88 protein-coding genes and 1 riboswitch (1 of these 89 running past the window's edge) are annotated in these 85,219 nt (G+C 69.3%); of the genes, 52 read left to right on the top strand and 36 right to left on the bottom strand.

The window, feature by feature from the left end; translation table 11 throughout:
* Both C8263_RS12670 and C8263_RS12675 read left to right on the top strand, forming a co-directional pair.
* Positions 1–1,927, top strand: the final stretch of a protein-coding gene (locus C8263_RS12670) for a DUF11 domain-containing protein (protein ID WP_107138497.1). Its footprint begins 2,837 nt before the window's first position; only the last 1,927 of its 4,764 coding nucleotides appear in the window; its start codon lies off the left edge, out of view; the stop codon is at positions 1,925–1,927.
* A gap of 1,101 nt (positions 1,928–3,028) precedes the next feature.
* The gene (locus C8263_RS12675; protein ID WP_158263799.1) at positions 3,029–6,328 is read left to right on the top strand and encodes a beta strand repeat-containing protein; all 3,300 of its coding nucleotides are present in this window, start codon (positions 3,029–3,031) and stop codon (positions 6,326–6,328) included.
* A 145-nt stretch (positions 6,329–6,473) separates the two neighbouring features.
* On the opposite strand, the gene pnp is transcribed toward C8263_RS12675, so the two are convergent.
* Positions 6,474–8,639, bottom strand: a complete 2,166-nt coding sequence (pnp, locus tag C8263_RS12680) for a polyribonucleotide nucleotidyltransferase (RefSeq protein WP_107138499.1) — start codon at positions 8,637–8,639, stop codon at positions 6,474–6,476.
* A 79-nt stretch (positions 8,640–8,718) separates the two neighbouring features.
* Between pnp and C8263_RS12685 the strand changes: the two genes are divergently transcribed.
* From C8263_RS12685 to C8263_RS12700, 4 genes are all read left to right on the top strand, one after another.
* A complete protein-coding gene (locus C8263_RS12685; protein ID WP_107138500.1) occupies positions 8,719–8,922 on the top strand; it encodes a hypothetical protein in 204 nt (67 codons plus the stop codon).
* A gap of 9 nt (positions 8,923–8,931) precedes the next feature.
* Positions 8,932–9,402 (top strand): hypothetical protein, encoded by a 471-nt coding sequence (locus tag C8263_RS12690; protein WP_107138501.1) that lies wholly within the window; start codon positions 8,932–8,934, stop codon positions 9,400–9,402.
* 49 nt (positions 9,403–9,451) lie between these two features.
* The gene (dkgB, locus tag C8263_RS12695; RefSeq protein WP_107138502.1) at positions 9,452–10,261 is read left to right on the top strand and encodes a 2,5-didehydrogluconate reductase DkgB; all 810 of its coding nucleotides are present in this window, start codon (positions 9,452–9,454) and stop codon (positions 10,259–10,261) included.
* 98 nt (positions 10,262–10,359) lie between these two features.
* A complete protein-coding gene (locus tag C8263_RS12700; protein WP_107138574.1) occupies positions 10,360–11,430 on the top strand; it encodes a M4 family metallopeptidase in 1,071 nt (356 codons plus the stop codon).
* A 177-nt stretch (positions 11,431–11,607) separates the two neighbouring features.
* Here C8263_RS12700 and C8263_RS12705 read toward each other — a convergent pair whose 3' ends face one another.
* Positions 11,608–12,264, bottom strand: a complete 657-nt coding sequence (locus C8263_RS12705; RefSeq protein WP_107138503.1) for a winged helix-turn-helix transcriptional regulator — start codon at positions 12,262–12,264, stop codon at positions 11,608–11,610.
* A gap of 171 nt (positions 12,265–12,435) precedes the next feature.
* Between C8263_RS12705 and C8263_RS12710 the strand changes: the two genes are divergently transcribed.
* From C8263_RS12710 to C8263_RS12740, 6 genes are all read left to right on the top strand, one after another.
* Complete coding sequence (locus C8263_RS12710) at positions 12,436–12,852, top strand: VOC family protein (RefSeq protein WP_107138504.1); 417 nt, start codon at positions 12,436–12,438, stop codon at positions 12,850–12,852.
* A 4-nt stretch (positions 12,853–12,856) separates the two neighbouring features.
* On the top strand, positions 12,857–13,414 hold the full coding sequence (locus tag C8263_RS12715; RefSeq protein WP_107138505.1) for a DUF4287 domain-containing protein: 558 nt from the start codon (positions 12,857–12,859) through the stop codon (positions 13,412–13,414).
* A gap of 22 nt (positions 13,415–13,436) precedes the next feature.
* Positions 13,437–14,912 (top strand): DHA2 family efflux MFS transporter permease subunit, encoded by a 1,476-nt coding sequence (locus tag C8263_RS12720; RefSeq protein ID WP_107138506.1) that lies wholly within the window; start codon positions 13,437–13,439, stop codon positions 14,910–14,912.
* A gap of 2 nt (positions 14,913–14,914) precedes the next feature.
* Positions 14,915–15,328 (top strand): VOC family protein, encoded by a 414-nt coding sequence (locus C8263_RS12725; protein WP_107138507.1) that lies wholly within the window; start codon positions 14,915–14,917, stop codon positions 15,326–15,328.
* Positions 15,329–15,341: 13 nt separating this feature from the next.
* Complete coding sequence (locus C8263_RS12730; protein ID WP_107138508.1) at positions 15,342–15,734, top strand: VOC family protein; 393 nt, start codon at positions 15,342–15,344, stop codon at positions 15,732–15,734.
* 263 nt (positions 15,735–15,997) lie between these two features.
* Positions 15,998–18,028 carry a molybdopterin oxidoreductase family protein gene (locus C8263_RS12740; protein WP_107138510.1) on the top strand — a complete coding sequence of 677 codons (2,031 nt, stop codon included), beginning with the start codon at positions 15,998–16,000 and terminating at the stop codon, positions 18,026–18,028.
* On the opposite strand, the gene C8263_RS12745 is transcribed toward C8263_RS12740, so the two are convergent.
* Together C8263_RS12745 and C8263_RS12750 are read right to left on the bottom strand one after the other, a co-directional pair.
* Positions 18,021–18,797, bottom strand: a complete 777-nt coding sequence (locus C8263_RS12745; RefSeq protein WP_107138511.1) for a hypothetical protein — start codon at positions 18,795–18,797, stop codon at positions 18,021–18,023. The two genes, C8263_RS12740 and C8263_RS12745, sit on opposite strands and share 8 nt — an antisense overlap.
* Positions 18,794–19,153, bottom strand: a complete 360-nt coding sequence (locus C8263_RS12750; RefSeq protein WP_199188397.1) for an ArsC/Spx/MgsR family protein — start codon at positions 19,151–19,153, stop codon at positions 18,794–18,796. The genes C8263_RS12745 and C8263_RS12750 overlap by 4 nt, the downstream gene beginning before the upstream one ends.
* A 40-nt stretch (positions 19,154–19,193) precedes the next feature.
* On the opposite strand from C8263_RS12750, the gene C8263_RS12755 reads away from it, so the two are divergent.
* Entirely contained in the window at positions 19,194–19,856 is a 663-nt protein-coding gene (locus tag C8263_RS12755) for a hypothetical protein (RefSeq protein ID WP_146160674.1), read from the top strand.
* A gap of 43 nt (positions 19,857–19,899) precedes the next feature.
* Here C8263_RS12755 and ruvB read toward each other — a convergent pair whose 3' ends face one another.
* The 3 genes from ruvB to C8263_RS12770 all read right to left on the bottom strand — a co-directional run bounded on the left by ruvB (position 19,900) and on the right by C8263_RS12770 (position 22,533).
* The gene (ruvB, locus tag C8263_RS12760) at positions 19,900–20,898 is read right to left on the bottom strand and encodes a Holliday junction branch migration DNA helicase RuvB (protein ID WP_107138513.1); all 999 of its coding nucleotides are present in this window, start codon (positions 20,896–20,898) and stop codon (positions 19,900–19,902) included.
* 75 nt (positions 20,899–20,973) lie between these two features.
* Positions 20,974–21,666 carry an SCO family protein gene (locus C8263_RS12765; RefSeq protein ID WP_107138514.1) on the bottom strand — a complete coding sequence of 231 codons (693 nt, stop codon included), beginning with the start codon at positions 21,664–21,666 and terminating at the stop codon, positions 20,974–20,976.
* Between the two features lie 267 nt (positions 21,667–21,933).
* Complete coding sequence (locus C8263_RS12770; RefSeq protein ID WP_107138515.1) at positions 21,934–22,533, bottom strand: hypothetical protein; 600 nt, start codon at positions 22,531–22,533, stop codon at positions 21,934–21,936.
* Positions 22,534–22,672: 139 nt separating this feature from the next.
* On the opposite strand from C8263_RS12770, the gene C8263_RS12775 reads away from it, so the two are divergent.
* The 3 genes from C8263_RS12775 to C8263_RS12785 all read left to right on the top strand — a co-directional run bounded on the left by C8263_RS12775 (position 22,673) and on the right by C8263_RS12785 (position 26,657).
* On the top strand, positions 22,673–23,647 hold the full coding sequence (locus C8263_RS12775) for a polyprenyl synthetase family protein (protein WP_107138516.1): 975 nt from the start codon (positions 22,673–22,675) through the stop codon (positions 23,645–23,647).
* Positions 23,648–23,971: 324 nt separating this feature from the next.
* Positions 23,972–25,216 (top strand): Glu/Leu/Phe/Val family dehydrogenase, encoded by a 1,245-nt coding sequence (locus C8263_RS12780; protein ID WP_107138517.1) that lies wholly within the window; start codon positions 23,972–23,974, stop codon positions 25,214–25,216.
* 118 nt (positions 25,217–25,334) lie between these two features.
* Positions 25,335–26,657 (top strand): Glu/Leu/Phe/Val family dehydrogenase, encoded by a 1,323-nt coding sequence (locus C8263_RS12785; RefSeq protein ID WP_107138518.1) that lies wholly within the window; start codon positions 25,335–25,337, stop codon positions 26,655–26,657.
* A 76-nt stretch (positions 26,658–26,733) separates the two neighbouring features.
* Here the strand turns inward: C8263_RS12785 and panB are convergent, their stop codons facing one another.
* Positions 26,734–27,555, bottom strand: coding sequence for a 3-methyl-2-oxobutanoate hydroxymethyltransferase (panB, locus tag C8263_RS12790; RefSeq protein WP_107138519.1), 822 nt, complete (start codon positions 27,553–27,555; stop codon positions 26,734–26,736).
* A gap of 204 nt (positions 27,556–27,759) precedes the next feature.
* Positions 27,760–28,242 (bottom strand): DUF420 domain-containing protein, encoded by a 483-nt coding sequence (locus C8263_RS12795; RefSeq protein ID WP_107138520.1) that lies wholly within the window; start codon positions 28,240–28,242, stop codon positions 27,760–27,762.
* Positions 28,243–28,434: 192 nt separating this feature from the next.
* On the opposite strand from C8263_RS12795, the gene C8263_RS12800 reads away from it, so the two are divergent.
* The 4 genes from C8263_RS12800 (at position 28,435) to C8263_RS12815 (ending at position 34,173) form a co-directional block, all read left to right on the top strand.
* Positions 28,435–29,406, top strand: coding sequence for a COX15/CtaA family protein (locus tag C8263_RS12800; protein WP_107138576.1), 972 nt, complete (start codon positions 28,435–28,437; stop codon positions 29,404–29,406).
* Positions 29,403–30,317, top strand: a complete 915-nt coding sequence (locus C8263_RS12805; protein ID WP_107138521.1) for a heme o synthase — start codon at positions 29,403–29,405, stop codon at positions 30,315–30,317. Before C8263_RS12800 ends, C8263_RS12805 begins: the two co-directional genes overlap by 4 nt.
* 182 nt (positions 30,318–30,499) lie before the next feature.
* Entirely contained in the window at positions 30,500–31,720 is a 1,221-nt protein-coding gene (gene coxB / locus C8263_RS12810) for a cytochrome c oxidase subunit II (protein WP_408608063.1), read from the top strand.
* Positions 31,717–34,173, top strand: a complete 2,457-nt coding sequence (locus C8263_RS12815) for a cbb3-type cytochrome c oxidase subunit I (protein ID WP_107138523.1) — start codon at positions 31,717–31,719, stop codon at positions 34,171–34,173. The genes coxB and C8263_RS12815 overlap by 4 nt, the downstream gene beginning before the upstream one ends.
* 79 nt (positions 34,174–34,252) lie before the next feature.
* On the opposite strand, the gene C8263_RS12820 is transcribed toward C8263_RS12815, so the two are convergent.
* From C8263_RS12820 to C8263_RS12835, 5 genes are all read right to left on the bottom strand, one after another.
* A complete protein-coding gene (locus C8263_RS12820) occupies positions 34,253–34,954 on the bottom strand; it encodes an aminotransferase class IV (protein WP_107138524.1) in 702 nt (233 codons plus the stop codon).
* Positions 34,951–36,837, bottom strand: a complete 1,887-nt coding sequence (locus C8263_RS12825) for a chorismate-binding protein (RefSeq protein WP_107138525.1) — start codon at positions 36,835–36,837, stop codon at positions 34,951–34,953. The genes C8263_RS12820 and C8263_RS12825 overlap by 4 nt, the downstream gene beginning before the upstream one ends.
* A 302-nt stretch (positions 36,838–37,139) precedes the next feature.
* Positions 37,140–37,442 carry a GNAT family N-acetyltransferase gene (locus C8263_RS19665; protein WP_233218800.1) on the bottom strand — a complete coding sequence of 101 codons (303 nt, stop codon included), beginning with the start codon at positions 37,440–37,442 and terminating at the stop codon, positions 37,140–37,142.
* A complete protein-coding gene (locus tag C8263_RS19670; RefSeq protein ID WP_233218801.1) occupies positions 37,426–37,638 on the bottom strand; it encodes a hypothetical protein in 213 nt (70 codons plus the stop codon). Before C8263_RS19670 ends, C8263_RS19665 begins: the two co-directional genes overlap by 17 nt.
* A 337-nt stretch (positions 37,639–37,975) precedes the next feature.
* Positions 37,976–38,758: a hypothetical protein gene (locus C8263_RS12835; protein ID WP_107138526.1), complete on the bottom strand. Its 783-nt coding sequence runs from the start codon at positions 38,756–38,758 to the stop codon at positions 37,976–37,978.
* Positions 38,759–38,859: 101 nt separating this feature from the next.
* On the opposite strand from C8263_RS12835, the gene C8263_RS12840 reads away from it, so the two are divergent.
* Both C8263_RS12840 and C8263_RS12845 read left to right on the top strand, forming a co-directional pair.
* Positions 38,860–39,318 (top strand): RrF2 family transcriptional regulator, encoded by a 459-nt coding sequence (locus tag C8263_RS12840; protein WP_107138527.1) that lies wholly within the window; start codon positions 38,860–38,862, stop codon positions 39,316–39,318.
* Positions 39,319–39,385: 67 nt separating this feature from the next.
* On the top strand, positions 39,386–40,477 hold the full coding sequence (locus tag C8263_RS12845) for a quinone-dependent dihydroorotate dehydrogenase (RefSeq protein ID WP_107138528.1): 1,092 nt from the start codon (positions 39,386–39,388) through the stop codon (positions 40,475–40,477).
* Positions 40,478–40,530: 53 nt separating this feature from the next.
* Here the strand turns inward: C8263_RS12845 and C8263_RS12850 are convergent, their stop codons facing one another.
* Together C8263_RS12850 and C8263_RS18960 are read right to left on the bottom strand one after the other, a co-directional pair.
* Positions 40,531–40,851 (bottom strand): DMT family transporter, encoded by a 321-nt coding sequence (locus C8263_RS12850; RefSeq protein ID WP_107138529.1) that lies wholly within the window; start codon positions 40,849–40,851, stop codon positions 40,531–40,533.
* A gap of 21 nt (positions 40,852–40,872) precedes the next feature.
* A riboswitch (guanidine-III (ykkC-III) riboswitch) is annotated at positions 40,873–40,941 on the bottom strand.
* 231 nt (positions 40,942–41,172) lie between these two features.
* Entirely contained in the window at positions 41,173–41,370 is a 198-nt protein-coding gene (locus tag C8263_RS18960; protein WP_146160675.1) for a hypothetical protein, read from the bottom strand.
* A 127-nt stretch (positions 41,371–41,497) separates the two neighbouring features.
* On the opposite strand from C8263_RS18960, the gene C8263_RS19310 reads away from it, so the two are divergent.
* Positions 41,498–41,671, top strand: coding sequence for a hypothetical protein (locus tag C8263_RS19310; protein WP_158263800.1), 174 nt, complete (start codon positions 41,498–41,500; stop codon positions 41,669–41,671).
* Positions 41,672–41,877: 206 nt separating this feature from the next.
* Here C8263_RS19310 and C8263_RS12855 read toward each other — a convergent pair whose 3' ends face one another.
* Positions 41,878–42,078 carry a hypothetical protein gene (locus C8263_RS12855; protein ID WP_107138530.1) on the bottom strand — a complete coding sequence of 67 codons (201 nt, stop codon included), beginning with the start codon at positions 42,076–42,078 and terminating at the stop codon, positions 41,878–41,880.
* A 115-nt stretch (positions 42,079–42,193) separates the two neighbouring features.
* Between C8263_RS12855 and C8263_RS12860 the strand changes: the two genes are divergently transcribed.
* From C8263_RS12860 to C8263_RS12870, 3 genes are all read left to right on the top strand, one after another.
* Positions 42,194–42,415 (top strand): hypothetical protein, encoded by a 222-nt coding sequence (locus C8263_RS12860; RefSeq protein ID WP_146160676.1) that lies wholly within the window; start codon positions 42,194–42,196, stop codon positions 42,413–42,415.
* Between the two features lie 89 nt (positions 42,416–42,504).
* Entirely contained in the window at positions 42,505–42,948 is a 444-nt protein-coding gene (locus tag C8263_RS12865; protein WP_107138532.1) for an acyl-CoA thioesterase, read from the top strand.
* Positions 42,945–43,565 carry a histidine phosphatase family protein gene (locus C8263_RS12870; protein ID WP_107138533.1) on the top strand — a complete coding sequence of 207 codons (621 nt, stop codon included), beginning with the start codon at positions 42,945–42,947 and terminating at the stop codon, positions 43,563–43,565. The genes C8263_RS12865 and C8263_RS12870 overlap by 4 nt, the downstream gene beginning before the upstream one ends.
* 128 nt (positions 43,566–43,693) lie before the next feature.
* On the opposite strand, the gene C8263_RS12875 is transcribed toward C8263_RS12870, so the two are convergent.
* Positions 43,694–45,928: an ATP-binding cassette domain-containing protein gene (locus C8263_RS12875; RefSeq protein ID WP_107138534.1), complete on the bottom strand. Its 2,235-nt coding sequence runs from the start codon at positions 45,926–45,928 to the stop codon at positions 43,694–43,696.
* A gap of 413 nt (positions 45,929–46,341) precedes the next feature.
* Here C8263_RS12875 and C8263_RS12880 point away from each other — a divergent pair, with 413 nt between their 5' ends.
* A complete protein-coding gene (locus C8263_RS12880) occupies positions 46,342–46,773 on the top strand; it encodes a MarR family winged helix-turn-helix transcriptional regulator (RefSeq protein ID WP_107138535.1) in 432 nt (143 codons plus the stop codon).
* A 13-nt stretch (positions 46,774–46,786) separates the two neighbouring features.
* Here the strand turns inward: C8263_RS12880 and C8263_RS12885 are convergent, their stop codons facing one another.
* A complete protein-coding gene (locus tag C8263_RS12885; RefSeq protein ID WP_233218802.1) occupies positions 46,787–47,452 on the bottom strand; it encodes an HD domain-containing protein in 666 nt (221 codons plus the stop codon).
* Positions 47,449–47,967: a DinB family protein gene (locus C8263_RS12890; RefSeq protein ID WP_107138536.1), complete on the bottom strand. Its 519-nt coding sequence runs from the start codon at positions 47,965–47,967 to the stop codon at positions 47,449–47,451. Before C8263_RS12890 ends, C8263_RS12885 begins: the two co-directional genes overlap by 4 nt.
* Before the next feature lie 116 nt (positions 47,968–48,083).
* On the opposite strand from C8263_RS12890, the gene C8263_RS12895 reads away from it, so the two are divergent.
* From C8263_RS12895 to C8263_RS12910, 4 genes are all read left to right on the top strand, one after another.
* On the top strand, positions 48,084–48,872 hold the full coding sequence (locus C8263_RS12895) for a response regulator (protein ID WP_107138537.1): 789 nt from the start codon (positions 48,084–48,086) through the stop codon (positions 48,870–48,872).
* Positions 48,873–48,993: 121 nt separating this feature from the next.
* On the top strand, positions 48,994–49,497 hold the full coding sequence (locus C8263_RS12900; protein ID WP_107138538.1) for a hypothetical protein: 504 nt from the start codon (positions 48,994–48,996) through the stop codon (positions 49,495–49,497).
* 229 nt (positions 49,498–49,726) lie between these two features.
* Positions 49,727–50,659, top strand: a complete 933-nt coding sequence (locus tag C8263_RS12905; RefSeq protein ID WP_158263801.1) for an ABC transporter substrate-binding protein — start codon at positions 49,727–49,729, stop codon at positions 50,657–50,659.
* Between the two features lie 40 nt (positions 50,660–50,699).
* Complete coding sequence (locus C8263_RS12910) at positions 50,700–51,521, top strand: enoyl-CoA hydratase/isomerase family protein (RefSeq protein ID WP_107138540.1); 822 nt, start codon at positions 50,700–50,702, stop codon at positions 51,519–51,521.
* A gap of 15 nt (positions 51,522–51,536) precedes the next feature.
* On the opposite strand, the gene C8263_RS12915 is transcribed toward C8263_RS12910, so the two are convergent.
* Positions 51,537–52,613, bottom strand: a complete 1,077-nt coding sequence (locus tag C8263_RS12915) for a GGDEF domain-containing protein (protein ID WP_107138541.1) — start codon at positions 52,611–52,613, stop codon at positions 51,537–51,539.
* A gap of 184 nt (positions 52,614–52,797) precedes the next feature.
* On the opposite strand from C8263_RS12915, the gene C8263_RS12920 reads away from it, so the two are divergent.
* The 3 genes from C8263_RS12920 (at position 52,798) to C8263_RS12925 (ending at position 54,653) form a co-directional block, all read left to right on the top strand.
* A complete protein-coding gene (locus tag C8263_RS12920) occupies positions 52,798–53,790 on the top strand; it encodes a malate dehydrogenase (RefSeq protein ID WP_107138542.1) in 993 nt (330 codons plus the stop codon).
* A gap of 141 nt (positions 53,791–53,931) precedes the next feature.
* Complete coding sequence (locus C8263_RS19315; RefSeq protein WP_158263802.1) at positions 53,932–54,078, top strand: hypothetical protein; 147 nt, start codon at positions 53,932–53,934, stop codon at positions 54,076–54,078.
* Between the two features lie 56 nt (positions 54,079–54,134).
* Positions 54,135–54,653 (top strand): MerR family transcriptional regulator, encoded by a 519-nt coding sequence (locus tag C8263_RS12925; RefSeq protein ID WP_146160677.1) that lies wholly within the window; start codon positions 54,135–54,137, stop codon positions 54,651–54,653.
* Positions 54,654–55,132: 479 nt separating this feature from the next.
* Here the strand turns inward: C8263_RS12925 and C8263_RS12930 are convergent, their stop codons facing one another.
* From C8263_RS12930 to ispF, 5 genes are all read right to left on the bottom strand, one after another.
* Positions 55,133–56,386: an aminopeptidase gene (locus C8263_RS12930; protein ID WP_107138544.1), complete on the bottom strand. Its 1,254-nt coding sequence runs from the start codon at positions 56,384–56,386 to the stop codon at positions 55,133–55,135.
* A 5-nt stretch (positions 56,387–56,391) separates the two neighbouring features.
* Positions 56,392–56,952 (bottom strand): DUF2087 domain-containing protein, encoded by a 561-nt coding sequence (locus C8263_RS12935; RefSeq protein WP_158263803.1) that lies wholly within the window; start codon positions 56,950–56,952, stop codon positions 56,392–56,394.
* Entirely contained in the window at positions 56,949–57,170 is a 222-nt protein-coding gene (locus C8263_RS12940) for a hypothetical protein (RefSeq protein ID WP_233218804.1), read from the bottom strand. Before C8263_RS12940 ends, C8263_RS12935 begins: the two co-directional genes overlap by 4 nt.
* Positions 57,171–57,423: 253 nt before the next feature.
* The gene (locus C8263_RS12945; protein WP_107138546.1) at positions 57,424–57,891 is read right to left on the bottom strand and encodes a tRNA (cytidine(34)-2'-O)-methyltransferase; all 468 of its coding nucleotides are present in this window, start codon (positions 57,889–57,891) and stop codon (positions 57,424–57,426) included.
* Entirely contained in the window at positions 57,888–58,370 is a 483-nt protein-coding gene (gene ispF, locus C8263_RS12950) for a 2-C-methyl-D-erythritol 2,4-cyclodiphosphate synthase (protein ID WP_107138547.1), read from the bottom strand. The genes C8263_RS12945 and ispF overlap by 4 nt, the downstream gene beginning before the upstream one ends.
* 83 nt (positions 58,371–58,453) lie before the next feature.
* Between ispF and C8263_RS12955 the strand changes: the two genes are divergently transcribed.
* The 3 genes from C8263_RS12955 to C8263_RS12965 are packed head-to-tail and all read left to right on the top strand — an operon-like array spanning position 58,454 to position 60,249.
* On the top strand, positions 58,454–59,239 hold the full coding sequence (locus C8263_RS12955) for a GGDEF domain-containing protein (protein ID WP_107138548.1): 786 nt from the start codon (positions 58,454–58,456) through the stop codon (positions 59,237–59,239).
* Positions 59,236–59,739: a COG4315 family predicted lipoprotein gene (locus C8263_RS12960; protein ID WP_107138549.1), complete on the top strand. Its 504-nt coding sequence runs from the start codon at positions 59,236–59,238 to the stop codon at positions 59,737–59,739. The genes C8263_RS12955 and C8263_RS12960 overlap by 4 nt, the downstream gene beginning before the upstream one ends.
* 24 nt (positions 59,740–59,763) lie before the next feature.
* Positions 59,764–60,249 carry a hypothetical protein gene (locus C8263_RS12965; protein ID WP_107138550.1) on the top strand — a complete coding sequence of 162 codons (486 nt, stop codon included), beginning with the start codon at positions 59,764–59,766 and terminating at the stop codon, positions 60,247–60,249.
* A gap of 79 nt (positions 60,250–60,328) precedes the next feature.
* On the opposite strand, the gene C8263_RS12970 is transcribed toward C8263_RS12965, so the two are convergent.
* The 4 genes from C8263_RS12970 to C8263_RS12985 all read right to left on the bottom strand — a co-directional run bounded on the left by C8263_RS12970 (position 60,329) and on the right by C8263_RS12985 (position 63,638).
* Positions 60,329–61,228, bottom strand: a complete 900-nt coding sequence (locus C8263_RS12970; protein ID WP_107138551.1) for an aminoglycoside phosphotransferase family protein — start codon at positions 61,226–61,228, stop codon at positions 60,329–60,331.
* Positions 61,218–61,907 carry a nucleoside/nucleotide kinase family protein gene (locus C8263_RS12975; protein ID WP_233218806.1) on the bottom strand — a complete coding sequence of 230 codons (690 nt, stop codon included), beginning with the start codon at positions 61,905–61,907 and terminating at the stop codon, positions 61,218–61,220. The genes C8263_RS12970 and C8263_RS12975 overlap by 11 nt, the downstream gene beginning before the upstream one ends.
* Positions 61,907–63,124 (bottom strand): toxic anion resistance protein, encoded by a 1,218-nt coding sequence (locus tag C8263_RS12980; protein ID WP_107138552.1) that lies wholly within the window; start codon positions 63,122–63,124, stop codon positions 61,907–61,909. The genes C8263_RS12975 and C8263_RS12980 overlap by 1 nt, the downstream gene beginning before the upstream one ends.
* A gap of 73 nt (positions 63,125–63,197) precedes the next feature.
* A complete protein-coding gene (locus C8263_RS12985) occupies positions 63,198–63,638 on the bottom strand; it encodes a response regulator (RefSeq protein ID WP_107138553.1) in 441 nt (146 codons plus the stop codon).
* A 182-nt stretch (positions 63,639–63,820) separates the two neighbouring features.
* Between C8263_RS12985 and C8263_RS12990 the strand changes: the two genes are divergently transcribed.
* From C8263_RS12990 to C8263_RS13020, 7 genes are all read left to right on the top strand, one after another.
* On the top strand, positions 63,821–64,411 hold the full coding sequence (locus tag C8263_RS12990) for a GNAT family N-acetyltransferase (protein ID WP_107138554.1): 591 nt from the start codon (positions 63,821–63,823) through the stop codon (positions 64,409–64,411).
* Between the two features lie 22 nt (positions 64,412–64,433).
* Positions 64,434–66,347 carry an endonuclease gene (locus C8263_RS12995; protein WP_107138555.1) on the top strand — a complete coding sequence of 638 codons (1,914 nt, stop codon included), beginning with the start codon at positions 64,434–64,436 and terminating at the stop codon, positions 66,345–66,347.
* 41 nt (positions 66,348–66,388) lie between these two features.
* Entirely contained in the window at positions 66,389–68,263 is a 1,875-nt protein-coding gene (locus C8263_RS13000) for an ABC-F family ATP-binding cassette domain-containing protein (RefSeq protein WP_107138556.1), read from the top strand.
* 88 nt (positions 68,264–68,351) lie between these two features.
* The gene (locus C8263_RS13005; RefSeq protein ID WP_107138557.1) at positions 68,352–68,858 is read left to right on the top strand and encodes a hypothetical protein; all 507 of its coding nucleotides are present in this window, start codon (positions 68,352–68,354) and stop codon (positions 68,856–68,858) included.
* A gap of 340 nt (positions 68,859–69,198) precedes the next feature.
* Positions 69,199–69,387 (top strand): DUF1540 domain-containing protein, encoded by a 189-nt coding sequence (locus C8263_RS13010; RefSeq protein ID WP_107138558.1) that lies wholly within the window; start codon positions 69,199–69,201, stop codon positions 69,385–69,387.
* Between the two features lie 302 nt (positions 69,388–69,689).
* Positions 69,690–72,329, top strand: a complete 2,640-nt coding sequence (locus C8263_RS13015; RefSeq protein WP_107138559.1) for a sensor domain-containing protein — start codon at positions 69,690–69,692, stop codon at positions 72,327–72,329.
* Positions 72,330–72,483: 154 nt separating this feature from the next.
* A complete protein-coding gene (locus tag C8263_RS13020) occupies positions 72,484–73,479 on the top strand; it encodes an MBL fold metallo-hydrolase (protein ID WP_107138560.1) in 996 nt (331 codons plus the stop codon).
* A gap of 194 nt (positions 73,480–73,673) precedes the next feature.
* Here the strand turns inward: C8263_RS13020 and C8263_RS13025 are convergent, their stop codons facing one another.
* Positions 73,674–76,586, bottom strand: coding sequence for an insulinase family protein (locus tag C8263_RS13025; RefSeq protein WP_107138561.1), 2,913 nt, complete (start codon positions 76,584–76,586; stop codon positions 73,674–73,676).
* Between the two features lie 126 nt (positions 76,587–76,712).
* On the opposite strand from C8263_RS13025, the gene C8263_RS13030 reads away from it, so the two are divergent.
* The 5 genes from C8263_RS13030 to C8263_RS13050 all read left to right on the top strand — a co-directional run bounded on the left by C8263_RS13030 (position 76,713) and on the right by C8263_RS13050 (position 79,586).
* On the top strand, positions 76,713–77,687 hold the full coding sequence (locus tag C8263_RS13030) for an Ig domain-containing protein (protein WP_107138562.1): 975 nt from the start codon (positions 76,713–76,715) through the stop codon (positions 77,685–77,687).
* Entirely contained in the window at positions 77,684–78,133 is a 450-nt protein-coding gene (locus C8263_RS13035) for a hypothetical protein (protein ID WP_233218807.1), read from the top strand. The genes C8263_RS13030 and C8263_RS13035 overlap by 4 nt, the downstream gene beginning before the upstream one ends.
* Positions 78,130–78,642 carry a hypothetical protein gene (locus C8263_RS13040; RefSeq protein WP_107138563.1) on the top strand — a complete coding sequence of 171 codons (513 nt, stop codon included), beginning with the start codon at positions 78,130–78,132 and terminating at the stop codon, positions 78,640–78,642. The genes C8263_RS13035 and C8263_RS13040 overlap by 4 nt, the downstream gene beginning before the upstream one ends.
* Before the next feature lie 205 nt (positions 78,643–78,847).
* Positions 78,848–79,045 (top strand): RNA-binding S4 domain-containing protein, encoded by a 198-nt coding sequence (locus tag C8263_RS13045; protein WP_107138564.1) that lies wholly within the window; start codon positions 78,848–78,850, stop codon positions 79,043–79,045.
* Positions 79,046–79,049: 4 nt separating this feature from the next.
* Complete coding sequence (locus tag C8263_RS13050) at positions 79,050–79,586, top strand: DUF1684 domain-containing protein (protein WP_107138565.1); 537 nt, start codon at positions 79,050–79,052, stop codon at positions 79,584–79,586.
* Between the two features lie 82 nt (positions 79,587–79,668).
* Here the strand turns inward: C8263_RS13050 and C8263_RS13055 are convergent, their stop codons facing one another.
* Entirely contained in the window at positions 79,669–80,313 is a 645-nt protein-coding gene (locus C8263_RS13055) for a ComF family protein (protein ID WP_233218808.1), read from the bottom strand.
* Entirely contained in the window at positions 80,310–80,819 is a 510-nt protein-coding gene (locus C8263_RS13060; RefSeq protein ID WP_233218809.1) for a hypothetical protein, read from the bottom strand. The genes C8263_RS13055 and C8263_RS13060 overlap by 4 nt, the downstream gene beginning before the upstream one ends.
* A 438-nt stretch (positions 80,820–81,257) precedes the next feature.
* Here C8263_RS13060 and C8263_RS13065 point away from each other — a divergent pair, with 438 nt between their 5' ends.
* Positions 81,258–81,536: a hypothetical protein gene (locus C8263_RS13065; RefSeq protein ID WP_107138566.1), complete on the top strand. Its 279-nt coding sequence runs from the start codon at positions 81,258–81,260 to the stop codon at positions 81,534–81,536.
* Between the two features lie 52 nt (positions 81,537–81,588).
* On the opposite strand, the gene C8263_RS13070 is transcribed toward C8263_RS13065, so the two are convergent.
* The 3 genes from C8263_RS13070 to C8263_RS13080 form a co-directional block, all read right to left on the bottom strand.
* Positions 81,589–82,044 carry a hypothetical protein gene (locus C8263_RS13070; protein WP_107138567.1) on the bottom strand — a complete coding sequence of 152 codons (456 nt, stop codon included), beginning with the start codon at positions 82,042–82,044 and terminating at the stop codon, positions 81,589–81,591.
* The gene (locus C8263_RS13075) at positions 82,041–82,568 is read right to left on the bottom strand and encodes a DinB family protein (RefSeq protein ID WP_107138568.1); all 528 of its coding nucleotides are present in this window, start codon (positions 82,566–82,568) and stop codon (positions 82,041–82,043) included. Before C8263_RS13075 ends, C8263_RS13070 begins: the two co-directional genes overlap by 4 nt.
* Before the next feature lie 80 nt (positions 82,569–82,648).
* Entirely contained in the window at positions 82,649–83,059 is a 411-nt protein-coding gene (locus tag C8263_RS13080) for a DUF3197 domain-containing protein (protein ID WP_233218810.1), read from the bottom strand.
* A gap of 79 nt (positions 83,060–83,138) precedes the next feature.
* On the opposite strand from C8263_RS13080, the gene C8263_RS13085 reads away from it, so the two are divergent.
* Positions 83,139–83,837, top strand: coding sequence for a S4 domain-containing protein (locus C8263_RS13085; RefSeq protein WP_199188398.1), 699 nt, complete (start codon positions 83,139–83,141; stop codon positions 83,835–83,837).
* Between the two features lie 2 nt (positions 83,838–83,839).
* Positions 83,840–84,844 (top strand): cell division protein ZapE, encoded by a 1,005-nt coding sequence (gene zapE, locus C8263_RS13090; protein ID WP_107138569.1) that lies wholly within the window; start codon positions 83,840–83,842, stop codon positions 84,842–84,844.
* Positions 84,845–85,219 lie beyond the last annotated feature (375 nt).

Below are 85,219 nucleotides of genomic sequence, written 5' to 3' on the forward strand. Positions count from 1 at the left end.
CTCGGTGGCCTCGGTGCCGCTGCAGGGCGCCGACCCCGTGGCCCTGCGCTACGACCACCCCACCTTTCAGGTGGCCTACCGCCGCAGCGCCCTGCCCATTGATGTGCTGCCGGTGGGCGAGCAGCTGACCGCCCTGACGGCCAGCACCAAGGGCAACGTGCAGTTCAGCGGCTTTGCGGCCCTGGTGCCCGGCGACCGGATTACCGGCGAGCGCCTGCACCCCGAAGGCACCCGCCTGCTGCGCCTGGCGCGCGGCGGCATCAGCCTGGGCAGCGAGACGCTGGAGGTCGTCACGCTGGAAAGGGGCAGCGGCAAGGAACTGGGCCGCGTGACCCTGGCGCGCAACGTGGATTACATCCTGGACACCCGCACCGGCATCGTGACCCTGACGCGCGCCCTGGACCGGGTGGACGCCAACCTGAACGATGTGGCAGTGCTGGCAAGCTACCGCCTGGAGAGCCCCCTGGCCGGGCGTACCCTGGCTGCCGGGGCCCAGGCCAAATACACGGGCAAGGACTACGCCGTGGGCGTGGCCGCCGTGAGCCTGGACGGCCGCGTGACCACGGGCGCGCGCGCCACCTACGACAACGGCACCCTGCGCGCTGACGGCCTGCTGGCCTACGCCGGTGGCCTGCAGGCCAGCGCCGACCTGGGCGTGAAGCTGGACCGCACGGCCGTGCAGGGCCGCGTGCGCTACCAGGACGGCCAGTATCAGGGCCTCGCGCCCTTTGCCCCGGGCCTGACCGTGGGCGGCAGCGTGGATACCCGCCTGACCGACCAGCTGAGTGCCAGCGTGCAGGCCGACTACGCCCGCACCGCAACCACCCAGGGCGGCAGCGTGACGGCCCGCGCCGACTACCGCCTCGCGCCCTTCAGCGTGGGGGCCGGCCTGCGCGCCGCCTTTGGCACCCAGAATGGCTTGGGCGCCGTGCTGAGTGCGGGCTATCACCAGGCGCCCATTGACGTGGACGTGATCCACGTGCAGCCCCTGAGCGGCAACCTGGACCCCGTGACCACCGTGACGGCCAAGTACGCCGTGAGCGACACCCTGAGCGTGGGCCTGACCGACGAGTACAACTGGAAAACCGGCCACCGCGCTGCCCTGAGCCTCAGCAGCACCGTGGGCAACACCAACTATCAGGTGGCCTATGACCTGCCGGCCGCTGGCGGCCAGGGCAACCGCGCCCGCTTTGGCGTGAGCACTGCCCTGCCCCTGTCTGAGCGCCTGACCGCCGGCCTGCGCGGCAGCGCCCTGTACGACGTGAATGCCCGCAGCAGCGAATTCAGCGCGGGCGTGGACCTGCTGTACCGGGCCGACCGCTTTACCGCGACCACCGGCACCGACCTGACGCTGAAGGGCGGCCAGTTTGGCGCCGTGGTGCGGGGCGGCCTTTCGGGGCAGCTGAGCGACCACCTGACCCTGAGCGCTGACGCCCTGGGCGAATTTGGCGCGGGCAAAAGCGGCCTGCGCGCCGCTATCGGCTACGCCTACCGCAACCGCACCTTCAACAGCCTGGGCACCGTGCGCTATGTCAGCGGCACCCTGGCCGGCGGGCAGCCCGAGCTGAGCAGCAACCTCGCCGCCGAGTACCGCCAGCCCACTTGGGCGGTGCGCGCGGGCCTGGACACCCGCACCCTGCTGGCCGATACCGGCAGCTTCACCGCGCAGCTGGGTCTGGGCGCCACCTACTACGTCACCGACCGCATTGGCCTGGGCGCCTGGGGCCGCGTCCTGACGCAGCCCGGCAGCGGCGCTGCCCAGTACGGCTACGGCCTGGAAGCCAGTTTCCGCGCCCTGCCCGGCACCTGGATCACGGCGGGGTACAACCCGGCGGGCTTCACTGGCCTGGGCAACGCCTACACCAAACAGGGCGCGTACCTGCGCCTGGACCTGACTCTGGACGAGACCCTGGGAGGGGAGAAGTAAATGGGCCTGTTCTCAAAACGATGGCTGATGACCACTGTGGCTGGTCTGGGTCTGGCGCTGTCCGGGCTGGGACAGGCGCAGACCAACACCCCTATCAGCGGCACGCCGCGCGTTCAGCAGACTGGACGCATTGATTACGTCGCACTTGGGGCGAGCTTTCGCGTGGGAAACGGAAATACCAATCCCCTGTGTACCGTCAAAACTGGTGCGGCAACGACAGCAGTTGGCAATAGTGCTAACGCCAAAGCAGAGGTTGTCGCGAATTATGCTGAACTGCTCAATACGTCTAGAAGTGCGAGCCAGCTGGTTCCGACTACGACGGGTACAACAGTGCGAGCCGCTTATCTGTATTGGGTGGCTTCACAAATAGACGATGTGGTTGCAAATGCTGATGGGCAGGTCAGTTTTGTAGTGAATGGCGTTGCGAACAGTGTCACCGCTAGCCGTATTTGGACTGGTGTAAATCGTAACGGTGGCAGTATGGGTGCCTTTGCCGACGTTACATCTCTGGTGCAAGGCAGTCCCAACTCCACCATGCGAATGGATGGCTTGGACATTCAAATCAATAGTGAAGAATGTAGTGGCGGTAATGTTCATGGATCGTGGACCCTCTACATTGTTTATGAGAATCCTGGATTGAGTACGAAGCAGATTTCCTTTTACGATGGCTTAAATTATATCGGCGGGAGTGGAGCTGCAGGTGTCCCTAGTGTTTCTATCCCTGCCTCCGGTTTTAATGTGCCCAATGCGGGAAGTCTTGATAGAGTATCGAAAATCACAGCGATGGCTGCTGATGGCGACTTTGACGCTACAGGAGATTCTCTCTCTCTTCAATCGAATCTCAATGCAACAGCAACCACTCTGAGTTCTCCCAACCGTGCCGCCGGCAATTTTTTTGTTGGTGCTGTCTCGGTGACAGATGAAAGTGGGGTTGACATCCTTCAGGGTGGTTCTACCAATACAGGAGCATCTGCGACAGGCGCTCTGGATATCGCTACATTCATTGCGCCAACTTCTGTTATTCCCGCTGGAACTACAACGATTACGGGGACCATTGCTTCTCCAACGGGAGAACGTATCTTGGCGCATAGCCTCGTCCTAATGGCAAATGCATCCAATCCGAATGTTCGTCTTGTCAAGACTATTGAGGGCGGCGCGACCACCATCACCAACGGCGACAGCCTCCGGTACATCCTGACGGTGGACAATGCCCAGGGGGTGACCGAAGCCCTGAACGTGGTCACGGTAGATACTCTGCCTCAGGGGCTGACCTACAACAGCACTGAAATCAGCTATGACGGCGGCACCACCTGGGCCACGCTGACCGGCGTGACCACCAGCGTCAGCGGCGGCGTCACCACCATTACGACACCATCTGTGCGGCGCATTGACCCTGACGGCAAGGTCTGGGGCGGCACCAGTGCTATCGCCACTCAGCTGGGCACTCAGAATGTCCGCTACCGCATTACAGCCACGGCCAACGGCGCGGTATTTGGCAACGTGACCAACTCGGCCACGGCCACCAGCGGCGTCACCGAAACCACGACAGTCGCTGACAACACCGGCACACGCGACGTCACTATCAATCGCCGCACTAACCTGGCCATCACCAAAACCAACAGCGTCTCGGCACTCAACGCGGGTGGCACCACCACATACACAGTGCGTGTGACCAACAATGGCCCCGATACCGTGACAGGCGCTGTGCTGCGCGATGCCGCCGCCACAGGGCTGACCAAGACGGCAGTGGCCTGCTCGGCCACGCCGGGACAGTGCAGCACTGCACCCACCATCACACAGCTGGAAAGTGCGGGTGGCTTTGCGTTGCCGGCCCTGAACAGTGGCCAGTTCTTTGAGATCACTGTGACGGCCACCGTGAACGCCACCAGTGGCAGCGTCACCAACACGGCGACCGTCGCGGCCCCCAGCGGTGCGACAGACCCAGATACCACGAACAACAGCGCCTCGGACACTGACACCGTAACGCCGGTCGCCAACCTGGCCATTACCAAAACCGACAGCGTAACGGCCGTGAATGCGGGCGGCACGACCACCTACACCATTCGCGTAACGAACAACGGCCCCAGCCCGGTGACGGGCGCGGTGCTGCGTGACGCCGCTGCCACGGGATTGACCAAGGGCGCCGTGGCCTGCTCCGCCACACCGGGACAATGCACGGCCGGCACCACACCCACGGCCGCGCAACTGGAAGGCGCAGGCGGCTTCGCCCTGCCCGCGCTGAACAGCGGCCAGTTCTACGAATTGAGCTTGACCGCCACCGTGACGGCCACCAGTGGCAGCGTGACCAACACGGCGACCGTCGCCGCCCCCAGCGGCACCACCGACCCGGATACCACGAACAACAGCGCCTCAGACACGGACACGGTCACGCCGGTCGCCAACCTGGCCATTACCAAGACCAACAACGTGACCGCCGTGAACGCGGGCAGCACGACCACGTACACCATCCGCGTGACCAACGGTGGCCCCAGCAGCGTCACGGGCGCCATTCTGAAAGACGCGGCGGCCACGGGCCTGATCAAGGGCACGGTGACGTGCTCGGGCGCCACGGGGAACACCTGCGCTGCGGCGCCCACAGCGGGACAACTGGAAAGCGGCAGTGGCTTTGCCCTGCCTGCCCTAGCCAACGGTGCCTTTTACGAAATCACCCTGACGGCCACCGTGACCGCCACGGGCGGCAGCGTGGCCAACACCGCCACGGTGGACGCCCCCACCGGCACGGTAGACCCCACCCCCGGCAACAACACCGCCACCGACACCGACACCGTGACGCCCGTGGCCGACCTGAGCATCACCAAGACCGACGGTGTAACGGCCGTGAACGCAGGCGGCACGACCACCTACACCATTCGCGTAACGAACAACGGCCCCAGCCCGGTGACGGGCGCGGTGCTGCGCGACGCTGCCGCCACGGGATTGACCAAGGGCGCGGTGGCCTGCTCGGGCACACCCGGCCAGTGCACGGCCGGCACCACGCCCACGGCCGCGCAGCTGGAAAGTGCAGGCGGCTTCGCCCTGCCCGCGCTGAACAGCGGCCAGTTCTTCGAGATCACAGTGACGGCCACCGTCTCGGCTGCGGCCACCAGTGTCACGAACACGGCGACGATCACGGCGCCCACTGGCACCACTGACCCTGTTGGCGGGAACAACAGTGCCAGTGACACGGATACGGTGACCCCTGTGGCCGACCTGGGCATCACGAAAACTGACGGCGTGAGCGCGGTGAACACGAACGGCAGCACCATCTACACGATTCGGGTGACGAACAACGGCCCCAGCGCGGTAACAGGCGCTACCCTGACGGACGCGGCGCCTGCGGGCCTGACTTTCACGGCCGTGGCCTGCTCTGGCACCCCAGGACAGTGCACGGCAGGCACCACCCCCAGCGTGACCCAGTTGCAAAGCGGCTACGCCCTGCCCCTCCTCAACAGCGGTGCTTTCTACGAAATTCGCGTGACGGCCACCGTGACCGCCACCAGTGGCAGCGTGGCAAACACCGCGACCATCGCTGTGCCCAGCGGCACCACCGACCCCACCCCGGGCAATAACAGCGCCACCGACACCAATACCGTCAGCGCCACCTTTGATCTGGCAATTACCAAGACGGGGCCGGCGTTTGCCAAACCGGGCGAGACCTTCGCCTACACCATCCGCGTGTCCAATACCACCGCCACGGCCAGCGGCAGCGTGACGGTGACCGATGTGCTGCCTGCGGGCCTGACCTTCGTGAGCGCCGACAATGGCGGCAGCTACACTGCCGGCACCCGCACCGTCACCTGGACCCTGACCAGCGTGGCGGGCAACGCGAACACCGACCTGACCCTGACAGTCACGGCGCCGGCCGATGCCACCATCCGGCCTGTGGGCGGCGTCAAGAGCGTGCAGAACACCGCCAGCCTCGTGGCAGCAGGCGACAGCAACGCCGCCAACAACACCTCGGCGGCCGTGACCACCCGCTTCGTGCTGAACGATGTGGCCAAGCGCGTGCGCAACGTGACGGCCGATGTGCGTGACAATGGCGGTGTGGCCCGCTTCGGGACGACGGGCGGCGGCAAGCCCGGCGAGGTGCTGGAGTACTGCCTGGACGCCAGCAACCTGGGCGGCGCCGATCTGCCCGGTTACGTGCTGACCGATCAGGTGCCCGGCAACGTGAACGCCCTGCTCACCGCCTATGACGCCGAGGAGCCCAGCGCGGCCACCGGCTTCGGGGTGAAGGTCACGCGCGGCGGGGTCACCTACCGCACCAGCGCGGCCGACGCGGACACCGGGACCCTGACGGCCACCGGCGGGACCTTTGGCCGGGGCACCCTGACCCTGAACCTGGGGACCCTGGCCGCTGGCGAAACCGCCACCGCCTGCTTCCAGACCACCATTCGGTAAGGGCACAACAAACCTGGGGCGCCCCTTCAAATCATTGGAGGGGCGCCCTGCTTGGTCCAGAGAGTGCCATGCCTGCGTTCAGCTGGCGGCCCCCAACGAAAACCCCCCAGCGGCTGTGGCTGGGGGGGGTTGTTGCTCCTCCGCTTCAGTCGCGGCGGGGGGGACGGCCACCCCGGTCGCCGCCGGGGCGCGGCGCGCGGGGCTCGCGCGGGGCCACCTTACCTTCCAGCTCGGGGCGGATCAGGTCAATCTTGCCCCGGTCGTCAATGTTGGCAATCTTCACCTGCAGCCTGTCGCCCACGTTCAGCACGTCCTCGACGGCGTTAATGCGCTCCTCGCTCATCTGCGAGATGTGCAGCATGCCGTCCTGGCCGGGGAAGAGGTTCACAAAGGCCCCGAACGGCGCGGTCTTGACCACGGTGCCCTCAAAAATCTCGCCCACCTTGGCTTCGCGGGTCAGGCCCTCAATGCGGGCGCGGACCGCCTCGGCGGCGGCGCTGTCGGCCGAGAACACCCGAACGGTGCCGTCCTCTTCCACCGTGATCTGCGCGCCCATGGCTTCGAGTTCGCGGATCTGCTTGCCGCCAGGGCCAATCACCTTGCCAATCAGCTCGGGGTTGATCTTGAGGCTGACAATGCGCGGCGCCGTGGGGCTCAGTTCGGGGCGGGGGGCACCAAGCACCTCGGCCATCTTGCCCAGGATGTGCAGGCGGCCCTCCCGGGCCTGAGAGAGCGCCTCGCGCATGATCTGCGGGGTAATGCCGCCCACCTTGATGTCCATCTGCAGGGCGGTCACGCCCTGGGCCGTGCCGCAGACCTTGAAGTCCATATCGCCCAGCGCGTCTTCCAGGCCCAGAATGTCAGTGAGCACGCGGTAGGCGTCTCCCTCCATCACCAGACCCATGGCCACACCGGCCACGGGCGCCTTGATGGGCACGCCCGCGTCCATCAGGGCCAGGGTGCCCGCGCAGACGGTGGCCATGGAGCTGGAGCCATTGGATTCCAGTACCTCGCCCACCAGACGAATCACATAGGGGAACTCTTCAAACGAGGGCAGCACCGCGCGGATGGCCCGCTTGGCCAGGTGGCCGTGCCCCACTTCACGGCGCGACTGCCCGCCCATGCGCTTGACCTCGCCGGTCGAATACGGCGGGAAATTGTAGTGCAGCAGGAACTTGTCGCCGGTTTCACTGGTCAGGTCATCAATCAGGATCTCGTCGCGCTCGGTGCCCAGGGTGGCCACGCCCAGCACCTGCGTCTCGCCGCGCGTGAAGATGGCGCTGCCGTGGGCGCGGGGCAGGGCGCGGGCCTCGATCCAGATGGGGCGCACCGTCTTCGCGTTGCGGCCGTCAGCGCGCAGGTCGTTGTCCAGGATCAGGCGGCGCAGTTCCTGCTTTTCCACCTTGCCAAAGGCGCTTTTCAGGGCGGCCACGCGCTCCTCGGCGCCCTCAACCTCGCCCTCGGGAATGCGGGCCTGAATCAGGCGCTCACGCAGGGCCTTCAGATTGGCGCTGCGCTCCTTTTTCTTCGTGGTCAGCAGGGCGTCACGCAGACCAGCGGCGCGCGCCTGCTCGGCCAGTTCAGGGACGAGGTCGGTGCTCAGGTCGCCGTCGGCCAGAAAGTTGAACTTCTCCTGCCCCAGTTCAGCGCGCATGCGCTCGATCACGTCCAGCACACCCTGCATGCCCGCGTGGGCAAATTCAATGGCGGCCACCAGATCGTCCTCGCCCACTTCCTGGGCGCCGGCCTCGACCATCATCACGGCCGATCGGGTGCCCGCCACCACGAGGTCCAGGCGGCTGGCGGCCAGCTGGTCCACGGTGGGGTTCAGGATGAACTGGCCGTCCACCTGCCCCACCCGCACGCAGGCGGTGGGCCCCTGCCAGGGAATGTCGCTGATGGTCAGCGCCGCCGAGGCGCCGATGGGCCCCAGCACATCCGGCAGGTTCTGGCCGTCGGCCGAGAGCACCGTGATAATCACCTGCGTTTCGTGGCGGTAGCCCTTGGGAAACAGTGGGCGCAGCTGGCGGTCCGTGATGCGCGCCGAGAGAATGGCCCGCTCGCCGGGGCGCCCCTCGCGGCGGTGAAAGGAGCCGGGAATCTTGCCCACGGCGTAGTGGCGCTCTTCGAATTCCACCGTCAGGGGCAGAAAGTCCAGGGTGCTTTTTTCTTCGCGGGCCTGGGCGGTCACCAGCACCACCGTGTCGCCGTAGCGCAGGGTCACGCTGCCGCTGACGAGCTTGGCCAGCTTGCCCGTCTCGATGCTCAGCTCACGGTCGCCCAGCATCGTCGTATAGGTCTTTCCAATCATGGAAGGCAGTCTATCCCGCGCCGTGCGGCCCACACCGGGCCCCCGCAACGATTGGCCGCGCAGGCGCGTAAGGAAAGCCATGAGAGATCTGCTGGGCGGCCTGCTGGAGGGCTTGATTCATGTTGTGACCACCCTTGACCTTCCGTGGCGCTGGATGTTCCGCGTCCTGGGGACTCTCCTGACAGCGATGTGGCCCATCCTGAACGATCAGACGTTGGTCTTGCTGGGCGGCCTGCTCCTGCTGGGCTCATTTGTCCGCTGGCCGGGCTCGGCCCTGCGGTAGTTCAGGCGCATGACGGCCCACTGCCTCCATCTGCGGCTGACCGTCCCCCTGTCCTGGGTGCTGCTGCACGCCATGACCATGCGCACCACCGTGAACGTGAAGGCCGAATGGGACCAGGGCTACGCCACGCTGTACCAGTACGGCTTTCCGCTGCCGTTTACGCATTGGGGTCTGGTGTCCAGTGAATATGACGCCTACTTTCTGGCGCCGCTGCTGCTGGACTGGGCGGTGTATGGGCTGGGGTGTGGTCTGGCCGTTCATGGGCTGCGGCGATTGTTGCGGTCCAGACGCCGCCTTCTGCCCTGGCTGCTGGTGCCGCTGTGGGTGTGGGCGCTGTGGACCACCGGGCGCGTGGCCGTGGACGTCGCCCTGGGTGAGGCCACCTGGACCACCCGGTTTTCTGTGATGAGTACCCGTGACCCGGCGTTCTCCTGGGGCTGGCGGGGGCGCGGCCTGGACGGCTACGGCCCCCGGAACTGATCGTGCTGTCCCGGCGCCCTATCCTGGGGTTCACACAGGAGGAACCACCATGACTGTACCGGCATTTGGACTGGGCACGTTTCGGCTGAAGGATGATGTGGTGCGCCGCGTGGTGGCCGACGCCCTGGAACTCGGCTACCGCGCCATTGACACCGCGCAGGGCTACGACAACGAGGGCGAGATTGGCGAGGTGCTTTCACAGAGCGGGGTACCGCGCGAGCAGGTGTACCTGACGACCAAGATCAAGCCTGCCCATTACCGCCGCCAGACCCTGCTGGACAGCCTCCGTGAAAGCCTGGAGAAGCTGCGCGTGGAGCAGGTGGACCTGACCCTGATTCACTGGCCGGTGCCGAAGGGAGAGGTGCGCCCGGAGGAATACCTGGCCGCGCTGGCCGAGGCGCGCGAACTGGGCCTGACCCGCAACCTGGGCGTGTCCAACTTCAATATCGCTGGCCTGAAGCAGGCGCGCGAGGTGCTGGGCGGCGTGCCCATCGCCACCAATCAGGTGGAAATCCATCCCTACCTGCAAAACCGCACCCTGGTGGACTTTGCCCACCGGGAAGGAATCCACCTGACCTCCTACATGACGCTGGCGGTGGGCAAGGTCATGAACGATGAGGTGCTGGGAGACATCGCCCGCGCGCACGGCGCCACGCCCGCGCAGGTGGCACTGGCCTGGGCGCTGCGCCAGGGCCACAGCGTCATTCCCAGCAGCACCAAGCGCGAGAATCTGGCGAGCAACCTGAAAGCCCAGACGTTAGAACTGACAGACGAGGAGATGGCCCGCATAGGGGGGCTGGAACAGGGCGAAACGGCCCGGATTGCCAACCCCGAAAGCGCCCGGCCTGACTGGGATTGAGGCGACCTCTGGCCCCAGCGGCGGCAACACCGCTTCCATTCGGGCCAGGAGATGGCAGACGGGGGCTGGGGGCGGCGGTGCAGTACACTGCCCCCACCATGAAACCCAGTGTACGGATGGCCCTCACGGGACTGCTGAGCCTTTCGCTGCTGGCCGGATGCGGCCAGCAGACCCCGGCCGGTACCCTGAGCGCGCAGGGCGGCAACGGAAAGCCCCCAACCGGGCAGACCACGGCGGCAGCGCGGGTATTCCTGACCAACCCCATTCAGAGCACCGGCGACCAGACCCTGACCGACAGTAAGGATGCGGCCTCGGCGGTGCCGGCCAGCGCCTACTTTGGCGTGACGCTGACCCATCTGGACGGCAGCGGCTCCCTGAGCGGCACCTACGCCCGGGTGGTCAGCGAAACAGGCACGCCGGTCTACGGCACTGGCCCTTTCAACTTCACCCGCGACCAGGACCAGTTTGAGCAGGTCATGGCCTATTTCTGGATCACGGAAGCGCAGAAGTACCTGCAGTCACTGGGGTTCGGGCGCACGTTGCCGGCGGTCAACAGCGACCAGCAGCAGATCAAGGTCGGGCAGTACGGCCTTGATAACTCGTACCAGAATGACCACCCGGACATCATCCGCATGGGCAAGGGCGGCGTGGACGACGCCGAGGACGGCGAGGTGATTGTCCACGAATACGGCCATGCGGTCCACGCGGCGCAGGTGCCGGGCTTTGGCAGCAGCCCGGAAGCGGGCGCCATTGGCGAGGCGTTCGGGGATTATCTGGCCCTGACAGTGGGCGAAGCGGTGGCCAGGGCCTACGGCGCGCCCATCCGCACGCCGCTGCCCTGCCTGATGGACTGGGACAGCGTGTCCTATACCACCGCCACCCCGCACTGCATCCGCCGCACCGACACGAACAAGCACTACCCCGAGGACCTGCGCGGCTCGGTACACGCCGACGGCGAAATCTGGTCACGCGCCCTGTGGGACATCCGCCAGGGCCTGGGGGCCTCCGTGGCTGACCGGATTATCGTGAATGCCCAGTTCCGGTTCCGCCCCGACACCAGCTTTGCGGCGGCGGCCCAGGCGACGGTGGATACCGCGCAGGCGATGTACGGCAGGACCCAGGCCGGGGTGGTCCACGCCGCCTTTGCGGCGCGCGGCATTCTGCGCTGAGGAGCGGCCGGGCTGACGCTTGACCAGAGAGCGTGCCCACCCGGTGCCAGGCGGCGCAGTGGTGGGGGAGGGGTGACGCTATGCATGCGTTGGCCGAACCGCCCGGTATGGACGGCCTGCGTTTGACTGCACCCCCACCCCAGAGAAGGGGCCCTACGGAATTTTTCGGAATTGGTATTAGACCTCGACCAGGGGCGGCAGCGGAAAGGCCCGGACAAAGTGCTGGGCTACGTCACGCTTCCCTTCCACCTTCACCGCCCCTGCCGCTTCCGCATCTGCCAGTGGTTGCCCGCCGAAAATCACGGCCCCCAGCGCGCCGACCGCGCCGCTCAGGGTCACCTCGGCTGCTGGGTTCAGGCCAGGGCTGACCTCGGCGTGCTGGCCCTGAAGGTGCACGGTGTAACTGCCCTCTGGTCCCAGATTCAGAGCCACACTGGCCTGGGGCAGCCCGCCGCCATTCATGGTTTTCAGCGCGGCCAGCAGCGTGGCGGTGGTGATGGGCGCCTGGGCCGGGCGGCGGGGCGAGCGCGCGCCCCAGCGGCCCAGGGCCTGGAGCACGGGTTCCAGTTCCCGCCCCCAGTCGGTCAGGGCATACACCCGCGCGTTGGCTGGGGGCGGCAACTGCTCTCGGCGCACCACACCTGTTCCCTCCAGATCGTTCAGGCGCTGGGTCAGCACCGTGGGGCTGATGCCGCGCAGGCCCTCTTGCAGGTCGGTAAACCGGCGCGGGCCGGGCAGCAGTTCACGGACCACCAGCAGTGCCCAGCGTTCCCCGATCAGGTCCAGGGCGTGGGCGGCGGCGCAGCCATCGTCGTACACGCGCTTTCCAGGCATCGAGCCTTCAGTGTAGCCTGCTGACTCCGGAAAATGGAGTCAGGACTTGCAATTGCGGAGTATTCTGTCCTAAGCTAAATAGGTCAAAGGAAGTTCGGGCACAATTGCGGCCCGCCACCGGGTCGTGTGGCGGACGGACACCCACGCCCCGAACCGACAGAGGAGCCCGCTATGCCACAGCTTCAGCCCTACCTCGGATTCAACGGCAAGTGCCAGGAAGCCATGACCTTTTACCAGGCGTGCCTGGGGGGCACCCTTGACCTGATGACGGTGGCGCAGTCCCCTGTCGCCGCACAGCTGCCCGCCGAGATGCAGGAGCGCGTGCTGCACGGCAGCCTGGTTTCCGGCGACCTGACGCTGCTGGCGTCGGATATGTCGCAGGACATCGGGCGCAGCCAGTCGGTCTCGCTGATGGTGCAGTGCGGCAGCGCCGAGGAGGCCCACGCCACCTTTGCCAAACTGGCCGAAGGGGGCGGCACGGTCACGCAGCCCCTGGGCCTGTCGTTCTGGGGGTCTACCTTTGGGCACCTGACCGACCGCTACGGCATCCACTGGTTGCTGAACGCCGAAGCGCCCCAGGCGGACTGAGCGCGTGTCGTTTCAGGCGTACCTGGATGCTGTGCAGGCCCAGACCGGAAAGACGGTGCCCGAATTCCGCGAGCTGGCCGACGAAAAGGGGCTGGAGAAACACGGCCAGATCGTGGCGTGGCTGAAAACGGAGTACGGCCTGGGCCACGGTCACGCCACGGCGGTGGCCGCCGCGCTGCTGAAGGCCGAGACCCGCCGCGCCCCGGAGGAAGAGCGCGTCAGCGCCCTGTTCAGCGGCAAAAAGGCGGGCTGGCAGCCGCTGTGGACCGCCCTGCTGGTCCACGCCCGCACCCTGGGCGACGATGTGGGCGTGGGCCCCACCGAGTCCTACGTGAGCCTCACGCGCGGCGGCAAGAAATTTGCCCTGGTGCAGCCGGGCGTCAGGGGGGCAGATGTGGGCCTGCGCCTGCCCGGCCTCCTGCCTGCGGCGCCCTTTGAGCCGGCCGGGTCATGGAACACGATGGTGACCCACCGCTTGCGCCTGACCCAGCCCACAGAGCCGGCTGCTGAGCCAGACGCTGCCCTGCTGGACGCCCTGCGCGCCGCCTACCAGGCCCGCTGACCCCCCTGCCCCGGAGGCCCCCATGACCGCGCACAACGCCCCCCCGCCCAGCGCCCTGCTGCCCCGCGACCGCACCGTCATTCTGGTGCTGCTGATTTCGACCTTTGTGGTCATCCTGAACGAGACCATCATGAACGTGGCCCTGCCGCGCCTGATGGCCGACCTGAACGTGAGCGCCCGCCTGGCCCAGTGGCTGAGCACCGCCTTCATGCTGACGATGGCGGTGGTCATTCCCATTACCGGGTTCCTGCTTCAGCGCCTCTCCACCCGCACCGTGTACTTCACGGCGATGGGGCTGTTCTGCGTGGGGACGCTGCTGGCGGCCCTGGCCCCCAGCTTTGTGCCGCTGCTGCTGGCGCGGGTGGTGCAGGCGTCGGGCACGGCCATCATGCTGCCCCTGCTGATGACCACGGTGCTGACCCTGGTGCCCGCCCAGCAGCGCGGCGCCGTGATGGGCAGCCTCAGCATCGTCATCTCGGTGGCGCCCGCCATTGGCCCCACCCTGTCGGGCCTGATTTTGCAGGTGCTGCCCTGGCGCTTTCTGTTCGTGTTCGTGCTGCCGGTGGCGCTGGCGGCCCTGGTCTACGGGGCGCGCACCCTGCGCAATGTGGGCACGCCGCGCCCGGTGGCGCTGGACCTGCCCTCGGTGCCGCTGGCCGCACTGGGCTTTGGCGGGCTGGTGTATGCCCTGAGCCAGGTGGGCGAGGGGGGCGGCGGGGGCCTGAATGCCCAGACAGGCGTGCCCCTGCTGGTGGGCGCCGTGGCGCTGGCCGCGTTCCTGTGGCGGCAGGTGGCGCTGCAACGCCGTGACGCCCCGCTGCTGGACCTGCGCGCCTTCCGGTTTCCGCAGTTTGCCCTGGGCGTGGGCCTGATGGTGATTGCCATGGTGGCGCTGTTTGGCGGCATGATTCTGCTGCCGCTGTACCTGCAAAACCTGCGTGGCCTCAGCACTCTGCAAACCGGGCTGCTGCTGTTGCCAGGCGGCCTGCTGATGGGGCTGCTGGCGCCGGGCGTGGGGCGGCTGTACGACCGCATTGGCCCGCGCCCGCTGGCGCTGCCCGGCACGGTCCTGATGACGGCGGTGCTGCTGGGCCTGAGCCGCATTGACGCTAGTACCCCTATCTGGGCGCTGCTGGCCCTGCACCTGACTCTGAGCGGCGGGCTGGCGCTGCTGTTCACGCCGGTCTTTACCAGCAGTCTGTCGCCGTTGCCGCCACACCTGTACTCGCACGGCAGCGCCATTCTCAGCACGCTGCAACAGGTGGCGGGGGCCGCCGGGACGGCGCTGCTGGTGGCCCTGATGGCAGGGCGCGCGGCCCAGCTGACGGCAGCGGGCACCCCGGCCCCTGACGCGCAGGTGGCGGGGCTGCACCTGGCCTTTCTGGCAGCGGCGGGCGTGGGCGTACTGGCTGTGGGCCTGGCCCTGGGGCTGCGCGCGTCGCGGCAGGCACCCCCCGTCGCCACTGACGCCTCTGCGCTGGCGCACCCCGGGGACTGAGCATGAACTGGACCCTGGAAGTTGTGGTGGTGCCCGTGAGTGACGTGGCGCGGGCGGTGGCCTTTTATGCCGAGGGCCTGGGCTTTGTGGTGGACCACGACACGCAGCTGGGCGGTGGACGGCGCCTCGTGCAGCTCACCCCGCGCGGGTCTGGCTGCTCGGTGGTGCTGGGCGACGGCCTGAGCTCGATGGCCCCAGGTTCACTGCACGGCCTGCAACTGGTTGTCAACGATGTCCGCGCCGCCCACGCCGAACTGACGGCGCGCGGCGTAGCGGTGGGCGAGGTGCAGGTGCTGGGCCCAGGCGGCCCCCGCCCCGCTGGCCCTGGCGACGACCTGAACAACGTAGGCTTTCTGTTTTTGAGCGACCCCGACGGCAACCGCTGGGCCGTGCAGCAAATCACCACCCGGCCCTGACAGGAGAGTGCCTATGACCCAGCTGACCCCCGCCCTGATGTTTGAAGGCCGCGCCGCCGAGGCGCTGGACCTCTACTTTTCCCTGTTCCCTGGCGCCCGGGTGATTGGCCGGCAGGAGTACGGCCCGGACGGTCCCGGCGCCCCCGGCACGATCATGACCGCCGAGGTGGAACTGGCGGGCCAGCGCCTGCGCGTGTCCGACAGCCCGATTCCACACGCCTTTACCTTTACACCTTCCCTGTCGTTGTTTGTGGACAGGCTGGCGCTGGCCGACTTCGAGCGCCTGTTCACGGGGCTGGCAGCAGGCGGCGAGGTGCTGATGCCGCCGGACACCTACGGCTTTAGCACCCACTTTGCCTGGGTCAATGACCGCTTTGGCGTGTCCTGGCAGCTGAACGTGCCGTGACGGCCGACGCGCTGCCGGCTGCCCTTGGCCGCCCAGCCTTACGGGCACTGGCCGCAGCTGGCCTTTCCACCCTGCCAGAGGTGGCCCGGCTAACAGAACGGGACCTACTGGCCCTGCATGGGGTGGGGCCAACAGCAGTGCGGCGGCTCCGGGAGGCGCTGGCGGCGCGGGGTCTGACCCTGCGCCCCGGCTGACCTGGCCTGCTCCTGCCTGTGTAAAGTGGCTCTGAGTGCGCCCCGGAGCGCCGCTCTAGACTGCCGGGCATGACGGTTGCCGCCTCCCGTGAAGTGCTGCTCACCTGCCCCCTGGACTGCCCCGACGCCTGCCGCCTCAAGGTCACCCTGACGCGCGGTGAGGACGGCCAGGAGCGGATGAGCAAGCTGACTGGCGACCCCACCCACCCGGTCACGCGCGGCTTTGCCTGCGCCAAGACGGTGCATTACCCGGCGCGCGCCAACCACCCCGAGCGGCCGTTGTATCCCCTGAAGCGCATGAACGCCAAGACCGAGGCCCCGGTGTGGCAGCGGGTGTCCTGGGACGAGGCGCTGGACGACATTGCGGCCCGGCTGCGGGGGCTGCTGGACACGCGCGGTCCGCAGAGCATCCTGCGCTATCACTACGCGGGCACGATGGGCCTGATGGAAGGCAGCCATGTTCACGCCCTGTTCCGCGCGCTGGGCACCCCGGAGCTGGACGAAACCATCTGCGCCACCGCCGGTACGGAGGCCTGGGCGATGGGCTACGGCACGCGCTACGCGGTGGACCCACAGGACGTGGCCCACGCCCGCCTGATCGTGTTGTGGGGCATCAATTCGCTGTCCACCAACAGCCACCTGACTCCGCACCTGACGGCGGCGCGCAAGGCCGGGGCACGCATCGTTGCCGTGGACCCGTACCGCAACCGCACGGCGGCCTTTGCCGACGAGCACCTGAAACTCAGGCCCGGCACCGACGCGGCGCTGGCCCTGGGCGTCATGCACGAGCTGTTCGCGCACGGCTGGACCGACGACGCCTATCTGGCCGAGGCCACCGTGGGCCTTGAGGACCTTCGGCAGGCCGCTGCCGAGTGGACCCCAGAGCGCACCGCCGAGGTGACGGGCCTGAGCGCCGAAGTGGTCCGCGACTTTGCCCGGCAAGTGGGCACCACCCGCCCTACCTACATTCGCGTGGGCTACGGCATGACCCGCCACGAGCACGGCGGCACCAACCTGCGCGCGGTAACGCTCATCCCGGCCCTGACCGGCGACTGGCGGCACCGGGGTGGCGGCTGCGCCCTCAGCGCCAGCGGGGCATTCAAGCTCAACCGCACCCGCCTGGGCGGCGCGCACCTGATTCGCCCCGGTACCCCGCACGTGAACATGAACGAACTGGCGGGCGCCCTGCGCCCCGAGGCGGGCTTTGGGGCCACCGTCATCTACAACTGCAACCCCGCCGTGGTGGCCCCCGACGCCGGGCGGGTGCGCGCCGGGCTGGCGCGCGAGGACCTGCTGGTGGTGGTGCTGGAGCAGGCGATGACCGAAACCGCTCGCCTGGCCGACTACGTGCTGCCGGCCACCACCTTTGCCGAACACCCGGACCTGTACACCAGCTACGGCCACCACCACCTGGGCTACAACCACGCAGAGCTTCAGGCCCCCGGCGAAACGCGCCCCAACTCCTGGGTGATGCAGCAGCTCGCCCGCCGCCTGGGCATCACCGAGCCCAGTGTGTACTGGACCGTGGACGACCTGCTGGCCGAGGTGCTGACCACCGACCACCCGCACCTGGCCGGCATCACCCCAGGGCGCCTGAAGGCGGAAGGCAGCGTGCGCCTGAACCTCCCCGAGCTGTTTTTGCCCTACGCCCACGGGGCAGAAACCCCCAGCGGCAAGGTGCAACTGTCGCCCGCCCCGCAGCACCGCGAGCCGGACGCCGCCCTGAACGCCGCGTACCCGGTGCGCCTGCTCACGCCGCCCGCGCATCACTTCCTGAATTCCACCTACGGCAATCTGGAGAACCTTAACCGCGCCGAGGGAAACGAGCCGCACGTGCTGGTCCACCCTGACGACGCCCAGGCGTTTGGTCTTCACGACGCCGCGTATGCGCGCCTGGAATCCGAGATTGGCGCGGTGCGCCGCCGCGTGAAGGTTACAGACGTCACGCAGCCCGGCACCGCTGTGGTGGAGGGAACGTGGTGGGGGCTTTCGGCCCCGGACGGCACCAGCATCAACGAACTGACGGCCCAGACCCTGACCGACCTGGGCGGCGGCAGCACCTTTCACAACACCCGCGTTCGGCTGGTGCCTGTTACCTGAGAGGCCGGATCTCTGGGCGGCGGGCCGGCGCCGTCCAGTCAAAGCGCGCCTCAAAGACCCCACAGCGGTCATGGCGGGTCGCCACCACTTCGCGGGCGGTGTAGGTTTCGCGTTCGTCCAGCGTGCCGTCTTTCTCAACCGGTCCGCAGCCCGTCCGGGCCGGAACCGCGAAGCTCAGAGACCGCAGCGTGCGGGCATCCAGGTCGTAGCGGAAAAAGTTCAGCGCCACCGGTTCGTAGGGGTTGTACGCCCCATTGGGCGAGTCAAACAGCACACTCCGGGGATTCTGCGCCTGGCGCCAGCCGTCAATCTGCAGGGCGCTGGCTGGGCCTTGCAGGGCCTGCACCAGGGTGCGCTGGCTGAGGCCCGCCCCCGAACTGGTGGCCTCCACAAACAGGTCACGGCCCAGGGCATAGAGCCGCGACACCCGGCCCACCTGGGTCTGCTGGGACACCAGTCGCCCGGTTGTCAGGTCATAGACCTGAAGGCGGTAGTCCGCCCACTGCGCCTGGGGTTGCGTGACCAGGGCCAACCGATCACCGCTGACCAGCGTCAGGGCCTCCTGGCCCCTGGGCACAGGGTAGCTCCGCAGGAATTGCCCCGTGCGGAGCACCTGCACTTCGCCGGGCAGGCCTACCACCTGAAAGGCGGTAACGGCAGGCGGCTCTGCGCCGCCACGCCGCGCCTGGGCTCCGGGAAGCGCGCAGGCCATCAGGGCTGCCCCCGCCAGCCAGATCCGGGTGGCCTGCCCACCGCGCTGGCGATTCATTCCGCCGCCACCATCGCTTTCCAGCCGTCCATGTCGTCGCCCACCGCCAGCACCTTGCCGCCGCGCACCAGCGGCAGCTTCAGCAGCTCGGGTGTTTCCATGACTTTCGCAATCACGCCTTCTTCGGTGGTGCGCAGGTAGGCGAGGTTGCTGCGCTCATACGCCTTGCCGTCCAGGTCCAGCAGGGCGTTCAGGCCGTACTTCTGCACAAAGCGCGTCAGTTCGCCCCGGGCAATGGGCCGTTCGTGCAGGTCCACGAAATGCACCTTGACCTTGCGCTCCTTGAAAAAGCGCTCGGCGGCGCGCGTCTCCTTGCTTTTGCGGGTGCCGAAAATTTGCACCTGAAGGTCGCTCATGGGGGTCAGTGTAGACCGGCGGGCGCGTATCCTGGGGCACGTGAACCGCCTCTGGCCCGCTCTCCTTCTCCTCCTGACGTCTGTGGTGGGGGCCCAGACGACCACCCTATCAACCACCGTGCCGACCACTCCGCCCGCCGCCCTCGTGGTCCAGGGGCCGCTGCTGCGCGCCGCCAAACTGGACAAAGCTGCGCCACTGTACTGGCGCGACGGCCGCCAGCGCTTTGCCATCGGCCGCGTGCTGCCGGACGGCACCCTGAACTTCAGCCTGGACACCGCCTTGCAGGGCCGCGCCCGGCTGGGGTCGCTGGCCGACTGGAAGGCCAGCCGGGGCCGGTCCTGCGACGTCAGCGCCCTGGTGGTCGAGCAGGACGCCCCCGTGCAGTACCTGGGCGCCCCCGAATACGACGCCGGCGGCAAAAAATACTATGTGCGCGCCGGAGAGGTCACGAGGAACACAGGGGGCGGCCTCACGCTGAACTTTGTGATGTTTGTGTACGCGCAGGCCCCCGGCCGCATGGTGGGCACGGAACGCTGCGACGATGGCGTCACCCACTACGACCTGACCTTGCAGCCCGGCTGGAACGCCGTCGAGGACGTTCAGGAGCTGGACACCAATGACCAGTTTGGCCCGGTGACCCTCCGCAACGCGCGGGTGATCACGGCGTACACCGGCCCCTGGGTGTCCTTTGAACTGAAATAAAAGCGGCCCGCTGGTGGGCGCCAGCGGGCCGGAAGGCTCAGGTTCAGTTCGCGTAGAAGCCGGGGCCGTCGTCGGAGTGGCCCGAGACCGGCAGGCCCAGGTGGTCGTAGGCGTGTGCGGTGGCCACCCGGCCGCGCGGCGTGCGTTTGATAAAGCCCAGCTGAATCAGGTAGGGCTCGTACACGTCTTCCAGGGTCAGCGAGTCCTCGCTGATGGCGGTAGCCAGCGTGTCCACGCCCACCGGGCCGCCTGCAAAGCGGTGAATCAGGGTCTCCAGGTACTTCTTGTCACGGTCGTCCAGGCCGGCGCTGTCCAGGCCCAGCTTGTCCAGGGCGTCGTGGGCGCGCGGCAGTTCAATGGTGCTCTCGCCGGCCACCTCGGCGTAGTCGCGCACGCGGCGCAGGAGGCGCTTGGCAATGCGCATGGTGCCGCGTGACCGGGCGCCAATTTCAATGGCCGCTTCCTCCACCAGCCCAAAGCCCAGCAGCCGCGCGTCGCGCAGCAGGTTCACCCCGATTTCCTCTGGGGTGTAGTACTCCAGGTGCTCAATGATGCCAAAGCGGCTGCGCATGGGCGCGGTGATCAGGCCGGGGCGGGTGGTGGCGCCCACCAGCGTAAAGCGCGGCAGCGGTAGCTCGATGGTGCGCGCCGCTGGCCCCTGCCCCAGCACGATGTCCAGCTTGAAATCTTCCATCGCGGGGTACAGGTGCTCCTCGGCCACGCGGCCCAGGCGGTGAATCTCGTCAATAAACAGCACGTCGCCCTCTTCCAGACTGTTCGTCAGGATGGCGGCCAGGTCGCCCGGCTTTTCAATGGCTGGGCCGGAGGTCACGCGGATGTTCACGCCCAGTTCGTGCGCAATGATGTGTGCCAGGGTGGTCTTGCCCAGGCCGGGCGGCCCGAAGAGCAGCGTGTGGTCCAGCGCCTCGCGCCGCCCCTTGGCGGCCTGGAGATACACTGTCAACTTCTCCTTCAGGCGCTCCTGCCCGACATACTCCGTCAGGGTCTTGGGCCGCAGGGCGGCATCGAGCGGTTCAGTCATACCAAACAGTGTAGCGCGATTCTGCCCAGAGCGGAATAAGTTGGGGCACAAAGGGTAGAGAAGGACGGCCCCACCTCAGTTCGTGTACTGCCGGATCAGGCCCGGCAGGTCGCGGTCCAGGGTGCCATCAATCACCGATGCGTTGCCGTACAGGCGCACAAAGCGCCCCTGGCCGTCCACCACGCTCACCTGATCGCCGTGCAGCCGGGCGGCCTGTGCGGCGCTGGCGCCAGCGGTCTGGGCATTCGCCGCTCCGCTGGCATTTTGGCCCCCATTGGTATGGGCGCTGTGGTCCTGGGCAGGCAGGGGTTTCACGTTCGCCACGAACATCTCGCGGGCAGCCTGGTCAATGGCGGCGGCTTTGCCCGTCAGGCCGGTAAACGCCGGGTCAAAGCGGCTCAGGTAGTCGCGCACCACGCCGGGGGTGTCGTGCTCTGGATCCACAGTGATGAACTGCACCTGCACCTTCGCCTGCTGTTCGGGCCTCAGGGCCGCATAGGTGTTCTTCAGGCTCGCCAGGGTGGCGGGGCAGACATCCGGGCAGCGCACAAAGCCGTAGAACACCAGCCGCAGCCGGCCGTCGCTGGCGGCCAGGGTGGTGGGCTGGCCGCGCTCGTTCACCAGCGTCAGGGCGGGCAGGGGCTTGGGCTCGTCCAGCGCTTCGCCCCCCAGCGGGGCCGGGCGCCCGCGCCACAGCAGCAGGGCGGCCAGAACGGCGGCCAGCAGCAGCAGAAAGGCTGTGACAGCTTGGGGCGTAAGGCGCTTCATGGAACTCAGGGTAGAGGAGGACAGAAGGGTGGGGTGTCCCAGGCGTGGGCAGCGTCGTTGCCGGCGTGGCCCCACCCCCAGGCAACTGGGGCCATACCTGACGGCTTCCGTTACGGGTTCAGAGGCAGGAGGGGCAGGGGCGCTCAGGGCATCAGGCCTGGCGGTCAAAGGCAGCTTTTGCCGTGGCGGCGTGGCTTTGCCTCTTCACCACAAAAAAACTCCGGGCCCTGCTCAGACCCGGAACGCTCCTGTCTTCTTCCCTGCTGCTCAGTGGCCGTCCTGGCCGGTGCGCTCGCTTTGCAGGCGGCCGCCGCCCACCACCTCGTCCAGTTTCACGGCCCCGTGCTTACGCATCAGGCTCAGGGCCTCGTCGGCGCGCGCGCCGCTGGGGTCGCGGGCAATCACCAGCACGTGGCCGCCCTTGATGCCCTGGTAAAACTTCTCGGCCTGCGCGGCAGGCACGCCCATGCGGCGCAGCAGCTTCACGTAGTCGCCGTGGTCGCTGCCCGCCAGCGCGCCGAACAGGCCGCCCAGTGAAGCGCCGCCGATCACGCCGAAGAGAATGCCAAACAGGCCCCCTTCCTGGTAGATGCGGGTCACCGGAAAGGCCAGCAGCAGCAGCCAGATGGGCACGGTCAGGGCCAGCCCCGCCAGGGTGCCGCCGATCATGCCCCGGATCACGGACGCCGAGCCGGCGGGTTCCCCAGCCTCGGGGCTCACGCCGGTCTGCTGCGCAATGTCGTCCTCCGCGACCACGTCGGCCAGAGCAAAGCCCAGGTGGTCGCGGTCAAAGCCGCGCTGTTGCAGGTCCTGCAGCACGCCCTGGGCCTGCCGAGGTTCGCGAAAGAGAGCCACAACGCTTTCCATATCCCGTTTTGTAGCATGAGCCGCCTGTGAACTGCGAGGGACAAAGGGCGCGCGGCCCCTGCGACTTGCTTGAGAAAGCCCCCCGCCCAAGGTCGGGCGCGGTACGTTTTGCCCGGGGGGCCTTTTCTATACTGACCCCATGACTGGTGTGGCAGCGGTGGCCCTTCCCGACGCAGCGTTTGAAGCGCGGCTGCGCGAGGTGCTGCGCTCCCGCGTGGAGTTTATTGAGCTGATCGGGGACGATCTGGTGGCGGCGGGCGGCAAACGCGTGCGGCCCCTGATGACCTTTCTGGCGGCGCAGGCGCTGGGCGCCGGGCCTGGCGACCCCACCTGGCGCCATGTACGCGACCTGGGCGTGGGGGTGGAACTGCTGCACTCCGCGTCCCTGCTGCACGACGACCTGATTGACGACGCCGATACCCGCCGGGGCCAGCAGGCCGCCTTCCGGCGCTTTGGCAACGTGGTCAGCGTGATGAGCGGCGACTTTATGCTCTCGCGGCTGCTGGTGCTGCTGGCCACGCTGCCCGGCGGCCCCGAGCTGACCCGCCTGTTTGGCGAGACGGCCAGCGTGGTGTGCGAGGGCGAGGTGCTGCAGTTTCAGGTGGCCGCCTACGGGGAGTACAGCTGGACCAATTACCTGCAGGTCATTCACGGCAAGACGGCGGCCCTCACCGAACTGGCTGCCGCCGCCCCCGCCACGCTGCTGGGGGCCCCGGCGCCCGCGCGTGAGGCCCTGGCCACCTACGGCCGCGAATTCGGCATGGCCTTTCAGATGCAAGATGACCTGCTGGACCTGAGCGGTGACGAGGCCCGCACCGGCAAGCCCGTGGGCGGCGATCTGCGCGAGGGCAAGGCGACCGGGCCGGTGCTGTACCTGCTGGACGGCCCCCACGCCGACGAGGTGCGCGAGGTGCTGGAGCGCCGCGCGGCCCAGCCGGGCGACGTGGCCCGCGTGCAGACCCTGGCCGCCCAGGCCGGCGCCTTGGCAGCGACCCAGGAGGAGATTCGCCGCCGCGCGGCGCTGGCCACCTCTGCCCTGCAGGCCCTGCCACCCTCCGAGGCCAGAAGCGCCCTGGCCCAGCTGGCAGCGCGCGAGATTCAGCGCCGGGCCTGAGCGCCCCTGCCCACCGTCTGACATTGCCGAACAGCTGCGGCCAGGGTGTGACGGGCGGCGGCCCTGTTCCGTGCCTTTCAAATGCGAACCTGGGCGGCGCCCACCCACGGTTGAGCGCACTGGAAGCGCTTCAGGCTTGCACCGTGTACAGCGCGCTTTCGCCGCCTTGACCCGGGCGCCGGGGGCCGCTACAACGGGGGCGGCCAGCGCGGCCCCCGCGCGGGGCGGGCCCTGTCTATGCGACCCGGAAGGGGCGTGTATGCTTCGGGCAGCCAATCCACCTTAACCCCCCACATTCCCACCCGAAGGGAAGGAGACCGTCACATGCGGGCATCAGGACTCAACTGGCAGGGCCTCATGGAGCAACTCCAGCAGGCGCTGCCCTATTGCGAGGTCACGGACCAGTCCCTCGCGTATTTCAAGTACCCCAAACGCACGGTCAGCGTGAACCTGCCGGTGCGCATGGACGACGGCAGCATTCGTGTTTTCAAGGGTTACCGCACGGTGCACAGCACTTCGCGCGGGCCCAGCATGGGCGGCGTGCGCCTGCGCTCGGGGGTCAGTGCCCATGAGTGCGAGGTGCTGGCCGCCATCATGACCCTGAAAGCGGCGGTGGCCGACCTGCCGCTGGGCGGCGCCAAGGGCGGTGTGGACGTGGACCCCACGACCCTGACCCCCCATGAGCTTGAGGGCCTGACCCGGCGCTACACCAGCGAACTGGTGGAACTCATTGGGCACAACGAGGACATTCTGGCCCCGGATGTGGGCACCGACGCCCAGACCATGGCCTGGATGCTGGATACCTACACCGAGAACACCGGCACCACCAGCAACGGCGTGGTGGTGGGCAAGCCCATTCCGCTGGGCGGCAGCTACGGCAGCAAGGACGCCCGGGGCCGCTCGGCCGCGCTGGTTACGGCCCGCGTGCTGGAAGCGGCCGGCGAGAGCCTGGAGCGCGCCCGCGTGGCGGTGTACGGCTTTGGCGATGTGGGCCGCAAGGCCGCCGAGACGCTGGCCACCCAGGGCGCGCTGGTGGTGGCGGTGAGCGACCAGGACGGCGCGACTTTTGCCAGCAGTGGCCTGGACCTGGACGCCCTGGCCGCGTGGCGCGAGGAGAAAGGCACGGTGGCTGGATTTGCCACCGACATCACCCCTGAGGAAGTGACCGAGCTGGACGTGGACGCGCTGATGCTGGCCTACGACTACGGCACCATTCACGCGGGCAACGCCCACACCATCCGCGCGCGCTACGTGGTCGAAGCCACCAACCGCGCCGTGCTGCCCGAGGCCGAGCGCTTCCTGACCGGGGGCGGCGTGAAGGTGATTCCCGACCTGATCGCCAGCATTGGCGGCGTGATCGTGAACTACCTGGAATGGGTGCAGGACGCCAGCAACTTCTTCTGGATGGAAGAGGAGATTCTGGCCGCCATTGACATGCGGGTGAACGCTGCGCTGGACGCGGTGCTGGCCACGCAGCGCACCTGCCAGACCGACCTGCGCACGGCTGCCTACGCCCTGGCGCTTAACCGCCTGCACAGCGCGACTGTGATGAGGGGCGTGTACCCGTAACGCAGAGGGCCAAAGGCCGGTGGCCGATGGCCAGAAGCCGGAGCCAGAGCATTTGCTCCTGCTGTTCCTACTCCCCACACTCCACGTCCTACTTCCCCTCCGAAGGAGGCTTCCCCGCATGACCACCACGCAAGACCCCGCCAACACCGCTGGCCCCAAGACCGGCGCGCACGCCATTCCCAGCTACCTGGACCCCAACAACATCGGGCCCTACGAGATCTACCTGGAGCAGGTGGAGCGCGTCACGCCCTACCTGGGCAAGCTGGCCTACTGGGCCGAGACCCTCAAGCGCCCCAAGCGCATTCTGGTCGTGGACGTGCCCATTCACCTCGACGACGGCACGGTGGCGCACTTCGAGGGCTACCGCGTGCAGCACAACACCTCGCGCGGGCCGGCCAAGGGCGGCATCCGCTATCACCAGGACGTGACCCTCAGTGAAGTGATGGCGCTCTCGGCCTGGATGACCGTCAAGAACGCCGCCGTGAACCTGCCCTACGGCGGCGGCAAGGGCGGCATCCGCATTGACCCGCGCAAGTACTCCACCGGCGAACTCGAACGCCTGACCCGCCGTTACACCACCGAAATTGGCCTGATCATCGGGCCGGACAAGGACATTCCCGCGCCCGACGTGAACACCAACCCGCAGACCATGGCGTGGATGATGGACACCTATTCCATGAACGTGGGCCGCACCGCCACTGGCGTGGTGACGGGCAAGCCCGTGGCGCTGGGCGGCAGCCTGGGGCGCGGCGACGCCACCGGGCGCGGCGTGTTCGTCACCGGCGCCGAGGCCATGAAGAAGCTGGGCATGCCCATGCAGGGCGCGCGCATTGCGGTGCAGGGCTTCGGCAACGTGGGCGAGGCCGCCGCGCGCATCTTCCATGAGCACGGCGCCAGGGTCGTGGCCATTCAGGACGTCACGGGCACCATTGCCAGCGCCGCCGGCATTGACCCGGCTGCCGCGCTGGAGCACCTGCGCCGCACCGGCAAGATCGTGGGCCTGCCCGGCACCGAGGAACTGAAGCGCGACGAGTTCTGGGACGTGGCCTGCGACGTGCTGATTCCCGCCGCGCTGGAAAAACAGATCACCCTGGAGAATGCCGGGCGCATTCAGGCGCGGCTGATCGTGGAGGGCGCCAACGGCCCCACTGTGCCCGCCGCCGACGATCTGCTGGCCGAGCGCGGCGTGACTGTGGTGCCGGACGTGCTGGCCAACGCGGGCGGCGTGACGGTCTCGTACTTTGAATGGGTGCAGGACTTCTCCTCGTTCTTCTGGACCGAGGACGAGATCAACAAGCGCCTTGACCGCATCATGAGCGAAGCCTTCCTGAGCCTGTGGGACGTCAAGGAGCGCCACGGCGTGACCCTGCGCACGGCGGTGTACATCGTGGCCTGCACCCGCGTGCTGGAAGCCCGGGCGTTGCGGGGACTGTACCCCTAAGGGTGTAGAGGGTTGAAGGGTGATGGTTGATGGAGAAGGGCTTTTTCCATCAACCATCACCCTTTTCCCATCAACCTCAGTACAGCTTGTCCAGCACGTCATCCTTCATCACAAAGGCGTTCTCCTTGGTGGGGAACTGCCGGCCGCGCACCTCGGCGGCGTAGGTGGCAATGGCCTCGCGGGCGGCGCGGCCCAGTTCGGCGTAGCGCTTGGCGATCTTCTTCTCCTCGCCCTCATAGATCCCCAGCAGGTCGTGGGTCACCAGCACCTGACCGTCACAGTGGAGGCCAGCGCCAATGCCAATGGTGGGCATGGCCAGCCGCTCGCTGATCAGGCGCGCCAGCCGGGCGGGAATGGCTTCCAGCACCACCGAGAAAGCCCCCATGGCTTCCAGGGCCAGGGCGCCCTCCAGCGTCAGGCGGGCCGAGGCGTCGTCCTTGCCCTGCACGCGCAGGCCCCCCTGGGCGGTGGCGGTCTGCGGCATCAGGCCCACGTGGCCCATCACCGGAATGCCGTTGCGGGTCAGGGTCTGCACCACCTCCAGAATCTCGGGGGTGGCGCCTTCCATCTTGATGGCGTCGGCGCCCGTGTCCTGAATGACCCTGACCGCGTTGCGCATGGCGTCCTGCACGCCGGTGTGGTAGGTGCCAAACGGCAGGTCCACGACCATAAAGGTGTCGGGCGCCCCCCGGCGCACCGCGCGGGCGTGGTGAATCATGTCGCCCAGGGTGACGGGCGCCGTGGAGTCGTAGCCCAGCACCACGTTGCCCAGGGAGTCACCCACCAGAATCACGTCCACCCCGGCCGCCTCGGCGTGGCGGCCACCGGGGTAATCGTAGGCCGTGACCATCACCAGGGGCTGGGCCAGTGCCTGCAACTCGGGAATGCTGCGTTTCATGCCCGGCAGCGTAACAGAGGGGGGCGGGCGCGGCTGGACTGGGGCCCCCAGGGCGGGCGGCGGTGGAAACAGGCCCCCCCGGCACCAGCGCCCACCCAGCACCGGGGCCGCACGACAAAGCCCCGCCCTGGAGTGGGGGGGCTTTGTTGGGCAAGTGGCCGGAGCGCTGGGCCCACTGTTCTTTCTGGAGTCACTGTCCTGGGCTCAACCGCCCTTGATCACTTCACCCCAGCGGCCCAGCACCAGATAGATGATCCAGCCAGTGACTGCCACGTACAGCCACACCGGCACGGTCCAGCGCACCCAGGCGCGGTGCTTGTTGAAGTAGCCGCGCGCGGCGGGCGCGTCAATGTTGCCCAGGTTACCGGCCGCCTTCAGGCCCTTCCAGGCGTTCCACACGGCGCCCAGCGCCAGCGGCAGGTTGGCCGCCGCCAGAATGATGTGGCTGATCAAGAGTACGAAATAGGCCAGCCGCCACTCCTCGGGGCCCGCGTATTTCTTCTCGTAGCCCAGGGCCAGCCGGGTGAGGTACAGCACCAGAAAGATGCTGGCCAGCGTGACGGCCGTCACCATGGCGCGCATGTGGGCCTCGCGCAGGCCCCGCCGGATCAGGTACACGCCCACGCACAGGGCAATGCCGCTCAGGATGATCGTGATGACCGCCCACTGGTTGATGGTTTCCGCCATAGTCGAGCCGCAGTGTACGGGGCGCCGCACAGGGCAGGTGTCCACCCCCGGCGGGCAGGGGGGCGCAAGCACCGGGCCGGGCACCGGGGACAATTTGCTGGGGCCCGGCCCCGGTAGAATGCCGGGTGTTGACCGCCGCGCCCGCCCTGCACTGGGCCGCTGATTGGGCCGCGGGCGGCGAGGATGGTGACCATGAGTGGAACGCTGACAGTGCCCCGTGCCCAGATCGGGGCGTGGCTCCCCCGGCTGGCCTGGGCGGCGCTGGCCTACAACGTGCTGGTCATTCTGTGGGGCGCCGTGGTGCGCATCACGGGAGCCGGGGCCGGCTGCGGCGACCACTGGCCGCTGTGTAACGGCGTGGTGGTGCCCCAGAGCCCGGGGCTGCACACCGCCATTGAGTTCAGCCACCGCGTCACCAGTGCGCTGAGCGGCCTGCTGGCGATTGCGCTGGTGGCGCTGGCCACGCAGGTCACGCCCAAGGGTCACCCCGCCCGCTTTGGCGCCGGGCTCAGTCTGGGCCTGATTATCCTGGAGGGGCTGGTGGGCGCCGTGCAGGTGGTGCTGGGCCTGACCGCCGATTCGGCCCACCCGGCACGCGGTCTGATTCAGGGGGTTCACCTTGCCAACACCTTTGTGCTGCTGGGCGCCCTGCTGCTGACGGCCCTGTGGGCTGGGGGCGCGCCCCGGCTGCGGCTGCGCGCCCAGGGGCTGGTGGGCGGCTGGAGCGCCGTGGGGCTGGTGCTGCTGCTGCTGCTGGGCATGGCCGGCGCCGTGACGGCCCTGGGCGACTTGCTGTTTGTGCCCGAGGGCGGGAGCACGCCCATTGAAACCGTCAAGCGCGACTTTGGGCCCACGGCCACCCTGATCGAGAACCTGCGCGTGGTTCACCCCATGCTGGCAGTCCTGAGCAGCGCGTTTCTGGTGTGGCTGGGCGTGTTTTTGCGCCGCGAGCGCCCAGGCCCGGGTGTGGGCCGCTGGAGCGCCGTGATGTGGGCCCTGATTGGGGTGCAGATGGCAGTGGGCTTTGCCAATGTGGCCCTGAAAGCCCCGGACTGGATGCAGCTGACCCATCTGGCGCTGGCCTGCGCCCTGTGGCTGGCCACCGCCCTGATGGTCTTTCACGCCCTGACCGGGCAGCCGGCGCCCCAGAAGGACACTCTATGACCGCCAAACCCGTACCGGCCCTGCGCCCCCGCGCCACATGGCGCGACTACCTGTCGCTCACCAAGCCCAAGGTCATCAGCCTGCTGCTGTGGACCACCGTGGCGGCCATGTTCATGGCGGCGCGCGGCTGGCCGGACCTGTGGCTGCTGCTGGTGGTCAGCGTGGCGGGCTACGCCTCGGCCGGCTCGGCGGGCGTGTTCAACATGATCATCGACCGTGACATTGACCTGAAAATGGCGCGCACCGCTCAGCGGCCCACCACCAGCGGCCTGATCAGCACCCGCGACGCGGCCACCTTCGGCGCCGCCCTGCAGATTCTGTCGTTCGTGATGCTGTGGGTCTGGGCCACGCCGCTGGCCGCCTGGATGAGCCTCGCGGGCTTTGTCACCTACGTGGGGGTGTATACCGGGCTGCTCAAGCGCCACACCTGGCACAACATCGTGCTGGGCGGCGCCGCCGGCTGCTTTCCGCCGCTGGTGGGCTGGGCGGCCGTCACAGGCGACCTCAACCTGTTTGCGTGGTTTCTGTTCGCCATCATCTTCTTCTGGACCCCGGTGCATTTCTGGGCCCTGGCCCTGATGATCAAAGACGAGTACCGCGAGGTGGGCATTCCCATGCTGCCGGTGGTCCACGGCGACAAGCTCACGGTGGCCCAGATTGGCCTGTACGCCATCTACACGGTGGTGCTGTCCGTCATGCCGGTCTTCTTTCAGGAGGTGGGCGGGCTGTATTTCCTCTCGGCGCTGGGCCTGGGCGGCTGGCTGCTGGTGCTGTCGTGGCGGCTCTACCGCCATGTGATGGCCGGGCACAAGGTCGAGCGCAAGGTGGCGGTGCCGCTGTACCTGTATTCCATGCTGTACCTCGCGCTGCTGTTTGTGGCGGGCGCGGTGGACCGCGCGCTGCTGGCGTAACGCCGCGCACCCACAGGACACTTGCCTCCGCCCCCATCTGATCTCATGCGGGGCGGGGCTGACCGCTCGGTAGAATGAGCGCGCGGCCGGCAGCGCGGGGCCGGGCCCTGGTCTGGACCGCGCGGCTCCACGCAAGGGCGCGCAGAACGTTTTACACTGCGAGGAAGAGGAAAGGAGTGACGTTGAATACCACACACCGCCACAGCGGCACACGGCGATCCAGGTGGGCACTGGCCCCCCTGGCGGTTTTGGGCTCGGCCCTGCTCACCGGCTGTCAGCAGGCGCAGCAGAGCCTTTCGATTGGGGACATGGCCTCCGCGTTCAACCGGGAAATCTGGGTGATGAGCATCTGGGCCATCGCGCTGTCCATCATCATCTTCTTCGGCGTGTCGTTTGCGCTGTTCTACACGGTGCAGAAGTTCCGTGAAGACAAGCATGACGCCCCTCCCGCGCAGTTTCACGGCAACAACAAGCTGGAAGTCTGGCTGGTGGCGGTGCCGGTCGTGATCGTGATTTTCCTGAGCGTGCTGACTGTGCGCTCCATGGCGATCCTGAACCCCACCCCGGACCAGGCCACCAAGATTGACATTCTGGCCAAGCAGTTCTGGTGGAATTTCGAGTACCCCGAGGTAAAAGCCGACGCGGGCGGCGAGGTGGCCAACGGCAACGAGATGCTGATGCCCACCCGGCAGCCCGTGGCCCTGACCGTGACCAGCGGCGACGTGATTCACGGCTTCTGGGCGCCGAACATTGGGGGCCAGCGCGCCGCCATGCCGGCTGTGAACAAGACCTGGCAGGTGGACACCGACCGCGCGGGTGTGTACCAGGGCAACTGCTCGCAGCTGTGCGGGGCCAGCCACGCCAACATGCGTTACAAGGTGATTGCGCTGGACCAGGCCCGCTACGACGCCACCCTGGCCGCCATGAAGGCCTACCGCGCCCCCGAGCCTGCCCCCGGCAGCCCCGAGGAACTGGGCTACAAGCTGTTTATGCAGGGCAAGCCCGCCACGGACCCCAAGCGACCTGAAACCGGCGCCGCCTCCTGCGCGGGCTGCCACCGCGTGCAGGGCACCCCGGCCGGCGGTCAGGTGGGCCCAGACCTGAGCTTCTTTGGCACCCGCCGCACCCTGGGCGCAGGCATGTGGGAAGGGCAGAAGGCCGAGGACATGCTGATTCCGTGGCTGAAGAACAGCCCCGCCGTCAAGCCCGGCGCCCTGATGCCTCCCTACGAGAACGGCGCCGAGTACATGGTGAACGGCAAGCCGACCAAGGGCTACAGCCTGACCGATGAGGAGATCAATGCCGTGGCCGCCTATCTGCGCAGCCTGAAGCTGCCGGAAGAAGCGGACTACTGGCGTGACGTGCCGGTGATCGGCGCGTCCAGTAACGGAGGCACCCAGTGACCGTTCAGCACGCTCCCCTTCAGGAACACGGCGCCCGCCCGGGCCTGTGGCATGTCCTGAAGGATTACATGATGACCACCGATCACAAGAAGATCGGGAATCTGTACATCGGCACCAGCATCCTGGGCTTTGCCATCGCCGGGATTCTGGCAGTGCTGATTCGCCTGCAGCTGGCGGTGCCGGACAACACCTTCCTGGTGGGCAACACCTACAACCAGGTGCTGACCATCCACGCCGCCCTGATGATCTTCTTTTTCCTGATTCCCATTGGCCTGTTCGGCTTCGGGAACTGGTTTCTGCCGCTGCAGCTGGGTGTGCGGGACGTGGCCCTGCCGCGCATCAACACCTTTGCGGTGTGGCTGTTTATCTTCAGCCTCATCCTGGTGATTCTGGGCCTGGTCAACGGCGGCGCCCCCGGCGTGGGCTGGACCTTCTACTACCCGCTGTCCGTGGACGCCAACCAGACCGGCGTGTCGGTGCTGATGGTGGCGCTGACCCTCAACGGCATCGCCTCGCTGCTGGGCTCGGCCAACTTCGCCGCCACGATTGTGAACATGCGCGCCCCGGGCATGAGCCTGTGGAAGATGCCCATTTTCGTCTGGAGCATCTTTGCCACCTCCATGCTGCAGCTGATCTCGCTGGGCGGTCTGACGGCGGCGGCGCTGGTCACCTACCTGGAACTGAAGCTGGGCCTGAGCATGTTCAACTCCGGCATTGGCGGCGTGCCGGTGCTGTTCCAGCAGTTCTTCTGGTTCTACTCACACCCGGCCGTGTACGTGATGCTGCTGCCCTACCTGGGCATTGGCGCCGAGATCGCCTCCACCATGGCCCGCAAGCCGCTGTTCGGCTACCGCGTGATGGTGTACTCGATTCTGGGCATCGTGCTCGTGTCGCTGCTGGTGTGGGTTCACCACATGTTCGCCGTGGGCCTGCCCGAAGCGTGGCAGATCGCCTTTATGATCGCCACCCTGATCGTGGCGGTGCCGACCGGCGTGAAGATCTTCAACCTGATCGGTACGCTGTGGGGCGGACGCATCATCATGAAGTCGCCGACCTACTGGCTGGTGGGCTTCATCTTCAACTTCCTGATTGGTGGCATCACTGGTGTTTCGCTGGGCATGATTCCCTTCGATTACCAGGTCACCATGTCCTACTACGTGGTGGCGCACTTCCACAACGTCATGATGTTCGGCACGGCGTTCCTGGCCATGGGCGGCCTGTACTACTGGTGGCCCAAGATGACCGGGCGCTTCATGAGCGAAAAGCTGGGCCTCGTGCACTTCTGGCTGTTCATGATCGGTTCGTGGCTGACCTTCCTGCCGCAGTACATCCTGGGTCTGCTGGGTATGCCCCGGCGCTACTACACCTACCCGGCGGGCAACCTTGCCTGGACCGAGCTGAACTTCCTGTCCACCCTGGGCGCCCTGACCCTGCTGGCCGGCGGCATCGTGTGGGTCTGGAACATGCTGCAAAGTGTGCGTGGCCCGGCCACGGCCTCGCCCAATCCCTGGGGTGGCTTTACCCTGGAGTGGACGGCCGACAGCCCACCCAAGCCCTACAACTTCGCCCACGAGTTCCCCCGGTCGTTCCCCACCGAGCGCCCCCTGTACGACTGGGAGCAGAGTGGTGAGACCCTGACGCCCGTGGACCCCAAGACCATCCATCTGCCCCAGGATTCCATCTGGCCGTTCATGACGGCGGTGGGCCTGCTGCTGATGGGCTACGGTCTGAGCTTCGGCTGGTTCACGAACTACACCCCGGCGGCCGGGCTGCGGCCCTTCGGGGAAGCGGGCTTCGGCTTCCAGCTGGCCACCGTCATCCTGTACCTCAGCTTCCCGGTGTTCCTGTACAGCCTGTTCAAGTGGGCGGGCACCCGCGAATACGCTGTGCCGGTGGCCCACCACCACCTCACGAAGTACGACAACGGCTTCATGGGTATGGCGTGGTTCATCATCTCGGAAGTGGGCCTGTTCGGCGTGCTGATTGCCGGCTACGTCTACCTGCGCGTGATTGGCAACGCCGAGCCGCCTGCCCTGCGCCCCAGCATCTGGCTGGCGGCCCTGAACACCCTGGTGCTGGTGGCCAGCTCCTTTGTGATTCACCGCGCCGAGCAGGACAACCACCACGGCAAGCTCACCCGCTTCCGCATTGGCATGTTCGTGACGCTGCTGCTGGGCGCCATCTTCATGATCTTCCAGGTGTACGAGTTCGCCCTGTTCGGCGTGGAAAGTGACTGGAAACAGAACCTGTGGCAGGCGTGCTTCTTCACCATCGTGGGCCTGCACGGTCTGCACATCCTGATTGGCGGCACCGGCATCGCGCTGCCCTTCTACCAGAGCATGACCGGCAAGATGGACAAGTACAACCACGGCTCCATTACCCCTGCCAGCCTGTACTGGCACCTGGTGGACGTGGTGTGGCTGCTGATCGTGGCCATCTTCTACGCCTGGTAAGCACCAACAGTCTGGGAGGCGCCCTGCCACAGGGCGCCTCTTTGCTGTGGGCTGGGAGAGGGCGTGGCGGCGCCGCCCCCTATCCCCCAGGCCAGATCAGGGCAGCATGGTCAGTTGCTGGCCATCTGAGGGGCAGATCAAGGGCGAAGTCAGGACCTTCCAGCCGGCGTACGGGCACCACGCCCACGCCACTGCCACAGATCCAGGCCCGGGTGACGCCCGGCAGTTCGTTCGTCTGAACAGGCCGCTGGGTGAACGCCTGCCCCGCCAGCCACGCCGAGCGGGTCAGGCCCGGCAGGCCGCCCGCAGGCACCACAAGTGCGCCGCCCAGTTCCAGGACAGGGGAGGTGCGTGCCCCGTCCACCAGTTGACCCCCGGTATCCGTCAGCCAGCCCTCGAAGGCTGGGGCGGCTTCCTGCAGGGCCAGCCGGTAGGGCAGATAATTGCCGGTTTTGTGGCCGGCCAGCTGCGGGTGCGTCTGCACGGTGGTCAGGCGTACCGTGACTCCCCTTTCAGGCCGGGGGCCAGGGGTCAGCGGGGCATGGGACCAGAAGGTGTCCTCCTCTGTGACAGTCACGCGCAGCAGGCCCCAGGGGAGCGGGAGCAGCGGCGGTAGGTCAGGGGCGGGTGCTGGCAGACCCAGCGCCATACAGGTGCCGCGCAGCCGGGCCAGATGCTCGGGCCACAGCAGCGCTGTGCCGTGCCGGGTGCGCACCGTGGTAAAGGCGCTGATGCCGTGAAGCCACGCCGGGGCCTTCAGCTCGTCGGGCAGGGGCTTCATGCCTGTGGCCAGCGGGCGGCCAGCCTCAGCCAGTTGCCCAGCAGCACGCGCCCGGCGGGGCTCAGCACGCTTTCAGGGTGAAACTGCACGCCCCAGGCAGGCTGCCCCGGCACTTCCAGGGCCATGGCCTCGCCGTCTGCGCTGGTGGCGGTGATCAGGGCGCCGGGCAGCCCGCGCACCACCAGCGAGTGGTAGCGCCCGAAGGGGGCCGCCTGCGGCACCCCGGCAAAGAGGCCGGTGCCAGCGTGCCGCACATATTCTGGGCGGCCGTGCACCGGCTGCGCGCGCACGACCTGCCCGCCCAGCACCTGCCCCAGCGCCTGGTGGCCCAGGCACACGCCCAGCAGGGGCACCTGCCCCTCCAGGCAGGCCCGGGTGAGGGCCAGGGTGCAGCCGCTCGTGTCCGGTGTGCCGGGGCCGGGGCCCACCAGCACCGCGTCCGGGCGGGTGGCCAGCAGGGCGGCGGCGTCCTCGTGCTGTGACCACACGTCCACCTGGGCGCCCAGGGCCAGCAGGTCGTGGGCCAGATTCCAGGTAAAGGAGTCGCGGTTGTCCAGCAGCAGCACCCTCAGGCGGGTGTGCTCCAGCGCCGGGGGTGGGGCCCAGGGCTGGCCCGGCACCGGGAGCGCGGGGGCCTGCGCGGGGCGGCCCGGCACCCCGGACAGCACCGACAGCAGGGCCTGGGCCTTGTGCACCGTTTCCCGGGCCTCGCGCGCGGGGTCGGCGTCAATCACGGTGCCGCCGCCCGCGCGCACCTCCACGGTCCAGCCCTGCGGCGTGCGGGTAAAAGCCGCCGTGCGAATCAGGATGTTCAGGTCCACCGCCGCGCCACTGACCAGCCCCAGGCCACCGGTGTACCAGCCGCGCGGCCCCGGTTCCAGGGCCGCAATCGCCTCCATCACCCGTTCCTTGGGCGCGCCTGTGATGGTGCCGCCGGGAAAGGTAGCGGCCAGCACGTCCTGCAGGACAACGCCGGGGCGGGCCTGGGCCGTCACCTCCGACACCAGGTGCATCACGTGGCTGTAGCGCTCCACCAGCATCAGGTCCGGCACGGTCACGGTGCCCGGCGCCGCCACCCGGCCCAGGTCATGGCGCACGAGATCCACCAGCATGGTGTGCTCGGCCACCTCCTTGGGACTGCTTCTCAGCTCGGCTTCAAAGGCGGCGTCCTCTGCGGGCGTGTCGCCCCGGCGGCGGGTGCCCGCAATGGGGCGGGCGCTCAGTTGCCCCCCGGCCCAGCGCACCAGCCGCTCCGGACTGCACGACACCACCACTTCCTCGCCAAAGTCGGCGTAGGCCATGAACGGACTGGGGTTGACCTCGCGCAGCCGCAGGTAGGCGGCCAGAGGCTCGCCCTGAGCCCCGGCCCGTACGCCGCGCGAGAGGTTGACCTGATAGACCTCGCCCGCCCGGATCAACTCCTGCACGGCGCGCACCCCGGCGGGGTAATCCACGTCGTCGGCGCCGAAGGGGCCCACGCTCAGGGTGGGTTCAGGGCCCGGGTCAGCGCCCAGCAGCCCGGCCCAGTCCACATGCGGCTCGCCCACCACGGCCAGGGTACCCGCCTGCCGGTCCCACACCAGCCCGGAGGAGTAAAAGCCCCACCACATGGCCTGCCCCTGGGGGGCGTGGGTGGGCAGGCCAAACGCACGCGCCGCCTCGTACTTCAGGCCGCCCAGCCACGCGGGGAAGAAGGTCTGGCCTTTGGGGGGGGTGGGCAGGTCGCGGCGCACCGCCCCGGGCCACGCGCTCAGAAAGGTCCAGCGGCTGTCCGGCGTGACAGGGCCCAGAGATTCCAGCAGCACGAGGCCCGGGGCGCCGGCGGCGTGCAGGCGGCGCAGGGCGTCGGCGGGGGAGAGGGTGGAGGGGAGAAGGGCGGTCACGGGGGGATTGTAGCGGGGGGGGATGGGGGCATTGGCTGCGGTCAGCCCCCCAGAGGGGCAGGGAGAGCGGCGCTGCGCTGGGCAAGAGTTTCGACTGAAGTTGGCGGGTTCGCTCCGTTCGGTCACGTGTCCGGCTTCGACGCCCTCCTCCGCCTTCGCGCCATGGCCCGCGCGCTCCGCGCACGACGGCCTCGTCTGGACCTGGGCCGTGGTGGGGCAAGACGTCTTGGTGCGGCCCAGAAGGTTCTCCTTTTCAAAAGACATGAGGTGGAGGCGAGGAGGGGTGGGGAACGGTTGTGCGCTTATGGGGTGCTTAAGAGGAGGGGCAGGGTCATCACCCACTGGGGGCCGGCAGGGCCCTGGCGCTCGCCGAGCAGGGCAAAGCCGGCGCGGTCGTAGGTGCGCCGGGCGGCGGGGTTGCGCTGGTTAACGGCCAGCACCACACGCCGCGCCTGAGGAAAATGCCTGGGGACAAAACTGGGCAGGGCGCGCATGGCTGCCGTGCCCAGGCCGCGTCCCTGCTCGCGGGCGTCCACGCTCAGGGCGCTGAGGGCCACGGCGCCGGGGTCGGGCTGCGGCAGGTATTTGTCACAGTGGGCGCCCACCGACAGAGCAAACAGGCCCACCGGGCACCGGGCGTTCGCCGTCCAGAAGAGCCACCGCCAGCCGGTCTGGGTCCGCCTGCACCTGGGTCAGCAGGTCACGGGGATGAGCGGTAAAGGCCAGTGGCTCTGGGGACAGCACCAGGTTCAGCAGCGCGGCTTCAAAGGCCGGTTGAAAGGGCTCAAGGCGGAGCGTCATCGGCGTATGGTGGCATGGCGCTCGGGGATTGGGCGCCAGCTTTCTGTGCCTCATACGGATTCCGTCTGTAAAGCCCACAATCCGGAACAGAACCGGATTGCTAAGTACGTTGCACCTCACGTTACGACTTTGCAGGAGAGCACCGCAAAGTCTCCACTCCCGGTGCAACGTACTTTTTTCGATACTCGCTCCGCTCGGTTGATCTAAAGATCAACAGCGAGCTACTTAACTCCACGCCTGGAACCCATTTTTCTCCTCGCTCCGCTCGGATTTCATCCGGCAGAATGCTGGATTCAATCGGAGTCCGTCTCAGAAGGGTTGGCAGAAGGTTTTCGCGTCAGAACCTCTGAATAAACGTCTTCCAGCCGTCGAAAGTGCGCCGTGTGTCCTGGTTGGCCAGGCGAATCTGCACAATCTGGGCGTTGGTGGGGTCGGCGCGGCCCGCCGCCTTGAAGGCGCGGCGGATCAGGGCGGCGAATTCGGCTTCGTTGCCGGCGGCCAGCACCCAGTCCTGGGCGGCGCGCATGACCTCCTGGTAGGTGGTGCCGTTGGCCTTGATATTGGCCTGCCAGTACGTCAGGTCGGCGGTGCTGGCCGTGCGGCCCAGGCTGCGCATGAACGCCGCGCGAATCAGGCCCTCGCGGGCGCCGTCAATCTGGGGGTCTTGCAGGTAGGTGCGGGTAAAGGCCAGCAGGCTGCTGTAGGTGCTGTCGGGTTTCTGTGCCAGCTTGCCCAGCAGTTTGAAAAAGGGATTGTTCGGGTGCGGGGTGCCGCCCATCGCATCGAAAAAGACGCGCCGGGTCAGGTCGGTCAGGATGGCGGCCGCGCCGGGGGCATGCAGGTTGCGGGTGAGTTCGGCGCGCACCTGGTTTTCCTGGGTCGCGCTCAGAGCGTCGTCGCGGTAGCCGCGCGTGGCCCACAGGCTGCGCTCCTGCACACTGCTGGGGCGCCCCAGCACCTCGCGGTAGATGGCGTCCACCTGTCCGTTCGTGGCCAGGCCCCCCGTGGCCTCCAGGCTGCAGATGAACAGAAAGCAACTGGCCCCGGCGGGTGCCAGCGTGGTCAGGGTCAGGGCGCCAAGGGCGGTCAGTGCCGCGCGGCGAAGGCTCTGGGTGTTCATGGCGGCAGGGTACAGGTGGGGGCGTTGCGTGGGCGTTTCGTGGAAGGACCTTCCAGGAAACCCTTACGGTCTATCCGGGTTTATCGGGGTACACTGGGGCCATGTGGGTGTCCACCAAAGCGCAATACGGGCTGCGCGCCCTGATCGAGATCGCGCGGCGGGGCGGCGAGGCTGTGCCCCTCAAAGACGTCTCGGAACGCCAGGGCATCAGCCAGCATTACCTGGAACAGATTGCCAGCAACCTGCGCCGCGCCGGCTTTATTCGCAGCATTCGCGGCGCGCACGGCGGGTACCGTCTGGCCCGGCCGCCGCACGAGATCAACGCCTATGACGTGGTGACCGCCATGGAAGGCAGCATCGCCCCGGTGTCGTGCGTGGAAGATGACCACGTGTGCGAGAGCCAGAATGTCTGCGGCACCCAGAGCCTGTGGCACCGCGTGGACGCCGCGCTGCGCGAGGTGCTGGGCGGCACCACCCTGGCTGATCTGATGGTGGAAAGCGAACGTCAGCAGCATGCGCGGCTGGTGCAGCTGGAGGGCAGTTACCCCCATCCGGGTTGATGGTTGAAGGGAGATGGTTGATGGAATGGCTTAAGTCCCTCCATCAACCATCCACTATCTTCCCTGTGTGTACCGCTCGCTGCTGAAACCGCTGCTCTTCCACCTCGACGCTGAAGACGCCCACCACCTCACCCTGGCGGGTCTGGAAGCCGCCTCAAAGGTGCCGCTGTGGCCACAGGCGGCGCGTGCCCTGACGGTGCCGGGCGGCGCGGCGCTGGCGCATAACCTGTGGGGACAGACCTTCGCCTCGCCCGTGGGGCTGGCGGCGGGCCTGGACAAGAACGGGGTGGCGGTGCCCGCCTTCAGCGCGCTGGGCTTTGGGTTTATAGAAGTGGGCACGGTGACGCCCCAGCCGCAGCCAGGCAACGACCGCCCCCGGCTGTTTCGCCTGCCCCCTGACGAGGCGCTGATCAACCGCATGGGCTTTAACAACGGCGGCGCGGCGGCCCTGTATGCCCGCCTGGATGCCCTGGGCGCCCGCCCGGCGCCTGTCTGGGTGAATATCGGCAAGAACAAGGCCACGCCCAACGAGGCCGCCGCGCAGGACTACCGCCGCTGTGTGGCCGCCCTGCAAGGGGTGGCCGACGCCTTCGTGGTCAATGTCAGCAGCCCCAACACGCCGGGCCTGCGCGCCCTGCAGGCCGCCGATGAGCTGGGCGCCCTGGTGCGCGAGGTGCTGGATGAAGTGGAGGCGGGCCGCGTGCGCACCACCCGCCGGCCCCCCGTACTGGTGAAGCTGGCCCCCGACCTGCACCCCGCCGACTTTGAGGCCAGTGTGGACGCGGTGGTGGGCGCCGGCGCGGCAGGCCTGATCATCAGCAACACCACCCTGGCGCGGGATGGCCTGAGTCACCCTGCCCAGAACGAAGCCGGCGGTCTGAGCGGGCGCCCCCTCACGGCACGGTCCACCGAACTGGTGCGCGAGGCCTATCGCCTGACCAGGGGCCGCGTGCCTATCGTGGGTGTGGGCGGTATTTTCACTGCCCAGGACGCCTATGACAAGATTCGCGCCGGAGCCAGCCTCGTTGAAGTGTATTCCGCCCTGATCTACCGGGGCCCGGGCCTTGTGCGCGAACTGAACACCGGCCTGACCGAACTGCTGCGCCGCGATGGCGTGGGCCACGTGACAGAGGCAGTGGGGATGGACGTTACAGGTTAAAGGTAGACGGTGAACAGCTGTTTCCATCAACTGTCAACTGTTCGCCATCAACCCTAATGTCCGCTCGTCGCCTTCAGGCCCACAATGGCCACCACCATCAGCACCATGAAAAAGAGGCGCGGCGCGGTGGCGGGTTCCTGAAACAGCACGATGCCCAGAATGGCCGCGCCCACCGCGCCGATACCCACCCAGACGCCATACGCCGTACCGATAGGCAGCGTTTTGGCCGCCAGCCCCAGCAGGCCCATGCTGGCCACCATGCTCAGGAGGGTCAGCGCCGTGGGCAGGGGCCGGGTAAAGCCCTCCGTGTATTTCAGGCCAATGGCCCAGCCAATCTCCAGCAAACCTGCGATCACCAGCAACATCCATGCCATGACGAGACACCTCCACTGTGCTCTGCGCCGTCTTGTCGTGACCGGGTACGGCGGGGCTCTCGTCCGGAATCGGCCCGCTGGGGGCGATTGAAACCAGTATAGGCGGCCTGTGTAAGCAGGAAAGGAGAGGGGTGTAAGGGCGGCGTGAGCCACGGCGGCAGACCTTGAAGCGGGCGGCGCGGCGATGTCAAAGGTGGTGCAGGGGGCAGTCTCTACCGCAACCAGCGGGGACACACGGGCTGTGTGCCCCCGCCGCTCACCGGATCGGGAGCGCGTTCGCCCGGCGCGTTCACGGCGCGGCGCTCTTTATTGCTCGCCGGGTCAGTGTGTCTGGGGCGTCCAGTCGGAATGCAGACTGGGCACGCAGGCAATGGGCATGGGCGCCCGGCCAGAGACGGGGCAGGCGCCCACTGCAGCGCCGTCGCCCAGGGCCGGCTGAGCCGGACGGGCGAACGCCGCCCCCACCACCACCGCCAGCAGACCTGCCGCCAGGGCCACACGCCGAGAAACACGAACCATGCCGCAGGATACGCGGCGCGGCCTGCGGGCGTTCCCCGGTGTGGGCGTTCCCGGACGGCCAAGGCGCCTTGAGCCGGGCCGGGCCGCGTTCAAATGGGCCTGTGCCAACCTGGAGAGAGGAGATCCCATGACTGACCTTCACAACGGCGCCCAAACCCCCGTCAGCGACCCCGAACGGCCCAGCCAGGATGCAGGCCAGCCACAGACGAACCACGAACAGCAGGACAAGGGCCCGCCAGCCCCCGCTGACCCGGGCACGCACGGCCGCCCCAGCGACGACAGCGACCCCGGCCACAGCTGAGCAGTGCAAAAGCCCCACCGACCTTCACTGCGCCGGTGGGGCTTTTGCACTGCTCTGGCTTTAAGGACGTTGCACCTCACGTTGCGACTTTTCAGGAAAGCACTGAAAAGTCTCCACTCCCGGTGCAACGTCCTTTTTTCGATACTCGCTCTGCGGCGCAGCTGTTCCAGCCCGCTCGGTTGATCTAAAGATCAACAGCGAGCGACTTAGCTGGGGCCCTTCGTGGCCGGGTCGAGACCGGGCCGTTCGCCCTCGGCGTCGCTTTTCACGCCCTGAGCGGCTTCGGCGTCATTCATCTGGGCGCCGGGTTCCTGGCGATCACCCCGGCCGGGCTTGGCGTTCAGGTCGGTGGCCTGCTGCTCGGTCAGGTCGGTGCCCATACTGGGGTCATTCGGGTTCTGGGTCATGCCCCAGCGTGCCGCGCCCGCATGGCGCGCCGGTGAGAGGGTGGTCAAGATGGGGGCAGCCCTTGCGCGGGGCAAGTGCGGCGGGACGCGGCGCTCGGCCCTGTTAGGGTAAGGAATGACTGCATCTCTGGAACGTTTGGCCGTGGCCACCGCGATGTACCTTGCCCGTCTGGAATACGGCCAGTTGCGCACGCAGGCCGCGCCGCTGGACCCCGAAAGCGCCTCGGCGCGGGCCATTGACGTGGCGGCGGCCTTTCTGGCCCAGGCGGGCTTGCCGGGCAGCTTCACCCTGAACGAGGAACAGGAGCTGTACGAACTGCTGCGCGGCACCGAGTAGACCCCAGGTGGGGAACCGCCGGGCGCCGCGCCTGTACACTCACCCCTGACCGCCTGCCGCGCCCGGCAGGCATAACAGGGAGAAACAAGATGGACGAGAATCCGAAAAAAGCGCCGCGCAGCCGCGCGCGCATGCTGGAACTGGTGTTTCCCAAAGACACGAACTACCACGGCACCGCCTTCGGGGGCTGGGTGCTGTCGCTGATGGACAAGGCGGCCAGCATTGCCGCCGTGCGCCACGCCGGGGGCAACGTGGTGACGGCCCGCATGGACGGCGTGGACTTTCACGTGCCCATCCGTGTGGCCGACGCCGTGGCCCTGGACGCCCAGGTGGTGCGCGTGGGCCGCACCTCCATGACCATCCGGGTGGACGTGTACCGCGAGCACATGGCCAGCGGTGATCAGGAACTGGCGACCACCGGCTTTTTCGTGTTCGTGGCGCTGGACGATCAGGGCAAACCCCGCCCGGTGCCCCCGCTGCCCGAGGGCCAGGACACCCGCAGCGCCCAGCCCGACCCGGACGCCCGCCCATGACCGACCCTTTCTCGCCCCTGCTGCACCTGACTCTGGTGCGCCACGCGCTGACCGACTGGAACGGCGCCGGGCGCTGGCAGGGCTGGACCGACACCCCGCTGGGCGAGGCAGGCGAGGCCCAGGCCCTGAAACTGCGCGCCCGGCTGGCGGGGCGCACCTACGACGAGGTGCACAGCAGCGACCTGAGCCGCGCGGCGCGCACCGCCGAACTGGCGCTGCCGGGCGCCCCCATGATCCTGGACGTGCGCCTGCGCGAACTGCTGTTTGGCGACTTCGAGGGCGTGACCACCGACGAGGTGCTGCACGACCCCCGCTACGCCGAGTGGCAGCGCGACCCCTGGCAATTGGCGGCCCCCGGCGGCGAGAGCCTGGACGAGGTGGCTGCCCGCATGTGCAACTGGGCCGAAGCCCTACCTGGCGGGCGCATCATCGCCTTTTCGCACGGCGCCGCCATCCGCGCGCTGCTGTGTGCCCTGTTCGGCTGGCCGGCCACCCCGCAGCCCGGGTACGTGCTGCCCTTTCCCTATCAGCTGTCCCACACGGGCCTGACCATCCTGACCCGCGTGGAGGGCCGCTGGACCCTGCTGACCTACAACGACCACGCGCATCTGGAGTGAAGGGAGGGCCATGAGCCATGAGCTGTGGGCCATGGGCATTCAGGCGCCTCCCTGTTCCCCCTGCCAGCGGCCAGCGCCGACTTGCCTCCAGCCTCTCCTCATGGCTCAGAGCCCATAGCCCATAGCCCCTACAAAAACCGCGCCGTCACCGACCGCTCACACCCCAGCAGCCCCTTCGGCGGCCCGCTGTACAGCACCTCGCCTCCCGCCCGGCCCCCCTCCGGCCCCAGGTCAATCAGCCAGTCGGCCTGCCGGATCACGTCCAGCTGGTGTTCAATCAAGATGACGGTGTTGCCGCCGTCCACCAGCCGGTCCACGATGTTCAGCAGCAGGCCAATGTCCGAGAGGTGCAGCCCCGTTGTGGGTTCGTCCATCACATACACGCTGCCCTTCTTGTGCAGTTCGGTGGCCAGTTTCAGGCGCTGGCCCTCGCCGCCCGACACGGTGCTCAGGGGCTGGCCCAGCGTCAGGTACCCCAGGCCCACGTCGTTCATGGCCTGCAGCACCGCGCGAATGGGCTTTTCAGTGAAAAAGGCCAGCGCGGCCTCGGCGGTCATGTTCAGCACGCCGCTGATGGTCTGCCCGCGCAGGGTATGCCGCAGCACCTCGGGGCGAAAGCGCTGGCCCTCGCAAACCTCGCACACAGCGCTCACGCCCTCCATGAACGCAAGGTCGGTGTACACCACGCCCAGGCCACTGCAGGTGGGGCAGCTGCCCTCGGAATTGAAGCTGAACAGGCTGGGGCTCTGGCCGCTGGCCCTGGCGAACGCCTTGCGGATGGGGTCCATGATGCCGGTGTAGGTGGCCGGCGCCGAGCGGCTGTTGGCGGTCACGCGCGACTGGTCAATCACCACGGCGTCCGGGTGAAGCGGCAAGAAGACCTCGTGAATCAGGGTGCTCTTGCCCGAACCGGCCACGCCTGTCACCACAGTCAGCACCCCGGTGGGCAGCTCCACCGAGACATTCTTGAGGTTATGCACGCGCGCGCCTTCCACCTTCAGCCAGCCGCGCGGTGAGCGCACCTCGGTTTTCAGAGGCAGTTGCTGGGCGAGGTGCCGCCCGGTCAGCGTGGGCGCCTGTTGCAGCGCCGCGTAGGTGCCCTCAAAAACCACCTGCCCCCCATGCACCCCGGCGCCGGGCCCCATGTCCACGATATGGTCGGCCACGCGAATCACGTCCGGGTCGTGTTCCACCACCAGCACGGTGTTGCCCTTGTCGCGCAGCTGCGCCAGCAGCCCCGTCAGGCGCGAGACGTCGCGCGGGTGCAGGCCCACGCTGGGCTCGTCCAGCACGTACAGCATGTCGGTCAGGCTGTTGCCCAGGTGGCGCACCAGTTTCAGGCGCTGGCTTTCACCGCCCGACAGGGTGGCGGTTTCGCGGCCCAGGCTCAGGTACCCCAGGCCAATGCCAATCAGGTGCGAGAGGCGTTCGCGCAGGTGCGACGCCACCCGGGCCGCCGCCGGATCACTCAGGTCCTGCAAGAAGGCCAGCAGCTCGGTGGCTTCCAGCGCCGACAGTTCGGCAATGTTGCGGCCCTGGATGCGGCAGGCCAGCGCCGCCGCGTTCAGCCGCGCCCCGCTGCACACCGGGCACACGGCCGAGGTGGTAAAGCGCTCCAGCACGGCCCGCCCCCGGTCCGACATGCTCGCCGCGTCCCGGCTGAGGTACATGCGCTGAAAGCGGGGAAGGAGCCCTTCATAGGTCATGTTGATCTCGCCCAGCGAGACTTTCAGGTCCTGGCCGCGCAGCAGATCGTGCCACTCGCGCTCGCTGTAGGCGTCCAGCGGCTTGTCATTGTCGAACAGGCCGCTCAGGGCGTAGGTTTTCCACAGCCACTTGCCGACCCCGTAATCGGGGTGCAGGATGGCGCCGCCGTTCAGGGACTTCGTGCGGTCCAGCAGCCGTTCCAGGTCCAGTTGCGTGGTGCGGCCAATGCCCTCGCACTCCGGGCACATGCCCTGCGGCGTGTTGAAGGAAAAGGCGAAGGCCGGCCCGGCAAAGGGTTGCCCTGCGCGCGAGAACAGCAGCCGCAGCGGCGCGGCGATGTCGGTGTAGGTGCCCACGGTGGAGCGTGAGCCGCCGCCCACCCGCTTCTGGTTGATGATCACGGGCGCGTTCAGGTACGTGACGCGGTCCACGTCCGGCTGGCCGTAGTGCGGCAGAAAACCCTGCACAAAGGCGGTAAACGTCTCGTTCAGCTGCCGCTGCGCCTCGGCGGCCACCGTGTCGAACACCAGCGAGGACTTGCCCGAGCCCGACACGCCGGTGAACACCGTGACCCTGCCCTTGGGAATGTCCAGCGAAACGTTCTGCAGGTTGTGTTCGCGCGCGCCGCGCACCTCAATGAAGCGTCGTTCTGTCATCGCTCTCCCTCCTGCCTCCAGCGTCTCTGAGCCAGATGTGAAAATGCCCCACGGTGAGCCTTCATCGGAGATTTAACTTCGTGCCTTCAGGGAGGCGGCATATCACTGCTCAGAGGGGCGCGCAGCGGCAAACTCGGGCGAGCGTGCTCTCAGGGCCGCCTTGATGTCCGGCCGCGTCATGCGCGCCGCAGCGCGAGTGGCGAACACAGTGCCTCGTACCGGAAACGGTGCTGTGCTGTTCTGAACCGTTGGCCTGGGGGAGGGGCGAGGCCCTTAGGCAGTCGTCCAGCCGTTTGCCCAGGGCTCGAATGGACTGCGTGGGGCGCCGGGAGAGCAGGGTCATACGGGCCTCCTTTTGACAGCGTGCTGTCAAGTGGGCCAGCGTACCCGTTTTGACAGTAGGCTGTCAAGCAATGCCACTGACCCCCGCTGCCGCTGCCTTCTCTGATCTGGTGGTGCAGGTGCTGCGGCTGAGCGGCCTGCTGCTGGCCGCCGGCGACCGGCTGACGGCCCCTAGCGGCCAGACCAGCAGCCGCTGGCAGGTGCTGGGATGTGTGGACCATGGGCCCCAGAGTGTAGCGGCCATTGCCCGCACCCTGGGCCTGACCCGCCAGAGCGTGCAGCGCACGGCGGACCTGCTGGTGGGAGACGGCCTGGCCGCTTACGAACCCAACCCTGATCACCGCCGCGCCAAGCTGCTGCGCCTGACCCTGGAGGGCCAGCGCGTGCTGAGTGTCATTGAAGAGGCCCAGGCCACCTGGGCCAACCGGGTGGCGAACGGGCTGGACGAGGCGGCGCTGAAGGACGCGGCGGCGGTGCTGGCCGCCGTGGAACGGGTGCTGTAGGCGCAAGGCAGCCCTATCCCGGCGGGGCCACTTCCAGTTCACTGGCCAGTTCAGCCAGGAAGGCGCGCATGGTCAGGGTGCGCCGCCGCGCCTCGGTCTGGCCGGGCAGGGTGCGGAAGGTGCCGTCCAGGCGCAGCAGCTTGGTAAAGAAGTGGTCCACGGTATAGGTCAGGTCATCAGGTTGCCGGGCCTGGGCCCAGGGGTCTTCGGGGTGCAGCAGGGCCCGGCCCAGTTGCCCGCCCACGCCCGCCACCCGCAGCACCCCCAGCGCGCCCAGAGCATCCAGTCGGTCGGCGTCCTGCAGGGCGGCGCCCAGCGGGGTCTGCGGCACGGCCCCGCGTGAAAAGCTGTGGTCACGCACGGCCAGCGCCACCGCTTCCGTCTCGGGCGCGGAAAACCCCAGTTCCGGCAGGTGCGCGCGCACCGCCTGGGCGCTGAGGTCGCTGGCCTGGGCGCGCTGGGGGTGGTTCTTGGGCAGGTTCACCACGTCGTGGGTCAGGGCCGCCGCCACCGCCAGGGCCGCAGGCTGCTCCGGCGCGCAGCGAATGGTCCAGCGGGCCACCCGCGCCAGATGCCCTTCGTCGTGGGCGGCGTCGCGGCGCATGTGGGCCTGTACCCAGGTCCAGACAGCGCCCAGCCGGGGGTCGTGGGCCAGCAGTGGCTGCAGGGGCGAGGTCAAGCGGACTCCAGGGCCAGCCGCGCGTGGGCGAGGTGATGCCGCAGGTGCCAGTCGTGTTTGGCCACCAGGCGCCACAGGTCCTGCTCGCCCTCATCGGGGTGCCGCACCCGGCGGGAAAGCTGCGTGGGGTCTGTGCCTTCCAGGAGGGCCACCCAGCGCCCATTCACGGCGGTCAGCAGCGCCAGGGCGTCCTGCACCGGCAGCGCGGCGTCGGGCAGGGTCAGCCACGCGTCCTGGTCGAAAGGCTGAATCACGTAGTCCGGGGTGGTCAGGGCGAAGCGCAGCCGGTTCAGGCCATGTAGGTGGGCGTCGGCCACATGGTGGGCCAGCTGGTGAACCGTCCACCCCCCGGGGCGGTAGGTGCGGGCCAGGTCCGCCGCGCTGCGCCCGGCCAGCAGGGCATGCCAGTCGCTGGTGGCCTGCGCCATGCGCGCCGCTGCCGCCTGCAGGCCCGCTGCCGTGCGGTCGGGGTCTGGAATGGGCCCAAGGGGAAACTGCCGCGCGTGCTGGGTCATGCCCCGCAGTATGCCCCCAGACAGGGGGGCGCTTTTGATGAGAACAGGTGAGAAAGCTCACGCGGCGTCAGCTCTGCGTAAGTGGTGGGTGACGGGCCGCTGTCTACGCTGGGCGCATGACTGCTGCCGCTGCCCGGTCCCCTTCCATCCTGATCGTGGATGACAGCCCGGGTTTGCTGCAGAGCATGAACGCCCTGCTGCGGCCCCACCTGCCGGTGACCCTGGTGGACAGTGGCCGCGCGGCGCTGGACAGCGTGACCCCCGACACGGCGCTGGTGCTGACCGATGTGCGCATGCCCGGTATGAGCGGCGTGGAACTGGCCGAGCAGCTGCGCCGCCGCCATCCCCGCCTGCCGGTGGTGTTCATGACGGGCATTGTGGAAGAGGAACTGCGGGCGCAGGCGCACGCCCTGGGCGTGCTGGACGTGCTGCGCAAACCGCTGCGCGCCGAGCAGCTGTTTCCTGCCCTGAAGGGCTGGCTGGGCCGCGACGTGCTGCTGCCCGAGCCGGCCGGGGCCGCCGCGCCGGCCCCGCCCCCAGTACCCGCCGTGGACGAGGCGGCCGAACGCCTGAAGGTGGCCGAACTGGCCAGCACCCTGCTGGCGGGGCTGGGCGTGCTCCCCGGGGTCAGCGCGGCGCTGGTGCTGGACGGGCGCGGCGCGGTGCTGGGCACCACGACCAGTGTGACCGGGGAAATCACGGCTTATGTGCGCTTTCTGTTCAATGCCGCGCAGACCCTGGCGCAGCATGTCGCGCAGTCGGGGCCGCTGCGCGCCGTGCAGGTGGAATTCCAGGAGCAGGCGCTGGTTCTGTGCCCGGTGCCCGGGGGGCTGGCGGCCATTCTGGTGCGCGATACCCCCACGGCCAGCGCCGTCAAGGCGTGGCTGCGCCAGCGCCTGAACTGACGGTGGCCCGAGTGAAGACGGTGGCCCGAGTGAAGTGGCCCAGGGCCCTGGGCCAGCCAGGCACCGGGCGCCTGCTGGGGTGGGGCTCCTGGCACGTCCGGCGGCACGCTACAGTGCCGGCATGCTGACCCTGGCCGAGCTGGCCCGTGGAAGCGCCGCCCCCCCAGATGCGGCGTCCGAAACCCAGACCCTTGCCGCGCAGGGCGTGCCGGGCCTGATCGTGCCGGCCGGGTTTGAAGAGGCGTTCTACCGGGGCGGCAACCTGCCTGAACAGCTCCGGCGCCTGTTTGCGCCCATTCGCCCCGCCCGCATTGACGAGGACGCCCTGGAACCCCTGGCCGAACAGGCCCAGGCCCTGATCCGCACCACCTACCTGATGGACGACGCGGTCCAGGACTTTTACCGCGCCCTGGCCAGGGCAGGCCTGCCGCAGACCGTGACCGTGCGCCGTCCCGGCGGGGCGACGGGCGAGCCTGCGGTGTGGGCGCCCCCCGGCACAGCAGCGCTGCAGGCCCTCAAGCGGCTCTGGGCCCGCGACTGGGCTTTCGAGGCGGTGCTGGCGCGTCTGGATACAGCGGGCAGCGTGGCGCTGGAGGCCCGGCCCACTCTGCTACTGCCGACCTGAACATCGGCGGCTGGGGCGCTGGAGGCTGCGCCCCAGTGTGCTAAGGAAGTCGCTGCCAAGCCCCCGATCAACCGAGTGGGCGTGGACAGCGGCACCGCAGAGCGAGTCTTGAAAAAAAGGACGTTGCACCGGGCGTGGAGCCTGTTCGGTGCTCTCCTGAACAGTCGCACTGTGAGGGACAGCGTCTTTAAGTTGACTAATCCAATCGGATTAAGCGAAAATGAAAGCTATGTCGTGTTTCAGTGTTCGTCGCCTGCTGCTTCTTTCTGGCCTGCTGGCCGTTCCGGTGTCCCTGGCGGCGGGTGTGTTTCCGCTGGTGCTCAAGCATGATTTCGGCGGTGTGTCCTTTGCGCGAATGCCCTCGCGCGTGGTGACCCTGAGTGAGGAGCAGGCCGAGCTGCTGAGTGTGCTGGGCATCCGGGCGGTGGGCTTCGGGTCCGGGCGTATTGAGGGGCGCCTGGGGCAGCGCGCCCAGAATCTGACCACCCTGGCCCGGAGCAGCCTCACAGAAGCGGTGTATGTGGGCGCCTACGACAAACCTTCGGCCGAACTGCTGGCGGCCCTGAGACCCGACCTGATCCTGATGGATGGGGGAGACGGCAGCCGCACCACCTTTGAGGCCGTGCGGAAGTTGGCCCCCACGCTGGCCTACGACTACGACACCGTTCCCTGGCGCACTGCGCTGGGCGATCTGGGCCGCCTGTTCGGTAAGTCGGCCCAGGCGGCGCGTTACCTCCAGACCTACGACACCCGCATGGCGTCCCTGAAGGCGGGGCTGGCGCCTGTGGCCCGCGCCGCACCCAACACCACGCTGCTGTACATGTATGAGCCGGGTTCCGTGATGGTGCTGGGGCGGGGGTTTTCGTTCAGCCGCACCCTTTCAGTTCTGGGGCTGACCCTCAACACGCCGGCCGGGATTGATCCGAACATCAGCTTCAAACAGCTGAATGCCGAGGAACTGCTGAGCCTGAAAACCGACCGCGTGCTGATTCTGCGCCGCCTGAATGATGGCCAACTGGTGCCGCCCAACGCCACCGACACCGTGCTGCGCCGCCTGGGCAAGCCGGTCTACACCTACCCGCTGGACCCCCAGGAAGCCTCCAGCGGCCCCCTGACCGACCTGAAACGCGCCGAGGCGCTGGCCAAACTGATCCGGCGCTAGCCCGGGCCACGGCTGGCCCCGGGTGCCGTACCCTGCCAGGGTGAACCTTGACCAGCTGACCGCGCCGGGGGCCTACCCCGGGCTGACCCTGACGCTGCACGACGGCGGCCTTCTGGAGATCGTCATTCAGAGTGAAAAGACGCTGAATTCGGTGGATGCCCGCGCCCACCGCGCCCTGACCACGGTGTGGCGGGACATTGATGACACGGCTGGCGTGCGCTGCGTGCTGATTCGCGGCGAGGGCCGGGGCTTTTCCAGTGGCGGCGACTTTACCCTGATTGAAGAGATGGCCGGGGATTTCACCGCGCTGGCCCGGGTGTGGAAGGAAGCGCGTGACCTCGTGTACAACGTCATCAACTGCGGCAAGCCGGTGGTCAGTGCCATTCATGGTCCCTGCGTGGGCGCCGGGCTGGCGGTGGCGCTACTGGCCGACGTGAGTATTGCGGCGCGAAGTGCCCGGCTGCTTGACGGCCATGTGCGACTGGGTGTGGCGGCCGGGGACCACGCCGCCATCATCTGGCCGCTGCTGTGCGGGCTGAACAAGGCCAAATACCTGCTGATGACCGGCGAGAGCGTGAGCGGCGAGGAGGCCGAGCGCATTGGGCTGGTGAGCTTGTGCGTGCCCGACGACGAACTGCTGGACCGTGCCTGGGCCGTGGCGCGGCGGCTGGCGGCGGGCAGCCCCAGCGCCGTGCGCTGGACCAAGTACGCCCTGAACAACTGGCTGCGCGCCATGGGCCCCACCTTTGACGCCAGCCTCGCGCTGGAATTCCTGGGTTTTACCGGCCCGGACGTGCACGAGGGCCTGAGCAGCTTGCGAGAGAAGCGGGCGCCGAAGTTTCAGGACGACGCGCCAATCTGAGGGGCCCCCGGCCACTTACGCCGCTTTGACCTGATTGCGCCCCGCGTGTTTGGCGGCGTACAGGGCCTCGTCGGCGCGCCTGAGCAGGGTTTCCATACGCTCGCCGGGTTCGCCCTGCGCCACCCCCAGGCTGGCGGTGACCTGCAGCACCCGGTCGTGCGGCACCCCGGCCACCGCCTGCCGGATGCGTTCGGCCACGCCCTGGGCCTCGGCGGCGCCCGCGCCCGGCAGAATCACCAGAAATTCCTCGCCGCCCCAGCGCCCGAACAGCGTGCCCCGGCGCAGCACCCCGCCCATCGCGGAGGCCGTGCGCCGCAGCACCTCGTCGCCGTAGTCGTGGCCGTGGGTGTCGTTGATCTGCTTGAAGCGGTCCAGGTCCAGGAGAATCACGCTCAGGGGTGCGCGCGCGGGGCCGTCCAGCTGCGCCGAGAGCCACAGGGTCAGCTGGCGGCGGTTGGGCACCCCGGTCAGGGCGTCGAGGTACCCGGCGCGGGCCTCACTCTGGGCGGCGGCCAGGGCGCCCACATAGCGGCGCTGCAGCAGGCCAAACAGCACGAAGAAGCTGATAAAGGTGACGTGCGAGAGCAGCAGCTGCACCAGCAGCGCCGAATTGCTCTGCTGGCTGGCGCTCAGCCCAGCGCCGCTGGCCAGCCACACCCCAACAACGGCGCTCAGGGCCGCGAAGATGCCCAGCGAAGCGGCGGTCGCCACCCGCCCAGGAAACACCAGAAAGGCCACCACATAGGCCAGGGGAAGCCAGTACGAATAGGTGCCCAGGCCGCCCACCATCTGCTCGACCAGCACTGCCTGAGCGAACTTGTACACGCCGGTGGCCCCCAGAATCAGCAGGTGGAGCGCCCCCACCAGCACGTAATGCCGCGCAAACACCTGCAACCACAGCAAAAACAGCACGTTTTTCACCGTCAGCAGGGCCAGCCCGGTGGTGACCCCGGGGCCCCAGTTCAGCGGGTGGGCCACCAGCAGGCCGAACGCCGAGGTGGCCAGGGACAGGGCCACCACCGCCAGCAGGGCGTGCCGCCGGAACTGCTGTTCGTGCGCGGTGGGTTCTGCGGGGAAGGGCAGGGGCAGCATCGGCCCTGACGCTAGAGCGCGCCCCCTGACAGAAGCCTCGCGGCCCTGGAGGTCAAGACAGGCTGGGACAAGAGGGCAGACTGAGAGGAGGGAGCAGGCTGTTCCCGTCCGGGGAACTTGGCCCCTTGTCCGGCGCGCCGCGTTATTGTCAGGCGAAAAACCATTCCTTCAGGAGGAACCCCCCATGACCACCAAGCAACCCGTCCGTGTCGCCGTGACTGGCGCCGCTGGCCAGATTGGCTACAGCCTGCTGTTTCGCATCGCGTCCGGCGACATGCTGGGCAAGGACCAGCCCGTCATCCTGCAGCTGCTGGAAATCACCCCGGCCCTGAAGGCGCTGCAGGGCGTCGTGATGGAACTGCGCGACTGCGCGTTCCCCCTGCTGGCCGACGTGGTGACCAGCGACGATCCCATGGTGGCCTTCAAGGACGCCGACTACGCCCTGCTGGTGGGCGCCATGCCCCGCAAGGCCGGCATGGAGCGCGGTGACCTGCTGGGCGCCAACGGCGGCATCTTCAAGCCTCAGGGTGAAGCCCTGAACGCGGTGGCCAGCCGGGACGTGAAGGTGCTGGTGGTGGGCAACCCCGCCAACACCAACGCCCTGATTGCCCAGCAGAACGCGCCCGACCTGAAGCCGGGGCAGTTCACGGCCATGGTGCGCCTGGACCACAACCGCGCCATTTCCCAGCTGGCCGAAAAGACCGGGCAGCCAGTGAGCGCCATCAAGAACCTCACCATCTGGGGCAACCACTCTTCCACCCAGTACCCCGATCTGTCGGCGGCGACCGTGAACGGCCAGAGCGCCCTGGAGCAGGTGGACCGCGACTGGTACGAGAACAGCTATATCTCCACCGTGGCCAAGCGCGGCGCCGCCATCATTGAGGCCCGTGGCCTGAGCAGCGCGGCCAGTGCAGCCAGCGCCGCCATTGACCACATGCGCGACTGGGCGCTGGGCACCCCGGAGGGCGAGTGGGTCAGCATGGGCATTCCCAGTGACGGCAGCTACGGCGTGCCCGAGGGCCTGATCTACGGCTTTCCCGTGACCTGCAAGAACGGCCAGTACGACATTGTGCAGGGCCTGGAGGTCAGCGAGTTCAGCCGGGGCAAGATGGACGCCACGGCCCGGGAACTGGAAGAGGAGCGCGACGAGGTGCGCAAGCTGGGTCTGGTGAAGTAAGCGCAGAAGGCAAATGGCGAATGGCAGATGGCCCAGCTGGGTCTCTGCCATCTGCCTTTTGCCATGGGCCATCTGTCCGCTGACCCCCCCGCTTGACGTGCAGTTCGCTGCACGTTCCATGCTGAAGGCCGGAGGTTCACCATGAATGCCATGAACGCACAGGACTGGACGCAGACGCTGACTGCCCGCCACGAGGACGCCCGGCAGGCCCGCTGGACGCGGCTGCGGTGGCCCGCCCTGCGCCTGCCCCGCTGGGAAATCACCCTGACCATACGGCGGCTGGCGTAGTGGACATCAGCGCCGCAAATTTTCGCTCGGCGGTTCAGGGCCTGCGCGAAGCCCTGATGACCACCATGCCCGCCGAGCAGCGCGAACAGCTGGCGGTGATGTGCGGCGGCCCAGAGGTCTTTGAGGCGCTCTTCGACCTGCGCGGCGTGGGCATCGGGCGCTTTGCGGCGCTGATGGGCCTGCCCGCCACCACCGTGCGCCACCTCCTGCGCGAGGACCTGCTGCACCCCATGCGCGTGAACGGCAAGTTCCGCTTTCTGCTGCCCAACGTGGCGGAACTGCGCGGCGTGCAGCAGTGGCAGGCCCTGGGCCTGACCCTGGAAGAGGTGCGCGCTTTTTTGCAGGGGCAGCAACTGCTGGGGCTGGCCTCACAGGGGGGCCTGACTGTGACGCTGCACCGCACCGAAGAACACCCTGATGCAGAGCAGCTGGCCCAGCTCAAGGCCACGGTCCTTACCCGTGTGCAGGCGGCCATTGCCGGCCTGGAGCAGAAGCAGGCCACGCTGACCCGCCAGCTGGAACAGGCCCGCGCCCTGGCGGCGGCGCTGGCGCCCAGTGACAGCGCGCCCACCTGAGACGGGTTCCGAACAAGGCCGTACCCCATGACGGAATGTTTCCGACCAGAGGGACTCGCAGCGCTGCGGAGCAGAGCAGAAAAAGAGGCGGCTGTCCGGGCATTGAACCGCCCCCAGCCGAAGGCGGGGAACGTCCCCTTTCTTCCCGGATATTCCGGAGAAGGACGGCAGTCCGTCTGAGACGGACGCCCACCCCACCCGGTGCAGGAGCGGCGCCATCCGAGCAGCGCGAGCGGGAGAAAAACGCGCCTCTGATACGGATTCCGAACGATTTCGTCATGTGTGACGGAATTTTTCCGACCGGAGGGCGCAGGAATAAAGGCGGATTTCCGGGAACTGGGCTGAAACAGCGCCGAAGGCGGGGAACATCGCCCTTCTTCCCGGATGTTACGGAAATGGACGGCAGTCCGTATGACCCTGTCATGAGCCGGCCAGCCGGGGGCCGCATTCGCACAGCCCGCCGCCTGCCGGCCTGAGCTTCAGTCCAGACTCAGCACCCACTCGCCCGCGCGCATCAGGGGGACCCGCTCGCCGGTCTGGGTGATGCCGTCCACATCGGTGCGCGGCGTGCCAATCATCCAGTCCACGTGAATGAGGCTCCCGGCGTTGCCACCTGCCGCGTCCAGCACGGCGGGGTCGGTGCCGCCCTGCACGTTGGTGGGGTAGCAGCGGCCCAGGGCAATGTGGCTGGCGGCATTTTCATCAAACAGGGTGTTGAAGAACAGGGCCGCCGTGCGCGCCACCGGCGCCGAGGCCGGCACCAGGGCCACCTCGCCCAGGCGCGCGGCGCCGTCATCCGTCTCGATGAGCTGGCGCAGGGTGGCTTCGCCGCTCTGCGCGCTGAATTCGGCCACGCGCCCGGCCTCAAAGCGCACCCGTATGCCCTCAATCAGCTGGCCCCGGGCGCTTAGCGGCTTGCTGGCCACCGCCCAGCCGTCCACCCGGTCGCGGTGCGGGGCGGTGAACACCTCGTCGGTGGGCAGGTTGGGCACCGCGCGAACGCCGTTCTGAGCGGTCTCGGCACCGCCCTGCCACACGTGGTTCTGGGCCAGCCCCACCGTCAGGTCGGTGCCCAGCTCGCTGCTCAGGTGCAGGGCGGCGTACTGCTGGCGGTTCAGATAGTCGGTCAGGCGTTCCAGGCGCGCGGTGTGCTCGGCCCAGGCCGCCACGGGGTCGGGCAGGTCGGCGCGCGTGACCGAAAAGATGTCCTGCCACAGCCGCGCCACCGCGTCCTCTGTGGGCAGGTCCGGGTACACGCGCGCCGCCCAGGCCGGGGTGGCCATGGCCGCCACCGTCCAGTTCACTGCAAAGGCGCCAGTGGCCTCGCTGACCCGGCGCATGGCCTGGGCCATCAGGCGGCTGCGCGTGGCAATCCGGGTGGGGTCCACGCCGGACAGCAGCGCCGGGTCCTCGCCCACGATGGCAATGGAGGCGTAGCCGTCGGCCACCATGGCCTCGCGCTCGCGCGCCGCCCACTCGGGCACAAAGCCCACGGCTTCGTCGCTGCCCTCTTCAAACAGCGTCAGGGCGAGGTGGGGATCGTCGTACACCACGCGCACGTCGGTGGCCCCGGCGCGGTAGGCAGCGCGCGCCACCAGCCGGGCCAGGGCCGTGGCCTCCACGGGCGCCGTCACGCGCACCTTGCCGCCGGGTTGCAGGTTGACCCCGGTGCGCACCAGCAACTCGGCGTAACGGGCCAGCAGCGTGTCAAAGGAAGCCAGGGTCTGGGTCATGCCGCCTACTCTAGCGGGGCCATGGCGGGGCGCCAGTACACCCCGGCCTCGCGCGCCAGCACGCCCAGGCCCACCAGCTCGCGGCGCAGGGTAAACACGTCGCCATACACCTCGCCCAGCACGGCGTTCACCTCGCGCTCGGGGTACTGGCGGCCCGGTTCAAACAGGCCAGCCAGCTCGCGCAGGATCACGTCGCGCTTTTTGCGCTGCGCGGGCAGGGTGCTCAGGCGTCCGCCCTTCAGAAAGGCGCGCAGCACGCGGTCGCGGTAGGGGTCAGCACTCTGGGGTGGCGGCGCGGCGCCGCGCACCACGTCGCCCAGATTCAGGTTCAGGGCCGCCGTCTGCGCGCGGTGCAACCGGTGGTGACCGTCCTGGCGCGTGGTGATCAGCCCCGCCCCGGCCAGTTGCGCCAGATGGTGGCTGACCGTGGCGGGCGCCAGATTCATCAGGCGTGCCAGGGCGTCGCCGCTGGCCTCCTGGGTCCAGATCAGGCGCAGCAGCCCCAGGCGGGCGGGGTGAGACAGGGCCCGGAAGAGGGCGGCGCGCGTGGTCAGGTCGGTGCTCATGGCTGCCCCGGGCGGGGCCATGGCCGGGCGCCGTGGGCCATCAGATGCGCGGCGGCGTAGATCTCCAGTGCGGCGTTCAGGGTGTCCAGCCGCGCCTGGTCCCTGGCCGTGGCCGCCGCGTCGCCCGCCGCTCGGGCCAGCCGCACATCCCGCTCGGCATTGGTCTGCAGGCCCTGCACGATGCGCTGAAAAACCTCATTCATTTTCTCCTGGCTCATTTCGATCCTCCTCGAATCAGTGTGCAAGATTCGAAGAAGGTCGAAATGCAGCGAATGGCTGAGCGGGGAGGGAGAGAGAAGGGTTCAGGCGCATGGCTGTCAGCGGGGCCAAGCAGGACACCCGCAGACGGGAAGGGGCGGGGCACTCCCCCAGCACTTCGAGCCTCGAAAAGGCCGTCCTCACCGGCTCTGACTGCCTCAGCTGGGCTCTCGTTCACACCAGACGAGTCCTTCTCTGGCCCCTGCTGCCGTCTTACCAACCCTCAATCTGCCGGCCAGCCTCAAAGGCCGCCACGCCCACCGCCACCGAGAGGTTCAGGCTGCGCCCACCGCCCGGCTGCGGCAGTTTCACGCAGGGCAGGGCGCCGCGCAGCCACGTGGGCAGACCGCGCGATTCCGGGCCAAACAGCAGGTAATCGCCGCGCGCAAAGCCGGCGCGGGTGTGCAGCCCGGTGGCGTGGGTGCTGAAGGCAAAGACCCGGGCCCCCGCAGGCAGCGTGCCCTGAAACGCCGTCCAGCTGGCGTGCTCGTGCAGGGTCACGCCTTCGAGGTAATCCATGACCGCGCGGCGAAATTCGCGGTCGTGCAGGTGAAAGCCAAAGGGGCGAATCAGGTGCAACTCGGCGCCCAGCACCGCGCAGGTGCGCGCCACGTTCCCCACGTTCCCCGCCTTTTCCGGCTCGAACAGCACCACGCGCAGCAGCGGCGCCGGGCCGCTCATGGGTCCAGGCGCGCCAGTAGCACGGTCGCGCGCGCCTGCACGTGGGCCGGGGCCAGCCCCTCGGAGGTCTTGAAGCTCACGCCCACCTCGGTTTCGGGCAGCGAGAGCAGCTCGGCCATGCGCCGGGCGATGGCTGCGCGCAGGGGCCCCAGCTTGGGCCGGTCCAGGGTCACCACCAGGGCCACGTTCACCGGCCGGTAGCCGCGCCCGCGCACCAGCTCCAGGGCCCGCGCCACGATCACGGCCGAGTCCAGGTCCTTGCACTCGGCGGCCGTGTCGGGAAAGTACTGCCCGATGTCGCCCAGGGCCAGCCCCGAGAGCAGCGCGTCGGCCAGGGCGTGCAGGGCCGCGTCGCCGTCGCTGTGGGCCACCGCGCCCAGGGGGGCGTGCGGCACCGGCACGCCGCCCAGCACCAGCGGCCGGCCCGCTTCCAGCCGGTGGGCGTCTTCTCCGTAGCCAATGCGGTAGGGCGCAGACATGGCCCGGAGTGTAGCGCCCCCCGTTAACGCTGCCGTAACGCGCCCTGCGCGACGCTGCGGCCCACAGGGGGAAAGAGCCGCCAATGATGCACCTGGATGACGATCTGTTCGAGCACCTGCCGCTGCCTGCCGTTCACTGGACCCCGGGCCACCCGGCCCGGCTGAACCGCGCCTTTACGCGCGCCTTTGGCCTGGGCCCGCTGCCCCTGCCCCTGCTGGAGCGCCCCGACGGCACCCACCACACCCGGCTGTCCACCCCGAACGGCGACACGCGCATCTGCCGCGTGCTGCTGCGCACCCGGCCCGGTGGCGACCGCCTGGGCGTGATTGAGGACGTGCACGAGTACCACGCCGATCCCCTGACCCGCCTGCCGGGGCGCCGCGCCCTGCTGCTGGACGCCGCGCACGGCACCCCGGCTACCCTGGCGCTGCTGGACATTGACCGTCTGGACCGGCTGAACCGCCGCGCGGGCCACGCCGCTGGCGACGCGGCCCTGTGTGCCCTGGCCGGGGTGCTGGCGCAGGGCACGCGCCACTGGCCGGCCCAGGCGTACCGCCTGGGCGGCGGGGCCTTTGTGCTGTGTTCGCCGCAGGTGCTGCTGCCGGGGCACCTGGGGCCGCTGCAGGCCGCCTTTGCCGGCGCCCTGCTGGGCTTTGGGGTGCGCCGGACCAGCTTCTCGTTCGGGCTGGCCCACGCCCCGCAGGACGGCACCACCCTGGCCGAACTGCTGACCCAGGCCGAGCGCCGCCTGCAGCGCAGCCAGCGGGTCGGGCGCGGCGGACTGGCGGCTGAACTGGTGCACCTGCTGCGCCACGCCCGCCTGGGCAGTCCCCCGGACAGCCGCCGCACGCATCTGGTGGGGTCTTGAGCCGCGTGGTTCAGCCTCCGCCGGGGCAGGGCGCGGGCCCGCGCCCTGTCACGGCGGGCACGCCCCGGCGCCGCGCCCTGCCCCCGGCCGATCTGGGCCCGCTGTGCGCCCACGGCGACCATCTGTCTGTGGAGACCCGGCGCGGCCCGCTGCCGGTGTACCGCTTTCTGCCGCTGCAGGCGGCGGTGCTGTGCGGCGAGCGCGTGCCCTACGCCGCCGACTGGCCCGAGCACCTGAAGCTGTTTGTCTACACCTACGTGCCGCTGCCCGGGCCGCGCCCGGCGCCCCCGGCCCTGGCGCCCCTGGCCGGCGTGCAGGCCCGGGACACCCACGGTCTGCGCCCCTGGCCCCAGGCCACCTACCAGGGCTGGCCGCTGTACCTGTATGCCTATGATCAGCCCGGGGGCGCGCCGCTGGGGGCCGCAGCCCACCTGTTCGCGCCCGTGCCCGCCGCCCAGCTGCCCCTGCCCTTTCCCGGCGCCGAGCAGCAGGGCCCCTGAGCTCCGCCCCCCACAAGGAGACCTGTGACCCCCCAAGAGCCCCTGAACTTTCTGGCCCTGACCACCTTCGACGGCCGCCTGTACGCGGTCAGCCAGGCGGGCGAGCCGCTGGCGCTGTACGTGTTTGCTCCCCTCGCCCAGGCGTATGCAGGCCAGTACGAGGTGCCGTTTGCTCCGCAGTGGCCCCGCTACAACGAGGCGTTCGTGCTGCAGTACGTGCCCATGCCCATGCTGCCCCACGACAAGCTGCCCGACGCCCTGGAACCGGACATCACTGCACAGGCGCGCGCCGGCGACCCCGTGCGGCCCTGGACCCAGATGCTCTACCAGGGGTGGCCGCTGTACTACGTGCAGGGCCAGCAGGCCAGCGCCGCCAGTGACGGGCAGCCTGCCATGTTCCAGCCCGCCACGGTGGGCATGGCGCCGCCCAACGCTGGGCGAGTGGGAGACATGGTCCAGGCCGCAGAAAAGGGCGACGTGGTGCTGCCGGGGCCCTTCCTGGGGCCGTAAAGGTGGGACAAGAGAGGGAAGTGAGGAGTGGGGGGGCCGCGCAGGCATTGATGGTGACCTGCCGGATCACTCCGTCTGGCTACGGGGCGCTCAGGCGCGGGCCTGGGGCGGGTGCGGCGGGGGTCCAGGTGGCCAGGCGGCTCAGGCAGCCGTGGGCAAAGGCCACGGCCTGGCCCAGTTGCTCGCGGCGCCGGGCCCGCGCGGCGCGGTGCTGGGCCAGAAGCAGCCCGAACAGCGCGGCGTCCTGGGCTTCCGGCAGCCCGGCGGCGGCGGCCACCTGCTCGGCCGCCGCCCAGCCGTGGAAGTAGGCCACGCTGGCCACATCCCAGGCGGCGGGCACACAGGCGGCGTCGCCAAAGTCCAGCAGGGCGGAGAGTCGGCCGCCGCGCCACACCAGCTGCCCGGCGTGCAGGTCGGTGTGGCACACGCGGCTGGGGGCGTGGGCGGCCCGCTGCAGGGCCTCGGCGCAGCGGGCCAGCGGGGCGTGCAGGGCCGGGTCGGCCTGCACCAGCGGCTGGCGGTCCAGGGGCACGGTCCCCAACGGCCACGCCTCCGGCAGGCGCGAGCGCACCCCGGCCTCTGGGTCCGGCGCCACGCCCCGCAGCAGGTCGGCGCGGTCGGCCAGCAGGCCGTGCCCGCTGCAGGGCAGGGCGTGCAGCACCCGCAGGGCGCGGCCCAGGTCGGTCCAGCCCTCGGGGCTGGGGGGCAGGCCGTCCCCGCCCATCAGGATGTCCACGCAGTAGGCCTGTTCGCCGCGCAGGGTGCCGGTGGCCAGGACCGGGGGCACCGGCACCCCCTGCGCCGCCAGCCGCCGCTGGAGCAGGGCCTGCACGCCCAGCCGCGCCCCGGGGCCCAGGGCCAGGCGAGCCACGCGGCGCCCATCGGTAAAGGCCACGCACGTTGCCCCGCGTGAGAGCAGCTGCGCGCCCGGCCCCAGCAGGGTGCGGGCATCAAGCAGGGCCTGCGCTTCAGCGAGCATGAAGCACCGCCGGCCGCTGGAGATCTGTGTGGTCCAGTACCACGCCCGCGTGCGCCTCCGGGGTCGCGGCGGCGAAATACAGGCGGTGCCCCTCCACGTAGCGGCGGTTGCTGGACGCAGCGGGGTCCGGCGATCCGTACCCTGGGCCACGCGCCGCGCCCCGGGGCACCGAGACCTCGAACGGCACCCGCAGAAACACCGAGTCGTCCCAGAAGGCCCGCAGCTCCGGCCGGTGCAGAAACAGACCGTCCACGATCAGCAGGCTGCCGGGTCCAGCGGCCTGGGCCGGCAGTCCCAGCGGTTCGTCGCGCGCTACATCAAAGACCGCCGGGCGGTACTGCAGATTCCCGCCCGGCGAGAGGGGCACCAGCAGCTCCCGGCGCAGGGCGTCCAGATCGTAGGAGTCCTCGTAGAAGCCCTGGGGCGAGGTCCGGCCCTGGCGGTAGCGCACGGCGCGGGGATGGTGGAACTGGTCGGCACTGGCGCGGATCACCGCGCGGCCCTGGGCCCGCAACTCGCGGGTCAGCCCACCGGCCAGTGTGGTCTTGCCGGCGCCGTCCACGCCGTCAATCCCCACGCGCAGCACCGGGCGCGCGGGTTGCCCGGCCAGTCGGGTGACCAGCCACGACAACATCTCCTGCCGGGTCGCGGCCCGCAGGTTCACAGAAGCGGCGCGCATCAGATTTTCAGGTCGCCTTTCTCGGTCACGTTCAGGCCCTGCGCCACCTCGCGCGAGGCCTGCTGGCGCTCGCGGTCCAGGTAGGTCTGGGCCTGGGCCACCTCGCGGTCCAGCACCGTCATGGTGTCGCGGAAGCGGTCCAGGGCCTGCTGGCGGTAGGCGCTGATGGCGTCCAGCGCGCCGTACACGTCGCGAAAGGCCGCCTGGATAATCTGCGGGTCCACGGTGGCGCTGCCCGCCTGCCGCTGAATCTCGGTGCTCTGCTGGCGCAGCAGCTGGGCTGTGGAGCCGATCATCTTGCCGGTGGTGTCGTTCAGGGCGGTCACCTGCCCCAGCACCGCCTGCTGGGTGCCCAGCGCCTGCGAGACCATCAGGGCCGTTTTCAGGGCGCTCACGGTGGTGGTGGTGGCGCGGTCCACGCCTTTAATCAGTTCCAGGTTGTTGCGCCGCACGAGGTCCAGGGCCAGATACCCCTGAATGCTCACCGCCAGCTGGGTCAGCAGGTCGGTCACGCGCTGGCGCACGGCAAACAGCAGTTCCTCGCTGACCATACGGGCCTTTTCGGGGTCGGTGGTCTGCAGCTCCTGCAGGCGCAGCGTCAGGGCCTCATCCACCGCCTTGCCCACGTGCGCGTACTGGCGCAGCTTCTGCATGGTGTCCCACAGGTGCACCTTCTCGGTCTCAATGGTGGCGTTGTCGCGGCGCAGTTCGTCCTGGCCCCGGTACAGCGCTTCCAGAATGCCGTTCAGGTGGCTCTGGGCACTCTGGTACTTGTCGAGGTGGCTCTGCACCTTCTTGCCGCCGGGCAGCTTGCCAAACAGGCGCCGGGGCGTGGGCGCGCGGCTGGGGTCCAGGTCCTCCACCGTGCGGCGCAGATCGGTCAGGCCGCGCAGGATGTCGCTGCCTTCGGCCAGGGCGCCCGCGCGGGTGGCGCGCAGCGGGCGGTCGAGCATGCGGTTGCTGCTCTGGGCCGCCGCGCGCTGTTCGGGCAGGCCCAGTTCATGCACGGCGTCGAGCTTGCGTTTGAAGTCGGGGGTGTGGGTGCCGGCCGCCAGCACCTCCTGGGCAAACGCCTGGGCCATCTGTTCCAGGCGGGCGCGGTCCTCGGGGGACAGCGGCACCATCTCGGGAGCCTGCTGGGCCTGCACGGGCGGCACCGCCTCCGGCGCGCGCAGCATCGAGTCGGGGGGGGTCAGCGGGCCGCGAGGATCACTCATGCCCTCCATTACGCCGCGCGGGGCGCAGGGGTTGCATCCGGCAAAAGGCGCAGTGGGCTGGCCGGGGGTGGGCTTACGAGGACAGGGCCAGCCGTTTGAAGCGGCAGTCCTGCCAGAACTTCACGAAATGGTCCACCTGGGCCAGAAAGCCCGGGAAATCCTTGCTTTTGACCATGTATGAACTGGCAAACAGGTTGTACGCCTGCGCCACATCCTCGGGGTTGTCCGAAGTGGACAGAATCACCACTGGCAGGTGACGCAGCCCACGGTCGGCGCGAATGGCGGCAATCACGTCAAAGCCGCTCATGCGCGGCATATTCAGGTCCAGCATCACCACATCGGGCAGGGGGCGCCCCGGGGCGCGCAGCCACGCCAGCGCCTCCACCCCGTCCTCGCACAGGTGAATCTGCACCGTGTCGGCGTGCTCGTCAAAGGCTTCCTGGGCCAGCAGGCGGTCGGCTGGATCATCATCAATCAGCAGAACGTGCAGGCGGCGGGAAGATGTGCTGTTCATGGGATAAGGCAGTGTAGCTTCTACACCAAGCCTTCAGATTCGTGCGGGCCACACTCTAAAGAGGGGCTTTAGGTTTCTCAGGCAATCATCAGTTCAGCGTCAGGAAGCTGATGAAGTTTCTCTCTGGCCGGGCCTGTCAATGCAGCGCACCCTCCCAGACAGGTCAGTTTAAGGTGGGGGTCATGCCCTCTCCCGCCCTTCTTCTCCGTGCGCGTCAGCCTGCCGACCTGCCCGTGCTGTGGCGCTGGATGCACCACGAACGCTCACCCGCATGGCAGCAATGGGACGCGCCGTATTTTCACGCTGCCCGCCCACCCTCTGAGCTGGGCCTGGAGGCCTACAGCGACCGGGCGCTGGCCCAGCCCCCCACCCCCCACCTGCGCATCCTGGAACTGGGTGGGCAGTGTGTGGGGCAGGTGTCGCGCAGCGAGGAAGCGCCCACCGGCGGCGGCTGGTGGGACCTGGGCATCCTGATTTTCGATCCGGCCCACTGGGGCGGCGGGCTGGGCACCCGGGCGCTGCAGCTGTGGACGGCGGCCACCTTTGCCGAGACAGACGCCCACGTGCTGACCCTGACGACCTGGAGCGGCAACGAGCGGCTGATCCGCGCTGGCGTGCGCGCGGGCTATCACGAATGCGCCCGTATTCCCCAGGCCCGGCTGTGGCAGGGCCAGCGCTGGGACAGCGTGAAATTGGCCTGCGGCGCCAGGGGCCGACTGAAGAGAAACTGTAATTTGCCCGGTATGAAAATAGCTCATCTGATTTCACCCTGACCGTACCGGGTATGCTGACCGCATGACCATTCCCCCCGAGGTGCTGCGCGCAACCCAGGCCCGTTTCGACACCCGGCAGGCGCAGCGCCACGCCCGGCTGCAGCGCCTGGAACTGCAGGGCACCCACGCCGCCGACACGCCCGAGCGGGTGGCCGCGCGCCTGACCCGGCTGGGGGTGCCGCTGCCCGATGCCCAGGCGCTGGCCAGCGGGCAGGCCGCGCCCGAACAGGTGGCCGCCCACCTGCCGCCCGGGCCCCGGCAGAGCCTGGAGCGCCTGCTGGGCCGCAACGATCTGGTGGGGGTGGCCTACCTGGACCTCGCGCGGCAGGCGGCCGACGCGGTGGCGCGGCTGGTGCTGCGTGACGCCCGGGGCCGCCCGGCTGGCTACGGCACCGGCTGGCTGTGCAGCCCGCAGGTGCTGGTGACCAACCACCATGTGCTGGCCACGCCCGGCGACGCCCGCGCGGCGCAGGCGGAATTTAGCTATGAACTCCGCGCCGACGGGACCCTGCGGGAGCGCGTAACCCTGGCTCTGGACCCGGACAGCCTGTTCATCACCAGCGAGGCGCTGGACTACACCCTGGTGGCGGTGCGCGGCGATACGCGCCCCTACGGCTATCTGCCCCTGCTGGACGCCCCGGACAAGCACATGGTGGGCGAGGCCCTGAGCATCATCCAGCACCCGGGCGGCGAACCCAAGCAACTGGCGCTGCGGGAAAACCGCCTCGTGGACCGCCTGCCCGATTTCCTGCACTACGAGACCGACACGGCCCCTGGCAGCAGTGGCAGCCCCGTCTTCAACGACGCCTGGGAGGTGGTGGCGCTGCACCACAGCGGCGTGCCGCGCACCGACGCCCAGGGCCGCGTGCTGCGCCGCGACGGCCGCCCCGCCGCCCCCGGGGACCCGGACACCGAACTGGACTGGGTGGCCAATGAGGGCGTGCGCATCAGCCGCCTGATTGCGGACCTGCGCGCGCGCCCGGAGGCCGGCTCGGGGCTGGTGACGGCGCTGCTCTCGGCGCCCCGCCCAGCCCGGGAGCGCTTGGGGGACGGCGGCCTGCCTGCCGGCGCCCTGAATCTGGGCACCGTAACCCCCGGCGCCGACGGCACCGTGAGCCTGCCCGTGACCCTGAGCCTGCGGGTGGCGCCCCCGGCCCCCGCCGCCGAGGAGCGGCCCTACCTGGACCCGGCCGACGGCGCGCAGGCGGCGGCCTACTACGCCGGGCTGGGGGAGACCCTGGACCCGGCCGGGCGCTTTGCCGCGCTGAGCGCGCTGCTCTCGCGCACCCACACCCGGCCGCTGACCTACGACCCGGCCCGGCACCTGTACCCCTGGGTGGACCTGTGGCCGGACGGGCAGCTGCGCAGCCTGTACTCGGGGCGCGTGCACAGCCCCGCCGAACTGATTGCCGCCGACCGCACGGCTGCCGAGCGCCGCGCCCGGCTGGCCGCCCAGGAGAACCTGAGCGCCGAGGCGCTGGAAATGGCCCTGCCCTACAACTGCGAGCATGTGGTGCCGCAAAGCTGGTATGCCCGGCGCGAGCCCATGCGCGGCGACCTGCACCACCTTTTTGCCTGCGAGCCGGCCTGCAATTCCTTCCGGGGCAACACGCCCTACGCCGATTTCCCGGACCACGACGAGGTGGTGCGCGGCGACTGCGGGCGGCGTGAAGTGGGCGAGTTCGAGCCGGCCGCCGGCAAGGGGGCCGCCGCGCGCGCCACGCTGTACTTTCTGCTGCGCTATCCCGGCGCGGCGCGCATCTACGCGCCCCGGCACCTGGACACGCTGCTGGCGTGGCACGCCGCGCAACCCCCCGGCGACTGGGAGCGGCACCGCAACGCCGCCATTTTTGCCCTGCAGGGCAACCGCAACCCGCTGATTGACCACCCGGCCTGGGGGGCGGGGACTGATTTCGCCGCCGGACTGGGGCAGTAGAGCCCGCCCCGCATTTGCCCCGGCCCTCTATACTGCGGGGCGTGCTTGTTGCCGCCCAGGACGCCACCAAAGACTACGGCCCGCTGACCGTTCTGCAGGACGTGACCTTTGCCGTGCAGCCCGGGGACCGCGTGGGGCTGGTGGGCCGCAACGGGGCCGGGAAAAGCACGCTGCTGAAACTGCTGACCGGCGAACTGGCCCCCGATGGCGGTGTGGTCAAGCGCGGCCCCGGCGTGCGGGTGCGGGCGCTGCGCCAGGACCCCGTGTTTCCCGACGGCGCCACGGTGGACAGCGTGCTCTCGGCCGCCTTTCACGACCTGGACGCCCTGGAGGCCGAACTGCAGGCCGCCGCCGAGGCCATGGGCCTCGGCACCCCTGAAAGCATCCTGCACCACGAGGCGGTGCTGGAACACTACGCGCGGCGGGGCGGCTTCGAGCGCCGCAGCCGCAAGGATGCCGTGACCCTGGCCTTTGGTTTCCGGGGCCGGGAACACGACCCGGTGAGCGGGCTCAGCGGCGGCGAGCGCACCCGGCTGGGGCTGGCCGCCCTGCTGGTGGAAAACCCCGACGTGCTGCTGCTGGACGAGCCCACCAACCACCTGGACATCGTGATGGTGGAGTGGCTCGAAGCCTTCCTGAACCGCTATCCCGGCGCCGTGCTGGTCATCAGCCACGACCGCGCCTTTCTGGACACCGTGACCCGGGAAACCGCCTATCTACGTGGCGGCACCCTGAAGACGTACGCAGGCAACTACACCACGTTCCGCGAGACCCTGGCTGCCGAGCAGGAGCAGCAGGCCGCCCGCCACGCGGTGGAAAGCCGCCAGATCGCTTCCCTGCAGGCCAGCGCCGACCGCATGAAAATCTGGGGCCTGGGCATGAGCAAGCTGGCCCGCCGCGCCAAGGCCATGCAGGCGCGCGTGGACCGCATGCAGGCCCGCGCCGTGGGCGCCCCGCCCCCGGAGCAGCGCACCACCCGCATCACCTTTCACGCCCCCGAAAGCGGCGACGTGGTGCTGGACGCCCGGCACCTGAGCCGCACGCTGCCGGGCGGGCGCACCCTGTTCCGGGACGTGAACCTGCAGATCAGGCGGGGCGAGCGCATCGCCATCATTGGGCGCAACGGAGCGGGCAAGACCACGCTGCTGCGCGCGCTGCTGGGCCTGGACCCCAGCGACGATCCCCGGGGCCGGGTGCTCACCGGCGCCCGCGTGACGGTGGGCTACTACGATCAGGCGCTGCGCGGCGTGGACCCCTCGCAGACCCTGTACGACGTGGCGCGCGCCTACACCCAGAAAGACCCCGAAGCCCACGACCTGCTGGGCACCTTTCTGTTTCCCTACGACCAGCACGACAAACAGGCCCGCATTCTTTCGGGGGGCGAGCGGGCGCGGCTGGCGCTGCTGAAGCTGGCCCAGGAAGACCACAACCTGCTGGTGATGGACGAGCCCACCAACCACCTGGACATGGAGATGGTCGAGGCCCTGGAAGCCGCACTGGACGACTTTGGCGGCACCCTGCTGATGGTCAGCCACGACCGCGCCTTTATCGAGGGGCTGGCCGACCGCATCTGGCTGCTGGAAGACGGCCAGCTGTACGAGTATCCCGGCTGGGAGGACTACAAGGCCAAGCACCGCCCGGTGGTGGCCCAGGAGACCAGGGAGCGCCCTGCCCCCGCCAGCGCCCCGAAGGGCAAGGGCCTGTGGCACCTCAAGCGCGAGGTGGAAGCCCTGGAAACCGAGATTGCCCGCCTGGAAGGCGAACTGGACGCCGCCCAGGCCGCGCTGGGTCAGGCCGCCCCCAACGCCGATTTCGCCGCACTGGGCCAGGCCGCCCATGATCTGGAAGCGCAGCTGAGCGCGAAAATGAGCGCCTGGGAAGCCAGGCAGGCTGAAGTAGAGGCGCGAGGCGGGTAGGAGCGGCTACCCTCCCGCTCTGCTTCCCTGGACAGCGGGGCAGCTGCACCGGGCCCCGGGGCTTATCCTGAGTTCCAGAGTCAGGATTATGCCCAGCCCCCAGACCCAGCCCACGCCCAGCCCTACTTCCCAGGACCGCCACGCCCGCTCGTTGCAACTGGCGGCCGAAGCCTACCTGGCCCACAGCCATCCGCGCGCGCCGCTGCGTCTGGAGCGCCTCAGCCTGCATGGCGTGGTGTACCGCAGCGCCCCGGACCCGGCCGCCCTGCGCCTGAACCGCGCCCTGGCCGAGGACGTGGTGCTGGTGGCCCTGGCCGCTGGGGAGGCCGCCGCCCTGAGCGGCAGCGCCCCGCTCGCAGAGGGCCGTGACGCCCGCATGCTGCTGGCCTGCGCCCTGAGCGATCCCGACGAGCACAGCACCCTGGACGCCTACCTGAGCGTGCTGCGGGGCCGCGCCCGCGCGAGGCTGCGCCGCGCCTGGAGCGAGGTGGAGGTGCTGGCGGCGGGCCTGCGCGAACACGGTGAACTGGACGCCGACCAGGTGGCCCACCGCGTGGCCTGCGCCCAGGGCATTCGCGTGAGCCTGCTGAACTGAGAAGGAACTCAGGTGAACCGACGGCGAGGGATGAGCAGCCTCACAAAGCCGCCTGGCAGAGCGAAGACGAGAAACCACGGGACTCCGGGTGGGGTCAAGACTCCACGGGCCGCCCACCTTGGCCCTCCGCGTGATGAGCGCGGCGTGAGGGCCTCCCCGGGCGCTGCTGGACGCTGTGCAGCTGGCTTCTTGCAAAACCTCGCTCGGGCGCGGTTTTCAGTGCCCAACGCCCGGTAACCCCATCTGCACGCTCAGGTTTTGGAGACTCCCTTTACCTTGCAGGCTGCCTTACCTTGCGGCCTGGGCCGGGCGCGCACCCTGGACACACGGAGGTTTTCCCATGAACACCCAAGAACCCCAGAGCATGGTCAGCCGCTGCGACGCCACCACCTGCCGCTTCAACGAGGACATGAACTGCACCGCCGGGCAGATTGAGGTCAGCCTGAGTGGGCAGACCGCTCAGTGCCTGACCTTTACGCCCACAGAGGGCATGAGCGACAGCTACGGCATGACCGCCGAGAACAACTGAAGCGCAGAGCCTGCGTCGCCCCCCCATCGCCGGGAAGCCCCCGGCGATGTTTTTGGCTGGTGCGGCGCTGCCCGCAGGGTCCTTTCTGTGCGGTGACTGTCAGAACCGGGCCAGAAAACGCCCGGGTCAGCAGGGGACCAGACCGTGAGCGGCAACACTGGCGGCGCCGCAAAGCCCCATCAGCCTGTCACCCCCACTCCCTGACCTTTGCATGAAGGCGGTAAGACTTGACGTGACATGCTGCCAGGCGTGCGCCCTGTTCGCCTCCCACTTCTGTTCCGCTGCCCCAAGCGAGGTCTGTCATGAGTCCTGCGGCCACCTTTTCTGCTGTTCAAACCGCCCTGAGTGACCTGCTGCGCGTGCATGCGCCCCAGGCGGTGCTGCTGGCGCAGTTGGGCGAAGAGGTGCTGCGGGTGCAGGCCCACGGCCCCGCCGAGGCGGCTGGCCCCGATCTGGTGCCGCCCGACGAGTGGTTCGAGCGCGGCGACATGGTGTGGCTGACCCGTGACGGCGCCCTGCTGGGGCTGCTATGGACCGATGGTGGCCCGCCCGTGCCCGACGCGGCGGTGCAGGTGCTGACCATGCTGCTGGCCGCCGCGCGGCTGGACGGCCAGGGCCGCGAAACAGAGGTGCTGGTCACGCAGTTGCCGGTGGCTACCGCGTGGCTGACAGGCGAACTGCTGGTGCGCAAGGTCAGCCGCCCCTTTCTGGAACTGTTTGAACTGAGCGAGGCCGAGGTGACCGGCCGCAGCGTGCAGGAGCTGTTTGCCGACCGCCCCGGGTGGCTGGGCGCGGTGCAGCAGGCTGGGGCCGGGCGCTCGGTGCGCCTGCCCGACGAGCAGGTGACGCGCGGCGGCGAAACGCTGTGGATGCGCGGCGAGGCGCGGCCCTACTACGGCGCGGCCTCGGCGGGCGTGATGCTGACCCTGCAGGACGTGACCGGCGAGTACGAGCGCGCCGCCCGGGTGGCGGCCCTGCTGGACACGGACCTGCCCGCCGCGCTGCTCTCGGATTCGGGGGCGGTGCTGCAGGCCAGCCACGGCCTCAAAGAGCTGCTGCCCGCCGCTGCGGCCCCCGCCACGGGCGCGCCGCTGTGGGTGTGGCCCTGCTTTGCCGATGTGCCCTCGGAACCCGTGCGTGACCTTGTGCGGCTGGCGGCCACCGGCGGCGCGGCGCGGGCCGAGGTGGAACTGGCCTCGGGCGGCACCCTGGCGCTCAGCGTGCGCCGGACCTCGGAGCCGGGGTTGCTGGTGGCGCAGGGCGAAACCGGCGCCCAGAGCGGCCGGGCGCCGCTGGGGGTCATGAATCAGGTGCTCTCGCTCTCCGAGGACGCCACGATTCTGGTGGACCACGCCGGGCGCGCGCAGCTGGTGAGCGAGCGGGCCGCGACCCTGCTGGGCGTGGAGGCCGCGCGGCTGGTGGGGCTGGCCGTCTCACGCGTGATGAGCGAGCTGGGCGTGCGCCTGTTTACCCCGGCCGGCGAGCCCATGGCCCTGCCCGACTGGAAAGAAGTGCCCCTGCCGCTGCGCCAGGAGATTTTGCTGGCCCTGCCCGACGGCACCGTGCGCCAGATGGAACTGCGTGTAACGGGCGTGGGCGGGGAGGCGGGCGGCTCGCGCGGCAGCGTGCTGCTGACCCTGCGCGACCTCACGGCCCTGCGCCGCGCCCAGGCCAAGATTCGTCACGACGCCCGCCACGATTCGCTCACCGGGCTGCTCAACCGCACCGGCCTGCGCGAGGCCCTGGGCGGCGCGGCGCCGGCGGCCCAGGGGCAGACCGTGGTGGGCCTGGACCTGGACGGCTTTACCGAGCTGAACGCCGCGCTGGGCCGCACCGCCTGCGACCGCCTGCTGATTCAGGTGGCCGCCCGCCTGAATGATCTGGCGGCCGAGGTGCGCGGGCAGGCCGCCCGGCTGGCCGACGACTCCTTTGCCCTGAGCCTGCCGGGGCTGGACGCCCAGAGCGCGCTGGACCGCGTGGAGGCCGCCCTGGACGTGCCGCTGCGCGCCGGATCGCGCGACGTGGCGATCACGGCGGCGCTGGGCGTGGCCACCCCCATTCCCGGCCAGCCCGGCGACGCGGCCCTGACCGACGCCGAGGTGGCCCTGCAGCACGCCAAGCGCCAGGGGCGCGCGCAGCGCAGCGTCTTTGATCCGGCGCTGCGCGCCCAGGTGGCCCGCGCCTATGAACTCGAAGAGGCCCTGCGCGGCGCCCTGGACAAGGACCAGTTCACGCTGCTGTACCAGCCGGCCGTGTCGCTGCGCACCGGGCGCGCCCTGAGTGCCGAGGCCCTGCTGCGCTGGAACCACCCCACGCTGGGCGTGCTCAGCCCCAGCGCCTTTCTGGAACTGGCCAGCCGCAGTGAACTGATCGCCCACATCAGCGAGTGGGTGGTGCAGGAGGCGGTGCTGGGCCGCCAGTCGGTGCGCGCGGCGCTGGGCGAGCGTTTTCAGGACTGGGCGGTGTCCGTGAATCTGAGCCTGGAAGAACTGCGCCGCGCGGCCGGGCTGCGCCGCCTGCTGCCCCTGCTCTCGGCCGAGGGCGCGCCGGACATCGAGGTGGCGGCCGGCAGCCTGCTGGACCACAGTCAGGAAACCCTGGCGCTGCTGGAGCAGTTGCGTTCCCTGGGCGCCCGCCTGAGCGTGGACGACTTTGGAGAGGGCGAAACCAGCCTCTCGGCCCTGACCCGCTTTCCCCTCAGCGCGGTCAAGCTGCATCCCTCGCTGACCACCCGGCTGCCCGGCGACGAGAAGTCAGTGACGCTGGTGCAGGCCACCATTGACCTCGCGCACCGCCTGGGGCTTCAGGTGGTGGCCGTGGGGGTGGAGCACCAGGCCCAGCTGGACATGCTGCGCGACCTGGGCTGCGACGCCGCGCAGGGTTACGCCATCACCCCGCCGCTGCCGGGCCCCGAACTGATGGACTGGCTGCGCCAGCACTGACCGCCCCCCACCCGCACCTCTGCCTGAAGAAAACCTTAAGGCCTCCACGGCCAGAACCGCGTGCCCGGCAACATCTTGCCGGGCCGCTGGCCGTTTAACGTGAAGGCGTTCAACCCGTTTGTGCGCCATTTCGTCTCTTTCAGGAGGTCCTGCCATGTCCGATACCGATTCCACCGCACCCAGCGCCCTGCCCCGCCGCGAAGCCCTGCGCCTCCTGGGGGCGGCCGGCGCGGTGCTGGCCGCTGCGCCGCTGGCCCATGCCCAGACGGCCCCCGCCACGCCCGCCACCCCGGCGGCCCCCGCCGCTCCCGCCATGCCCATGAACGGCAACGGCTTTTACCGCCAGAAGATTGGCGACATGACGCTGACGGTGCTGAGTGACGGCACCGCGCCGCTGGCCGCCGTGCTGCCCACCTGGGGCGCCAACCCCGACCGGCAGGGCGAATTTGCCGCTACGCTGGCCGAATACAGCGTGGCCGCCACCAACACCGTCAACCACTTCAACCCGGTGGTGCTGGACATGGGTGCCCAGCGCGTGCTGGTGGACACCGGGCGCGGCGGCGCGAACGGGCAGCTGGTGGCCAACCTCCGCCGCGCCGGCATAGACCCAGCCAGCATCACGACCGTGTTTATCACCCACGGGCACGGCGACCACATCGGCGGGCTGACCACGAACGGCGCACCCACCTTTGCCAATGCCCAGCATGTGATGGGCGAGGCGGAATACCGCTTCTGGGCCAGCCAGGCCAGCCCCAGCGCGTCGGTGCAGGCCAACCTGATCGCCCTGAAAGACAGGTTCCGGCTGATTCAGGCCGGCCAGGAGATTGTGCCGGGCGTAACCAGCGTGGCCACCCCGGGCCACACTGCCGGGCACCTGAGCGTGCTGGCCGGCAGCGGCGCGAATGGCGTGATGGTGCTGGGCGACGCCGCCGGCCACTTTCTGCTGTCCCTGAAGCATCAGGGCGCCTACATTGGCTTTGACACCGACGGCGCGCAGGCCGCGCGCACCCGGCAGGTCATCTTTGACCGCATTGCCACCGAGAAGCTGTGGGTCACGGGGTACCACTTCCCCTTCCACGCCATCGGCCACCTGCGCCGCCTGAATGCCCGTTCGTATGAGTATGAACCGACGGTGTGGAACTGGAGCTAAGGGGAAAGGGCTCTGGGCTCTGAGCCATGGGCCATGAGGGAAGGCCGGGGGGCTGAGGGGAGTTCAAAGGCTCTGAAGCTGCCAGAAGGGGAGGCGTCAATCACGCCTCCCCTGTGCTGTGCCGGGCGGCAGGCCCTATGAACCCAAACCCTGACCTCCCCAGGGCTCATGGCCCAAAGCTCATGGCCCCTTTTTTACACCTCCGCCACCTCAAAGCGCAGGCCCAGCTCGGCCACGCCGTCCTGCCCGTTGGGGTCGCGGCCGGTGAGCACGCCGTAGGCGGCCCGCTCCGGGGTCAGCCAGGTGTCGGCCACGCGGCGCAGGTCGTCCAGGGTCACGGCCAGCAGGCGGGCCTTGTACGCGGCCTGCACCTCGGGGGTATAGCCCGCGTAGTCACTGAACACGCGCAGCTGTCCGGCGGTGTCGGGGCTGGTCAGGGGGTCCAGCAGCTTGCTGGCCGAGAGAATCGCCTCGGTCAGCGTGCGCGCCTCCTGCGGGGCGGCCAGAAACGCGCGGGCCTCGCGGAAGATGCCGAAGGTGCGCGCAATGTGCGGATCGCGGTAGCTGCTCATGGCAAACAGGCCGGTGCGCGGCTCGAAGCTGGCCGCGCCGCCGTAGGCCCCGCCCTTCTCGCGCAGTTCGGGCAGCAGGTACTCGGCGCGCAGCAGCCGCGTAAGCACCAGCAGGGCCGGGCTGTCGGGGTGGGTGTAGGGCACCGTCTGCCAAGCGGCGGCGTTGTACGACACGGGCGTGTCGGTGGTGCGCGCCTGCGGGGTGCGCGGCGAGAGGGCGGGGGCGGGATGTCCGGCCACGCCGCCGGGCAGCACGCTGGTCAGCTCGCTCAGGTCCAGCCCCAGGTCGGCCTCGGTGGCGGTGAGCAGCAGCAGGGGCTCGCCCTGGCGAATCAGGTCCCGCAGGCGGTCAAAGCGCTCCAGCAGCGCGTCCAGCCCGCCTCCTTCCACGATGCCCTTCAGGGTGGCCAGGGCCGAAAGGCCGCTCAGGCGCTCCTGCAGCGCGCCCGCCGGGCTCAGCTGGGCCTCGGCCAGGCGCTCGGCGTAGGCGTTGCCGCTGGCCACCACCCCGGCCTTGAACCCCGCCAGCCGCTGCTTGAGCAGCTGTTCCAGCCGCTCGCGGGTGAACTCGGGGGCACTCAGCAGGTCGCGCAGCACCGCCACCAGCGCCGGGGCATTGCGCGACAGGGCCTTGCCGCTGAAGGTCAGGGCCAGCCGCACGCGGTTTAGGTCGTCGGGTGGGGTGCCCACGCCCACGCCAGCGCTCACGCCGCCGGTCACGGCTTCCAGGCGGCGGGCCAGGGCCACGTAGTCCTGCCCGGCCGCGCCGCTGCGGGTGACCGCAAAGGCGTACAGCGGCAGCACCTCCAGCAGGTCGCCGGGCAGCTCGGGCAGGCGCAGGCGCAGGTCCAGGTAACTCAGGCCGCCGGTGGGCTGCGGGGCGCGGGCCACGGTCACGGCGCCCAGCTGCTCGGTGGTGTAGGGTGCGGCCGCCACGCTGGCCGGCACGTCGGCCAGCGTAAGGGTGGGCAGCACGCTGGGGTCAGACGGCTGGGCCTGCACCTCTTTCAGGCGCGCACTTTCGGCCACAATCCGGGCACGGTCCTCGTCGGTGAAGTGGGCACTCAGGCGCGCGATCAGGGCCTGCTCGTCGGCCTCTACCTGCGCGGCCAGGGCGGGGTCGGGGGCCAGTTCCAGGGTCACGCGGTGGGGGTTGTCCAGCAGCCCGCGCAGCATGGGCTCGAACACCGGCCCCGCGGCCAGATCGGCGCGCAGGGCGTTCAGGGCGTCGTCCAGGCGCAGGCCCGTCACCGGGTCGCCGCCGTGCAGCCACGGCCCCAGCAGCCGGAACATCACCTGCAGGCCGTAGGGCTGCCCGGCGTTGCTCACCTCCTTTTGCATGATCTCGAACTGATGCAGGCTGCTTTCAATCAGTTCGGGGTCCAGCCCCCCCTCGGCAATGGCGCGCAGGGTGTCCAGCACCAGCGTTTCCACGGCCCCTGCCTGTCCGGCGGGCAGCCCCTTCAGGCCCGCGCCAAAGGCGCCTTCGCGGAAGTTGTCGCGGTAGCCGCTCAGGTCGCTCAGGGCGCCGCCCAGCCCGGACTCGATCAGCGGGCGGGTCAGGGGCGCGCCCGGGTTGCCCAGCAGCACGTCGCTCAGCACGCTCCAGCGCAGGTTCTGGTGCGGGTCGCTGCTGTGACCCAGCTTCCAGGCCACCACCACCTGCGCGCCGCGCTCGGTGTCGGTGCTGGGGTAGGTCACCGTTTCGCGCCGGGGCGCCCCGAAGGGCGGCTGGTCGGGAATCTGCACGTCCAGCGTCTGCGGCGAGAAGCGGACCATCACCTGCGTCTCGATTTCCTGCAGCAGGCGCTCCAGCGGCAGCTGCCCGTAGGTGTAGAAAAAGGCGTTGCCCGGGTGGTAGTGCGCGGCGTGAAAGGCGCGCAGGGCGTCGTAGGTGAGGTGGGGAATCTCATTCGGCGCCCCGCCAGAGTTGTTGGCATACGTCAGGTCCGGGTACAGCGCCTTGCCAAAGGCCCGCCACAGCACCGAACCGGGGCTGGCCATGGCGCCTTTCATCTCGTTGTACACCACGCCCTGCAGCTTCAGCGGCGTGCTGGGATCGTCGGGCGTTTCAAATTCCAGGCGGTGACCGTCCTGCCGGAAGCTCTCGTAGCGCATCAGCGGAAAAAAGGCCGCGTCCAGATACACCGAGAGCAGGTTGAAAAAGTCCTTCTCGTTGCGGGTGGAAAAGGGGTAGGTGGTCCAGTCGCTGGCCGTCATGGCGTTCATGAAGGTGTTCAGCGAACGCGGCAGCATGGCAAAGAAGGGGTCCGGGACCGGGTAGCGCTGGCTGCCCATCAGGGCCACGTGTTCCAGAATGTGCGCGATGCCGGTGCTGTCCTTGGGCACGGTGGGAAAGGTCACGCCAAAGGTGGCGTTGTCGTCAGCGCGAATCACGTGGGCGTGGCGGGCGCCCAGCTCGTGGGTCAGCAGCACCAGCGTGCCCTGCATCTCGGGCAGCGCTTCCACACGCTGCACGGTGTAGCGGCCCAGGCGCTCGCCCACGCGCGGGGCAGCCGGAAGAGTGGCGGTCATGGGGGCAGTCTAGAGCAGGGTTGCGCGCCGAACGGCCAGATGCCTTCCGGTGTGGCCGCCGCACGCCCCGCATTCCACACCCCCGGCTCACGGTCTGCCGGGGGGGCGGCAGGTACACTGCCCGCTATGACACCTCACCGTCCCCTGGGCCGCGCGCTGCTGGCCCTGCTGGTGGCTGGCACGCTGGCCAGCTGCGGACAGAGCCTGACCGGCACCTCGGCCACGGGCGGGCGCGACCCGCTGCAGTTCGTGGAGTCGCCGGCTGGCCTGGCGCCCGCCTATGTCAATGAAACTTATGCGGCGCCCCTGACCGTCTCGGGCGGCGCGGGGCCGTACACGGTGCGCAAGGTCAGCGGCACCCTGCCCCCGGGCCTCACGCTGCAGGGCCAGCAGCTGAGCGGCAAGCCGGAAAAGACCGGCACCTATACCTTTACCGTGGAGGTGACCGATTCCACCCTCAGCACCAAGAGCCGCACCATCACCCTGAATGTGCAGGACCTGCCGCCGCTGAGCCTGGCCCCCACCCTGCCAGCCGGGCAGATTCGCGGTGAGACCCGCATTCCGCTGACCATCACCGCGCCGCGCAGCGTGCGGGCGGCGCGCTTTGCCTGGGACCTGCCGGCCGGCGTGATTGTCACGCGGGTCCAGCCCGAGGGCAACAACGTGCTGTTCTGGCGACAGCAGGGCAGCCGCGTGGTGGTGGACCTGGGCTTCAAGACTGTGCCGCGCACCGGCGCCCGCGTGGCCCTGCTGACTGTGAAGCCCACGGGCCCCGTCGCCCTGGCCGCCCCCACCCTGGCCTACGAGGCCCGCGACGGTGAGGGCAAGCTGCTCTCGCAGAAACTCTTCCCCGACGAGCAGAAGAAGCTGGACGAGCAGAAAGCCGCTGAACAGAAGGCGGCAGAACAGAAAGCAGCAGAACAGAAAGCGGCGGAGCAGAAGGCGGCGGAACAGAAGGCCGCCGAGCAGAAAGCCGCCCCGAGCGCACCCGGGAGCACCCCGGCGGGCACCGGGACTGGAACGGGGACCGGAACAACAGGGACTGGTACGCCCACCACCACCCCCGTCACCCCACTCCCTGCGCCGGGCGGTGGCAAGTGAGGGCGCTGTGGCTGGCGGCCCTGCTGGGCGCCGCGCCTCTGGCGGCGGCCACCACCGCCCCCACCCTGACCCTGGAGCAGCAGGCGAAAAAGGCCGAGGTAATTGTGCGCGCCAAGCTGGGCCCGGCGGCCGAGGTCAGGGTGGGCGAGCTGATTTACAGTGTCTATCCGCTGACGGTGACCGAGACCATTGCCGGCGACCCGGCGCGGCTGCCACAGCACGAGGGGGCCCCGGCGCTGTTCGTACTGAAGGACCTGGCCGACCTGCCCCCGCTGTCAGCCGGGCAGGAGGTGGTGGCCCTGCTGTACACGGCGCGGCTGGACAGTCCGTTTGTGGGCTTCAACCAGGGCCTGTACGCGGTCAGCGGCGGATCGGTGAAGGCCGGTACCATCACCGATCCGGTCAAACTGCGCGAGGCCATTCTGAGCGCGCGGGGGCAGCGGTGAAGCGGGCGCTGCTGCTGGCCGCGCTGCTGCTGGCGTCTGCCCAGGCGGCCAGCGTGAAACTGCGCCCCCAGGGCGAGGAGCTGACCCGCGCCGTGCGCGAGGCCCTGAGCGCCCTGAGCACCCCCGAGTTGCCCGTGACCCTGGACGCCAGCGGCGGCGTGATCCTGGCGCTGGGCGGCGCGGCCCCCTTCAACCCGGATGTGGCGGCGCGCGTGGTGACCGTGAACGGCGAGCGGCGCATTGAATTCAATCCGCGTGGGCCGCTGCCGCTGCAGGAGGCCATCCGCGCCGAGCTGGCGCGCGAACTGCGCCTGACCGAGTGGACCCCCGCCGCTGCCCGCACCCGCCTGAGCGGCGCCGACCTGAACGGCGACGGCCGGATTGACCTGACGGACCTGGCCCTGCTGATGGCCAACCACGGCAAGACCACCCCGGTAGGTGACCTGAGCGGCGACGGCAAGGTGGATGACGCCGACGTGCGCCTGTTCGGCGCCCAGTACAAGCCCTGAGACGGACGGCCGTCTGTTGCGCCGACCAGCCGGGCCTGTTCCGGCTGGTCGGCTTCATGCCCCGAGGGGCGCCCGGCCGGCTCTTTCCCGCGCCGCTCGGATGGAACTGCTGTTGCACTGGTCGGAGTCTGTATGAGTTCCTGGTTCCGGGGCGGGACTGGGCGCGCACCTTTGCCGCCCCCGCCGCCCTGCTACGCTGCCGGGCATGACAGGCGACGACACCATTGACTTGCAGGACTTCCTGAAACTGCGCGGGCTGGTGGAAACCGGCGGCGAGGCCAAATTCCGCGTGCAGGGCGGCGAGGTGCGCCTGAACGGTGACATCGAGACGCGGCGGCGCAAGAAGCTGCGCCGGGGCGACGTGGTGGAATACGCCGGGCACCGCGTGACGGTGGACTGGTAGGGCCGTGGGCGCCTACGAGGATGCCGTGCTGGACTACCGCCGCCGCAAGGACGAGCACTTCGCGGCTGGGGGCGGTCCGGTGGAGGCGGCCACCTTTCAGGGCCTGCACTACTACCCCCCGGACGAAGCCTGGGCGTTTACGCTGCCCCTGACCCTGCGGCCCCAGGACGCGGGCACAGAGGTGACCCTGGCGACCAACACCGGCGAGACACGGACCATGGCGGGCTTTGCCGAGGTCACGGTGCCCCTGCCGGGAGGGCAACACACCCTGCTGGTCTTTGCCCCCCTGGGCGAGAACCGCCCGGCGCGCGTCTTCGTGCCCTTCCGGGACGCCACGAGCGGCATGGAAACCTACGGCGCCGGCCGCTACGTAGACGCCCCGGTGGACTGGCAGCTGGGCGGCGACGGCCCGCTGATCCGGCTGGACTTCAATCTGGCTTACCACCCCTACTGCGCCTACAGCCCGGCCTGGGTGTGCCCCCTGCCCCCCCGCGAGAACTGGCTGCCTGAGCAGGTGGCGGCCGGGGAGAAGCTGGGGTAGGCGGGGAGGCAGGAGGCGGCGCGCGGGGAGCAGGAAAAGATGGGGACCGCGCGCCGCCTCCTGCCTCCCGCTTCCTGCCGCCCTACCTCGCCACCACGGCCACATACACCACGGAAACGCCAGCGGCCTGCAGGGCTTCCTGGCAGGCCCACGCGGTGCGGCCGGTGGTCAGCACATCATCTATCAGCAGCACCGGGCCCGGGGGCAGCGGGGCAGCGCTGCGCCCGAAGGCGCCCTGCAGGTCCTCGCGTTCGGCGGCGCGGCGGCGGGCCTGCTGGGCCCCCGCGTGGGTACGGCGCAGGGCATTCACGCACGGCACGCCCAGCTGCTCGGCCAGGGCGCGGCCCAGGGCTTCAGCCTGGTTAAAGCCGCGTTCGCGCTGCCGCGCCGGGTGCAGGGGCACCGGCACCACGGCCGCCACCTCCCAGCCCGGCGGCACCCCGGCCGCCAGCGCAGCGCCCAGCACGGGGGCCAGGTCGCGGGCCCCACCAAACTTCAGCGCGCGCACGGCGCGGCGGCGCACCCCGGCGTAGGGGCCCAGGGTCAGCAGGTGGGGCGCGGGGTGTGGGCGCAGCGGACTGTGGGCCCAGACCTGCGGGCGCAACGCCGCGCGGCAGTCACTGCAGAGCCCGGCCTGGGCCCCCAGCTGCGCGCCGCAGCCGGGACAGGGCCGGGGCAACAGGGCGCGGGCCAGCCCGGCCAGCCGGGCGCGCAGCGGCCCAGTCACGCGCCCAGCTCGTCCAGAAAGAGGGGCGGGCGCGTGGCCTCAATGCGCTGCCACGCTGTGTGCAGACCGTCCGGGTCCAGCATGGGGGCCGCCAGGGCAAAACAGGCGAGGTGGTGCGCGCACACCTGGGCCACGCCCGCCTCGCCCAGCCGGGCGCGCTCGGCCGGGGTCAGCAGGGCGGCAAAGGCGGCGGGGTCCCCCAGCGCCGGGTGCCCCCCCTCGCGGATGGCGGCGCGCAGAAAGGCCGCCACCTCGGCCGGATTCAGCCAGAAGCCGAACATCAGCTGATCGGACAGGGCGTCCAGTTGCCGCAGCCGTGCAGGTTCCAGGCCCCCTCTCACCAGCCGCCGCGCCAGCGCCTGCCGTTCCAGGCGCAGGGCCGCGTATCCGGCCAGTGACAGCTGCTCGCCCGCCGGGGTCACGCGCCCGCCCACCGCGCGGCGCAGGCGGTAGGCCAGCACGTACTCCTGGTATTCGCGCAGCAGTTCGGAGACGGGGGCGCTCACCGGGCCTCCGGGCCCAGTGCCAGGAGCGGCCAGCAGACAGGGGGCACCAGGGGCCGGCGGGTCACGCGCCCATTCTAGGGCGGCGCCCGGCGGCCCGCCCCTGGGATTCTCCTCATGCACCCCGCGTGGGCCGGGGCCGCGTGCAGACGGAGCCGGGGGCCAGGAATGGCCGCAAGGGGCAGGCGCAGGAGCCAGCCTATCCACCGCTGTCCATGAGGGGCGCCCCAGGCCCGCACACGCCGCATTCACCCCCGTCCAACACAGGCGGGGCATGCTCGCCCTACCCAGGCAGGACCAGAGCGCACAGGGGACAAAGGCCACCGGCTGGCCTTCTAAGCTGTGGGCACACGTCTTTCCAGGGTGCTTCTGCCCCGCGCCGCTGCTGGCCTGGGCGCCCGCCGGTCTGCTCGCCCTCTTGCCCCCTGTCCAAGGAGACCCATGCACCTGCTGCGCCGCGCCCACCCTTTTGAATACCGCTCTGGCCAGGGCCGTGATGAGCTGGGGCTGGCCGACATCTGGGCCGATGCGGGCGCCACCCGCGCGGTGGTGGTGCTGCGCGGCATTCCGCCTGCCGAGGCCGCGTGCGCCCTGAGTGCCCTGGACCATAGCGCCCTGCCCTACCTGCTGCGCCCCGAGACCCGCGTGCTGGTGCTGACCCTGCGCCCCGCCGCACGCGGCGAAAAGGCCCGCGCCGTGGTGCTGCCGCTCAGCGCCTGATCGCGGCGCCCACCCTTACGCCTAGGCGCTCCAGCTGACCCCCGCGTGGCCGTCACTCCAACACGAAGCGCACGCCCTCTTCAAAAGTTACGGCTGCCACCTGGGCCCGGGGCAGCACCGCGTTGCGCCGCCAGGGCATCCACTCGGTCTGGCCGTGGGCGCTGCGCAGAAAGCCGCGCACCCCCACCTCCACATAGCGCGCCGGGCCTCCCAGCAGCGCGGTCAGGCCGGCGCGCACCAGCTCCGGGTCGGCCAGGAGGCCAGTCAGGCGGGCCGACGGCACCCCGGCGTCCGGGTCGGGGGTGGCCTGTGGGTCGGCGTGCAGGGGCGAGGGATGTGGCTGGTACAGGTCCACCGTCAGGCCCTCCAGGACCAGCAGAGCGGCGCGCGCCTGCGCCTGGGGCAGCGGGTGCGTAAAGGCCACATGCACGTCCAGCTCAAAGCCGCGCACGCCCTTGTCGGTGCGGGTGGAGGTGGGGCCCGCCGGGCCAGAGGGGCGCCCGGTCATGCGCGCACGCTCCGTTCCAGCGCCCGGCGGTGCCCGGCCAGATGCGCCGTGACCATGCGGGCCCAGTCCAGGGCGTCCAGTTCCCCGAAAAAGGGGTGCCACAGGGTCCGGCCCGGGGTGGCGCGCAGCCCGGCCGTGGCGGCTTCCAGCGCCGCGCGGCCCTGGGCCCAGCGCGCCGGCCACCCGGCCCAGGGCAGGCCCGTGTCACTGGGCAGGGCAGCGGCGGGGGCCCTGCGGCGACCATCAGAGGTCAGGTCGCCGGGGGTCTGGGGCGCGGGGCGCAGCGCGCGCTCCGAGAGCAGCAGGCTCAGCACCCGGGCAATGGCCTCGTTGATCAGCGCCACATGCTCGGCGTCCTGGGCCGGGGTCCAGTCGCGGCCCGGCTGCACCCGGGTCCAGTCGGCCTGGCGCTGGGTCAGATGGGCCTCGAACTGGTCCAGTTCGCTCAGCAGGCGGGCACGCACCGCCGCCGGGGTGTCGCCCATGGGGGCCAGTGCGGCGCGGTCCAGAAGGGGAACAGGCATGGGCGCAGTGTAAGGCAGCGTGCGCTGCTGGCGGTGTTCAGGCCGTGTGGCCAGCCCCCAGGCGCCTGAGGGCTGGCGCGCTACAGCCGCCCGGTCCCCGGCAGAAAGACGCCCGGGTCCAGGGGCGAACTGGCCGCCACGGCCCGCGCTGCCAGGGCCGCGTCCGGTTCGGAGAGCAACTGGGCGGCGTCGGGGGGCGGCAGCACGGCCTCACGCAGGGTCAGGCCGGCGCCCACGGCCCAGGCCACCAGTTCAGCCAGGGCCGAAACGCCCGCCGGGCCAAAGTGCGGGCCAAAGGCGCGGGCCACCACCACCCGGTCGGCGCCGCGCTCCAGCAGCGCCCCGTAGGCCGCGCGCTGGCGCTCGCCCTGCCAGTCGGTGACCAGAATCAGCTGGCCGCTGCGCGGTGCGGGGGTCTGGACATGGGCCTGCACGGCGGCCCACGTCTCGCGCGGCGCGCCGGGCATCCCCAGGGGATCGGGCAGGTTCACGCCGCTTAGCATAGCCCCCGCACCCGGCCCCCGGAGCGCGGCGCCATCCCGGCGGCCCCGGCGCACTATCCTGACGGCCATGAACACTGCCCTCCCCACCCTGATCGCCCAGGCCCGGGGCGGCCGGGTCGTGCGCACCCCTTTTTTAAATGGGGACGACATTGACCGCCGCCTGCTGAGCGGCGACGACCTGAAACACCGGCTGGCCGGCGGCTTTCCCGATGCCCGGCGCGTGGTGCTCACCTTGTATCCCGCCCATATTCCCGAGGTGGATAGCGGCGTGGCCGTGTTTCGCCTGACCCCGGAAGCGGGCGGCCCCGGCTGGGACCTGCAGGACTTCAGCGTGCACCTGCGGAGCCTGGGCCTGAAAGAAGAGCAGCTGGGCGACCTGCGTGAAGAACGCGGCGCCTTTCTGGTGGCGGCCACCGGCAAGGCCGCGCAGGCGCTGGCCGACCTGACCGAACTGGGCGGGCGCCCGGTGGAGGTGGAAGCCGTGGGCGAGAGTGCTGGCCGGGGCAGCAAGGTGCGCGAGGTCGTGGTGCCCTCCATGCGGGTGGACGTGGTGGGCGCCAAGGGGTTTGGGGTCAGCCGCGCCTATTTTCAGCAGGGCATTGACGGCGGCAAGGTGCGCCTGAACGGCAGCCACGCGCGGGCCAGCAGCGAGATCCGCGAGGGCGATTCTCTGAGCGCCGATGGCCTGGGCCGCATTGACTTCAAGCGTGTGGTGAACGAAACCCGGCGCGGCAATTTCAAGGTGGAACTGGACGTGCACAAGTAACCGTGATTGACCTTACGGCCCGCAACCCGGTGCCCAACCCCAGCGACCTGACGGCCGAACTGGCGCCCAGTCCGCGCTACGCGCAGGTGCGCTTCGAGACGTACCACCCCAACCCCGACTACCCCAGTCAGGCGGGGGCCCGCACCGCTGTGCAGGCGTTTCTGAAAGGTGCCCAGGTGCGGCCTGGGGGCTTCCGGCTGTTCCGGCGCGCCAAGCCCGAGGGCCGGGGCCTGTACCTGGACGGGGGCTTCGGGGTGGGCAAGACGCACCTGCTGGCCAGCGCGTGGCACGCCGCACAGGGCACCGCCGCCCTGATGAGCTTTCAGGACCTGATGTACATCATCGGCGCGCTGGGCATGACGCGGGCGGTGGACGCCTTCCGTCAGCACGACCTGCTCCTGATTGACGAATTCGAGCTGGATGACCCCGGCAACACCCACATGGCCAACACCTTTCTGGGCCAGCTGATGCCGGGGGGCACCAGTGTGGTTGCCACCAGCAACACCGAACCCGGCGCCCTGGGCCAGGGGCGCTTCAACGCCACGGACTTCCAGCGGCAGATTCAGGGCATTGCCCGCCGCTTTGAAACCCACCGCATTGACGGCCCCGACTACCGCCAGCGCGGCGTGCGGCCCGAAGACACCCTGAGCGCCGGAGAATACGCGGCCTGGGAGGCGCGGCAGAACCCGGCCACCCTGGCACACATCAGCCACCGGGACCTGAGCCGCCACCTGCTGAATGTGCACCCCAGCCGCTTTGCCCGCCTGCTGCAGGGCGTGGGCGCGGTGGGCGTGACCGACCTGAGTGCCATGCCCGACCAGAACGTGGCGCTGCGCTTTGTGCACTTTATTGACAAGCTGTACGACCTGGGGCTGCCGGCCGGGTTCACCGGGCAGGGCCTGGGGGGACTGTTTATTGACACGTACCGGCACGGGGCGTATGCGAAGAAGTACAGCCGCTGCCTGTCCCGGCTCTCGGAAGTGTTGCAGGAGGCGCGCGCGGGGTAGGGGAGGGACCTTGGGGGCAGTGGCCTGCAGCGGCGCTGCAGGGAAGCCGGGGGCTATGGACGCCGTCCCCACCGGGCGCAACCGCGGTTCAGGGTCAAGCGGATGGGCCCAGCGTGAAGTTAAGGACGTTGCACCTCACGTTACGACTTTGCAGGAGAGCACCGCAAAGTCTCCACTCCCGGTGCAACGTACTTTTTTCGATACTCGCTCCGCTCGGTTGATCTCAAGATCAACAGCGAGCTACTTAGTGGTAGTCCGTTGACTCGGACATAATTTGCCGTTCTGAGCGGCATTTAGGCCACATAAAGTGGGAGTGGTCTACCTCGTCCAACCTGCTCCAGCAACAGGAAGAGTCGCCGAGGTGGTCGCTCCGTG

Origin of the sequence: Deinococcus arcticus, from assembly GCF_003028415.1 — a bacterium.
GTDB lineage: Bacteria > Deinococcota > Deinococci > Deinococcales > Deinococcaceae > Deinococcus > Deinococcus arcticus.

Coding starts and splice junctions, on each gene's coding strand:
- C8263_RS12835 (WP_107138526.1), bottom strand. CDS start 38,758: ATGAACACCCAGAGCCTTCGCCGCGCGGCACTGACCGCCCTTGGCGCC.
- C8263_RS13015 (WP_107138559.1), top strand. CDS start 69,690: ATGAGTCCTGCGGCCACCTTTTCTGCTGTTCAAACCGCCCTGAGTGAC.
- C8263_RS13075 (WP_107138568.1), bottom strand. CDS start 82,568: ATGCCTGTTCCCCTTCTGGACCGCGCCGCACTGGCCCCCATGGGCGAC.
- C8263_RS12750 (WP_199188397.1), bottom strand. CDS start 19,153: ATGAGCGACCTTCAGGTGCAAATTTTCGGCACCCGCAAAAGCAAGGAG.
- C8263_RS12700 (WP_107138574.1), top strand. CDS start 10,360: ATGAAACCCAGTGTACGGATGGCCCTCACGGGACTGCTGAGCCTTTCG.
- C8263_RS12990 (WP_107138554.1), top strand. CDS start 63,821: ATGCCCTCTCCCGCCCTTCTTCTCCGTGCGCGTCAGCCTGCCGACCTG.
- C8263_RS13005 (WP_107138557.1), top strand. CDS start 68,352: ATGCCCAGCCCCCAGACCCAGCCCACGCCCAGCCCTACTTCCCAGGAC.
- C8263_RS12980 (WP_107138552.1), bottom strand. CDS start 63,124: ATGAGTGATCCTCGCGGCCCGCTGACCCCCCCCGACTCGATGCTGCGC.
- C8263_RS13065 (WP_107138566.1), top strand. CDS start 81,258: ATGCACCTGCTGCGCCGCGCCCACCCTTTTGAATACCGCTCTGGCCAG.
- C8263_RS12730 (WP_107138508.1), top strand. CDS start 15,342: ATGACCCAGCTGACCCCCGCCCTGATGTTTGAAGGCCGCGCCGCCGAG.
- C8263_RS13030 (WP_107138562.1), top strand. CDS start 76,713: ATGACACCTCACCGTCCCCTGGGCCGCGCGCTGCTGGCCCTGCTGGTG.
- C8263_RS12745 (WP_107138511.1), bottom strand. CDS start 18,797: ATGAATCGCCAGCGCGGTGGGCAGGCCACCCGGATCTGGCTGGCGGGG.
- C8263_RS12800 (WP_107138576.1), top strand. CDS start 28,435: ATGAGTGGAACGCTGACAGTGCCCCGTGCCCAGATCGGGGCGTGGCTC.
- C8263_RS12685 (WP_107138500.1), top strand. CDS start 8,719: ATGAGAGATCTGCTGGGCGGCCTGCTGGAGGGCTTGATTCATGTTGTG.
- C8263_RS13045 (WP_107138564.1), top strand. CDS start 78,848: ATGACAGGCGACGACACCATTGACTTGCAGGACTTCCTGAAACTGCGC.
- C8263_RS12985 (WP_107138553.1), bottom strand. CDS start 63,638: ATGAACAGCACATCTTCCCGCCGCCTGCACGTTCTGCTGATTGATGAT.
- C8263_RS13020 (WP_107138560.1), top strand. CDS start 72,484: ATGTCCGATACCGATTCCACCGCACCCAGCGCCCTGCCCCGCCGCGAA.
- C8263_RS12725 (WP_107138507.1), top strand. CDS start 14,915: ATGAACTGGACCCTGGAAGTTGTGGTGGTGCCCGTGAGTGACGTGGCG.
- C8263_RS12940 (WP_233218804.1), bottom strand. CDS start 57,170: ATGAGCCAGGAGAAAATGAATGAGGTTTTTCAGCGCATCGTGCAGGGC.
- C8263_RS13085 (WP_199188398.1), top strand. CDS start 83,139: ATGAACACTGCCCTCCCCACCCTGATCGCCCAGGCCCGGGGCGGCCGG.
- ispF (WP_107138547.1), bottom strand. CDS start 58,370: ATGTCTGCGCCCTACCGCATTGGCTACGGAGAAGACGCCCACCGGCTG.
- C8263_RS12970 (WP_107138551.1), bottom strand. CDS start 61,228: ATGCTCGCTGAAGCGCAGGCCCTGCTTGATGCCCGCACCCTGCTGGGG.
- C8263_RS12895 (WP_107138537.1), top strand. CDS start 48,084: ATGACTGCTGCCGCTGCCCGGTCCCCTTCCATCCTGATCGTGGATGAC.
- C8263_RS12915 (WP_107138541.1), bottom strand. CDS start 52,613: ATGCTGCCCCTGCCCTTCCCCGCAGAACCCACCGCGCACGAACAGCAG.
- C8263_RS12890 (WP_107138536.1), bottom strand. CDS start 47,967: ATGACCCAGCACGCGCGGCAGTTTCCCCTTGGGCCCATTCCAGACCCC.
- C8263_RS13010 (WP_107138558.1), top strand. CDS start 69,199: ATGAACACCCAAGAACCCCAGAGCATGGTCAGCCGCTGCGACGCCACC.
- C8263_RS12930 (WP_107138544.1), bottom strand. CDS start 56,386: ATGACCCAGACCCTGGCTTCCTTTGACACGCTGCTGGCCCGTTACGCC.
- C8263_RS19670 (WP_233218801.1), bottom strand. CDS start 37,638: ATGACGCTCCGCCTTGAGCCCTTTCAACCGGCCTTTGAAGCCGCGCTG.
- C8263_RS12920 (WP_107138542.1), top strand. CDS start 52,798: ATGACCACCAAGCAACCCGTCCGTGTCGCCGTGACTGGCGCCGCTGGC.
- C8263_RS12850 (WP_107138529.1), bottom strand. CDS start 40,851: ATGGCATGGATGTTGCTGGTGATCGCAGGTTTGCTGGAGATTGGCTGG.
- C8263_RS12710 (WP_107138504.1), top strand. CDS start 12,436: ATGCCACAGCTTCAGCCCTACCTCGGATTCAACGGCAAGTGCCAGGAA.
- C8263_RS12740 (WP_107138510.1), top strand. CDS start 15,998: ATGACGGTTGCCGCCTCCCGTGAAGTGCTGCTCACCTGCCCCCTGGAC.
- C8263_RS12690 (WP_107138501.1), top strand. CDS start 8,932: ATGACGGCCCACTGCCTCCATCTGCGGCTGACCGTCCCCCTGTCCTGG.
- C8263_RS12880 (WP_107138535.1), top strand. CDS start 46,342: ATGCCACTGACCCCCGCTGCCGCTGCCTTCTCTGATCTGGTGGTGCAG.
- C8263_RS12765 (WP_107138514.1), bottom strand. CDS start 21,666: ATGAAGCGCCTTACGCCCCAAGCTGTCACAGCCTTTCTGCTGCTGCTG.
- C8263_RS12905 (WP_158263801.1), top strand. CDS start 49,727: ATGTCGTGTTTCAGTGTTCGTCGCCTGCTGCTTCTTTCTGGCCTGCTG.
- C8263_RS12955 (WP_107138548.1), top strand. CDS start 58,454: ATGATGCACCTGGATGACGATCTGTTCGAGCACCTGCCGCTGCCTGCC.
- panB (WP_107138519.1), bottom strand. CDS start 27,555: ATGAAACGCAGCATTCCCGAGTTGCAGGCACTGGCCCAGCCCCTGGTG.
- C8263_RS12860 (WP_146160676.1), top strand. CDS start 42,194: ATGACTGCATCTCTGGAACGTTTGGCCGTGGCCACCGCGATGTACCTT.
- C8263_RS12785 (WP_107138518.1), top strand. CDS start 25,335: ATGACCACCACGCAAGACCCCGCCAACACCGCTGGCCCCAAGACCGGC.
- C8263_RS12945 (WP_107138546.1), bottom strand. CDS start 57,891: ATGAGCGGCCCGGCGCCGCTGCTGCGCGTGGTGCTGTTCGAGCCGGAA.
- C8263_RS12870 (WP_107138533.1), top strand. CDS start 42,945: ATGACCGACCCTTTCTCGCCCCTGCTGCACCTGACTCTGGTGCGCCAC.
- C8263_RS13070 (WP_107138567.1), bottom strand. CDS start 82,044: ATGACCGGGCGCCCCTCTGGCCCGGCGGGCCCCACCTCCACCCGCACC.
- C8263_RS12705 (WP_107138503.1), bottom strand. CDS start 12,264: ATGCCTGGAAAGCGCGTGTACGACGATGGCTGCGCCGCCGCCCACGCC.
- ruvB (WP_107138513.1), bottom strand. CDS start 20,898: ATGACTGAACCGCTCGATGCCGCCCTGCGGCCCAAGACCCTGACGGAG.
- C8263_RS12805 (WP_107138521.1), top strand. CDS start 29,403: ATGACCGCCAAACCCGTACCGGCCCTGCGCCCCCGCGCCACATGGCGC.
- C8263_RS12720 (WP_107138506.1), top strand. CDS start 13,437: ATGACCGCGCACAACGCCCCCCCGCCCAGCGCCCTGCTGCCCCGCGAC.
- C8263_RS12775 (WP_107138516.1), top strand. CDS start 22,673: ATGACTGGTGTGGCAGCGGTGGCCCTTCCCGACGCAGCGTTTGAAGCG.
- C8263_RS13025 (WP_107138561.1), bottom strand. CDS start 76,586: ATGACCGCCACTCTTCCGGCTGCCCCGCGCGTGGGCGAGCGCCTGGGC.
- pnp (WP_107138499.1), bottom strand. CDS start 8,639: ATGATTGGAAAGACCTATACGACGATGCTGGGCGACCGTGAGCTGAGC.
- C8263_RS12795 (WP_107138520.1), bottom strand. CDS start 28,242: ATGGCGGAAACCATCAACCAGTGGGCGGTCATCACGATCATCCTGAGC.
- C8263_RS12840 (WP_107138527.1), top strand. CDS start 38,860: ATGTGGGTGTCCACCAAAGCGCAATACGGGCTGCGCGCCCTGATCGAG.
- C8263_RS12925 (WP_146160677.1), top strand. CDS start 54,135: ATGACCACCATGCCCGCCGAGCAGCGCGAACAGCTGGCGGTGATGTGC.
- C8263_RS19315 (WP_158263802.1), top strand. CDS start 53,932: ATGAATGCCATGAACGCACAGGACTGGACGCAGACGCTGACTGCCCGC.
- C8263_RS12935 (WP_158263803.1), bottom strand. CDS start 56,952: ATGAGCACCGACCTGACCACGCGCGCCGCCCTCTTCCGGGCCCTGTCT.
- C8263_RS12975 (WP_233218806.1), bottom strand. CDS start 61,907: ATGCGCGCCGCTTCTGTGAACCTGCGGGCCGCGACCCGGCAGGAGATG.
- C8263_RS12875 (WP_107138534.1), bottom strand. CDS start 45,928: ATGACAGAACGACGCTTCATTGAGGTGCGCGGCGCGCGCGAACACAAC.
- C8263_RS12820 (WP_107138524.1), bottom strand. CDS start 34,954: ATGAAGCCCCTGCCCGACGAGCTGAAGGCCCCGGCGTGGCTTCACGGC.
- C8263_RS18960 (WP_146160675.1), bottom strand. CDS start 41,370: ATGGTTCGTGTTTCTCGGCGTGTGGCCCTGGCGGCAGGTCTGCTGGCG.
- C8263_RS12780 (WP_107138517.1), top strand. CDS start 23,972: ATGCGGGCATCAGGACTCAACTGGCAGGGCCTCATGGAGCAACTCCAG.
- C8263_RS12770 (WP_107138515.1), bottom strand. CDS start 22,533: ATGGAAAGCGTTGTGGCTCTCTTTCGCGAACCTCGGCAGGCCCAGGGC.
- C8263_RS19310 (WP_158263800.1), top strand. CDS start 41,498: ATGACTGACCTTCACAACGGCGCCCAAACCCCCGTCAGCGACCCCGAA.
- C8263_RS12995 (WP_107138555.1), top strand. CDS start 64,434: ATGACCATTCCCCCCGAGGTGCTGCGCGCAACCCAGGCCCGTTTCGAC.
- C8263_RS12900 (WP_107138538.1), top strand. CDS start 48,994: ATGCTGACCCTGGCCGAGCTGGCCCGTGGAAGCGCCGCCCCCCCAGAT.
- C8263_RS12865 (WP_107138532.1), top strand. CDS start 42,505: ATGGACGAGAATCCGAAAAAAGCGCCGCGCAGCCGCGCGCGCATGCTG.
- dkgB (WP_107138502.1), top strand. CDS start 9,452: ATGACTGTACCGGCATTTGGACTGGGCACGTTTCGGCTGAAGGATGAT.
- C8263_RS12855 (WP_107138530.1), bottom strand. CDS start 42,078: ATGACCCAGAACCCGAATGACCCCAGTATGGGCACCGACCTGACCGAG.
- C8263_RS12675 (WP_158263799.1), top strand. CDS start 3,029: ATGGCAAATGCATCCAATCCGAATGTTCGTCTTGTCAAGACTATTGAG.